Annotated in this window: 91 protein-coding genes (1 of these 91 only partly in view); 45 read left to right on the top strand and 46 right to left on the bottom strand. The window is 71.2% G+C overall.

What is annotated here, in order from left to right; genetic code table 11:
* From K7957_RS09310 to K7957_RS09325, 4 genes are all read left to right on the top strand, one after another.
* Positions 1-198 carry the 3' end of a response regulator transcription factor gene (locus K7957_RS09310; RefSeq protein ID WP_223011664.1) on the top strand. 732 nt of this gene lie to the left of the window's left edge, so 198 of the gene's 930 nt are visible here — the last part of the coding sequence; the start codon falls outside the window, past its left edge; its stop codon occupies positions 196-198.
* A 12-nt stretch (positions 199-210) separates the two neighbouring features.
* A complete protein-coding gene (locus tag K7957_RS09315) occupies positions 211-1,788 on the top strand; it encodes a tetratricopeptide repeat-containing sulfotransferase family protein (RefSeq protein WP_223011665.1) in 1,578 nt (525 codons plus the stop codon).
* Positions 1,789-1,893: 105 nt separating this feature from the next.
* A complete protein-coding gene (locus tag K7957_RS09320) occupies positions 1,894-2,772 on the top strand; it encodes a sterol desaturase family protein (protein ID WP_343228359.1) in 879 nt (292 codons plus the stop codon).
* A complete protein-coding gene (locus tag K7957_RS09325; RefSeq protein ID WP_246616852.1) occupies positions 2,769-3,716 on the top strand; it encodes a Vgb family protein in 948 nt (315 codons plus the stop codon). Before K7957_RS09320 ends, K7957_RS09325 begins: the two co-directional genes overlap by 4 nt.
* A 129-nt stretch (positions 3,717-3,845) precedes the next feature.
* Here the strand turns inward: K7957_RS09325 and K7957_RS09330 are convergent, their stop codons facing one another.
* The 3 genes from K7957_RS09330 to K7957_RS09340 form a co-directional block, all read right to left on the bottom strand.
* On the bottom strand, positions 3,846-4,730 hold the full coding sequence (locus K7957_RS09330) for an MBL fold metallo-hydrolase (protein WP_246616853.1): 885 nt from the start codon (positions 4,728-4,730) through the stop codon (positions 3,846-3,848).
* A 132-nt stretch (positions 4,731-4,862) separates the two neighbouring features.
* Positions 4,863-5,192, bottom strand: a complete 330-nt coding sequence (locus K7957_RS09335) for a UrcA family protein (RefSeq protein WP_223011667.1) — start codon at positions 5,190-5,192, stop codon at positions 4,863-4,865.
* Positions 5,193-5,306: 114 nt separating this feature from the next.
* Positions 5,307-5,687, bottom strand: a complete 381-nt coding sequence (locus K7957_RS09340) for a hypothetical protein (RefSeq protein ID WP_223011668.1) — start codon at positions 5,685-5,687, stop codon at positions 5,307-5,309.
* Positions 5,688-5,900: 213 nt separating this feature from the next.
* On the opposite strand from K7957_RS09340, the gene K7957_RS09345 reads away from it, so the two are divergent.
* The 4 genes from K7957_RS09345 to K7957_RS09360 all read left to right on the top strand — a co-directional run bounded on the left by K7957_RS09345 (position 5,901) and on the right by K7957_RS09360 (position 11,946).
* Positions 5,901-8,345: a TonB-dependent receptor gene (locus K7957_RS09345; protein ID WP_223011669.1), complete on the top strand. Its 2,445-nt coding sequence runs from the start codon at positions 5,901-5,903 to the stop codon at positions 8,343-8,345.
* Between the two features lie 74 nt (positions 8,346-8,419).
* Positions 8,420-8,737, top strand: coding sequence for a 2Fe-2S iron-sulfur cluster-binding protein (locus K7957_RS09350; protein WP_223011670.1), 318 nt, complete (start codon positions 8,420-8,422; stop codon positions 8,735-8,737).
* A 10-nt stretch (positions 8,738-8,747) separates the two neighbouring features.
* Positions 8,748-10,019, top strand: coding sequence for an NAD(P)/FAD-dependent oxidoreductase (locus tag K7957_RS09355; RefSeq protein WP_425517188.1), 1,272 nt, complete (start codon positions 8,748-8,750; stop codon positions 10,017-10,019).
* Positions 10,020-10,356: 337 nt separating this feature from the next.
* Complete coding sequence (locus tag K7957_RS09360) at positions 10,357-11,946, top strand: sensor histidine kinase (protein WP_223011671.1); 1,590 nt, start codon at positions 10,357-10,359, stop codon at positions 11,944-11,946.
* Here K7957_RS09360 and K7957_RS09365 read toward each other — a convergent pair.
* Genes K7957_RS09365 through metX form a run of 3 tightly spaced genes read right to left on the bottom strand, consistent with a single transcriptional unit; the run spans position 11,924 to position 14,097 of the window.
* Positions 11,924-12,325, bottom strand: coding sequence for a response regulator (locus K7957_RS09365; protein ID WP_223011672.1), 402 nt, complete (start codon positions 12,323-12,325; stop codon positions 11,924-11,926). The two genes, K7957_RS09360 and K7957_RS09365, sit on opposite strands and share 23 nt — an antisense overlap.
* A gap of 45 nt (positions 12,326-12,370) precedes the next feature.
* Complete coding sequence (gene metW / locus K7957_RS09370) at positions 12,371-12,970, bottom strand: methionine biosynthesis protein MetW (RefSeq protein WP_223011673.1); 600 nt, start codon at positions 12,968-12,970, stop codon at positions 12,371-12,373.
* Positions 12,967-14,097, bottom strand: coding sequence for a homoserine O-acetyltransferase MetX (metX, locus tag K7957_RS09375; protein ID WP_223011674.1), 1,131 nt, complete (start codon positions 14,095-14,097; stop codon positions 12,967-12,969). Before metX ends, metW begins: the two co-directional genes overlap by 4 nt.
* A gap of 103 nt (positions 14,098-14,200) precedes the next feature.
* Between metX and K7957_RS09380 the strand changes: the two genes are divergently transcribed.
* On the top strand, positions 14,201-15,034 hold the full coding sequence (locus K7957_RS09380) for a formate/nitrite transporter family protein (protein ID WP_223011675.1): 834 nt from the start codon (positions 14,201-14,203) through the stop codon (positions 15,032-15,034).
* Between the two features lie 14 nt (positions 15,035-15,048).
* On the opposite strand, the gene K7957_RS09385 is transcribed toward K7957_RS09380, so the two are convergent.
* A complete protein-coding gene (locus K7957_RS09385; protein ID WP_223011676.1) occupies positions 15,049-15,918 on the bottom strand; it encodes a class I SAM-dependent methyltransferase in 870 nt (289 codons plus the stop codon).
* Positions 15,919-15,926: 8 nt separating this feature from the next.
* Positions 15,927-17,324 carry a threonine synthase gene (gene thrC / locus K7957_RS09390; protein ID WP_223011677.1) on the bottom strand — a complete coding sequence of 466 codons (1,398 nt, stop codon included), beginning with the start codon at positions 17,322-17,324 and terminating at the stop codon, positions 15,927-15,929.
* Positions 17,325-17,420: 96 nt separating this feature from the next.
* On the opposite strand from thrC, the gene K7957_RS09395 reads away from it, so the two are divergent.
* Entirely contained in the window at positions 17,421-18,647 is a 1,227-nt protein-coding gene (locus K7957_RS09395) for an SAM-dependent methyltransferase (protein WP_223011678.1), read from the top strand.
* 57 nt (positions 18,648-18,704) lie between these two features.
* Here K7957_RS09395 and K7957_RS09400 read toward each other — a convergent pair whose 3' ends face one another.
* The gene (locus K7957_RS09400; protein ID WP_223011679.1) at positions 18,705-19,139 is read right to left on the bottom strand and encodes an EF-hand domain-containing protein; all 435 of its coding nucleotides are present in this window, start codon (positions 19,137-19,139) and stop codon (positions 18,705-18,707) included.
* A 117-nt stretch (positions 19,140-19,256) separates the two neighbouring features.
* Between K7957_RS09400 and K7957_RS09405 the strand changes: the two genes are divergently transcribed.
* A complete protein-coding gene (locus tag K7957_RS09405) occupies positions 19,257-20,474 on the top strand; it encodes an argininosuccinate synthase (RefSeq protein WP_223011680.1) in 1,218 nt (405 codons plus the stop codon).
* A 289-nt stretch (positions 20,475-20,763) separates the two neighbouring features.
* On the opposite strand, the gene K7957_RS09410 is transcribed toward K7957_RS09405, so the two are convergent.
* Together K7957_RS09410 and K7957_RS09415 are read right to left on the bottom strand one after the other, a co-directional pair.
* The gene (locus K7957_RS09410; RefSeq protein WP_223011681.1) at positions 20,764-21,798 is read right to left on the bottom strand and encodes a GGDEF domain-containing protein; all 1,035 of its coding nucleotides are present in this window, start codon (positions 21,796-21,798) and stop codon (positions 20,764-20,766) included.
* A gap of 163 nt (positions 21,799-21,961) precedes the next feature.
* Complete coding sequence (locus K7957_RS09415) at positions 21,962-22,507, bottom strand: peroxiredoxin (RefSeq protein WP_223011682.1); 546 nt, start codon at positions 22,505-22,507, stop codon at positions 21,962-21,964.
* A gap of 175 nt (positions 22,508-22,682) precedes the next feature.
* Here K7957_RS09415 and crtY point away from each other — a divergent pair, with 175 nt between their 5' ends.
* Together crtY and K7957_RS09425 are read left to right on the top strand one after the other, a co-directional pair.
* Complete coding sequence (gene crtY / locus K7957_RS09420; protein ID WP_223011683.1) at positions 22,683-23,843, top strand: lycopene beta-cyclase CrtY; 1,161 nt, start codon at positions 22,683-22,685, stop codon at positions 23,841-23,843.
* Positions 23,840-25,312, top strand: coding sequence for a phytoene desaturase (locus K7957_RS09425; protein ID WP_223011684.1), 1,473 nt, complete (start codon positions 23,840-23,842; stop codon positions 25,310-25,312). Before crtY ends, K7957_RS09425 begins: the two co-directional genes overlap by 4 nt.
* On the opposite strand, the gene K7957_RS09430 is transcribed toward K7957_RS09425, so the two are convergent.
* The gene (locus K7957_RS09430; protein WP_223011685.1) at positions 25,309-25,866 is read right to left on the bottom strand and encodes a hypothetical protein; all 558 of its coding nucleotides are present in this window, start codon (positions 25,864-25,866) and stop codon (positions 25,309-25,311) included. The genes K7957_RS09425 and K7957_RS09430 overlap by 4 nt on opposite strands.
* Positions 25,867-25,974: 108 nt before the next feature.
* Complete coding sequence (locus tag K7957_RS09435; RefSeq protein WP_223011686.1) at positions 25,975-26,319, bottom strand: hypothetical protein; 345 nt, start codon at positions 26,317-26,319, stop codon at positions 25,975-25,977.
* A 106-nt stretch (positions 26,320-26,425) separates the two neighbouring features.
* Between K7957_RS09435 and K7957_RS09440 the strand changes: the two genes are divergently transcribed.
* The 4 genes from K7957_RS09440 to K7957_RS09455 all read left to right on the top strand — a co-directional run bounded on the left by K7957_RS09440 (position 26,426) and on the right by K7957_RS09455 (position 28,992).
* A complete protein-coding gene (locus K7957_RS09440; RefSeq protein ID WP_223011687.1) occupies positions 26,426-26,713 on the top strand; it encodes a hypothetical protein in 288 nt (95 codons plus the stop codon).
* A gap of 172 nt (positions 26,714-26,885) precedes the next feature.
* Positions 26,886-27,467 carry an LOG family protein gene (locus K7957_RS09445; RefSeq protein ID WP_223011688.1) on the top strand — a complete coding sequence of 194 codons (582 nt, stop codon included), beginning with the start codon at positions 26,886-26,888 and terminating at the stop codon, positions 27,465-27,467.
* 24 nt (positions 27,468-27,491) lie between these two features.
* Positions 27,492-28,448 carry a phytoene/squalene synthase family protein gene (locus tag K7957_RS09450; RefSeq protein ID WP_223011689.1) on the top strand — a complete coding sequence of 319 codons (957 nt, stop codon included), beginning with the start codon at positions 27,492-27,494 and terminating at the stop codon, positions 28,446-28,448.
* Between the two features lie 160 nt (positions 28,449-28,608).
* Positions 28,609-28,992: a hypothetical protein gene (locus tag K7957_RS09455; RefSeq protein WP_223011690.1), complete on the top strand. Its 384-nt coding sequence runs from the start codon at positions 28,609-28,611 to the stop codon at positions 28,990-28,992.
* Between the two features lie 24 nt (positions 28,993-29,016).
* Here the strand turns inward: K7957_RS09455 and K7957_RS09460 are convergent, their stop codons facing one another.
* From K7957_RS09460 to K7957_RS09470, 3 genes are read right to left on the bottom strand one after another with little or no spacing between them, the layout of a single operon-like run.
* The gene (locus K7957_RS09460) at positions 29,017-29,391 is read right to left on the bottom strand and encodes a Rap1a/Tai family immunity protein (RefSeq protein WP_223011691.1); all 375 of its coding nucleotides are present in this window, start codon (positions 29,389-29,391) and stop codon (positions 29,017-29,019) included.
* A complete protein-coding gene (locus K7957_RS09465; protein ID WP_246616854.1) occupies positions 29,388-30,242 on the bottom strand; it encodes a hypothetical protein in 855 nt (284 codons plus the stop codon). The genes K7957_RS09460 and K7957_RS09465 overlap by 4 nt, the downstream gene beginning before the upstream one ends.
* Positions 30,243-30,256: 14 nt before the next feature.
* Positions 30,257-30,547, bottom strand: coding sequence for a hypothetical protein (locus K7957_RS09470; RefSeq protein WP_246616855.1), 291 nt, complete (start codon positions 30,545-30,547; stop codon positions 30,257-30,259).
* A gap of 268 nt (positions 30,548-30,815) precedes the next feature.
* Between K7957_RS09470 and K7957_RS09475 the strand changes: the two genes are divergently transcribed.
* Together K7957_RS09475 and K7957_RS09480 are read left to right on the top strand one after the other, a co-directional pair.
* On the top strand, positions 30,816-32,162 hold the full coding sequence (locus K7957_RS09475; protein ID WP_223011693.1) for a TldD/PmbA family protein: 1,347 nt from the start codon (positions 30,816-30,818) through the stop codon (positions 32,160-32,162).
* Positions 32,155-32,949, top strand: coding sequence for a 3'(2'),5'-bisphosphate nucleotidase CysQ (locus K7957_RS09480; protein ID WP_223011694.1), 795 nt, complete (start codon positions 32,155-32,157; stop codon positions 32,947-32,949). The genes K7957_RS09475 and K7957_RS09480 overlap by 8 nt, the downstream gene beginning before the upstream one ends.
* Positions 32,950-33,113: 164 nt before the next feature.
* On the opposite strand, the gene K7957_RS09485 is transcribed toward K7957_RS09480, so the two are convergent.
* Genes K7957_RS09485 through gnd form a run of 4 tightly spaced genes read right to left on the bottom strand, consistent with a single transcriptional unit; the run spans position 33,114 to position 36,014 of the window.
* Positions 33,114-33,440, bottom strand: coding sequence for a hypothetical protein (locus tag K7957_RS09485; protein WP_246616856.1), 327 nt, complete (start codon positions 33,438-33,440; stop codon positions 33,114-33,116).
* A gap of 25 nt (positions 33,441-33,465) precedes the next feature.
* Positions 33,466-34,218 (bottom strand): HAD-IIB family hydrolase, encoded by a 753-nt coding sequence (locus K7957_RS09490; protein ID WP_223011695.1) that lies wholly within the window; start codon positions 34,216-34,218, stop codon positions 33,466-33,468.
* On the bottom strand, positions 34,219-35,025 hold the full coding sequence (locus tag K7957_RS09495; RefSeq protein WP_223011696.1) for a Cof-type HAD-IIB family hydrolase: 807 nt from the start codon (positions 35,023-35,025) through the stop codon (positions 34,219-34,221).
* Positions 35,025-36,014, bottom strand: a complete 990-nt coding sequence (gnd, locus tag K7957_RS09500) for a phosphogluconate dehydrogenase (NAD(+)-dependent, decarboxylating) (RefSeq protein ID WP_223011697.1) — start codon at positions 36,012-36,014, stop codon at positions 35,025-35,027. The genes K7957_RS09495 and gnd overlap by 1 nt, the downstream gene beginning before the upstream one ends.
* Before the next feature lie 94 nt (positions 36,015-36,108).
* On the opposite strand from gnd, the gene wecB reads away from it, so the two are divergent.
* Both wecB and K7957_RS09510 read left to right on the top strand, forming a co-directional pair.
* Positions 36,109-37,251, top strand: coding sequence for a non-hydrolyzing UDP-N-acetylglucosamine 2-epimerase (gene wecB / locus K7957_RS09505; protein WP_223011698.1), 1,143 nt, complete (start codon positions 36,109-36,111; stop codon positions 37,249-37,251).
* Between the two features lie 116 nt (positions 37,252-37,367).
* Entirely contained in the window at positions 37,368-38,147 is a 780-nt protein-coding gene (locus K7957_RS09510; protein ID WP_223011699.1) for a sulfite exporter TauE/SafE family protein, read from the top strand.
* A gap of 7 nt (positions 38,148-38,154) precedes the next feature.
* On the opposite strand, the gene K7957_RS09515 is transcribed toward K7957_RS09510, so the two are convergent.
* The 5 genes from K7957_RS09515 to K7957_RS09535 all read right to left on the bottom strand — a co-directional run bounded on the left by K7957_RS09515 (position 38,155) and on the right by K7957_RS09535 (position 44,221).
* A complete protein-coding gene (locus K7957_RS09515) occupies positions 38,155-40,035 on the bottom strand; it encodes an APC family permease (protein ID WP_223011700.1) in 1,881 nt (626 codons plus the stop codon).
* Between the two features lie 126 nt (positions 40,036-40,161).
* The gene (locus tag K7957_RS09520) at positions 40,162-40,962 is read right to left on the bottom strand and encodes a glutaminyl-peptide cyclotransferase (RefSeq protein ID WP_223011701.1); all 801 of its coding nucleotides are present in this window, start codon (positions 40,960-40,962) and stop codon (positions 40,162-40,164) included.
* A 62-nt stretch (positions 40,963-41,024) separates the two neighbouring features.
* Positions 41,025-41,366, bottom strand: coding sequence for a ferredoxin FdxA (fdxA, locus tag K7957_RS09525; protein WP_223011702.1), 342 nt, complete (start codon positions 41,364-41,366; stop codon positions 41,025-41,027).
* A gap of 54 nt (positions 41,367-41,420) precedes the next feature.
* Positions 41,421-41,711, bottom strand: a complete 291-nt coding sequence (locus tag K7957_RS09530) for an RNA-binding S4 domain-containing protein (protein ID WP_223011821.1) — start codon at positions 41,709-41,711, stop codon at positions 41,421-41,423.
* A 14-nt stretch (positions 41,712-41,725) separates the two neighbouring features.
* Entirely contained in the window at positions 41,726-44,221 is a 2,496-nt protein-coding gene (locus K7957_RS09535) for a helicase-related protein (protein WP_223011703.1), read from the bottom strand.
* 202 nt (positions 44,222-44,423) lie between these two features.
* Here K7957_RS09535 and K7957_RS09540 point away from each other — a divergent pair, with 202 nt between their 5' ends.
* On the top strand, positions 44,424-45,893 hold the full coding sequence (locus tag K7957_RS09540; protein ID WP_223011704.1) for a peptidoglycan DD-metalloendopeptidase family protein: 1,470 nt from the start codon (positions 44,424-44,426) through the stop codon (positions 45,891-45,893).
* Between the two features lie 17 nt (positions 45,894-45,910).
* On the opposite strand, the gene K7957_RS09545 is transcribed toward K7957_RS09540, so the two are convergent.
* A complete protein-coding gene (locus K7957_RS09545) occupies positions 45,911-46,267 on the bottom strand; it encodes a hypothetical protein (protein WP_223011705.1) in 357 nt (118 codons plus the stop codon).
* Between the two features lie 129 nt (positions 46,268-46,396).
* On the opposite strand from K7957_RS09545, the gene K7957_RS09550 reads away from it, so the two are divergent.
* Positions 46,397-47,860 (top strand): S41 family peptidase, encoded by a 1,464-nt coding sequence (locus tag K7957_RS09550; protein ID WP_223011706.1) that lies wholly within the window; start codon positions 46,397-46,399, stop codon positions 47,858-47,860.
* An 11-nt stretch (positions 47,861-47,871) separates the two neighbouring features.
* On the opposite strand, the gene K7957_RS09555 is transcribed toward K7957_RS09550, so the two are convergent.
* Together K7957_RS09555 and K7957_RS09560 are read right to left on the bottom strand one after the other, a co-directional pair.
* Positions 47,872-48,405, bottom strand: a complete 534-nt coding sequence (locus K7957_RS09555; RefSeq protein ID WP_223011707.1) for a YceD family protein — start codon at positions 48,403-48,405, stop codon at positions 47,872-47,874.
* Positions 48,396-48,917, bottom strand: coding sequence for a ubiquinol-cytochrome C chaperone family protein (locus tag K7957_RS09560; protein ID WP_425517191.1), 522 nt, complete (start codon positions 48,915-48,917; stop codon positions 48,396-48,398). Before K7957_RS09560 ends, K7957_RS09555 begins: the two co-directional genes overlap by 10 nt.
* A 132-nt stretch (positions 48,918-49,049) precedes the next feature.
* On the opposite strand from K7957_RS09560, the gene K7957_RS09565 reads away from it, so the two are divergent.
* From K7957_RS09565 to K7957_RS09600, 8 genes are all read left to right on the top strand, one after another.
* Positions 49,050-49,523 (top strand): outer membrane protein assembly factor BamE, encoded by a 474-nt coding sequence (locus tag K7957_RS09565; RefSeq protein WP_223011708.1) that lies wholly within the window; start codon positions 49,050-49,052, stop codon positions 49,521-49,523.
* Between the two features lie 322 nt (positions 49,524-49,845).
* The gene (locus K7957_RS09570; protein WP_343228361.1) at positions 49,846-51,171 is read left to right on the top strand and encodes a glycosyl transferase family protein; all 1,326 of its coding nucleotides are present in this window, start codon (positions 49,846-49,848) and stop codon (positions 51,169-51,171) included.
* Complete coding sequence (locus K7957_RS09575; RefSeq protein WP_223011710.1) at positions 51,168-52,199, top strand: hypothetical protein; 1,032 nt, start codon at positions 51,168-51,170, stop codon at positions 52,197-52,199. Before K7957_RS09570 ends, K7957_RS09575 begins: the two co-directional genes overlap by 4 nt.
* 58 nt (positions 52,200-52,257) lie before the next feature.
* Entirely contained in the window at positions 52,258-53,172 is a 915-nt protein-coding gene (locus K7957_RS09580) for a sulfite exporter TauE/SafE family protein (protein ID WP_223011711.1), read from the top strand.
* Entirely contained in the window at positions 53,169-53,933 is a 765-nt protein-coding gene (locus K7957_RS09585; RefSeq protein WP_223011712.1) for a TIGR02186 family protein, read from the top strand. The genes K7957_RS09580 and K7957_RS09585 overlap by 4 nt, the downstream gene beginning before the upstream one ends.
* 78 nt (positions 53,934-54,011) lie before the next feature.
* Positions 54,012-55,694, top strand: a complete 1,683-nt coding sequence (locus K7957_RS09590) for an ATP-binding protein (protein WP_223011713.1) — start codon at positions 54,012-54,014, stop codon at positions 55,692-55,694.
* 85 nt (positions 55,695-55,779) lie between these two features.
* Entirely contained in the window at positions 55,780-56,754 is a 975-nt protein-coding gene (locus tag K7957_RS09595) for an aspartyl protease family protein (RefSeq protein ID WP_223011714.1), read from the top strand.
* A gap of 61 nt (positions 56,755-56,815) precedes the next feature.
* Positions 56,816-58,222, top strand: coding sequence for a M20/M25/M40 family metallo-hydrolase (locus K7957_RS09600; protein WP_223011715.1), 1,407 nt, complete (start codon positions 56,816-56,818; stop codon positions 58,220-58,222).
* 202 nt (positions 58,223-58,424) lie between these two features.
* Here K7957_RS09600 and K7957_RS09605 read toward each other — a convergent pair whose 3' ends face one another.
* The 10 genes from K7957_RS09605 to K7957_RS09650 all read right to left on the bottom strand — a co-directional run bounded on the left by K7957_RS09605 (position 58,425) and on the right by K7957_RS09650 (position 64,702).
* Positions 58,425-59,063 (bottom strand): cell wall hydrolase, encoded by a 639-nt coding sequence (locus K7957_RS09605; protein ID WP_223011716.1) that lies wholly within the window; start codon positions 59,061-59,063, stop codon positions 58,425-58,427.
* 172 nt (positions 59,064-59,235) lie between these two features.
* Positions 59,236-59,571: a DUF1491 family protein gene (locus K7957_RS09610; RefSeq protein WP_223011717.1), complete on the bottom strand. Its 336-nt coding sequence runs from the start codon at positions 59,569-59,571 to the stop codon at positions 59,236-59,238.
* Positions 59,568-60,029: a PaaI family thioesterase gene (locus K7957_RS09615; RefSeq protein ID WP_223011718.1), complete on the bottom strand. Its 462-nt coding sequence runs from the start codon at positions 60,027-60,029 to the stop codon at positions 59,568-59,570. The genes K7957_RS09610 and K7957_RS09615 overlap by 4 nt, the downstream gene beginning before the upstream one ends.
* Complete coding sequence (locus K7957_RS09620; protein ID WP_223011719.1) at positions 60,016-60,486, bottom strand: PTS sugar transporter subunit IIA; 471 nt, start codon at positions 60,484-60,486, stop codon at positions 60,016-60,018. The genes K7957_RS09615 and K7957_RS09620 overlap by 14 nt, the downstream gene beginning before the upstream one ends.
* 30 nt (positions 60,487-60,516) lie before the next feature.
* Complete coding sequence (gene hpf, locus K7957_RS09625; RefSeq protein ID WP_223011720.1) at positions 60,517-61,107, bottom strand: ribosome hibernation-promoting factor, HPF/YfiA family; 591 nt, start codon at positions 61,105-61,107, stop codon at positions 60,517-60,519.
* 54 nt (positions 61,108-61,161) lie between these two features.
* Complete coding sequence (gene dnaQ, locus K7957_RS09630; RefSeq protein WP_223011721.1) at positions 61,162-61,857, bottom strand: DNA polymerase III subunit epsilon; 696 nt, start codon at positions 61,855-61,857, stop codon at positions 61,162-61,164.
* An 8-nt stretch (positions 61,858-61,865) separates the two neighbouring features.
* Entirely contained in the window at positions 61,866-62,459 is a 594-nt protein-coding gene (gene coaE, locus K7957_RS09635; protein ID WP_223011722.1) for a dephospho-CoA kinase, read from the bottom strand.
* A gap of 7 nt (positions 62,460-62,466) precedes the next feature.
* The gene (locus K7957_RS09640) at positions 62,467-63,282 is read right to left on the bottom strand and encodes a shikimate dehydrogenase family protein (protein ID WP_223011723.1); all 816 of its coding nucleotides are present in this window, start codon (positions 63,280-63,282) and stop codon (positions 62,467-62,469) included.
* Complete coding sequence (locus K7957_RS09645) at positions 63,279-63,866, bottom strand: Maf family protein (protein ID WP_223011724.1); 588 nt, start codon at positions 63,864-63,866, stop codon at positions 63,279-63,281. The genes K7957_RS09640 and K7957_RS09645 overlap by 4 nt, the downstream gene beginning before the upstream one ends.
* A gap of 5 nt (positions 63,867-63,871) precedes the next feature.
* The gene (locus tag K7957_RS09650) at positions 63,872-64,702 is read right to left on the bottom strand and encodes a pyruvate, water dikinase regulatory protein (protein ID WP_223011725.1); all 831 of its coding nucleotides are present in this window, start codon (positions 64,700-64,702) and stop codon (positions 63,872-63,874) included.
* Between the two features lie 320 nt (positions 64,703-65,022).
* Between K7957_RS09650 and hemE the strand changes: the two genes are divergently transcribed.
* The 7 genes from hemE (at position 65,023) to ribA (ending at position 71,579) form a co-directional block, all read left to right on the top strand.
* Entirely contained in the window at positions 65,023-66,063 is a 1,041-nt protein-coding gene (hemE, locus tag K7957_RS09655) for a uroporphyrinogen decarboxylase (protein ID WP_343228362.1), read from the top strand.
* A 15-nt stretch (positions 66,064-66,078) separates the two neighbouring features.
* Positions 66,079-66,534, top strand: a complete 456-nt coding sequence (locus K7957_RS09660; RefSeq protein WP_223011824.1) for a CopD family protein — start codon at positions 66,079-66,081, stop codon at positions 66,532-66,534.
* A 157-nt stretch (positions 66,535-66,691) separates the two neighbouring features.
* Positions 66,692-67,948, top strand: a complete 1,257-nt coding sequence (rho, locus tag K7957_RS09665) for a transcription termination factor Rho (protein ID WP_219755693.1) — start codon at positions 66,692-66,694, stop codon at positions 67,946-67,948.
* Between the two features lie 152 nt (positions 67,949-68,100).
* Positions 68,101-68,817 carry a TerC family protein gene (locus K7957_RS09670; protein WP_223011825.1) on the top strand — a complete coding sequence of 239 codons (717 nt, stop codon included), beginning with the start codon at positions 68,101-68,103 and terminating at the stop codon, positions 68,815-68,817.
* Between the two features lie 74 nt (positions 68,818-68,891).
* A complete protein-coding gene (locus tag K7957_RS09675; RefSeq protein ID WP_223011726.1) occupies positions 68,892-69,500 on the top strand; it encodes a LolA family protein in 609 nt (202 codons plus the stop codon).
* Between the two features lie 214 nt (positions 69,501-69,714).
* Positions 69,715-70,509 carry an exodeoxyribonuclease III gene (locus K7957_RS09680; protein WP_223011727.1) on the top strand — a complete coding sequence of 265 codons (795 nt, stop codon included), beginning with the start codon at positions 69,715-69,717 and terminating at the stop codon, positions 70,507-70,509.
* A 47-nt stretch (positions 70,510-70,556) separates the two neighbouring features.
* Positions 70,557-71,579, top strand: a complete 1,023-nt coding sequence (ribA, locus tag K7957_RS09685) for a GTP cyclohydrolase II (protein ID WP_223011826.1) — start codon at positions 70,557-70,559, stop codon at positions 71,577-71,579.
* Between the two features lie 242 nt (positions 71,580-71,821).
* Here the strand turns inward: ribA and K7957_RS09690 are convergent, their stop codons facing one another.
* The gene (locus K7957_RS09690; RefSeq protein WP_223011728.1) at positions 71,822-73,039 is read right to left on the bottom strand and encodes a UbiH/UbiF/VisC/COQ6 family ubiquinone biosynthesis hydroxylase; all 1,218 of its coding nucleotides are present in this window, start codon (positions 73,037-73,039) and stop codon (positions 71,822-71,824) included.
* A gap of 114 nt (positions 73,040-73,153) precedes the next feature.
* On the opposite strand from K7957_RS09690, the gene K7957_RS09695 reads away from it, so the two are divergent.
* Complete coding sequence (locus K7957_RS09695) at positions 73,154-75,460, top strand: FtsK/SpoIIIE family DNA translocase (protein ID WP_223011729.1); 2,307 nt, start codon at positions 73,154-73,156, stop codon at positions 75,458-75,460.
* Positions 75,461-75,689: 229 nt separating this feature from the next.
* Here K7957_RS09695 and K7957_RS09700 read toward each other — a convergent pair whose 3' ends face one another.
* Together K7957_RS09700 and K7957_RS09705 are read right to left on the bottom strand one after the other, a co-directional pair.
* Entirely contained in the window at positions 75,690-78,098 is a 2,409-nt protein-coding gene (locus tag K7957_RS09700; protein WP_223011730.1) for a ligase-associated DNA damage response DEXH box helicase, read from the bottom strand.
* Between the two features lie 84 nt (positions 78,099-78,182).
* Complete coding sequence (locus K7957_RS09705) at positions 78,183-78,362, bottom strand: hypothetical protein (RefSeq protein WP_223011731.1); 180 nt, start codon at positions 78,360-78,362, stop codon at positions 78,183-78,185.
* 79 nt (positions 78,363-78,441) lie between these two features.
* Here K7957_RS09705 and K7957_RS09710 point away from each other — a divergent pair, with 79 nt between their 5' ends.
* The 3 genes from K7957_RS09710 (at position 78,442) to K7957_RS09720 (ending at position 82,275) form a co-directional block, all read left to right on the top strand.
* Positions 78,442-79,452 carry a ligase-associated DNA damage response exonuclease gene (locus tag K7957_RS09710; protein WP_223011732.1) on the top strand — a complete coding sequence of 337 codons (1,011 nt, stop codon included), beginning with the start codon at positions 78,442-78,444 and terminating at the stop codon, positions 79,450-79,452.
* Positions 79,453-79,693: 241 nt separating this feature from the next.
* On the top strand, positions 79,694-81,337 hold the full coding sequence (locus K7957_RS09715; RefSeq protein ID WP_223011733.1) for a S10 family peptidase: 1,644 nt from the start codon (positions 79,694-79,696) through the stop codon (positions 81,335-81,337).
* 128 nt (positions 81,338-81,465) lie between these two features.
* Positions 81,466-82,275 carry a S1/P1 nuclease gene (locus tag K7957_RS09720; RefSeq protein WP_223011734.1) on the top strand — a complete coding sequence of 270 codons (810 nt, stop codon included), beginning with the start codon at positions 81,466-81,468 and terminating at the stop codon, positions 82,273-82,275.
* A 1-nt stretch (position 82,276) separates the two neighbouring features.
* On the opposite strand, the gene K7957_RS09725 is transcribed toward K7957_RS09720, so the two are convergent.
* Both K7957_RS09725 and mgtE read right to left on the bottom strand, forming a co-directional pair.
* The gene (locus K7957_RS09725; protein ID WP_223011735.1) at positions 82,277-82,684 is read right to left on the bottom strand and encodes a DUF1489 family protein; all 408 of its coding nucleotides are present in this window, start codon (positions 82,682-82,684) and stop codon (positions 82,277-82,279) included.
* A gap of 17 nt (positions 82,685-82,701) precedes the next feature.
* Complete coding sequence (gene mgtE, locus K7957_RS09730) at positions 82,702-84,105, bottom strand: magnesium transporter (RefSeq protein WP_223011736.1); 1,404 nt, start codon at positions 84,103-84,105, stop codon at positions 82,702-82,704.
* A 113-nt stretch (positions 84,106-84,218) separates the two neighbouring features.
* Between mgtE and K7957_RS09735 the strand changes: the two genes are divergently transcribed.
* Positions 84,219-84,674 carry a peptidylprolyl isomerase gene (locus tag K7957_RS09735; RefSeq protein WP_223011737.1) on the top strand — a complete coding sequence of 152 codons (456 nt, stop codon included), beginning with the start codon at positions 84,219-84,221 and terminating at the stop codon, positions 84,672-84,674.
* Positions 84,675-84,910: 236 nt separating this feature from the next.
* On the opposite strand, the gene K7957_RS09740 is transcribed toward K7957_RS09735, so the two are convergent.
* On the bottom strand, positions 84,911-85,795 hold the full coding sequence (locus tag K7957_RS09740) for a LysR substrate-binding domain-containing protein (protein WP_223011738.1): 885 nt from the start codon (positions 85,793-85,795) through the stop codon (positions 84,911-84,913).
* Positions 85,796-86,103: 308 nt separating this feature from the next.
* Between K7957_RS09740 and K7957_RS09745 the strand changes: the two genes are divergently transcribed.
* Entirely contained in the window at positions 86,104-88,398 is a 2,295-nt protein-coding gene (locus K7957_RS09745) for a CDC48 family AAA ATPase (RefSeq protein WP_223011739.1), read from the top strand.
* Between the two features lie 147 nt (positions 88,399-88,545).
* Here K7957_RS09745 and K7957_RS09750 read toward each other — a convergent pair whose 3' ends face one another.
* Positions 88,546-88,881: an antibiotic biosynthesis monooxygenase family protein gene (locus K7957_RS09750; RefSeq protein WP_223011740.1), complete on the bottom strand. Its 336-nt coding sequence runs from the start codon at positions 88,879-88,881 to the stop codon at positions 88,546-88,548.
* 151 nt (positions 88,882-89,032) lie between these two features.
* On the opposite strand from K7957_RS09750, the gene K7957_RS09755 reads away from it, so the two are divergent.
* On the top strand, positions 89,033-89,647 hold the full coding sequence (locus K7957_RS09755; protein ID WP_223011741.1) for a class I SAM-dependent methyltransferase: 615 nt from the start codon (positions 89,033-89,035) through the stop codon (positions 89,645-89,647).
* Between the two features lie 334 nt (positions 89,648-89,981).
* Here K7957_RS09755 and K7957_RS09760 read toward each other — a convergent pair whose 3' ends face one another.
* Positions 89,982-90,134: a hypothetical protein gene (locus K7957_RS09760; protein ID WP_223011828.1), complete on the bottom strand. Its 153-nt coding sequence runs from the start codon at positions 90,132-90,134 to the stop codon at positions 89,982-89,984.
* Positions 90,135-90,274 lie beyond the last annotated feature (140 nt).

Raw genomic sequence — 90,274 nt, forward strand, 5'->3', positions numbered from 1 at the left:
GCGCAGCACGGGCTGACCTCGCGCGAGGCCGAGGTGCTGCTGTGGATCAGCCGCGGCAAGCCCAACCGTGAGGTCAGCGAGATCCTCCAGATCAGCCCGCGCACCGTGAACAAGCACCTCGAGCAGATCTTCGAGAAGATGGGCGTGGAGAATCGGGCGTCGGCGACGGCGATCGCGGTCACCACGCTGACGCGCTAGCGCAGGACGACGATGGCTCAGCCGCCCGACGCCACCGCCAGCGCGATCCGCGGCGCCCTCGCGCGCGGCGAGATCGCCGCCGCGCTCGCCGCCGCGGACCGCTGGCGCCACGCCGCGCCCGCCATGGCCGAGCCCTTCTTCCTCGCGGGCCTGGCGACCGCGATGCTGGGGAAGGTGAGCGGCGGGATCGCGCTGATCGAGCAGGCGATCGCGCGCGACAGGCGCGGCGAATATCACGCCCAGCTCGCGCGGCTGTACACGCTGGTGCGGCGCGACGATGCCGCCGCGCGCGCGCTGGCCGCGGCCGAGACCGCGCCGCCGCCGGACGCGCTGGGGCGCGACACGATGGGCTGCGTCTACGCGCGGCTGGGCGATCATGCCGCCGCGCTGCCGCACTTCGCCGCGGCGGTGCGGCTCGATCCGACGAACGCCGCCTTCCGCTACAATCACGCCGCAGCGCTGAGCTTCGTCGGCCAGCAGGCGGAGGCCGAGGACGCGCTGGAGGCACTGATCGCGCGCGCGCCGGCGGACGCGCGCGCGCACCACCTGCTCGCCGGGCTGCGGCGCCAGACCGCTGAGCGCCACCATGTCGACCGGCTCACCGCCGCGCGCGCCGCCGCCACCGCGCCGCGCGACCGGCTGCTGCTCGGCTACGCGCTCGCCAAGGAGCTGGACGACCTCGCCGACCCGCACGGCGCCTTCGCGATCCTGGCGCAGACCAACGCCGAGCACCGCGCCACCTTGCCCTATCGCTTCGCCGACGACGCGGCGATCTTCGACGCGATCGAGGCCTGTTGGGCGCCGGCCGCGGAGCAGGTGGCGCGCGACGCGCCGAGCGCGGCGCCGATCCTCGTCGTCGGCATGCCGCGCACCGGCACCACTCTGGTCGACCGCATCCTGTCGTCGCACCCCGAGGTGGAGAGCGCGGGGGAGCTGCAGGCGCTGCCGCTCGCGGTCAAAACGGCCGCCGGCACGCGCGGTCGCCGCGTGCTCGACCCTGACACGATCCGCGCCGCGGCGCGCGCCGACCCGACTGCGATCGGGCGCGACTATCTCGCCCGGGCGGCACCGCACGTGGCGGGACGCCGACCCCGTTTCGTCGACAAATTCCCCGGCAACTTCCTGTATCTCGGCGTGATCGCGCGCGCGCTGCCGCAGGCCGCGATCGTGTGCCTGCGACGCGACCCGCTCGACACCGTGCTCGCCAACTTCCGCAACCTGTTCGCGGTCGGCTCGCGCTACTACGACTATAGCTACGACCTGCTCGACACCGCGGCCTATTACCAGCGCTTCGACCGGCTGATGGCGCTCTGGCGCGCGGCGCTGCCGGGCCGCGTGCTCGAGCTCGGCTATGAGGCGCTGGTCGAGGATCAGGCGGGGCAGACGCGTCGGCTGCTCGACCATTGCGGGCTGGACTGGTCCGACGCCTGCCTCGATTTCCAAGCCAACGCCGCGCCCGTGTCCACCCCCAGCGCCGCGCAGGTGCGCCGCCCGCTGTACCGCGACGCCGTCGGCCGCTGGCGCCGCCACGCCGAGGCGCTGGAGCCGGCGCGCGCCTTCCTGCGCGGCCACGGCATCGCGGTCGACTGACGCGACGGCTACGTCATTCGCCCACCTGCGAGCGATGCAGCGCTTGCTTAGCCTCAATGGCACGACTCTGATGTGTGCGAGCTGGTGACGATGAAGCAGGCGATGATGAGCTACGTGCAGCCGGTGATGGTCGCGGCCGTGCTACTGTTCTGGGCGCTCGCGCCAGCGGCGTGGACGGGGAGCGCCTGGTCGATCGTGATCGCGACGTTGTCGACCACCGCGATGATCCAGGCGCTCGAGTGGGTCAACGAGCGACATGCCAGCTGGCGGCTGACCTGGCGCGAATTCCTGACCGACGTCTTCTACGTGACGCTGAGCTACACCGTGATCGCCTGGGCGTCGAAGACGCTCGCCGACGAGCCGCTGACCGCGCTGAAGCACGGGCTCGGGATCACGACCATGTGGGCGATGCACCTGCCGTTCGTGGCGCAGGTGGCGCTGGCCGTCTTCCTGGTCGAGTTCGGGCAATATTGGATGCACCGCCTGATGCACAATCAGGCCTTCTTCTGGTCGACCCACGCGCCGCACCATCACCTCACCCAGCTCAACGCGATGAAGGGCGCGGTGGGCAACCCGATCGAGCTGTTCCTGATCAGCCTCAGCGTGCTCGCGCTGTTCGACCTGCCGCAGCCGGCGATGTTCTGTGCGCTCAACGTGCTGGCGGTGGTCTCCACCTTCGCGCACGCCAACACGCGGTTCGACCCGCCGCGCTGGTACGCCTTCGTCTTCACCACGATCCGCCACCACAGCCTGCACCACTCGACCGGCTATGCGGAGACGCGGTCCAACTATGGCAACTCGCTGATCCTGCTGGACAGAATCTTCGGCACCTTCGGCGAGGGCGAGGCCGAGATCGTCGGCCAGGACGAGCGCCGGCGGCTGTCGATCGGCGAGCAGTTCCTCTTCCCCGCGCGCCCGCTGATCGCGCGCTACACGGGGCGCGACGACCAGCATGAGCACGACGGCGCGGGGGCGGCGGCTTGACGCCGCGGGCAGCGGCGCGCGCGGCAACGATCGGGCTCTCCGCCCTGCTCGCGAGCGCGGCGCCGACGCCGGCCTGGTCGGCGACGCCGCGCGAGCAGGTGATTCAGGTCCCCGGCTTCGCGGACTTTCTCGCGGTCGACGGCGATTCGGTGTGGGCCACCAACAAAGGGCGGGTCGAGCGCTGGTCGCGCGCCGGCAAGCAGGCCGAGGTGGCGATGGCCCATCCGTGCGGCGCGATGGCAATTGCCTTCGGGTCACTCTGGGTGGCGGACTGCGACGCGCTCAGCGTCAACCGTATCGACCTGCGCACCGCGAGGATCACCGCCACCATCCCGACCGGGATCGCCAATCCCAAGGGCGAGCTCAACGTCGCCGCCGGCGCGGGCTCGATCTGGGTGGCGAGCGACGCCGCCGGCACCGTCGCGCGCATCGATCCCGCCAGCAACAACGTGGCCTCGTCGATCCCGGTGGATCCCGGCACCTTCTACCTGTCGTTCGGCATGGGCGCGCTATGGGCGGTGAGCGCGGCGGGGCAGAGCCTGCAGAAGATCGATCCGGCCGTCGAGCGCGTCGTCCATCGCACCGCTCTGGGGCGCGAGCCCGGCTTCCTGGTCGCGGGCGAGGGCGCGGTGTGGGTACAGGAGCAGGGCGACGGCACCGTCGCGCGCGTCGATCCGGCGAGCGGCGACGTGACGGGGCGGGTCAAGGTTGACGCGACGCTCCAGTACGGCGACATCGACGCGGGCGGCGGCAAGGTCTGGCTGCGCACCACCGCCGGGCAGACCTTCGTCGTGCTCGACCCGGTCTCGCTCGCGATCACCGCGCGCGTCGGCCGGGCCGCGGGCAGCGGCGCGCTGCACTACACGCGCGCCGGGCTGTGGACCAGCGCGCACGACGCCCACACGCTGTCGTGGTGGGAGAAGCCCGGCCGGATCGGGGACTAGTTCAGGGCGTGACTCTCATTCCGCCGGCGTCGTCGTGCTCCTGCGCATGCAGGAGCGCAGAGCCCCGCGCGTCACCCCCGTGGCTCTGGGCTCCGGCGTTCGCCGGAGCACGGTGGGAGGGATCAGACCCTACGGCTCGCGCGGCGCGACCGGATAGACGATGAAATCGGCGTGTCGGTCGATCTCGAGCGACGGCGCGGTCGACACCGCGCGGTCGAGCTCGGCGATCGCTGCCGGCGGCAGCGCGAGCCCGTGCTCGTCAGCGTGGGCGGGCGCGCGCATCGCATAGTCCTGGCCCGGCGTGCGGGTCATCTCGACATGCGCGCCGAGCAGCGCGCGAACAGGGTATTGCCGTGCGAACCGCGTCAGCCGGTCGGCGCTGGCGCGGAACACCGCGGTCTGGTCGCGCGGCACGTAGAGCCTGCCGGGATACAGCATGTCGCCGGAGAAGAGCAGCCGCGTCCGGGCGTCATAGACCATGATGTGCGCGGGCTCGTGCCCGGGCGTCGGGACGATGCGCAGCACGCGCCCGCCGAGATCATAGCGGCCGACCTGCTCGGGCCAGTCGCGGATGCCGAAGAAGGCCGCGACCGCATCGGGTGTCAGCCCGACCAATCGCGTATCGGGACGGTCGGCGAACTCGGCGTCGCCGGCGTGATGGTCACCGTGGCCGTGCGAGTGCGCGACGATCAGCCGGACCGGCCGGCCCGCGTGTGCGCCGCGCCATGTCGCGATCAGCCGGTCGACGGTGGGTCGCACGCGCAGCCCGCCCGCCCCCGTGTCGATCAGCAGCGCGCGATCGCGGCCGAACAGCAGGTAGAGGAAGGGCGCCTCGAAATTGGTCCGCACCGACTGGCGGATGACGAACGTGTCCGGATCGATCCGCTGCACCTGAGTCTCGGGCTCGTCGGCGGTGCCGTCGATCCAAGGAGCGAAGCGCGGGAACGGCGCCGGCGCCGCGCCGAGCAGGATGGAGGCGACGAGCACGCGAGCGAGTGGGCGCGGCCGGATCAACACCCGGCGCCCGATGCGATACAGGAAGGAGCGGCACATGAGCCGGAGCGTGCCCCGCCGGGTCACCCGTCACCATACGCCGTTTGACGAGGCGGTGCGGGCGACCGGCCGGCGATCGCCCGCGTCCGCCGCTCAGCGCATCGCGAGCTGGGTCGAGGTGCCGCTGTCACGCGCCGCGGTCGCTGCGGCAACTCGGCTGCGCATGTCGCTGAGCACGTCGGCGCGGCACTCACGCGCCTGCGCGGCGAGCGCGAGATGGACGCTGCTCATCCCCTGCCCGCAGACGGTGTCGGCGACCCGGTCCATGCGGATGGCGAGACGCTGCTGCCCCTCGACGCTGGTGAGATCGATGCCGCGCAGGTTCAACACGCTGCTCTCGGCCGAGAGCGGGTCGGCGCCGGGCGCGGCGAGCGCGGGCGTGGCCATCAGGATTGCGGCACATGCGGCCAGACCGATCTTCATCCTAAATCTCCTGCATCGCTGCCCATCGCTCTCCGGCGATCGGGTCGCAGCCATGTAGGATCGCGCCCGCGCGGGCACAAGCGCGGGGCGGGAGACGTAGCGTCCCGCGCAGGGTCAGCGCGCGCGGACGATCAGCGACGCGAGTTCCATGCGCGCGCCGAGCGCGCCCGGTGGCACCGGCACCGCCAAGTTGCGTTCCGCCCCGCCGGCGCGATCGACCAGCGTGACCGGCACCGCATAGCCGCGGGTGAGCCGCCAGCTCCGCGCCTCGGCGAGCGGTACCGTCGCCTGCCACGAACGCTCGCCGGTGACGGGCAGGTCGTGGCCGTCCACCCGCACCGCGACCGCCACCCCGGCGCGTTGTCCGGAGAGACGTAGACAGGTCTCGGCGCCGCAATGGACCAGCCGCGCACTGGCCCGGCGCTCGGCCGCCGCTGGCACCGCGGTCGAGAGGATCGCGCAGGCGGTGACCGCGAGAGGGACGTTAAGGGCCATGCGACCGGCATAGACCCGCGCGCGACGCGGCCGACATGCGCCAATTGACGTAGACGCGAGGGCGGACGCCGCCGCTTACGTCAAACACCCCATATCGATTTGCCGCCGCTGCCAACACTCTCGCACCGCAGCGATCGGCCCCGCGCGAGGCGCCGGCGCGGACCGTACAGTCGCGGAGGGGCGACGCGTTCAACGTACCGATTGGGGGCTTTGATGGCAGGACGTTTCTCCCGCGCAGGGTGGCTGTGCGCGACCGCGCTGATGGGCGTGGCCGGTGGACCGGCGCTGGCGCAGGAGGCCGCGACGGGCGCGGCACCGGCCGCCGCCGCGCCCGACGACACCGCGGCAGCGGTCGAGGGGAACGAGATCGTCGTCACCGGCAGCCGGCGGCGCACCACGCTGCAGGACGCGCCGATCAACATCAGCGCGGTCTCGGCCGAGACGATCGCGTCGCAGCGGCTCGATGACATCCGCTCGCTCGCCTCGTTCACGCCCGGCGTCACCGTCGCAGACACCGGCCCGGGCTCGACCGGCGGGATCATCCTGCGCGGCATCTCGTCGGGCGACACCAGCGTCGGCGGCGCCGACAGCGGCAATGCAGTGGGGGTCTATCTCGGCGAAGTGCCGCTCTACCTCGACTTCAAGCTGATCGACATCAACCGGGTCGAGGTGCTGCAGGGGCCGCAGGGCACACTCTACGGGCTCGGCACGCTGGCCGGCGCGGTGCGCTACCTGCCCAATCGCCCCGAGACCGATCGCTTCAGCCTCAACGTCCATGGCCGCGGCTATGCGCAATCCTATTCCGACGATTTCGGCGCGGTCGGCGACGTCGCGCTCAACGTGCCGATCGTGCGCGACCACATCGCCTTCCGCACCGCGACGGGTTATTATTCGAACGCCGGCTTCATCGACTACAATTATCTGCTGCAGCAGCCCGGCGTCTCCGACCCGCAGCCCGGCCGCGCCACGGAGACGTCGACCGGCTCGCTCAACACGGGCAATTACGGCAGCAACTTCAAGCGCAAGAAGGATGTGAACTATGAGCACACCTTCACCACGCGCAATCAACTGCTGCTGGAGTACAACCCCGACATCAAGGCCTATCTCACCTACGCGCACCAGAACACCAAGACCGGCGGGCGCCAGGCTAATGCCGCCGGCGTGCTCGACACCGGTCGCTACGAGGGACCGTGGCGCTACCTTGAGCCGGTCGAGCGCGACGCCGACCTGTTCGCGGCGGAGTTCGACATCAATCTCGGCGGGATCGCGCAGCTCGTCAGCACGACGGCCTATACCAAGCAGCACATCACCTCGGTAGACGACAATACCGACCTGCTGCTCGATCTAGACTACGGCTACGAGGCCTTCCCGCAATTCTCCTCCTATGCCGACAACGAGCAGCATTATAAGCAGTTCAACCAGGAGGTCCGGCTCGTCTCGACGCACGGCGGCCCGTTCAACTGGGTGATCGGCGGCTTCTATAACCGGCTCAAGTTCGACAGCAACCGCCAGGAGTACACGCCCGGTTTCGCCGAATATTTCGACATCCCGCGGCCGGACAACCTGGAATATATCTCGCAGGTCAACAGCAAGACGGTGGAGAAAGCGGCTTATGGCGAGGGCACGCTCCACCTCACCCAGGCGTGGCAGGTGACCGGGGGGCTGCGCTATTTCAAGTATGACGCCGAGGTCAGCGGCGGGTCCGACCTGCCGCTGCTGAGCGGCGGGCTGGCCCGCATGCCCTACCCCTCGTTCACGATCGACCCGAGCCGGATCCGCACCGGTGACACTGCCAAGGACGGCCTCGTCTGGAAGGCGAACACCTCCTACAAGTTCGGCGAGGGGCTGCTCGCCTATTTCACTTACTCGACCGGCTATCGCGTCGGCGGCGTCAACCGCGTCGTCCCCTGTATCCAGCCGCTGCCCGCCGGGCAGAACCTGTGCGCCTTGCCCAACGAGCTGGTCTACGGCCCCGACCGCACCCGCAACAAGGAGATCGGCCTGCGCGCCAGCCTGTTCGACAAGCGCCTCCAGCTGACCGTCGACGGCTATGAGATCAACTGGAGCGGAGTCCAGGTGCCGAGCCAGACCGTCAACGGCGCGATCGGCATCACCGTCAACGGCGCCGACGCGGTGTCGCGCGGCTTCGACGTGCAGGCCACGCTGCGCCCGCTGCCCGCGCTGACCGTGATCGGCACCTATTCCTATGTCGACGCGCACCTCACCCAGGACGTCACAGGGCTCGTGGTCAGCCAGGGCGTCCGCTACGACGCCTTCGAGGGGGATCGCCTGCCGGGCTCGGCCAAGAACTCGGGCAGCGCGCAGGTCATCTACAGCCACGCGCTCGACCAGGATCGCAAGATCGAGGCGATCTGGGCGACGGTCTACCGCGGCGAGATCTACTCGCGCGTCGGGCTGCGCGGCAACGGCGAGGCGATCCCGGGCTATGTCACCCACAGCGCCTCGCTCAACTATGTCAGCAAGCAGTTCGAGATCGGCCTCTTCGCCGACAACCTCACCAACAAATATGCCGTGACCGCGATCAGCAACGACATATCGTCGTTCAACCAGGTCCGCACCGACGTGGTGGAGCGCTACTACGCGCGCGGCGTGCTGACCCCGCGTCGCGTCGGGATCGACTTCCGCTTCCATTATTGATCGCCGCGCGGCGCTCTCCCCCGGCGGCCGATCGCGGCCGCCGGGCAGATCTCTACTTCCAGCAGGAACTACCCATGGCCTCTCTGATCGTGACCACCCGCGACGGCGCGACGCGCCCGCTCCCCGCCGACGCCGGCCTGTCGGTGATGGAGGTGATCCGCGACAACGGCATCGACGAGCTGCTGGCCGCATGCGGCGGCTCGCTTTCCTGCGCGACCTGTCACGTCATCGTCGATCCCGCGCAGGCGCTCACCCTGCCCCCTCCGAGCGAGGCCGAGCGCGAGCTGCTCGACGGGCTCGACCAGGTCGCGCCGACGTCGCGGCTGGGCTGCCAGATCGCGTTCGACGAGCGACTCGACGGCCTGCACGTGACGATCGCCCCCGAGTCGTGAGCGCGCGACGGTGAGCGGGTCGGCAGTGAGCGACTATGACGTCGTGATCGTGGGCGCGGGCCAGGCCGGCGCCCAGGCCGCGATCGCGCTGCGGCAGCTCCGCTACCGGGGCACGATCGCGCTGATCGGGGACGAGCTCGAGCTGCCCTACGAGCGCCCGCCGCTGACCAAGGCGTATCTCGCCGGCGAGAAGAGCTTCGATCGCCTGCTGATCCGGCCGTCGGCCTTCTGGCAGGAGAAGGCCGTCGATCTCAGGCCGGGCTGCCGGATCGTCGCAGTCGATCCCGGGGCCCGCCAGGTCACCGCGGCGGACGGCACCACCATCGGCTACCGCCACCTCGTCTGGGCGACCGGCGGCGCGGCGCGCCGGCTCGACTGCCCGGGCGCCGCGCTCGCGCGGGTGCACTCGCTGCGCTCGCGCGCCGACGTCGATCGCCTGGCGCAGGAGCTTCCCGCGGCGCGGCAGGTGGTCGTGATCGGGGGCGGTTACATCGGCCTCGAGGCCGCGGCGGTCCTGGTCGGCGCCGGCAAGCAGGTGACGCTGATCGAGGCGCAGCAGCAGGTCCTGGCGCGCATGTCGGGGACGATGCTGGCGCGCTTCCTCGAGGCGGAGCACCGCTCGCATGGGGTCGCGTTGCGGCTCGGCACCGAAGTACGCTGCATCGAGGGCCGCGACGGCGCCGCCTGCGGCGTGCGGCTCGGCACGGGCGAGCTCCTGCCGGCGGACGTGGTGATCGTCGGCGTCGGGATCGTTCCCGCGGTGGCACCGCTCCTCGCCGCGGGCGCGCATGGTGGCACCGGCGTGGAGGTCGACGCTGTGTGCCGGACCAGCCTTCCCGACGTCTATGCCATCGGCGACTGCGCGACGCACGCTAACGCCTTCGCCGAGGGCGCACGCATCCGGCTGGAGTCGGTGCAGAACGCCAATGATATGGCGGGCACGGTCGCGCGCGCGATCGTCGGCGTCGCGCACCCTTATTATGCGGTGCCGTGGTTCTGGTCGAACCAATATGACCTGCGGCTGCAGACGGTCGGCCTCGCCGCGGGACACGATCTCGCGGTGCTGCGGGGGACGACCGCCGCGCGCTCCTTCTCGGTGATCTACCTTCGCCAGGGCCGGGTGATCGCGCTCGACTGCGTCAACGCGACGAAGGACTATGTGCAGGGGCGCAAGCTCGTCGAGTCCGGCATCGAGGTGCGATCCGACCTGCTCGCCGACACGAGCGTCCCCCTCAGCCAGGCGCTGCAGAGCGACGGCATCCTCCCGACCCGCGCCGCCTGAGTCTGGGGCGTGCGCCTGGCGGTCCTGGCGCCGCTCTCCTGCGGGCATGGGAACGGCGACCGCGGAAGGCGCGACCACCCTGAGCCGAGTCAAATGAAGGCGCCGCAGCAGGCTCCGCGCCGCACCATGGCGCGACTTGGGACGTTTTCCTCTTCTGATCGTTGAAGATAACCGCGGTCACTCGTGGAACGCTCGATAAGGCTTTCCCCGCGTGGTAGCGTAGCGCATTCATTCTGAGATTGCGATGAAGTCAATGTGTTATCTCCTTGATCGTGCGGGAGAAATCGGAAGCATTTCCGGTCCTCGCGGCCGCTCACCCGTTTTAGGCGCGTGAGCCATGGGCGAGCGTGATGTCGGCGCGGCGCATGCCGGCGCGATCCAGCTCGGCGCTGCGGGCTCCGCCGCGCGCGGCTGGCGGGTCAACGAGGCGCGGCGCCGCGCCACGATCGACTCGCTCAATCTCGCCTCGCTGCGCCGCTCCGCCGCGCTGCGCCAGATCACCGACTTCGCCGCGCAATTGTGCGGCGCGCCGGTGGCGTTGATCACGCTGATCGAGGAGGCTGACCAGAGCTTTCTCGCCTCGACCGGGACCGATCTGGAGGGCACCAGGCGCTCCGAATCCTTCTGCGCGCACACGATGTGGGAGGAGGACGTCACCGTCTTCCCCGACCTGACCGCCGACGAGCGCTTCCTCGGCAACCCGCTGCTGCGCGAACCCGGCTTCCGCTTCTACGCCGGCGCGCCGTTGGTGGCCGACGACGGCGTCCCGCTCGGCGCGCTGTGCGTGCTCGACATGACGCCGCGCCCCGAGGGTCTCACCGCGCTTCAGCGCGACGGGCTGCGCGTGCTCGCCAGCAACGTGATGGCGCGGCTGCGCGGCTCGCGCGACGACGCGGCGTGGCGCGAGGCCGCGGGCGAGGCGCGCCGCGCCGCCGCCGAGAGCGAGACGCGATTCCGCACGCTGGCGGACACGATGCCGCAGATGGTATGGTCGACGCTGCCCGACGGCTACCACGATTATTATAACGCGCGCTGGTACGAATTCACCGGCATGCCCGAGGGCTCGACCGACGGCGAGGAGTGGAACGGCGTCTTCCATCCCGACGATCAGGCGCGTGCCTGGGCGGTGTGGCGCCGCTCGCTCGAGACCGGCGAGGCCTATCAGATCGAGTATCGCCTTCGCCACGTCGACGGCACCTATCGCTGGGTACTCGGCCGCGCGCTGCCGATCCGCGACCGCCGCGGAGCGATCACGCGCTGGTTCGGCACCTGCACCGACATCCACGAGCAGAAGCTCGCCTTGGAGGAGCGCGAGGTGGTCAGCCAGGAGCTGAGCCACCGCATCAAGAACATCTTCTCGGTGATCTCGGGGCTGATCCACTTCGCCGCGCGCGCGAACCCGGAACTGGCGACCGTCGCGAACGACCTGCGCCACCGCATCATCGCGCTGGGCCGGGCGCACGATTTCGTCCGCCCGCACAGCAACGAGTCCCGTCCGCATCTCGCGCAGGACAGTCTGCATGGGCTGCTTGCCGAACTGTTCGCGCCTTATCAGCGGCTCGACGGCGATCGCGTCGTGATCGGGGGTGACGACGTCGCGGTGGACGATCGCGCCGCCACCCCGCTAGCGCTACTGTTCCACGAGCTCGCCACCAATGCGAGCAAGTACGGCGCCCTGTCGGTCGCGCGCGGTCGCGTCGACTTGGCGGTGACGCGCGGCGCCGAGACGGTGCGGCTTGACTGGCGCGAGCGCGGCGGTCCGGCACTCGACGCGCCGCCGCCTATCGACGGTTTCGGGAGCCAGCTGATCGAACTGAGCGCGGTCCGCCAGCTCGGCGGCACGGTGACGCGTACTTGGCACCCGGACGGGTTGGAATTAGCCGTCACGGTACCGTTGCCGGCGTTCAGCCGCGCCGCGGCCACCTGACGAACTCGGTCGGCGTCGGCGCGTCGGCCGGCGCCAGCTCGGTCGCGGTCAGCGCCGCGCTGAGGATCGCCTCTTCGTTGAAGGGCTTGCGGATATAACCGAGCGCACTGCCGGGGTCGGTGATCTGGCCGGGGTTGGCGGTGACGAACACCACCTTGACGCCATGCTCGCGCGCGATCCGCTCGGCGATGACCGGGCCGGTCGCCCCGTCGCGCAGGTTGACGTCGACGAAGGCGAACTGACAGCCCGGCGCAGCGCGATAGGCGCTCTCGGCGTCCGCCGCGATCGCCGCGACCACGAATCCCGCTTCCTCGAGAATCCGCTCGAGGTCGAGCGCGACGAAGATCTCGTCCTCCACGATGAGCGCGGTCTTGGGCATGACGTCGCTTCACTGGCTCCACTGATTGGCACGGGTTAACCCCGATCAGTCGGCAGGGTTCCGCCGCAGCAGGAAAACGGCATGCTCGGCCAGGAAGTTTGCCGCCGCGCCGCCGGTGCGTTTGTCACCCGAGAGGAACCAGGCGTCCTCGGTCGCCACGCCGCGCTCGGCGAGGTGCGCGCGAAAGTCGTCGACGGTGAGATGGTGGATGTTGGGGGTGTCGTACCAGCGCTCGGGCAGCAGCCGCGTCACCGGCATCCGCCCGCCCCACAGCAGCGACAGCCGTACCCGCCAGTGCGCGAAGTTGGGAAAACTGACGAAGGCGTGGCGCCCGATCCGCAGCATTTCGTCGAGCACGCGGTCGGGCGCGCGCGCGGTCTGGAGCGTCTGGCTCAAGATCGCGTAATCGAAGCTCTGGTCAGGATAGCCCGCGAGGTCGGTGTCGGCGTCGCCCTGGATCACCGACAGCCCGCGCGACACCGCCGCGGCGACGTTGCGCGGGTCGAGCTCGAGCCCGCGCGCGTCGACCCCCTTGGTATCGCGCAGCGCCTTCATCAGCTCGCCGTCGCCGCAGCCGACGTCGAGCACCCGCGCGCCGGGCGGCACGTGCGCGGCGATGATCGCGAGATCGGGGCGCAGGCTCACGCGCCGGTCCCGAGGAAGCCACCGATGACACGATCGAGCTCGGGCGAGTCGAGCAGGAAGGCGTCGTGGCCGTAGGGACTGGACAGCTCGACGAAGCTGGCGGGTGCGCGCGCCGCCACCAAGGCCTGGACGATCGCGCGCGACTCGGCGGTGGGATACAGCCAGTCGGTGTCGAAGCTGACGAGGCAGAAGCGCGCGCGCGCGGCGCGGAAGGCGTTGGCGAGCAGCCCGCCATGTTCCTCGGCGAGGTCGAAATAGTCCATCGCGCGGGTGATATAGAGGTAGGAGTTGGCGTCGAACCGATCGGTGAAGGCGAGTCCCTGGTGACGCAGGTAGCTCTCCACCTGGAAATCGGCGTCGAAGCCGAACGACTTCTGCTCGCGCGCCTGCAGCCGTCGCCCGAACTTCTCGGTCAGCCCCGCCTCGGAGAGATAGGTGATGTGCGCCGCCATCCGCGCCACCGCCAGACCCGCCGCGGGGGGGACGCCATCGTAATAATCACCACTCGACCAGTTCGGGTCGGCCATGATCGCCTGCCGCCCGACCTCGTGGAAGGCGATGTTCTGCGCGGTGTGGCGTGCGGTCGAGGCGATGACGAGGCAGGCGTCCAGCCGCTCGGGGAAGGTCGCCGCCCAGCTCAGCGCCTGCATCCCACCCATCGATCCGCCCACCACCGCGGCGAGCTTCGCGACGCCGAGATGGTCGAGCAGCAGCGCCTGTGCGCGCACCATGTCGCGGATCGTGATGACCGGGAAGGCCATCGCATAGGGCCGTCCGGTCGCCGCATCAGTGCTCGCCGGGCCCGACGTGCCCATGCAGCTGCCCAGCACGTTGGCGCAGATCACGAAGAAGCGATCGGTGTCGATCGGGCGGCCGGGGCCGACCATGCGCTGCCACCAGCCCGGCTTGCCGGTACGCGGATGCGACGAGGCGACGTGATGGTCGCCGGTGAGCGCGTGGCAGATCAGCAGCGCGTTGCCGCCGCCGGGCGCGAGCGTGCCATAGGTCTCATAGGCGATCTCGACCGGCGCGAGCAGCGCGCCGCCGTCGAGGCGCAGCGGCCCGGGCAGCACGACCTGACGCGACAGGCCGAAGCGCTGGTCCAGCGAGGAGGGCGAGGTGAGCATCGGGCGGCCCCTTTACCCGCGCTGCCCCGTCGAAGTCGAGCCGGACCCGCGTGCACTCCCGCCGCGTTGGCGTAGAGCGTCACTTCGACGCGGGGGGCCCTTCATGGCGGACGACGCCGAGGCGCGCGAGCGCGACATCGACCTCGATCCCGACGAGCGCGCCGCGGTCGAGCAGCGCCAGTCGGCCAGCCCGCGCGTGATCCATGAGGTGATCCGTCGCGCCGGCGACGAGGAGCTGGCGCGGCCGAGCTGGTCGCTTGTCTGGTCCGGGCTCGCCGGCGGAGTCGCGATCAGCGCCTCGATCCTGGGCAAATCGCTGATCGCGCGCGACCTACCCGAGGCGGGCTGGACACCCTTGGTGACCAGCATCGGTTATACGCTGGGCTTCCTGGTCGTGATCCTCGGCCGGCTCCAGCTGTTCACCGAGAGCACCTTGTCCGCGGTAATCCCGGTGGCGACTCATCCCAGCCTCGGCAACCTGGCGCGACTGCTGCGGCTCTGGGCGCTGGTGCTCGGCGCGAACCTGCTCGGCACGCTGCTGATCGCGGGTCTGGTCCACTATCGCCTGATCGGCTCGCCCGAGGGGGGTGCGGCGATGCTGGAGACGGCGCGCGAGCTGCTCGCGCACGACGCCTGGGCGACGCTGCGGCTCGGCATCCCCGCCGGCTTCCTGATCGCGGCGGTGCCCTGGGCGCTGCCCTCGTCGCGCGGGCAGGAGTTCTGGGTGGTGTTCGTGCTGACCTATTTCATCGCGCTGGGCGGCTTCGCGCACGTCGTCGCCGGCTCGGGCGAGGCGTGGCTGCTCGCCTTCGCGGGCGAGGTCTCGTTCGCGCGGGCACTGGGCGGGCTGATCCTCCCCGCGCTGATCGGTAACGTCATCGGCGGCACCGGGCTGTTCGCGCTGCTGGCGCACGCGCAGGTGCGGCAGGAGCTGTGAGGGAGCGGGACGATCTACCGCGACCAGCGCGCCCAGATCGCGGTCGGCAGCGCCAACCCGCGAGACTCCTCGCGCACCGCGAGCTCGCCCGCCTCGACCGTGCCGGGCAGGTCGGCGAAGGCCTGGCGCAGCATCTCGCCGATCGCCAGCGCCGACATGCGCACCGCGTAGACGGTGAGGAACAGGTAGCGCGACTCGGCGTCGAGCAGCCGGCGACAGTCGGTGATCAGGCCGGGCAGGTCCTCCTCCAGCCGCCACACCTCGCCGGCCGGCCCGCGGCCGTATTTGGGCGGATCGAGCAGGATCCCGTCGTAGCGCCGCCCGCGCCGCACCTCCCGCGCGACGAACTTGGCGGCGTCGTCGATCATCCAGCGCACCGGTGCGTCGGTCAGCCCCGACAGCACCGCGTTGCCGCGCGCCGCCTCGACCGACTTCTTCGAGGCGTCGACGTGCACCATCCGCGCGCCCTCGCTCGCCAAGGCCAGCGTGCCCACGCCGGTATAGCCGAATAGGTTGAGGCACTCGGGCGACTCGACGCCGGCGAGCCGCTCGCGCATCCACGCCCACACCGGCGCCATGTCGGGGAAGAAGCCCAGGTGGCGGAAGGGCGTGGTCTGCGCGGTGAAGCGGACCTTGTTCCACGCCAGCGGCCAGCCGTCGCGCGGGACCGACTCGCTGAAGTCCCAGCGGCCGCCGCCCTCCTCGTCGCTGCCCGGCACGAACGCGCCGTGCGCGCGCCAGTCATCGCGCGCGGGCGCCCAGAGCGCCTGCGGCTCGGGACGGATGAAGCGGAAACGGCCGTAGCGCTCCAGCTTGCGCCCGTTGCCCGAGTCGATCAGCCCGTAATCCGCCCAGGGCTCGCCGGTGAGCGTGACGAGGTCCACGCTTCGCCTCAGCCGCGGGGGACGGCGTGCGCGGCGACGTGCGCGCTGACCGCGGCATAGGTGGCGTCGAGCGTGACGCAGCGCTCCTCGCGCTCGAACAGGTCCCCGACGCGCGCCGGCAGCGGGGGCCGCACCCCGGTGGCGCGCTCGACCGCGTCGCCGAACTTGGCGGGGTGCGCGGTGGCGAGCGTCACCATCGGCACCTCGGGCGCGAGATGGCGCCGCGCCGCCGCCAGCGCGATCGCGGTATGGGGATCGATCACCTGACCGGCGCGCTCGCAGGCGTGGCGCATCGCCATGGCCATGCCGTCGGGGTCGACCCGCTCGCCGACGAACAGCCCCGCCGCGCCCTCGCGCTGCGCGTTGCTCAGCCGCATCGCGCGCTCCGCCTCGAAACCGCGCATCTGAGTCGCCAGCGCGGCGCCGTCGCGCCCGCCGAGATCGTACAGCAGCCGCTCGAAGTTGCTCGAGACCTGGATGTCCATCGAGGGCGTCGCGGTGGGCACCACCTCGCGGCTGGAATAGTCGCCGGTGCCGAGCGCGCGCGCGAGGATGTCGTTGACGTTGGTGGCGACCACCAGCTTGGCGACGGGCAGCCCCATGCGCGCCGCGACATAGCCGGCGAAGACGTCGCCGAAATTGCCCGTCGGCACGCTGAAGGCTATCGCGCGCGCGGGCGCGCCGAGCCGCACCGCGGCGTAGAAGTAATAGACCACCTGCGCCATCAGTCGCGCCCAGTTGATCGAATTCACCGCGGAGAGGCGGAAGCGCCCGGCGAAGGCGGCGTCGTTGAACATCGCCTTCACCAGCGCCTGCGCGGTGTCGAAGTCGCCGCGGATCGCGATGTTATGGACGTTGGGCGCGCCCACCGTGGTCATCTGACGACGCTGCACCTCGCTCACCCGGTCCTCGGGGTGGAGCATGAAGATGTCGATCCCTGCGCGCCCCGCCACCGCGTCGATCGCGGCCGAGCCGGTGTCGCCGCTGGTAGCGCCGATGATCGTGAGATGCTCGGTCGTGCCGGTGAGAAAGCGCTCGAACAGCAGCCCGAGCAATTGGAGCGCGACGTCCTTGAACGCCAGCGTCGGCCCGTGGAACAGCTCGAGCAGCCACTGGTCGTGGTCGAGCTGGACGAGCGGGGTCACCGCGTCGTGGGCGAAACGGCCGTAAGCGGTGTCGCACAGCGCGCGCAGCTCGTCTTCGGTCAGCGAGCCGGCGACGAACGGCGCCATCACCGCCGCCGCGGTCTCGGCGTAGCTCTTGCCCGCGAGCGCGGCGATCTGGTCCTCGGACAGCGTCGGCCAGGTCTCGGGGACGTAGAGCCCGCCGTCGGCGGCGAGGCCGGCGAGCGTCGCGCCCGCGAAGTCGAGCGTGGGGGCGGTGCCGCGGGTACTGACGTAACGCATGGGGCAGTTCGCCTAGAGCGCGAGGCGCGCGTGCGCAACGCTCACCGACGTATCGAGGCTATGGATTGCGCGATGCAACCTTATTAGCAGAGGCGGATGGCACTCATCGACGTCTTCCTCAGCCGCGCGATCAAGCGCGGGCGCCTCACCCTCACCAAGCCCGACGGCAGCACCGCCAGCTTCGGCAGCGACGACCCCGCGCTCAAGCCCGTCGCGATCCGCATCACCGATCGCTCGGTGTATCGCGCCCTCGCCGCCGACCCGGCGCTGGGGGCGGGTGAGTCGTTCATGGACGGCACGCTGATCGTCGAGCAGGGCGACATCCTCGACCTGCTGCTGCTCGCCACCGCGAACAGCCGCTGGGAGAATGGCGTCAACCGCCTCGCCGCCAATCGCTGGCGCACGCTCAAGGGGCAGATCCGCCACCGCCTCACCGGCAACCAGGCCAAGGCATCGAAGCGCAACGTCGCGCATCACTACGACCTGTCGGACCGGCTCTACGACCTCTTCCTCGACACCGACAAACAGTACAGCTGCGCCTATTACGCCGATCCGACCCACTCGCTCGAGCAGGCGCAGGCCGACAAGAAGGCGCATATCGTCGCCAAGCTGGCGCTCGCGCCGGGCATGCGCGTGCTCGACATCGGCTGCGGCTGGGGCGGCATGGCACTGTACATCCACGCCAAGACCGGCGCCGAGGTGCTGGGCATCACGCTCTCCGAGGAGCAGCTCAAGGTCGCACGCCGCCGCGCCGAGGAGGCGGGCGTCGCCGACAGAGTGAAGTTCGAGCTGATCGACTATCGCGCGCTGGAGGGCCCGTTCGACCGGATCGTCTCGGTCGGCATGTTCGAGCACGTGGGCTTGCGCAACTTCCGCACCTATCTCAGCAAGTGCCGCGACCTGCTGACCCCCGATGGTGTCATGCTGCTTCACACGATCGGGCGCGCCGACGGGCCCAACTTCACCGACAAGTTCACCGACAAGTACATCTTCCCCGGCGGCTACATCCCGGCGCTGTCGGAGGTGCTGCACGCCAACGAGTTCATCCGCTGGTTCGTCACCGACGTCGAGGTGCTGCGGCTGCATTACGCCATGACGCTGCGTGCCTGGTACGAGCGCACCGTCGCCGAGCGCGACGCGATCGTCGCGCTGTACGACGAGCGCTTCTTCCGCATGTGGACCTTCTATCTGGCGGGCGCGATCGTCTCCTTCACCAACGGTCCGCTGGTGAACTACCAGATCCAGTTCAGCCGCGATCGACTCGCCCTGCCGCTGACGCGCGATTACATGATCGAGGAGGAACGACGGCTGCGGGGCAGTTGAGAGCGGTCACCCTCCGCCGCACCGGCGTGCTCCTTGCGCATGCAGGAGCACGGAAGCTCACTTCTTCGGCGCCGCTCCGCCCTTGGCTACCCCATCCGCCATGGCGCGCGCGCGCGCGGCCTCGGCGGCGTCGACCTTGCCGTCATGGTTGAGGTCGTAGGCCGAGAAGACCGCCCCCATCAGCTGGTCCGATTCGGCACGGCTCAGCCGCCCGTCCTTGTCGAGATCGCCGCGTGCCATCACCAGCGCGGCGACCCGCTTGGCGTGGACCGCGTCGAGCGTCGTGCCGCGGATCTTCATCTTGGCCATCCGCCCTTCTAACTCGGCGAGCGAGAGATAGCCGTCCTTGTTGGTGTCGGAGGCGGCGAACTCCGAGTCGAGCTTGGCGGTCGCGGTGGCGCGCGTCTCCTGCGCCATGGCGGCGACCGTCAGCGCCGGCGTGGCGAGCAACGCGACGAGCGCGACGGCGAGCGTGGTGTGCGTCCTCAGCATGCGCGGAGGCTTGGCGGCGGGCGCTTGTACGCGCGGTGAACGGGCGCGCGCGGTGCCACGGCGGTTGCCTCCAGCGGCACGCTCGCGTAGCGCCCGCGCGCGAAAGGAGCCTGCCCCATGACCGACCAGATCAAGCGTGTCGTCCTCGCTTATTCCGGAGGACTCGACACCAGCGTGATCCTGAAATGGCTCCAGACGGAATATCAGTGCGAGGTGGTGACCTTCACCGCCGATCTCGGCCAGGGCGAGGAGCTGGAGCCAGCGCGCGCCAAGGCCGAGCTGATGGGGATCAAGCGCGAGCATATCTTCATCGACGACCTGCGCGAGGAGTTCGTGCGCGACTACGTCTTCCCGATGATGCGCGCCAACGCGCTGTACGAGGGGCTGTACCTGCTCGGCACCTCGATCGCGCGCCCGCTCATCGCCAAGCGCCAGATCGAGATCGCGGCACAGGTCGGCGCCGACGCGGTGAGCCACGGCGCCACGGGCAAGGGCAACGACCAGGTCCGCTTCGAGCTCGGCTATTACGCGCTCAACCCCGACATCAAGGTGATCGCGCCGTGGCGCGAGTGGGACCTGACCAGCCGCTCGAAGCTGATCGAGTTCGCCGAGGCGCACCAGATCCCGGTGAGCAAGGACAAGCGCGGCGAGGCGCCCTTCTCCACCGACGCGAACCTGCTCCACACCTCGTCCGAGGGGAAGGTGCTGGAGGATCCGTGGGACGAGGTGCCCGACTATGTCTACTCGCGCACCGTCAATCCCGAGGACGCGCCCGACATCCCCGAGACGATCACGATCGACTTCGAGCGCGGCGACGGCGTCGCGGTGAACGGCGAGGCGTGCTCGCCCGCGACGCTGCTGGCCTCGCTGAACGAGCTCGGGCGCAAGCACGGTATCGGCCGGCTCGACCTGGTCGAGAACCGCTTCGTCGGCATGAAGAGCCGCGGCATGTACGAGACGCCGGGCGGCACGATCTACGCGCTGGCGCATCGCGGGATCGAGCAGATCACGCTCGATCGCGGCGCCGCGCACCTCAAGGACGAGCTGGCGCCGCGTTACGCCGAGCTGGTCTACAACGGCTTCTGGTTCTCGCCCGAGCGCGAGATGCTCCAGGCCGCGGTCGATCACTCGCAGGCCAAGGTGACCGGCACGGTGCGGCTCAAGCTCTACAAGGGCCAGGCGTCGGTGAGCGGGCGCCGCTCGCCGCACTCGCTCTACTCTGAGAAGGTGGTGACCTTCGAGGACGACCAGGGCGCCTATGACCAGCGCGACGCGGCGGGCTTCATCAAGCTCAACGCGCTGCGGCTGCGCCTGCTCGGCCGACGCGACCGGTAAGGGTGTGAGGAAGGGGCGAGCGAGGCGCTTGCCCTTCCTTGTGGGAGAGTCTGCCGCCGACCCACTCGGCATCCCGGGCTTGACCCGGGATCCAGGGCGCCGCGCACACTTCACCCGTCGCTCTCGTGGAGACATGGATCCCGGCTCAAGGCCGGGATGACACCGATAGGTGGCTAACGAGCGCCGTTGGCGGAGAGATTCTCCCGAGAGGAGCCGGGCGAGCGGCGCCGCCGTGCTTGTCTCGAACTCGCGGCGGCCGGCAGCGCGGAGAGAACGAGACCGAACGCCCTTACGAGACGATCGTGCGCGCGCGCCCCTGCTCCTTCGCGCGATAGAGCGCCGCGTCGGCGCGGGTCACCAAGGCGGCGCGGCCCTCGCCCGCCAAGCCCTCCGTTACCCCCGCCGAGAAAGACACGGTGCCGATCGGCTCGCCGGTCTCGCGCACGCGCAGCCGGCGTTCGCCGATGTGGACGCGCACGCGATCGATCCGCGCCGCCGCCTCGTCGGGCGTGACCCCCTCGAACAGCAGCGCGAACTCCTCGCCGCCGTAGCGCGCCACCAGGCAGCCGCCCTCCTCGGCCAGCGTGCGCGCCACGGTGCGGATCACGCGGTCGCCCACCGGATGGCCGAAGCTGTCGTTGATCCGCTTAAAATGATCGATGTCGCACATCGCGACGGTCACCCGCGCGCCCGGCGCGAGCGCGGCGAAGGCCTCGTCGAAGGCGCGGCGGTTGGGCAGCTCGGTCAGCGGGTCGGTGCGCGCCGAGCCGCGCGCCTCGTCGAGCGCGGTGCGCAGTTCCTCGGTCTCGCGCCGCGTGCTCTCCAATTTGGCCTCGGCGTGCTGGACACGCTCGATCATCGCCGCGGTGAGCCGGCTGATCTCCTCGACCCCGGCGTCGGCGCCGACGTCGCGCATCTCGGCCGCCGATCGCGCGAGGTCGCGGCCGAAATCATTGGCCTCGGCGTGCGCGATCCGGACCGTGTCGCCGAAGCCGTCGAGCTGGTGGAGCACGCGCTCGATCATCGCCTCCTGCGTCGCGGCGTCGGCGGTCATCTCGGCGTCTTCGGCGAGCGCGACCGGGGCGCCCCCCAGCGCGGTGCCGCCGAGCTGGTCGATGTCGCGCGCGGTCAACCGCACGCCGCCGTCGGTGAGCTCGGCGACGCGGCGCGCGATCAGTCCGTCGGGCTGCGCGATCACGGCGTAAGCGAAGGCGTAATGCGCCGGATCAGGGCTGAGTCGGTGCGCCGACAGGAACGCGCCGACGCGAGTGAACAGGCGGTCGCCCGCCGTTCCCTGCTGCCCGTCGACCGCCCTGCTCGCCACTCGCTCGCCCCCGATCGGCCACCCGCTGGGTACCGCCCCATCCCGACCGGCACCCCCGCGCGCCGGCGGCGCGCCGCCTGCCGCGACCCGCCGGACGGGGACGCTAGCGCCCGACTCGCTAAAATATGGTGACTCGGCGTTGACCGCGCCGAGTCAGACGCGATCAGCCCTGCTTGAGCTTCTGCACCGCGGCGAGCGTCATCGCGACATGCTCGGCGGGGTTCATGTCGTCATGGACGAAGACGACCTTGCCGTCGCGGCCGATGACATAGCTGGTGCGGCTGGTGACGCTCTTGCCCTTCACCGCGCGGCCGAGCGCGACATCATAGCCCGCCACCACCTTGGGCCCCGCGCTGGCGACCGCGAACTTGCCCGCGCACTCGCTCGACGAGAAGCGCTGTAGGTCCTCGACGTTGTCCGCGGACATGCCGATCACGGTCGCGCCCGCGGCACGGAAGGCGTCGACCTTCTCGGCGAAGGCGCGCGCCTCGGCATTGCAGCCCGAGGTGAAGGCCGCCGGGAAGAAGTAGAGCACCACGGGGCCGCGGCGGAGCTGCTCGCGCAGGCTGATCGGCACCACCTTGCCCGCGATCGCGCCGCGGGTGGAGAAATCGGGCGCGGCAGCGCCGGGCTTGAGCGTCGCCGCGGCCGGGACGGCGAGCGCGGCGGTGAGGGCGACGGTGACGGCGGTGATGACGGCGCGGCGCATGGCGGTCGGCTCCAGCAGAGGAAGACGTGTCTTGTAGCGCGCTAATCGACGTTAGGACAGGGAAAGGCGAGGCTTTCCGCCTCGCATGGCCGTGGCGCCCGCCCCGCCCCTGTTCCGCGCCTGCCGCTGCCGCGCCGGGCTTCCCCGCGTCGCTGCGATAGGTTAGCGCCGGACCATGCCTGCGACCCACAGATGCGACCTGGCGATCGTCGGCGGCGGTCTCGCCGGCGCGCTGATCGCGCTCGCGGTCCACGCCCGCCATCCTTCGCTCGATGTCCGGCTGATCGAGGCGGGCGAGGCGATCGGCGGCAACCATCTCTGGTCCTTCTTCGGCGGCGATGTCGCGCGCGCCGACCGCCACCTGATCGCGCCGCTGGTGGCGCATGCCTGGCCGAGCTACGACGTGCGCTTCCCCGCGCACGCGCGCCACCTCGCGCAAGCCTATTACTCCGTTCGCTCGACCGGGCTCGACTCGCACGTGCGCGCCACGCTGCCGCGGCGCGCGCTGATGACCGGGCGGCGCGTGCTGGCGTGCAGCCCCACCGCCGTAGTCTTCGCCAACGGCGACCGGCTCACCGCCGCGGGGGTGATCGACGCGCGCGGCGCGGGCGATCTCGCCGCGCTCGACTGCGGCTGGCAGAAGTTCGTCGGCCACGAACTGCGCGTCGCCGGGGCGCACGGCGTGGCGCGGCCGGTGGTGATGGACTCGACCGTGGCGCAGCTCGACGGCTATCGCTTCGTCTACCTGCTGCCCTTCGCCGCCGACCGGCTGCTGGTGGAGGACACCTATTACAGCGACGCGCCCGCGCTCGACGTCGCCGCGGTGGCGGCGCGGGTCGAGCGCTACGCCGCCGACAAGGGCTGGAACGTCACCGAGACGATCCACCGCGAGCAGGGCGTGCTGCCGGTGGTCTATGGCGGCGATTTCGAGGCTTATTGGCGCAGCGGCGGGAGCAAGCTGGCCAAGGCGGGCGTTCGAGCGGGACTGTTCCATCCCACCACGGGCTATTCGCTGCCCGACGCGGTGCGGCTGGCGCAGCTGGTCGCGGCGCAGCACGACTTCTCGGGTGCGGCGCTGCACGACCTGACCTATGCCTATGCGGCGCGGCTGTGGGCGGCGCGGCGCTTCTATCGGATGCTCGACCTCATGCTCTTCAAGGCCGCCGACCCCGACCAGCGCTACCGCGTGCTGGAACGCTTCTACCGCCTGCCGGCACCGCTGGTGGCGCGCTTCTACGCGGCGCGCTCGACCGCGCTCGACAAGGCGCGCGTGCTGAGCGGGCGGCCGCCGGTGCCGCTCGGCCGCGCCATCGCCGCGCTGCGGGGCGCGGCATGACCCGCGCGGTGGTGGTCGGCGCCGGCTTCGGCGGGCTGGCGCTGGCGATCCGGCTGCAGTCGGCCGGGGTCGAGACGATCGTGCTCGAGTCACGCGACAAGCCCGGCGGGCGCGCGTACGTGTGGCAGCGCGACGGCTTCACCTTCGATGCCGGACCGACCGTGATCACCGACCCGGCCTGTCTGGAGGAGCTCTGGGCGCTCTCCGGCCAGACCATGGCGACGGACGTCGCGCTCGAGGCGGTGCAGCCCTTCTATCGCCTCAATTGGCCCGACGGCACCAATTTCGACTACACCAACGACGACCAGGTGCTGCACGCCGAGATCGCCAAGCTCAACCCCGCCGACGTGGCCGGTTACGCGCGCTTCCTCGACTATTCCGCCGGCGTGTACCGGGAGGGCTATGAGAAGCTCGGCCATGTCGCCTTCCTCGACTTCGCGTCGATGATCAAGGCGGCGCCGGCGCTGGCGAAATACCAGGCGTGGCGCTCGGTCTACTCGATCGTCTCGAAATACGTGCAGGACGAGCGGCTGCGCCAGGCGCTCTCGTTCCACACCTTGCTGGTGGGCGGCAACCCGATGACGACCAGCGCGATCTACGCGCTGATCCACAAGCTCGAGCGCGACGGCGGGGTGTGGTTCGCGCGCGGCGGCACCAACCGGCTGATCGCGGGCATGGTGACGCTGTTCGGGCGGCTCGGCGGCACGCTGCGGCTGAACGACGCGGTGACGCGGATCGAGACGCTGGGCGACCGCGTCACCGCGGTGGAGACCGCCAGCGGGTGGAGCACGCCCGTCGACATGCTCGCCGCCAACGCCGACATCCTGCACGTCTACCGCGACCTGCTGCCCGGCTCCGGGGCGGCGAAGCGGACCGCCGCGAAGCTCGAGCGAAAGCGCTACTCGCCCTCGCTGTTCGTGGTGCATTTCGGGATCAAGGGCAGCTGGCCCGGCATCCCGCACCACATGATCCTGTTCGGGCCGCGCTATAAGGGGCTGCTCGACGACATCTACGATCACGGCGTGCTGAGCGAGGACTTCTCGCTGTACCTCCACCACCCCACCGTGACCGACCCGAGCCTCGCGCCCGAGGGCTGCTCGACCTTCTACGCGCTGGCGCCGGTGCCGCACATGGGCAAATATACCGGCGACTGGGAGACGGTGCGCCCGATCCTGGAGAAGCGCATCCTCGACGAGGTCGGGCGCCGGCTGATCCCCGACATCCACGACCGCATCGTGACGAAGTTCAGCTACGCGCCGACCGACTTCGCGGCCGACCTCAACGCGCATCTCGGCAGCGCCTTCTCGCTCGAGCCGGTGCTGACGCAGAGCGCCTATTTCCGCGTCCACAACCGCGACGATTCGATCCCGAACCTGTATTTCGTCGGCGCCGGCACGCATCCCGGCGCGGGCATCCCGGGTGTGGTCGGCAGCGCCAAGGCGACCGCGGCGCTGATGCTGGGGCGCTAGGCCGCGGTCGCCTCCGCCGCGCGGCAGATGGCGGCGAGCATACGACGGCGCAGCAGGCCGCTGATCGGGCGGATCACGCACCAGTAAGGCGCGAAACGCAGGAGCGCGGCGCGGTCGGCGTAGGCGACGCGTGTCTCGGTTATCAACTCGACCCGTCGCTCACTGATCGGTCTGGCCGCGACGCTCAGCGCCAGCTTGACTGTTCCGGGGTCACGCTGCGCCAAGAAAGCCGACGCGTCGGCCAACGGCACCAACTCGATCGACGGGCGCCATAGCCAACCGGCGAGCCCATAGACGATCTCGTCGGGCGCTTCCTCAATCAGTGTGAAACTCTCGATGCCGAAGCGTGACTCCAGCCGTGGTGATGTCCGCCCCGACCGGAACGGAACGACCCGCGTAATTTCGCGGACGGCGATCAGACACCGGAAGAGTGCGTCGTCTTCAGGCTTGAAGGAACGAGCAGCGGCCATGAGGGCGGCCACAGGCGCTTCGCTCTCGCGGCTGTGCCACTCCCTGAACAGGCCGGCGGCGACGTAACGGTCTATCAGCGGCATGATGCTTCCTGCTCCGGCCCGCTACGGTAGGGAAAGCCGCGCAGCCACCAAGCTTGGCCCGACCCGCTTCGGTGAACGACGCCGCACCGCTGGATCCCTGCTCGCCACTCACGGCCGCTCGCCGCGCGCCCTTCGTTGCGAGGTCGACGCTCGGTCCCACCAGGCGCGCTCGAGCAGCAGCGCGATCCGCGCGTCGGCTTCGGTGCCGTAGCGGACCAGCACCGCCGGCCAGCCGCGATAATGGTCGGTCTCCCAGAAGGTGGCGGGATCGGTCTCGATCAGCACCTCCTTCTCGATCAGCGCGACGTGGAGCACGAAGCTCGAGCGATCGGGCGCGGTCGTGGCGGCGAGCATCCTGCCGCGCAGCAGCAGCGCCGGCTTGCCGTAGCTGGTGCCAAGCATCACTCCCGGCAGCGCGAGCCCGGTCGCGACGACATCGTCCCAGTCTCTCATGGCGCGTCTCTCCCGCGGGCGAGCTTAGATCGACTGACCCGATCTGGCGACGTCGAGGTGACGAGCGCCGCCGCATCTGCTTCGCTGCGTGGCGAAGGAGACTGTGATGCCGGCCACGCTGTTGTTCGCCGCGCTGCTGGCGACGGCCACCGCCGCGCCGCCCCGCTGCGGCGCGCCCGGTGCCGCGATCGAGACGATGCGCGCGCTGCCGGCGGCGGCACGGCTCGAGCTGTCGCGCTACCTCGCCGACGGCGGTATCGCCGACGCGGGGCAGCGCCACGACGCGATCGACGTCCGCCACCCCGGCGTGCCGCGCCATCGCTTCGTCCGCGCCGACCGATGGGGAGACGAGTGGGTCGTCCGCTACGAGTCGGGCGGCATCGCCGCGCGGTAGGACAGCGTCACGCTGGTGCCGGTCGCCGCCGACGGTCGCGCGCCGCGCTACGTCGCGCACGCGGGTGACCGCTGCCGTGCGCTCGGCGCCGTGGCGGCATCACACCGCTGAGCGCGCGAGCGGCCGCGCGCGCCATTGCTCCCGGCCCGCGCTTCCCCTAGCGCTCGCGGCCATGAAGCGCCTCGCCATCTACTGCGGCTCCGCCACCCCCGCCGACCCCTTCTACCTCGAGCTCGCGCGCGAGGTCGGCCGCACCCTCGCCGAGCGCGGTATCGGATTGGTCTACGGCGGCGGGCGGCTCGGGCTGATGGGCGCGATCGCCGACTCGGCGCTGGCCATGGGGGGCGAGGTGATCGGCGTGATCCCGCAGGCGCTGGTCGACGCCGAGGTGGCGCACCGCGGGCTCACCGAGCTGCACGTCGTCCCCGGCATGCACCAGCGCAAGCAGCTCTTCACCGACCTCGCCGACGGCTTCGTCACCCTGCCCGGCGGCACCGGTACGATGGACGAATTGTGGGAGGCGCTGAGCTGGGCGCAGCTCGGCTATCACGCCGACCCGGTCGGTTTGCTCAACGCGCGCGGCTATTATGACGAGCTCGTCGCCTTCTGGGCCAAGATGGGCGAGGTCGGCTTCCTGCGCGCGCAGCACCGCGACCTGCTGATCGTCGGCGACACACTCGGTACGCTGCTCGACGCGATGGCGGCGCACGCGCCGACGCAGCCGATCGTCCGCATGGCCGCCGGCGACCTGTGAGCGCGCTTCTGTGAGGAGGGCGGCGTGACCGACTCGCGGGCCGCGCTGGTGGCGACGGCGTGCGAGTCGATCGCGCGCGGCTCGAAGAGCTTCGCCGCGGCATCGCAGCTGTTCGCGCCCGACGTGCGCGAGCGCGCCTGGCTGCTCTACGCCTGGTGCCGCCGCTGCGACGACCTCGTCGACGGGCAGGATCACGGCCATGACCGCCGCGCCGTCGCCGACGCGCCCGCGCGGGTCGCCGAGGTGCGCCGGCTCAGCGCCGCCGCGCTGGCGGGCGAGCCGACCGGCGACCCCGCGTTCGACGCGCTCGGCGTGGTCGCGCGCGAGACGCGGCTGCCGCACCGCTTCGTCACCGACCTGATCGACGGCTTCCAGCTCGACGCCGACGACTGGCGCCCGCGCTCCGAGACCGACCTGTACCGCTATTGCTACCATGTCGCGGGCGCGGTCGGCTGCATGATGGCCGTCGTCATGGGGGTGCCGCCCCAGGACGAGGCCACGATCGACCGCGCCTGCGACCTCGGGCTGGCCTTCCAGCTCGCCAATATCGCGCGCGACATCGAGGAGGACGACCGCGTGGCGCGCTGCTACCTCCCCGACGAGTGGCTCGCCGAGATGGACGTGCCGCCCGGGCAGCACATGAAGCCGCCGTTCCGCGACCGGCTGGTGGTGCTGGCGCGGCGGCTGGCAGCGCGGGCCGAGCTGCACGAGGCGAGCGCGCGCGTCGGCACCAGGGCCCTGTCCTATCGCTCGGCCTGGGCGGTGCTGGCGGCGGCGGGGATCTACGGCGACATCGCGCGCCGGGTCGCGGCGCGCGGGGCGCATGCCTGGGACCATCGTGTCACCACCAGCAAGCGCGAGAAGCTCGCCTGGATCGCGCGCGCGGCGTGGCAGGCGGCGCGGCGCCAGCGGATCGCCGACACGCCGCGCGACCAGCGACTGTGGACACGGCCGCGTTCGTCGCCTTCCTCGTCACGCTGAGCCGTGCTCCGGCGCACGCCGGAGCCCAGGGCCGCGGGCGTCGTCGTCGATTCCTCTGGGCTCCTTCGTGCGCGGGAGCACGGGTGCGGAGAAGGTGAGGCCCCAGCCGCAACCAACGCGGGCGCGGGCCATTGATCAAGGTGAGAGGAGCCAGAACCCGATGACGAGACATGCCCTAGTCGTCCCCTTCGCCGCCCTGGCGCTCGCCGCGTGCGGCGACCGAGTGGAGGAGCATGCCGATCGGACCGGCAACGCGATCGCGGGCGAGATCGGCGAGGCCGCGGACAATGTCGCCGCCAGCGTCGACTCGCTCACCGACACGATGGCCAACCAGGTCGACGGCGTCGCGGCGCACTCGCTCGACCGCGCCGCCGATCGGATCGACGACGCCTCCCGCCGGCTCGAGAGCGACGTGCGCCGCCACGCCGACCGCGCGCGCGACCGCGCCGGTGACGCGCTCAGCGGTGCGGGCGAGCGGCTGCGCGACCGCGATGCGCCGACGGATCGGCACGCCGACCAACCCGTCGAGGAAGAACGGCACTGAGCCGAGACACGCCGGTCGCGACCGTCACCGCCGCCTGCGCGTCGGCTTCGACGTGGCCTTGGGCTTAGGCTTGACCGCGGGCTTGCACGGGAAGGCCTCCTTCAGCCCCTGCCGCACCACGAAGGCGGGCGCCGCGCTCGACTTCTTGCCCTGTTTGCGTAGGTATCTCCGTGCCGCCGCGGTGACCGCGACGTTGGAGCTGCGGTCCGGCGCGGGGCAGATCTGGCGCGCGCTCGACAGCGCGTCGAAGGCCGCGAGCATGTAGCCGGTGCAGAAATCGGCGGTGGGGTCGTCGTCCCTGCCGCGGCACAGCTCGACCAGCTGGGGCGTCGTCAGCGAGCTGACCACGACCGGGCGGTCCGCCGCGGCGAGCATCGCCGCGAGCAGCAGCGTGCTCATCGCGCCACGCCCGGGCCGGTCGCGGCGTTGGCGGCGGCGAGATAGGGAAGCAGCCGCACGCGCGGGAAGACCTCGTCGAGCGGCTTCACGTCGGGCGTGACATAGACGATGCCGCCGCGCTTCTCGAACTGCGGGCGCAGCTTGCCGTTGTAGAAGCGCGCGCCGACGTTGATGCAGCCGAACGAGATGCGATTGTCCTCGGGCGAGGGCGACAGCAGCCGCTCGACTCGATGCTCGTTCTTGTGGAGGCTGGTGACGACGTGCATCGCCACCGCATTGGCATAATCGACCCACAGCACGCGCTGCCGCCCGAAGGCGCGGCCGAACTTGGTGACGAACCGGCCGGCGGGGGTGGTGCGCTCGGCCGGGCCGATATCGTCGAGGTTCTTGGCGCCGACGCCCGGCGTGGAGTCGTCGCCGATGCCGATGCCGAGCAGCACCGGCGTCTCGCCGAGGTAGTCGCCGTTGGCGGCGAAGAGATACAAGGTCGCGGCGGGCTTATCGATCACCGCATAGGGCAGCTTGCCGTTGTCGTGCGCGGCGGCGACCCAGGCGATCATTCGCTCGGCGTTCTCCGATCGCGGCATCTCCGGCGCGGGTTCGACCGGCAACGGCGTAGCCTTGGCCACCTTGCTGGCTTTGCGGACCGGCTTCTTCGCCGAGACCTTCGCCGTGCCCGGCTTCGCCGCCGCGGCGGTCTTGCGAGCCGGCGCTACCGGCGGCACGGCGAGCGCCGTACCCGACAGCGCCAGCGCCGCCACCGCCGCGACGATCACGCGACCCGCGCCGCGGGACGGACGGACGGCCATATCGATGATGGTCGGCCGTGCCGCCCCGCGACGCGCGCGCATCGTGTCGCCGTGGCTCAGCCGCGCGGGCGACGCGCGCGCTGCTGCTGCAGCTGCTGCATCTGCTGCTCCGACGAGTCGACGCGGGTGCCGAGCTGGTCGATCCGCTGGCTGTTCTGCTGCGCCTGGGCTGCGGCGGCCTGTGCCTGGGTGAGCGCCTGGCCCGAGGTACCCTCGACCGTGCGCAGGCGACCGTCGAGGCCGTCGATACGCTGGTTCACCGTGGCGATCTGGTCACGGACGAAGCCCTTGGAGGCGCAGCCGCCGAGCCCGACGGCGCCGACCGCGATCAGCGTCAGGGCCGTCATGCGGGGAAGATTCGAACGCATCTACTTACCTCTCGTACCAAAATGGACAGATAGCGCGAATGCGCACGGGCAGGAGAACGTTCCGGCGCCTGAACGAAACGTTAATAGATGGTAAATGGCGCGGCGACCCGAGGCGGGCGGGATGCCGTATCGAGGGGGCGACCGGCCGCGTCGACGCTGAGCTGTAGCCGTGCGCGCATCCATTCCGCGGCACAAGGCGTTGGCCGTTGACTAGTCACCGAGTGGACCGCAGGCCTACATCACTCTCATGCTCATCCCAGACCAGGCGCAGGAGCGCGCCACCGATATCGTCCGCCGCGCCCGCGCGTCGGGTGCCGACGCCGCCGATGCGGTGTTCGCCGCCAACGCCTCGGGCGAGGTGTCGGTGCGGCTCGGTGCGCTCGAGGACGTCGGCCGTTCCGAGGGGGCCGATCTCGGCCTGCGCGTCTTCGTCGGGCAGCGCTCGGCGAGCGTCTCCACGTCCGATCTCTCGCCCGAGTCGCTCGGCATCCTGGTCGAGCGTGCGGTGGCGATGGCGCGTGAGGCGCCGGAGGATCGCTGGGCGGGGCTCGCCCCCGAGTCGCGGTTGCTGCACGGCGCCGCGCCGCTGCTCGACCTCGCCGACCGCGACGAACCCGATCCCCCCGCGCTACGCGACGCCGCCGCGCGCGCGGAAGCGGCGGCGCGTGCGGTCGAGGGCGTTACCAACAGCGAGGGCGCGGGCGCGGCCTGGGGGCGCAGCGTCTGGGCGCTCGCCACCAGCCACGGCTTCGCCGGCGCCTATGAGGCGACCAGCCACACGCTCTCCGCCAGCGTGATCGCGGGCACGGGCAGCGCGATGCAGCGCGACTATGGCTTCCACGCCACCCGCCACCGTGTGCATCTCGACTCGCCCGAGGCGATCGGTGCGCTGGCGGGGGGGCGAGCGGCGGCTCGGGTCGGCGCCGGACGCGCGCCGAGCGGGGCGATGCCGGTGGTGTTCGACCCGCGCGTCGGGGCGAGTTTGCTCAGCCATCTCAGCGGCGCTATCTCCGGGAGCGCGGTGACGCGGCGCACCAGCTTCCTGCTCGACTCGCTCGGCACCGCGATCCTACCGGCGGGTATCAACGTGATCGACGACCCGCACCGCCCGCATGGGTTGCGCTCGCGCCCGTTCGACGGCGAGGGGCTGCCGGTCTCGCCCACGGCGATCGTCAGTGACGGCCTGCTCGAGACCTGGCTGCTCGACAGCGCCTCGGCGCGTCAACTCGGGCTCGAGCCGACCGGACACGCCTCGCGCGGCATCGCCGGCGCGCCGGGCGTGACGACGAGCAACCTCTACATGGAGGCCGGGCACGTGCCGGTGGAGACGCTGATCGAGGATATCGTCGAGGGGATCTACGTCACCGAGCTGATCGGCCAGGGCGTCAACCCCGTCACCGGCGACTATAGCCGCGGCGCCGCGGGCTTCCTGATCGAGCGCGGGGCGTTAGGCCGGCCCGTGATCGAGTTCACCATCGCGGGCAATCTGAAGGACATGTTCCGCGCGCTGACGCCGGCGAACGACCTCGTCTTCCGCCACGGCGTCAACGTGCCCACGCTGCGGATCGAGGGCATGACGGTGGCGGGTGGCTGACGCCGCGCTGGCCGACGCGGTCGCGGCGATCGCGCGCGAGGCGGCGCAGATGGCGTTCGCGCGTTGGCGCACCGATTTCGCGCGCTGGGAGAAGTCTCCCGGCAGCCCGGTCTGCGAGGTCGACATCGACGTCGACCACATGCTTCACGCCCGACTGAGCGCGCTGCTGCCCGACGCCGGCTGGCTCTCCGAGGAGACCGCCGACCGCCCCGACCGGCTCGCGCGCGAGCGCGTCTGGGTGGTCGATCCGATCGACGGCACGCGCGACTATATCCGCGGCCGCGCCGGCTGGTGCGTCTCGGTCGCGCTGGTCGAGCGCGGCCGCCCGGTGATCGGCGTGCTCGACGCGCCCGCGCGCGGCGAGGTCTGGCGCGCGCGCGCCGGCGCGGGTGCGACCGTGGCGCGCGAGGACGGCAGGCGCTTCGACCTGGCGGCGGGCGATCGAAACGACTTCGAGGGCGCGCGCGTGCCGGTGGACGCGCTCCCCAAGACCGATCGCACCTTGGTGGCGGTGGAGAAGCCCAACTCGATCGCGCTGCGCATCGCGATGGTGGCGAGCGACCGCGCCGATCTCGTCGCGACGCTGCGCTGGGGCAATGAGTGGGACATCGCCGCCGCGGTGCTGGTGGCGAGCGAGGCCGGCGCGACCGTGAGCGACGCGCTCGGCGCGCCGATCCTGTTCAACAAGCCCGACCCGCGCGCCTATGGCGTGCTGGTGACCGCTCCGGGCATACACGCCGCCTCGGTGAGGCATCTCGCCGGGCGGGCGCGGGCGGTGATCGGGTAGCGGTGCGGGGGGCGCTAGCCCACATCTCCCGCCGCTCATACCTCCGTTATCCCGGACCAAGTCCGGGATGACGGCTGTGGCGAGTGACAGGCGGCCAGCGCCGACGTCGCACCTTTCAGACGGAGAGCACGGTCAGCGGGATCGGCTGGCGTCGCCCCCCGGTCTCACGGCCGCTGGTCGCGGCGGTGCATCGGGCGCCAGCGCACCGCCGCGCAGATCACGGTCGGCCAGAACAGCGTGTTGATCACGTCGGGGATCGTGTCCCACCAGCGCCACGAGTGATAGTGGAGCCTGTCGAGCACCTCGTTGCCGAGCTCGGCCAGCGCCACCACCGACAGCGGCACGAACGTGCCGAGCGAGCGCCGCGTCACCAGCCGCGCCAGGATCAGCACCGCCATCCCGGCGTGGATGTGCAGCACCGTGTCAGTGGTGCCGGTGCCGTCGCCGATCCAGTGGATGACGCGCGCGTAGAGCGCGGGCACGCCGATCATCGCGCGGGTCCGCCGAAGGCCGCGCTCAGCCCTGCTTCTGGCACGCGACGATCGCGGTCACCACGCTGATCGTCTCCTGCGGGTCGCGCACGCGGACGCAGTCCACGCCCGCCTCGTGCGCGGGGTAATCATTGCCGCCCGGGAAGATCGCGTCGCCGATGAAGAGCATCTCGGCGAGCTGGATGCCGCTCTCCGTCGCCAGCTTGCGCAGGCCATAGCCCTTGTCGACGCCCTCGCGGGTGATGTCGATCGAGGTGGCGCCGCCCATGTTGATCGCGAGGCCCGGCAAGCGCTGGCGCAGGTCGGCCTGGATCACCTTGCGCTTGGCGAAATCGGGGTCCCAGCTCTCCTTGGCCTCGAGCGGGGCCTGCTGGCCCAGCGCGGAGAAGGTGATCTGGCTGCCGCGATCCTCGATCCGCTCGCCCCAGGTCTGCTCGGGGACGAAGCCGGTCGCCTCGAGCGACTGGCCGAAGGCGGCGATGATCTTCTGCTTCTCGGCGTCGTCGAACAGCTCGGCGTAGATCGTCTTCCATTCGCCGTCGCGATGGACGTACAGCTTGGTGCCGGTGGTGGGCATCAGCCACAGCCGGTCACGGTCGGCGCGCTCGGGGAGGCGGCTCGCCACCTGCTTCTCGAACTGGGGCCAGTCGCCGCCCGAGATCACCGCGACGTCGGCGACCGTCAGCAGGTCCGCCAGCGTCTCGCCCATGTCGTCCTTGAGCGCCTGTTTGCTGAGCGCGAGGGTGCCGTCGAGATCGAAGGCGACGAGCTTCTTCATTCAATGTCTCCGCGGCAGAACAATCGTTTCGATGGCGTGCGCTACGCCATCCTCGTCGTTGGCGCGAGTCACCTCTCGCGCCGCCTGTCTCACCTCCTGGGGCGCGTTGCCCATCGCGATCGGTAGGCCGGCGCGGCGCAGCATCGGCAGGTCGTTGGCCTGGTCGCCGATCGCGGCGGTGTCCTCGAGCGCGATGCCGAGCGCCTCGCTGAGCGCGGCGATGCCGTCGCCCTTGTTGGCGCCCTTGGCGGTGACGTCGAGGTAATAGACCTGCGACTGCGCCACGGTGGCGCGATCGCCGATCGCGGTGTGGACGCGCGCGTAGAGCGCGTGGAGCATCGCCTCGTCGTCACTGACGAAGGTGAGCTTGTCGGCGCGCTCGAGCAGCGCGCCCAGGTCCTCCGCCACCACCGGCTCCTGCGCCGAGCTGCGCCGCTCGCTCGTCGTGTGCGGGCCGTCGGGGTCGGTGGCATACCAGCGGTCATCGGCGAACAGCCAGGTATCGACCGCGAACTCGGCCGCGATCGTCAGCGCCTCCCTCGCGACGTCGACGGGGAGCGTCTCGTGGTGGACGATCGTGCCGTCGCGGCGGAAGACGATGCCGCCGTTGAACGCCGCGACGTCGCCGTCGAAGTCGAGCTGGTCGAGCAGCGGGCGGATGCCCGACATCGGCCGCGCGCTGATCAGCGTGAAGGCGACGCCCTCGTCCTGCAGACGCCTCACCGCGGCGATCGTCGCCGCGGTGAGCTGCTTCTCCTTGTCGACGAGCGTACCGTCGACGTCGGACACCAGCAATCGGATCGGCATTATTGCGGCATCTCGACGTGGCCGCCGAAGCCGAAGCGCATCGCCGACAGCGCCTTCTCGCCGAACGTATGCTCGACCCGGCTGCGGTAGCGCGCGAACAGGGCGGTGGTGAGGACGTTGACCGGCACCGCCTCCTCCATCGCCGCCTCGATCGTCCACTGCCCCTCGCCCGAGTCGGCGACGTTGCCGCTGAACTTCTCGAGGTGCGGGTCGCTCGCCAGCGCCTGTGCGGTGAGGTCGAGCAGCCAGGACGAGATCACGCTGCCGCGCCGCCACACCTCCGCGATGTCGGCGAGGTTGAGGTCGTAGCGCTCGTCCTCGGGCAGCTTCTCCGAGGCCTTGCCCTTGAGCACGTCGAAGCCCTCGGCATAGGCCTGCATCAGGCCGTACTCGATGCCGTTGTGGATCATCTTGACGAAATGGCCCGCGCCGGCCGGGCCCGCGTGGATGTACCCGCGCTCGGCGCGGTCATCAATGCCGTCGGCGCGACCGCGCGTGCGCTCGATCGTGCCGGATCCCGGCGCCAGCGCGGAGAAGACGGGATCGAGCTCGCGCACGACCTGGTCGGGGCCGCCGATCATCATGCAATAGCCACGCTCCAGCCCCCAGACGCCGCCCGAGGTGCCGACGTCGACGTAATGGACGTTCTTCTCGGCGAGCGCCTTGGCGCGGCGGATATCATCCTTGTAGAAGCTGTTGCCGCCGTCGATCACGACCTCGCCCGCGCTCGCGCTGGCCGCGATCTGCTCGATCACGCCGTCGGTCACCGCGCCGTGCGGCAACATCACCCACCAGATCGCGGCGGCGCCGCTTTCCTGGCAGCGCGCGCGCGCCTCGTCGAGCGAGCCGGCGGCGATCGCGCCCGCCTCGGCGAGCTTGGCGACCGCGTCGGTGTCGCGGTCATAGGCGACGATCTCATGCCCCGCCTGCATCAGGCGGCGCGCCATGTTGCCGCCCATCCGGCCGAGGCCGATCATCACCAGTCGCATTTCAACTACCCTCCTCGCTCGCCGCTGAATCGCGCGGCACGGCCGCTAGGTTCCGCGCCGCAGCATGCGCTGTCTCCCGCTACAATAAGACGACATGCGCGCGGCGCCCCGAATCCTGCTCCTATTCGGCACCCGGCCCGAGGCGATCAAGATGGCGCCGGTGATCGCGGCGCTCCGGCGCCGGGCGAGGCTGACGGTGCGGCTCGCGGTGACCGGACAACACCGCGCACTGCTCGACCAGGCGCTCGCCGCGCTGGAGCTGGTGCCGGACGTCGATCTCGACCTGATGCGCGCGGGGCAGCCGCATCGCGCGCTGCTCGGCGCGCTGATCGACTCGGTCGCCGCGCTGCTCGAGGCCGAACGACCGGCGCGGCTGGTCGTGCAGGGCGACACATCGACCGCCTGGGCGGGGGCGATGGCGGCCAATCTGTGCGGCGTGCCCGTCGCGCACGTCGAGGCGGGGCTGCGCAGCGGCGACCTCGCCGCCCCGCGCCCGGAGGAAGGCTGGCGCCGGGCGATCACCGCGGTGGCGGACTGCCACTTCGCCCCCACTGCCACCGCCGCCGCCGCGCTCGCCGCCGAGAACGTGCCGCTCGGCGCGATCCACGTCACCGGCAACACCGGGATCGACTCGCTACTCGCGATGGCCGCGCGCGTCGCCGCGTCGCCGTCGCTGGGTGCTTCGGTGACACCGTTCGCCGCCGCGGCGCGCACGCGCCGGATCGTCACCGTGACGGTGCATCGGCGCGAGAAGGACCTGGCGGCGATGGCGAGGGTGGCGCGGGCGGTGGCGACGCTGGCGGTACGCGACGACGTCGCCGTGGCGCTCCTCGCCCATCCGGCGCCGCAGGCACGCGCGCTGGCGGGGCTGCTCGCGCGCGAGCCGCGGGTGATGCTGCTGCCGCCGCTCGACTATCCGTCGATGGTGCGGCTGCTGGGCATCAGCCACCTGCTCCTCACCGACTCCGGCGGGCTACAGGAGGAGGCGCCCGCGCTCGATCTGCCCGTGCTGGTGCTGCGCGACACCACCGAGCGGCCGGAGGGGATCGCGTCGGGTTGCGCCTGCCTGGTCGGGACCGACGCGGCGCGAATCGTCGCGGCGGCGACGCGGCTGCTCGACGACCACGCCGCGCACGCGGCGATGGCGCGCGCGCGCAACCCCTATGGCGACGGTCGCGCCGGCGCGCGCGTCGCGGCGATCCTCGCCCGGCTGCACGCGGACCACGCCGACGACTAATCCCGATGCGCCCGGCGCCACGGCGGCCCCAAGCATTTCTGCGCTTGCCGCGCGCCCCTCGGGCGTCGCACATCGGGCGCGATGACGCCGGGACATGCGATGAGGGTACGCGCGACATGGACTGGCTGAGCACGCTCGCGGGCTTCCTGGTGGGCGCCATCGTCGGTCTCACCGGCGTGGGCGGCGGGTCGCTGATGTCGCCGGTGCTGATCCTGCTCTTCGGGGTGGCGCCCGCCACCGCGGTCGGGACCGACCTGTGGTTCGCCGCTGTCACCAAGCTGGTCGGCGGCACGGTGCATCATCGCCGCGACAATGCCGACTGGAAGGTGGTGCGCCGGCTCTGTCTCGGCAGCCTACCTGCGGTGGCGGTCACGCTCTGGTGGCTGTGGAGCCACCACGAGCGCGCCGAGAGCGGCGGGCTGATCGTCCACCTGCTCGGCGCGACGTTGGTGATCTCGGCGCTGCTCACCCCGTTCCGGACCGCGCTCGCCCGACGCTTCGCCCGCCGCGAGGGCGCACGCACCGAGGCGCTGCTGCGCTTCCAGCCCGCGCTGACGGTCGCGGCGGGGGCGCTGCTCGGCACGCTGATCACGCTCACCTCCGTCGGCGCGGGCGCACTCGGGGCGACGCTGCTGCTGCTGCTCTATCCCTTCCGGCTCACCGCCAAGAAACTGGTGGGGACGGACATCCTCCACGCCGTGCCGGTCGCGCTGCTCGGCGGCATCGGCCACGCGCTGATCGGCAACATCGACCTGCACCTGCTCGGCGCGCTGCTGCTCGGCTCGATCCCCGGCGTGATCCTCGGCGCGCGGCTGACCGACCGGCTGCCCGAGCGGATCGTCACGCCGCTGCTCGCGGTGGTGCTGCTGGTCGTCGGCGTGCGGCTGCTCGCCTGAGCCGCGCTCACGCGCGCCAGGGCGACGAGACCACCATCAGCCGCGGGCCGGCATGCGCCATCAGCTGGTCGCGCAGCCGCGCCGCGCGGCGGCCGTGGAGCAGCCGCTCCCACCAGCGCCGCAGCACCAGCTCGGGGATGATGATCGCGACCGAGCGGCCCGGCGTCGCCGCGTCGATCTTCGCCACCAGCTCGAGCAGCGGCCCGTCGATCTCGCGATAGGGCGCGGGCACCATCATCAGCCGCGGCGCGGTCTCGCCCGCCGCGGTGAGCGGCGCGGCGATGTCGCGCTCGAACGCGGCGCGCAGCCTGGCGAGATCCTCCTCCTCGTCCGGGCCGCTCAACCCGGTGAGGTGGATCGCGACCACGTCGGGGGAGAGCGTCATCGCGAAGCGCAGCGCGCGGTCGCTCATGCGGGTCCGCTCCTCATAGGCGACCAGCACGGTCGGCGGATCGTGCTCCTCCACCGCGAAGGTCGCGTCAGGGGCGAGTCGCGCCGCCTGGCGCGCGTAATAGCGGTTCGTTGCGCGCAGCAGCAGCACGATCGCCGGCACCGCGAGCAGCACCAGCCACGCGCCCTGGACGAACTTGGCCGCGGTGATCACCGCCAGCGCCGCCAGCGTCACCGCCGCGCCGACCGCGTTGATCGCCAGCCGCCGCGGCTCTCCCCCGGCGCGGCGCCAGTGCACCACCATGCCGATCTGGCTGACGCTGAAGGTGAGGAAGGCGCCGATCGCGAACAGCGGGATCAGCCGATCGGTGATGCCGCCGAACGCGACCAGCAGCGCGCCCGCGGTCAGCGTCAGGAAGGTCACGCCCGCGGAGAAGACCAGCCGCCGGTCGGCCTGCGCGAACGGGCGCGGCAGATAGCCGTCGCGCGCGACGAGCTGGCACACGCGCGGGAAGCCGACGAAGCTGGTGTTGGCGGAGAGGCACAGCACCGCGAGCAGGCTCGTCATCGCGACATGGTAGAGTGCGCCGCGCCCGACCGCGGCGCCCGCGAGCTGCGACAGCACCGACTGATAGTCGCCGCGGGTCTGGTCCATCGCGCCGACCTGATAGTGCGCGGCGGCGAGCGCGACCCCGGCGAGCAGCAACGCGAGCGCGGCGCAGATCACCGTCAGCGTGCGGCGGGCCTCGCGCACCACCGGCTCGCGGAAGGCGCTGACGCCGTTCGACACCGCCTCCACCCCGGTCATCGCGGTACAGCCCGCGGCGAAGGCGCGCACCAGCAGCCACCACCCCGCCGCCGCGCCCGCGGTGCCCGCGGCGAGCGGCGCGGGTGCGACGACCGGCGCGGGCGCCCCGCCGCTCGCGGTCGCGCGCACCAGCGCCAGGCCGAGGATGAAGAGGAAGCTGGCGAGGAAGAGATAGGTCGGCAGCGCGAACAGCCACCCCGCCTCGCGCGTGCCGCGCAGGTTGGCGACCGCGACCAGCACGAGGATGCCGAGGCACAGCGGCAGCGTGTAGGCGTGCAGCGCCGGCACGGCGGAGGTCAGCGCGCCCACCCCCGCCGAGATGCCGACCGCGACGTTGAGGACATAGTCGGTCATCAGCGCCGCGGCGGCGAGCAGCGCGCCGCGCTCGCCCAGGTTCGCCTGCGCCACGGTATAGGCGCCGCCGTTCGACGGATAGGCCAGGATGACCTGCCGATAGGACAGGTACAGGATCCCGAGCAGCGCGATCACCGGCGCGATCACCCAGCCGATAGAGCCGAGCCCGGCCGCGCCGAGCGGCAGCAGCACCGCCAGCGCCGCCTCGGGCCCGTAGGCGGACGAGCCCAGGCCATCGAGGCCCATCGCGGGCACGCCCTCGAACCATCCGATCCTGCGCGCCTGGCTCTCGCGGTTGGCGAGCCGGCGGCCGAAGACGAGCGAGCGCCAGCTCATCGCGGCGGGGCGGAGGGAGGGGCCGGCATCACGCCGCAGAACGGCCGGCCGCGCGCTTCGGTCCCGTCCCGCGACCAAGACCAGAAGATCAACCCTCTGATGTCGCCGCCAAAACTCGCTCTACCCTCAGCGCGGCAGCCGGATCTCGAACAGCGTCGGCCAGCGCTTGCCGGTGACGAAGAGGCGGCGCTTGGCGGCGTCCCAGGCGATGCCGTTGGCGACCGCCTCGGGATCGCGCGCGCCGATCTCGGCGACGATCGCGCGCAGGTCGATCACCTGGGTGACGCGCCCGCTCGCCGGGTCGATCCGCACGATCATCGGCTGGTGCCAGACGTTGGCGAGGATGGCGCCGTCCACCCATTCGAGCTCGTTGAGCTGGTCGACCGGCTGACCCATGTAGGTCACCTTGAGCGTGCGCCTGACCGCCAGCGTCGCGGGATCGTGGAAGGTCAGCGTCGCGCTGCCGTCCGAGCGGATCAGCGCGGTGCGATCGCTGGTCAGCCCCCAGCCCTCGCCGCCGTAGCGCGCGGTGCCGAGCGGGCGCAGCGTCGCCGCCGCCCAGCGATGCGCGACGCCGTCGTGCCAGGTCAGGCTGACGAGCTGGTCCTTCCACGCCGCCAGCCCTTCGCCGAATTGCGCCGGCGGGATGGTCGCGCGCTTCACCGCCTTGCCGGTGGCGAGGTCGACGCGGCGGACGTCGGACCGGCCCTCGAGCCCGACGCTCTCGTAGAGCGCGCCGCTGTGCCAGATCAGCCCCTCGGTGAAGGCCTCGCGGTCGTGCGGGAAGCGCGCGGCGACGGTCGGCACCACCACCGGCGGCCTCGCCTCGGCGACGGCGGGTGCTGCCTGGGGCGCGGGCACGGCCGGCGCCGCGGCGGCGAGCGGGAGAAGCAGCGCGAGGAGCGCGGGGACGAGCCGACGGGTCATGGCCGCAGCGGTACGCGCGCGCGTCGCGCCCGGCAACCGCACGCCGACCGGGCCGCCCCGGCTCAGTCGCCCTTGCCGGGCTCGGGCGAGAAGAACTTGTCGAACTTGCCTTCCTGACCCTTGAACGAATCGGCGTCGGCCGGGGTCTGGTCGAGCTTGCGCGTGACGTTGGGCCACTGCGCCGAGAAGGTGTTGTTGAGCTCGAGCCACTGCTCCAGCCCGCTCTCGGTGTCGGGCAGGATCGCCTCGGCCGGGCATTCCGGCTCGCACACGCCGCAGTCGATACACTCCGAGGGGTTGATGACGAGCATGTTCTCGCCCTCGTAGAAACAGTCGACCGGGCAGACTTCCACGCAGTCCATGTACTTGCAGCGGATGCACGCGTCGGTGACGACGTAGGTCATGATCGGGATATCCTCGCTTCTCGCGCGCCGCTTTTGCGCCGCATCACGCCCGCGTCAACGCTCGTGACCGCGTTGCGACCCGTTCTCACCCGCGCCGGCGACCAGTTCCTGGTAGCAGGCCTGCGCCTCGGGCGCCGGTCCGCGCCGTCCCGGCAGCGCCTCGACGCGCAGCACGCGCACGCGCCCGGCGTGGTAAAAGGTGAGGATGTTGCCGACGCGTACCGGCGCGTGCGCGCGGTCGATGGCGCGCCCGTCGATGCGCAGCCGGCCGTCGCAGGCGAGCGCCTGCGCGTCGTCGCGCGTCTTGGCGAGCCGGGTGTGCCACAGATAGCGGTCGAGCCGCATCGCCTCGCCCCCGCTCACCGCCGCACCAGCTCGGCGAGCGCGGCGAAGGCGTTGTCGGGCGGGGGGCGCGACTCGCGCGCGGGGGCACGGCCGCGCCAGACGTAGAGCGGCGGCCCCTCCGCGCTCACGGGTGCCGGGCGGAAGCCGAGCTCGGCCATCAGCCGCGCGATCGTCGCCGGCTCCAGCCCGATCGACACCGCCAGCGCGGGGTCGGGTGCGAAAGGCACGCGGCCATCGGCAGTACGCGCGTCGTGCGCGGCGCGCGCGACCCGCTCGACCAGGTCGATCCGCACCGCCTGCGCGCCGAGCGGGCGATAGCCCATCAGCGGTACCGCGCCCGCGCTGCCGCGCGGCAGCGTCGTCGCGCCCGCGCGCGGCAGCGGCGGCGCGGACGTCCCCGCCGCGGCGAGCAAGGCGCGGCGCCACGCCTGCGCGCCGGGCTTGAGCAGCCGCGGGTCGAACAGATCGAGCGCGCCGATCGTCACGCCCTGGCGCCGCAGCCAGTGGCGGTCGCCCGCGCTGAGCGACTCGATCGCGGCGCGCAGCGGCAGCCGCTCGGCGAAGCCCGCGCCGCTCTCCAGCGCCGCCGCGACGCTGCGCAGCGCGGGACTCGCGGCGGGCGCGCGCGCCGCCTCCGCCGCCGCCGCGACGCTGCGCAGCGCGCGACCGATCGCTCCCGCCAGCCAGGCGCGCAGCCGCGTCGCGATCGACTCGCGCACCGCGGGATCGAGGCAGTCGAGCGCCGGGTCGAGCACGAGTTGCGGCCGCGCCAGCGACGCGCCGCGCCGGAGTCGCGCCACCACGAGCCCGTCCGCCAGGATCACCCCCGGGTCGTCGAGCGCGAAACCGCTATCGTCGCGCGCCACCAACGCGTCGGCGCGGCGTCGCCGCTCGGCGCCGAGCCGTTTCTCCGCGGTGGCCAGCAGCAGCCGCTTGTCGGAGGCGGTGGCGTCCGGCGCGACCACGAAGCGGAAGCCCTCCAGCCGCCCGATCGCGTGCGTGTCGATCGTCACCTCGCCCTCGGCGTCGATCTCGACCGGCAGCGCGCCCACCCCGCTGCCGATCTTCTTGGCCAGCGCGGTGGTGCGCTTGTCGACGAAGCGCTGGGTGAGCTTCTCGTGGAGCGCGTCGGACAGCCGCTCCTCCACCGCCAGCGTGCGCGCCGCCCAGTGCGCCGGGTCCGCGAGCCAGTCGGGCCGCTGCGCGATATAGGCCCAGCTGCGGATCGCCGCGATCCGCCCCGCGATCGTCTCGACGTCGCCCTCGACGCGGTCGAGCCGCGCCACCTCGTCGGCGAACCACTGGTGGGGCACGTAGCCCTGCGCGAGGTAGCCGAACACGCGCCCGACGAAGCGCGCGTGCGGGTCGATGCCGAGCTTGGCGAAATCGGGGATGCCGCACGCCGCCCACAGCCGCGCGACATTGCCGCGCGCGCGATCGCGCACCCCCGCCTCGTCGGCGAGCCGCCTGAGCACGCGCAGGTCGGTCGCCTCGGGCGCGGCGCGCAGCCGCTCGTGCTCGGGGCGACGCGCGAGCGAGGCGAGCAGGGCGTCGATCGAGGAGAGGTCGGGCGTGCCGTCGCGCCAGTAGAGCCAGTCGAGCCGCGGGAAGCGATGCGCCTCGATCGCGGCCACCTCCTCGGGCTCGAACGCCTCCGGTCCCTCCTCGGTCAGCCCGCCGAAGGTGCCGTCGCGCTGGTGGCGCCCGGCGCGGCCCGCGATCTGCGCCATCTCGGCGACGGTGAGGCGACGGCGCTGCTGGCCGTCGAACTTGGACAGGCCGGCGAAGGCGACGTGGCCGACGTCGAGGTTGAGCCCCATGCCGATCGCGTCGGTGGCGACGAGATAGTCGACCTCGCCCGCCTGGAACATCGCCACCTGCGCGTTGCGCGTGCGCGGGGACAGCGCGCCCATCACCACCGCGGCGCCGCCGCGCAGCCGCCGCAGCATCTCGGCGGTGGCATAGACCTCCTCGGCGGAGAAGGTGACGATCGCCGAGCGCCGCGGCAGCCGCGAGAGCTTCTTCGCGCCGGCGTAGCACAGCGTGGAGAAGCGCGGCCGCTCGACGATCTCGGCCTCGGGCACCAAAGCGCGCAGCACCGGGCGGAGCGCCTCCGAGCCGAGGATCATCGTCTCCTCGCGCCCGCGCGCGCGCAGCAGGCGATCGGTGAAGACATGGCCGCGCTCGCGGTCGGCGCCGAGCTGCGCCTCGTCGAGCGCGACGAAGGCGACGTCGCGCTCGAGCGGCAGGCTCTCGGCGGTGCACAGGAACCAGCGCGCGTCCCTGGGCACGATCCGCTCCTCGCCGGTGATCAGCGCGACCCGCTCCGGCCCCTTGATCGCGACGACGCGGTCGTACACCTCCCGCGCCAGCAGCCGCAGCGGGAAGCCGATCATGCCGCTGGCATGCGCGCACATCCGCTCGATCGCGAGATGCGTCTTGCCGGTGTTGGTCGGGCCCAGCACCGCGATCACGCGCGAGCTGTGGAGCGGGCGGGGGGTGAGCGACATGGCCCAGACTACATCGGGTCTGTGTCCGCCGGATGCAATCGCGCTCGGTCTCCGGCGCGGCCCGCCGCCGGACACCACCGGCCCGCCGCAGCGATCGCCGCCGCGAGGTGCGGTTAATTTGACTTTAGCACCTCTTCTCCACAACGCTCGCACCCAAGCGCCGGGGGGTAGGTTCGGCGCGTGACGGAAGGCGGCGGCCGACGTGTTCTTGCGCGACGATCAGGGGATGGAGCTGGCGGGCGCCGGCGGACGCGGCAGCGGTCGCGCGTTCGGGCGCCAGCTGGTGCCGATCGCCGAGCGCGGCGTGCTCGACCGTGCGCGAGTCGCGCTGGCGCGCACCGACTGGGTCCCCGACCTCGGCCAGGACATCGGCAGCCGCACCTGGTGGCGCGGGCTCGCCACCTGCGCGGCGCTGTGCTGGGGGGCGTGGCAGCTCAACCCCGGCCTGCCCGCGATCACGGGTGACATCGCCGCGCCGGGCGATCGCGCCAGCCTCGAGGAGGCGCGTACCCAGGGGATCGCGCCACTCGCGCTCGGCGCCACCACCGGGCGGCGCATGGCGGCGACCGCGCTGGTGCGCCCGCTCGCCGAGACGCCCGAGCGACCGCAGATCGAGCTCAGCGCCGCGCTCGCCGACGGCGACACGCTGCGCACGGCCTTGCAGCGCGCCGGTGTCGGCGGCGGCGAGGCAGGGCGGGTCTCGGGCCTGGTCGGCGACACGGTGGCGCTCGACTCGCTCAAGCCCGGCACCGTGCTGGCGCTGACGCTCGGCCGCCGCCCGACCAAGTTCCAGCCGCGCCCGCTCGAGCGGCTCGCCTTCCGCGCCGCCTTCGACCTCAAGCTGGTGGTGCAGCGCGCCGGCGACGGGCTGGTGCTCGACCGCCAGTCGATCGCGATCGACCGTACCCCGCTGCACGTCAGCGGCACGGTCGGCGCGGGGCTCTACCGCTCGGCGCGCGCCGCGGGCGTCCCCGCGCGCGTGGTCGAGACCTATATCAAGGCGATCGCCGCGCAGCTGCCGATCGGCCAGCTCGGCAGCGACGACCGCTTCGATATCGTCGCGGACCAGGCGCGCGCCGCCACCGGCGAGGTCGAGGTCGGCCAATTGCAATATGCCGGGCTGGCGCACGGCCGCCGCCAGCTGCGGCTGGTGCGCTGGGGCGACAAGGACGGCGAGGGCGGGCAGATGCTCGATCCCTCGGGCACGATCGAGCGCCGCGGCGCGATGGGGATGCCGGTGGCGGGGCGGATCACCTCCACCTTCGGGATGCGGATGCACCCGCTGCTCGGCTTCATGCGGATGCACAAGGGCACCGACATCGGCGCGGCCTATGGCAGCCCGATCTACGCCGCCATGGACGGGGTGGTGCAGTTCGCCGGGCGTGCCGGCGGCTACGGCAATTTCATCAAGCTGGCGCACGGCGGCGGGCTCGTCACCGGCTACGGCCATATGAGTCGCTTCGGCGTCGGCCAGGGTGCGCGGGTGCGGCGCGGCCAGGTGATCGGCTATGTCGGCTCGACCGGCATCTCGACCGGGCCGCATCTGCACTGGGAGGTCTGGAAGAACGGCCAACCGGTGAACCCGCGGACCTTGTCGCTGTCGAGCGTGCAGACGCTGCCCGCCGAGACGATCCGCGCGCTGCGCGCGAAGATCGCGCGGCTGATCGGTTAGGCGCGCCGGCCGGCGGCTCAGCCGGTCGCGCTGCGCCCCGCGATCGCGCGCGCGTCGGTCACGGTGGCGGTGCCCGAGTCGTCCAGCGTGACCAGCCAGGCGGACTGGTCGTCACAGGTGGCGACCCAGGCGGCTTTCCCCGCGACCGGGTCGGTCGGCACCGAGCGGTCGACCTGCTGGCACGAGCGGCCGGCGTCGCGGATCGCGCGGAACAGCGCCACATTGCGCTCCTTCTCGTTGAGCGCCTGCATCTTGGCGACATAGTCGCCGCGCGGCGTCGCGGCGACGGCCTGGTTCGCGGTGTCGGCATCGCCGCAGCCGGCGAGCGCGAGCAGGACGGGGAGGGCGAGCGGGAGGAGCGGGCGCGCGGTCATGGCGACACGCTAGCAGATCGCGGCGCGATGGCGCCAGTCTGGGGCGTTCTCGCTCGCGGCCGCCCGGTGGCGCCATATACAAGGAGAGGAGGTCACGATACGAATACCGCGGGTTCGTAGGAGTAAGTGATGCGTACACCGCGGTGGGTGGGCGCGCTCGCGCTGGCAGGGATGCTGGCGGGGTGCGGCGGCGGCAGTGACAGTAACAGCGCGGGCGGCACCGGGGGTGGATCGGCCGCCGTGGGCGGCGGCACCGGGAGCACGGGCACCACGGGGAGCACCGGCGGCTGTACGCTCCGTGCGCGACAGGACTGGGCCTTCTCCATCCTCGACGAATGGTACCGCTACCCCGAGCTGCTCGCGAGCAACGTCGATCCCGCGAGCTACACCACGCTGGACGACTACGTCGACGCGCTCACCGCGCCGGCGCGCGCGCAGAACCGCGACCGCTATTTCACCTATGTCACCTCGGCGTCGGCCGACGCCGCCTATTTCGCCTCGGGCAAGACCGCGGGCATCGGCGTGCGGCTCGCCTTCGACGCCAACAATCATCTCTTCGTGAGCGAGGCGTTCGAGAACACGCCCGCGCTCGCCGCCGGGATCGACCGCGGCACCCAGGTCCTCGCGATCGGCACCTCGGCATCCAACCTGCGCGACATCACCGACATCGTCGCCAAGAACGACAATGCCGCGCTGAACGCGGTGTTCGACGATTCCACCCCGGGTAGCCAGCGCGTGCTGCGAGTCAGCGACGCCGCCGGGACGCGCGTGGTGTCGCTCAGCACCGCCGATTACTCGCTGGCGCCGGTCTCGCCCCGCTACGGCGCCAAGGTGCTCGACTCGGGCGGCCGCAAGGTCGGCTACATCAACCTGCGCACCTTCATCGCCAGCGCGGACGACCAGCTGCGCAGCGCCTTCGCCACCTTCCGCGCGCAGGGCGTGACCGACCTGGTCGTGGACCTGCGCTACAATGGCGGCGGCCTTCTCTCCACCGCCGAGACCTTCACCGACCTGCTCGGCGGCGGCCGCTCGACCTCCGACGTCCAGGCTTACACCAGCTATCGCGCGTCCAAGTCGAGCCAGGATCGGATCCGCTACTTTCGCCAGGAAGCGCAGGCGATTGCCCCCAGCCGCGTCGCCTTCATCGGCACCGGCGCGACCGCCTCGGCGAGCGAATATGTCATCAACGCTCTGATTCCCTACCTGCACGCCAATGTCGCGCTGGTCGGCAGCAACACCTACGGCAAGCCGGTCGGGCAGATCCCGTTCGACAATCCCGCGTGCAGCGACGACCGGCTGCTCGCGGTGTCGCTGGCGCTGCAGAACTCGGCGCGGCAGGGCGACTATTTCAACGGGCTCGCCACCAAGGTCGAGGCGAGCTGCCAGGCCGACGACGACGTGTCGCACGCGCTGGGCGACCCGGCGGAGAACGCGCTGGCGATCGCGCTCGATTATATCGCCGGGCGAAGCTGCACCCCGATCGGCGCCAGCGCGTCGCTGAGCCGCTCGACCAAATTGTTCAGCCCGGCCAATCGCGCGCTCACCGTGCCGCATCCGAACGCGGCACAGCGCGACCAGCCCGGCCTGTTCTGATCGTCGGGGGCTCAGTCCTTCGGCGCGGCGAGCCTGGCCTTGAGCCCGGCGAGCGCGCCGAAGGGCCCCGCCTCCTCCTCGCTCAGCACGCCCGCCTCGCGCAGCACCACCTCGGCGCGCGGGCTGCGCGGGAACGGATCGAGCGCGAGCGCCATCGTCTCCGCCGCCACCTCGCCGAGATCGACGCCGCCGCCCTCGAGCTCGACCGTGTCGATCGAGTCGCTGCCGAGCTCGATCTCGTCGTCGCCCCCGGCGCCGGGCGCGACGAAGCGCAGCGCGATGGGCTCGTCGATCGTCGCGGACAGCGGGTCGCCGGTGACCGAACAGGCCTGCACCACGGCGGCGCGAACCGTGCCGTGGACCAGCACGCCCGATGGATCGCGCCGTACCGCGAACGCACCCTCGAGCCGCTCGACCGCGACCAGGTCGAAGCGCCGCGCCAGCGCGGCGCGCTCTTCCGCGTCGGCCGCGATCGTCACGGCGCGATCCTCGCCGCCGATCGTGTCGAGCCGCTCCAGGCGGGAGAATTCGGTCGTCACGCCCATCGTCCTTCCATCAGTTCGCTCACGCTGAGCGGGTCGAGCTCGCGGCGTAGCGCCTTGAGCGCGCCGCGCACGTGCGCCAGCGCGAGCGGGTCGGGCGACGTGCCGCGATACAGGTTGCGCACCAGCGCCGCGTCGAGCACGCCGTCGTCCGGGGCGGCCAGTCCCTCACGATAGACGCCGAGCCGACCGCCCAGCATCCCCATCATCTTGCCGACATGCTTGCCCACGACCATGTCACCGAAGCCGATCTGGCGTACCTGCGCGTCCATGTCGTCGACGAAGCGCTCGGTCAGCCGCACCGAGGCGTCGGTGCCGTCGGATGCCTGCTCGAGCCGGAGCAGCACCATCGCCAGCACCGCCGCGACCATGTCGAAGCGGCCGTCGAGCGTGTCGGGCACCGCGCCGTCGAGATACCAGTGCGGCCGGCGCGCGCGCGCCACCACCGCGTCATACAGCGGCATCGCCTCGTCGCGCGGTCCGCGCCGCCGCAGCCACCCACTCAACCAACCCACCTGACACTCTTCCTCTCGACCGACCGGCGCGACGCTTGTCTCGCCCCGCGCGGCGGCATATTGAGGCGCGAGGCCGCAATGTCCACGCGCGCGTGCCGCGCGGGCAAGCGGCTGAGTTTCCGCGGAGTATCGATGCGCCCCCTTCTCTCTCTCGCTCTGGCTGCCGGCGTGCTCGCCGCCGGGTGCACGCCGCTGCGCTCGCACCAGGGCTATATCGTCGACGCCGACCTGGTGAACTCGATCCAGCCCGGGGTCGACAACCGCCAGTCGGTGCTCGCCACGCTCGGTACCCCCAGTTTCGCGAGTCAGTTCAACCAGGGCGACTGGTATTACGTCTCGCGCGACAGCCGCAATCTCGCCTTCACCCCGCCCAAGCCGCGCGACCAGCTGACGATGCAGATCAGCTTCGACCAGGCCGGCAACGTCACCACGGTGCGCAAGTCGGGGATCGACCAGGTCGTCTCGCTCAAGCCCGACGGCAGGACCACGCCGACGCTGGGTCGCAAGCGCGGCTTCTTCCAGGACCTGTTCGGCAACATCGGCACGGTCGGCGCGGCGGGGGCTGGCGGCGGCGGAGGCCCGGCCGGCGGGGGGACCGGCCCCTGATCTCGCCGCCGCGGGGCGCGCACATCCCGCGCCGCGCCGTGATGGTGGTCTGACCCTCGTATATAGAGCGGGTGCGCAGCGAGTCCGCGAACCCGTCCTACTCCAGCCGCGGTTCGGCCGCGTCGCCACGAACGCCGCGACGCGGCCAGTACCGGCTTGGGGTCGGCACCGGTCCCGAAAGGGGGAAAGGGACCGCGGCGGCTAACGCGCGCGCGGTCGCTTTGTTCGCCACGGTTAACGCTTTCTCGCGAGCGTTGCCGATCGGCCACAGGTCAGCGGGAAATTCCGCCTTAGATCACCTATCCGCGCCGGGTTCGTGGCCGTGACCGCGCTCGGACTGCTCGACCGTGCGGTCACCGAGACGACGCTGTTCGCCGCGTTCGTCCTCTTCATCCTGGGCCTGGACGACCTGCTGCTCGATCTGATCGCGGCGGTGACAGGACGCTCCGACCCGGACGTGCGGACGGTGTCGGGGCCATCGCGGCTTCGCTTCGCGGTGTTCATCCCCGCCTGGCGCGAGGAACGGGTGATCGGAGCGATGCTTCGCGCGACGCTCGCGCGCTACGACCATCCCTCCTATCGCCTCTACGTCGGCTGCTATCCGAACGATCCCGCCACCGCCGCTGCCGTGCGCTCGGTGAACGATCCGCGAGTCCGGCTGGTCGTGGGAGGCGGCGACGGCCCCACCACCAAGGCCGACTGCCTCAACCGACTGTGGCAGGCCCTCTCCGCCGAGTCCGCGTGGCGCCCCGACGCGTTGGTGCTGCACGACGCCGAGGACATGGTCCACCCGCTCGAGCTGCGCGCCGCCGAGCACGCCCTACGCGGCGCGGCGCTGGTCCAGCTGCCGGTCCTGCCGCTGATCGATCCGACACGGCACTGGGTCACCGGCCATTACGCCGACGAGTTCGCCGAGACCCACGCGCGCGACCTCGTGGTGCGCGCCGCGCTCGGCGCGTCGCTGCCGCTCGCGGGGGTCGGCTGTGCGATCCGCTACGACGCGCTGGAGCGGCTCGCCGGTACCAGCGGCCTGCCCTTCGCGGCGGACAGCCTCACCGAAGACTATGAGCTGGGACTCCGCGCCGCCGCCCTCGGACTGACGATCCGTTTCGTGCGGCAGCGTGATTCGAGCGGTGCGCTGATCGCGACCCGCGCCTACTTTCCCGAGACGCTGGCCCGGGCAGTGCGCCAGAAGGCGCGCTGGATCGGCGGGATCGCGCTCGCAGGCTGGGACCGGACGGGGTGGGGCGCACCGCGAGTCGCCGAACGATGGATGCGCTGGCGCGACCGCCGCGCGCCGCTCGCCGCCGCCGCGGTGACGGCGGCCTATGCCGCGGCCGCGCTGGCGGCGGTGGCTGCCGTGTCTCACCGATGGGAAGGCGACGCACCGCCGGCGCCGGGGCGGGGTCTGCGCGCGCTGCTCACCGTCAACGCCGTGCTGCTCGGCTGGCGGCTGATCGCGCGGCTCCGGCTCACCGCCGCGGCCTATGGCTGGCGTGAGGGGCTGCGCGCGCTGCCGCGGATCGCGGTCGCGAACGCCGTGCTCATCCTGTCGGCGACACGCGCGCTGCGGCTCCACGTCGCCGCCCTGCGCGGCGCCCCGGTGCGATGGGACAAGACCGCACACCGCTTCCCGGACCTGCCATGAGGCGAGGCCGCGCGCTGCGCTGCTGGGGGCTGCTGCTCGGGCTGTGGGTGAGCGCACGTGCGGCGTGGCTGTCGCACGAGAGCTTACCGCGCGCGGGTAGGCCGGCGATCGCGGCGTCCGTCGTCACGGCTCGACCGGCCGCGGCCTCGGTTCCACACCCGGGGACTGTCGCCACCGCGCGCGTGAGGCCCGTGCCGCGGGCGACCGACCCCAACGATCGATCCGGCGAAGCCGCTGCGCCGCGCCACGTCGCCTCACCTGGCCCGGCTCGTTCACCGGGGCTGATCGTCGCCGCGGAGAGCGCGGCACCGGCCCTGCCGCTGCCGCTCACCGGATCCGCCACAGTGAGAGGCGAAGCCGCGGAGGGGCAGTCCGTGCCGCTCGCGGACGTGACGGGCCTCCCGGTCGCCGCCGGACCGGCGCCCCGCTGGTCGCAGACGGGCTGGCTGCTGCTCCGCGGCGGCGCGACGACCAGCACCGCCGCGCCGCAGCTCGGCGGGGCGCAGCTGGGAGTCAGGATCGCCCGGGCGCTCGACGACAAAGGCGGTCTCGCGGCCTCGCTGCGGCTGGTGTCGGCGCTCCAGGCACGCGAGCGCGAGGCGATCGCGGCGGTCGAGTGGCACCCGCGTGCGCTGCCGCTCCGGGTCCTGGCCGAGCGACGGATCGGCGTCGCGGGGCTGCGCTCCGGCTGGGGCATCGGCACCGCCGCTGGGATCAGCGACCGGGCGCTGCGACCGGGCGCCCTGCTCGACGCTTACCTCCAGGCCGGCGTGATCGAGCGGCGTGGCGGCTATGCCGACGGCGCGGTGAGTCTCGAGCACCCTCTGACACAGCGCGGCGGCGCGACGCTGCGGCTCGGGGTCGGTGCGTGGGGCGCGGCGCAGCGCGGCGCCGAGCGGCTCGACGTCGGCCCGACCGCGTCGCTCCGGCTCGGGCACGCGCGCGCGACCCTGGCGTGGCGCGCGCGCGTCGCCGGGGATGCGCGTCCGAGCTCGGGCGCGGCGCTGACGATCGCCATCGATCATTAGCGGCGGCGGATCGCGCGGTGGCGTCGGCGCGCCGAACCGGCTAGCGGCTGGGAGCGTCATGGACATCTACCTGCCGATCGCGAATCTGTCGGTGAACGCGCTCGTGATGATCGCGCTCGGCGCGGGCGTCGGATTGCTCTCGGGCATGTTCGGAGTCGGTGGCGGCTTTCTCACCACGCCGCTGCTGATCGTCTACGGCATCCCGCCCACGGTCGCAGCGGCCTCGGCCGCGACTCAGGTGACCGGCGCGAGCGTCTCGGGGGTGTTCGCGCACTTCCGCCGCAACGGCGTCGACACCCGTATGGGGACGGTGCTGGTGATCGGCGGCGTGCTCGGCTCGCTGTTCGGCGCCTGGCTGTTCCGGCTCCTGCAGCGCTGGGGGCAGATCGATACGACGATCGCGATCACCTATGTGCTGCTGCTCGGCTCGATCGGGCTGCTGATGCTGCGCGAGGCGGTGAGCGCGATCCTGGTGGCGCGCGGGCGCCGCGCCGCGCCGCCGCGCCGGCGTCGCCACCACCCTCTCGTCGCGGCGCTGCCGTTCCGGATGCGCTTCTACGCCTCGGGGCTGTATATCTCCCCCCTGGCGCCGCTACTGCTCGGCTTCTTCACCGGCATCCTGACGATCCTGCTCGGGGTCGGCGGCGGCTTCGTGCTGGTGCCGGCGATGATCTACCTGCTCGGCATGGCGACCTCGGTGGTGGTCGGCACCAGCCTGTTCCAGATCCTGTTCGTCACCGCCGCGGCGACGATGGTCCACGCCACCACGACGCGCGCGGTGGATATCGTGCTCGCCGCGCTGCTGCTGGTCGGCTCGGTGGTCGGCGCGCAGGTCGGCGCGCGCTTCGCCGCGCGCGCGCGGCCCGAATATCTCCGGCTCGCGCTGGCGATCATGGTGCTGCTGGTGGCGGGGCGGATCGCGCTCGGTCTCGGCTGGCGCCCCGACGAGATCTACGCGGTGGAGCTGTCGTGAGTCGCGCCGCCTGGGCGCTGGCGCTCGTCGCGCCGCTGCTCACCGCGCAGAGCAAGCCGGTGCTGGTGCCCGACGTGTCGCAGCGCGACATCGAGATCGCCTACAGCTTCACCGGCGCCGAGCTGCTGCTGTTCGGCGCGATCCTCTATCCCGGCGGACGCGCGCCCGCCGGCGAGCGCCCGGCGGACATCGTCATCGTGGTGAAGGGGCCGACCCAGTCGATCACCATCCGCGAGAAGGAGAAGGTCGCGGGCATCTGGGTCAACGCGGGGCGGCTGCGCTATCGCTCGGCGCCGTCCTTCTATGCGCTGGCCTCGTCGCGCCCGCTCGGCCAGCTGGTCGACGCGCGCACCCGCGCGATCTACGAGCTCGGGCTCGACAGCCTCCAGCTCTCGCCCGCCTCCGCCGCGCCGACCGACGTGCAGGACCGCTTCACCCGCGGCCTGGTGGAGCAGCGCCGCCGCGCCGGGCTGTTCTACGAGGCGCCGGGCGCGGTCGAGCTCACCGACGGCGTGCTCTATCGCGCGCGAGTCGCGATCCCGGCGCGCGTGCCGGTCGGGCGCTTCACCGCGGAGACTTTCCTGATCCGCGACGGCCGCGTGCTCGCCGCGGCGGTGCGCGACATCGACATCCGCAAGTCGGGCTTCGAGCGCTTCGTCGCCGCGGCGGCGCAGCGCCACGAGATCCTCTACGGGCTCGCCGCGGTGACGCTGTCGGTGCTGCTCGGCTGGGCGGCGGGGCGGTTCGCGCAGCGCGGCTGAGGCGCGCGCCTCCATCCTATGTTTACGAAGCGGCCGTATCGCTAGCCCTCGCTGAATCGCAGGGAAAAGCAGCTTCGTATGAACGATATCGTCGGCCAGGGCGAGTTCCGCACGGCGCTCGCCGCCGCCTTCCCGGACGGGCCGCAGGCGGCGGCCGCGCCCACCGGCCCGGAACCGCTCGGCTATGTGCTCGAGATCGCAGGCGGCCAGGGCGAGCTGGTGCTCGATTCGCCCTCGCTCGCCGCGCTGGCGGGCCATCCCGACCCGCTGGTCGCCACCGCGGGACAGGTCGGCGGCCAGCTCAAGGTGCGCGCCGGCGCGATGTGGCTGGTAGCGACGGTGCGGACGGTGCGGCTGGCGCGCGGCCAGGCCGACCAGGTGATCGCCGCGATCGACTTCATCGGCGAGGGCGAGGTCGAGCGGCTGACCGGCCATCTCCACCATTTCCGTCGCGGCGTCACCGCCTTCCCGCTGCCGGGCGCGGAGGTGTTCGCGGTGACGGGCGCGGACCTCGAGCAGGTCCACGCCGCCTCTGGCCGTGCCGCGATCGCGATCGGCACCGTCCACCCGACCCGCGACGTGCGCGCCTCGCTCTACGTCGACTCGCTGCTGGGCAAGCATTTCGCGCTGCTCGGCTCGACCGGCACCGGCAAGTCGACCGCTGCGGCGCTGATCCTCCACCGCCTGTGCCGGCTGGCGCCGCAGGCGCACGTGGTGATGATCGACCCGCACGGCGAGTATGGCGCCGCCTTCGCCGACGAGGGCGCGCTGTTCGACGTCTCGAACCTGCAGATGCCCTATTGGCTGATGAACTTCGAGGAGCATTGCGAGGTGCTGCTCACCAGCGCCGGGCCGGAGCGCCAGGTCGACGCCGACATCCTCGCCAAGTGCCTGCTCGCCGCGCGCGGCAAGAGCCGGCTCGGGCAGGAGATCGCGCGGCTGACGGTGGACGCGCCGATCCCCTATCTGCTCAGCGACCTCACCCAGATCCTGCAGCAGGAGATGGGCAAGATGGACCGCGCCGGCGACACCGCACCCTATCTGCGGCTCAAGAACAAGCTCGACGAGCTCAAGGCCGACCCGCGCTACGGCTTCATGTTCTCGGGCATGCTGGTGGCGGACACGATGGCGGCGTTCGTCCAGCGCATCTTCCGCTTCTGCGGCGACGGCAAGCCGATCTCGATCATCGACGTCTCGGGCGTGCCGAGCGAGATCACCGCGGTGGTGGTGGCGGTGCTCAGCCGCATGGTGTTCGACTTCGCGATCTGGTCGAGGGCCGAGCCGCAGCGCCCGATCCTCCTGGTCTGCGAGGAGGCGCACCGCTACGTCCCCGCCGGGCGCGAGGAGCGCACCGCGGTGGGTCGCATCCTCGGCCGTATCGCCAAGGAGGGGCGCAAGTACGGCGTCTCGCTCGGGCTGGTGACGCAGCGTCCGTCCGACCTCGCCGAGGGCGTGCTCTCGCAATGCGGCACGATCATCTCGATGCGGCTCAACAACGAGCGCGATCAGGCGTTCGTCCGCGCTGCCATGCCCGAGGGCGCGCGCGGCTTCCTCGACGCGCTGCCGGCGCTGCGCAACCGCGAGGCGATCGTGTGCGGCGAGGGCGTGGCGATCCCGATCCGCGTCGCCTTCGACACGCTGGAAGAGGGCAAGCGGCCCGCGTCCGACGATCCGGTCTTCTCGGCGCTGTGGCGCGAGGGCGGCGGCGAGGAGCAGATCGTCGCGCGCACGATCCAGCGCTGGCGCGGCCAGGGGCGCTGAGCGTTCGCGGACCACCGCCCCGCGCCATCTCAGCCGTCGGTATCTCCGCTGGCGCTGCGTCCGGATCGGGCGTACCATCTCTACCATGGAGAGGTGGCTCGCGCTCATGCTGGCCAGCATCGCCCTGCCCGCGTCGGCGCAGGCAGGGGCGCCCTCCCCTGCGCCGATGGCGGCGCTCGGGGTTGTCCCCGTGACGCTCCCAGACGACCTGCCCGCCGACGCCGGCGACGCGCTCGACTTTCTCACCGCCGAGGACCGCATGACGGTGCCGGTCGAGATCGCCGGCGCGGGCCCCTTCCCCTTCATCATCGACACCGGCGCGCAGCGCAGCGTGATCTCGCGCCAGCTCGCCGCGCACCTCGGCCTCGCCACTGGGCGCCGCGTGCGCGTGGTCGCGATGGCGGGAACGAGCGACGTCGACACCGCCATCCTCCCCACGATCTCGGTGAGCCCTAGGCCGGTCGCGCGGGTCGGCGGCGAGCGGATCGAGGCGCCGATGTTCGAGGCGCGTCACCTCGGCGCGCCGGGCATGCTCGGGATCGACACGTTGCAGGGGCAGGCGCTGACGATCGACTTCGACGCGCAGCGGATGCAGGTCACGCCGTCGAGCCGGCGCCAGCGGCTCAAGCGCGAGCCCGGCGAGATCGTGATCCAGGCGCGCAGCCTGTTCGGCCAGCTCGTCGTCACCAGCGCCACGGTCGCGGGCCGGCGCGTGCGGGTCGTGCTCGACACCGGCACCAGCGTCAGCCTCGGCAATCTCGCGCTGCGTCGTCTGCTCTCCAGCCGGCGCGGGGGGGCCACGGTGCTGACCAGCGTGCTCGGGGTACAGATCGCCGCCGATTACGCGCTGCTGCCCGAGATGACGCTGGGGCCCGCCAAGATCCGAGCGCTGCCGATCGCCTTCGCCGATGCCGCCCCGTTCCGCGTCTTCGGCATCGATGACAAGCCCGCGCTGATGCTCGGCATGGACGCACTGCGGCTGTTCCGCCGCGTCCACATCGATTTCGCCAACCGCGAGCTGCGCCTCCTCCTGCCCCGCGACCTGCGTCGCAGCGGCTGAGCCCCGTTGCGCCCCGACCGCTTCGCTGCGAGGCTGGCGGCGGACGAACGAGGGAGGATCGATGCGCGGGATCGGGGTGGCGGCGCTGCTCGCCGGATTGCTGGCGGGGACGACGGGAAGCGGCGCGGCGGCGCAGGCGCGACCAGACGAGAAGGCCTTCTTCGATCTGTATCGCGAGATGGTCGAGACCAACACGGTGGTCAACGTCGGCAGCTGCACCCAGGCGGCCGAGCAGGTCGCGGCGCGGCTCAAGCGCGCCGGCTATGCCGACGCCGACGTGACGCTCTTCTCCACCCCCGAGCACCCGAAGGACGGCGGCGTCGTCGCGGTGCTGCGCGGCAGCGACGCGGCGCTCAAGCCGATGCTGCTGCTCGGGCACCTCGACGTGGTCGAGGCCAAGCGGGCGGATTGGCAGCGCGATCCGTTCAAGCTGGTCGAGGAGGGCGGCTATTATTACGCGCGCGGCGCGGTCGACGACAAGGCGATGGCCGCGATCTGGGCCGACGCGATGGTGCGCTTCCGCCAGCAGAACTATCGCCCGAAGCGCACGATCAAGCTGGCGCTGACCTGCGGCGAGGAGACCACCTTCGCCTTCAACGGGGCGCAGTGGCTGGCGCAGCACCGCCCCGAGCTGATCGCGGCCGAGTTCGCGCTCAACGAGGGCGGCGGGGGCCGGCTCGACGCGCAGGGCAAGCGCCAGCTGTTGGCGGTGCAGGTCGGCGAGAAGGCGGCGCAGAACTTCACCCTGCTGGCGACCAACCCGGGCGGGCACAGCTCCACCCCGGTGCCGGACAACGCGATCTACGAGCTCGCCGACGCGATCAAGGCGGTGCAGAACTATGAGTTCCCGGTACGCTTCACCGACACGACGCGCGCCTATTTCACCGCCACCGCGCAGCGCGTCGGGGGCGAGCAGGCGGCGGCGATCGCGCGGCTGCTCGCCGACCCGCAGGACCGGGCGGCGGACGCGATCGTCAGCCGCGACAAGGTGATGCACTCGACGCTGCGCACCACCTGCGTGACCACGCTGCTGAGCGCGGGCCACGCCGAGAACGCGCTGCCGCAGCGCGCCACCGCCAACGTCAACTGCCGCATCTTCCCCGGCGAGACAGTAGACGGCACGCTCGCCAAGCTGCGCGCGCTGGCGGGCAGCAAGGTTACCGTCACCGCCAATCAGCCGATCCGCCCCACCGCGGTGCCGCCGACGCTCGATCCCAAGATCATCGGCCCGATGCAGACGCTGGCGAAGAAGCATTTCCCGGACGTGCCGCTGCTGCCGACCATGTCGACGGGGGCGACCGACGGCGTGTTCCTGGAGGCGATCGGTATCCCGGTCTACGGCGTGCCGGGGACCTTCCTCGACCCCGACTTCAACGGCGTACACGGGCTCAACGAGCGGATCCGGGTCGAGTCGCTCTACGCCGCGCGCGACTATCTGTACGACCTGGTCAAGGCGTACGCGGGCTGAGGGGGCCACGAGAACAAGCCACAGGCCACCAACGCGTCACCCCGGCGGACGCCGGGATCCAGTAGGGAAGGCCGTGGTGAGACCCACGACGGTTCCGTAGCTGGATCCGGCGTCCGCCGGGGTGACGAAGTTGGTGGGGCTAACCTGACGCGATCAGCGAGGTCCGGAGACGCTCACCCGGTCCTTCCGAGCGCGACGGCGCTCAGCGAAAGAAGACGTGGTTGCCGATCGAGGCGACGCGCTGGCCGGCGGCGCGGCCGGTGCTGCGATGGTGGAAATAGAGCGCGTTCGACGCGTCGGTCTCCCACGCGTCCTTCATCGCGACCTTGGCCACCGCCATCGCGGTGCGCCAGTCGTCGTTCGACGGCGCGTCGGGCATGACGCCGCCGCGCACGAAGGAGAATTGCCCCTTCTGCGTGATGACATCGCACACGCTGCCGCCGAAGCGGCGCGACTTGGTGCGGTTGAGGATCACCTCGGCGACCGCGAGCTGCCCGCTCAGCGGCTCGCCGCGTGATTCGAAATAGATCGCGCCGGCGAGGCAGCGCATGTCCTCGTCGGTGTTCGACGGGATCGACTGGTCCGCGACCGCGGCGGCGAGGGTGGGATAAGCGACCTGCTCGTCCGCCTGCTCGGCGGCGGCCTGGTCGAGGATCTGGGCGGCGCTGTCGGGCGCCGGGGTCGCGGTCGCGGGAAGCGCGGCGGCGACGGTGACCTGACTCGCGGTTACACCCGGGAGCGCCGGCACTTCGGCGGCGAGGCCGGGCGCGCTCTGGAGGGCCAGCGAGACGATCGAGGCAGTGAACGCTGCGAAAGCGGCAGCGCGGGAACCTAAAGGCATTCCACGTCTTGTCTGTGCGGTGGGTACGCGGATACGGTCGCTGAACCAGCGTTAGCTGCTCAAAAGACCGACCGGGTGCCCCCCCGACTGCGTCACCGTTCGGGATCGCACCCCGCCGCGGCACAACGCCTGTTGTCGATCCCATCTCGCTACGGGCGAGGGGTTAACAGCGTCAATCAGCCAGCATCGTTTCAGCGACGAACCGTTCGGCGTCCGGGACGTCCAGTTCGATCACCCACAGGTCGGGGTCACGACGGCGTCGCAAACGCCAGTAATCCTCCACCGCGATCGAGTCGCCGTCGCTGGGACCGGCGGCGATCAGCACGTCGCGGTCGTCGATCCCGCGCATCCGCTCCACCGCGCGCAGCGAGCGCCCCTCGCACAGCAGCACCAGCACCGCGCCGGACTGCGCCTCCCCCGACGCGCGCACCACCGCCATACCGCCGGAATCATTGACCCGCCGCAGCAGCGCGCCGACCGCGAGATGCGTGGGCAGCCGCGCGCTCACGCCGCCGGCGCCGCATAGCCGGGCAGGCTGGCGAGCGCGATCCGCGAGCGCATGAAGGTACCGGTGCCGCGCGCCACCTCCTCGCCGTCGACGGCGATCAGCCGCGCCTCGGCGACGAAGACGCGGCGCTGCCCGCTGACCCAGCGGCCCTCCGCCACCGCCTCGCCCTCGCCGAGCGGGCGCGTGAGCAGCAGGCTGAACTGAGTGGTGAGCAGGAAGCGATCGGTCACCAGGCTGTTGCACGCGTAGAAAGCGGCGTCGTCGAGCATCTTGAAATAGCTGGTGCCGTGCGCCGCGCCGGCGGCGTGAAAGTGACGCTGGTCGATGCGGAAGCGGATCCGCGCCACACCGGGCTCACCGATCTCGAGCCGCGACTCGAACAGATGGTTGATCGGTGCGGCCGCATACAAGGATTCGAGCGCGCGGTGATGCGCCGCGGCGCCCTCAGGCGGCGTCACGCGTGTCGTCCGCGGTGAGCAGCGCGTAGATCGCGTCGGGCGAGCCCGCGCCGCGCAGCTTGGCGACCAGGGTGCGATCACGGAAGCGCCGCGCCACGCGGGCGAGCGCCTTGAGATGCGCGCCACCTGCGTGGGGCGGCGACAGCATCGCCACCACCACGTCGACCGCGACGTCGTCGACCGCGGCGAACCCGAGCGGCTGCGCCAGCCGCGCCACGATCAGCGCGACCCGCTGCATGCCCGCCAGTCGCGCGTGCGGGATCGCGACACCACCGCCGAAACCCGTCGACCCCTCTTTCTCCCGCGCGGCCAGCCCCTCGGCGATCGCGCGCGCGTCCAACCCCACCCAGGGCGCGGCGAGCGCGCCGAGCTGGGTGAAGAGGGCCTTCTTCGACGCCGCGGGTAAACCCACGACGACGAGCTCGGGCACGAGCAGGTCGCTCAGATCGGTGGTCATGATCGATGCAGGTAGGTGGCCGCGCGCGCCTCAGCCAGCGCGCTGCGGCTCGACCCATCCGATCGTGCCGTCGCCGCGGCGATAGACCATGTTGTACGAGCCCGTGCCGGCATTGCGGAACAGCAGCGCCTGGGTGTTGCGCAGGTCGAGCATCATCACCGCGTCGGACACGCTCGCCTCGGGCACGTCGACGCGAGTCTCGGCGATCACCAGCGGCGCGTCACCCGCTTCCTCCTCGTCGGCCGATTCGGCGAAGAGCGTGTAGCCCGCGTTGTCATAGCCGGTGCGGTCCTGCTCGGCCTCGACCGCGGCGTGCGCCGGGGTACGATCCTTGAGGCGCCGAACATAGCGGCGCAGCTGCTTCTCGATCTTCTCGGCGGCGCCATCGAAGGAGAGATGCGCGTCATGCGCGTCGTGGCGACCCTTGAGCACCAGCCCGCGAGTCACGTGCGCGACGATGTCGCAGGTAAAGCCGTTATCGTGCGGGCCCTTGCCGAAGGTCGTCTCGGCCGAGATGGCGCGTGCGAAATATTTGTCAGCGATACCCTGGAGCCGGTCCTGCACATGGGCCTTCAGCGCGTCGCCGATCGCCACCTGGTGACCTGATATCCGGATATCCATCATTTCTTCTCCATCGTTGCCGGTCGAGCCCCTGCCCGGCTGGTGCTAAGCGCGTCATCCGGACGCGTCGGCGCCCCATAGGGGTTCTTTGACCCCTTTCAGAAACGCGGCGTGCGCGGCCAGTTCCGCCGCCTTCGCCGAAAAGAGCCGCTGCGGGCGCGCGCGCGCCGGCGTCGGCGCGGAGCTGGCGGTTGCGGCCGCGGCCATGATCGGCTCGCTCACCAGCCCCAGCCCGATCTGTCGCCCGCCCTGCAGCTCGACATAGACCTGCGCGAGCAGCTGCGCGTCGAGCAGCGCGCCGTGCAGCACGCGGTGCGAGCGGTCGATGCCGTAGCGGTTGCACAGCGCGTCGAGCGTGTGCTTGGCGCCGGGATGGCGCGTGCGTGCGAGCTGGAGCGTGTCGACCATGCGCGAGCGGCATACCGCGATGCGGCCGCAGCGCTCGAGCTCGCCGTTGAGGAAGGAGAAGTCGAACCCCGCGTTGTGCGCGATCAGCGGCGCGTCGCCGATGAAATCGAGCAGCGCCTCGACCCCCAGAGCGAACACCGGATGTTTCGAGAGGAAATCGATGCGCAGCCCGTGCACGCGCGCGGCCTCCTCGGGCATGTCGCGCTCCGGGTGGAAATAGGCGTGGAAAGAGCGTCCGGTCTCGCAGCGGTTGATCAGCTCGACGCAGCCGATCTCCACCATCCGGTCGCCCCCGGCGAAGCTCAGCCCCGTGGTCTCGGTATCGAAGACGATCTCGCGCATGCGCAGCGTTATCGACCCGCCGCGGCGCCGGCGCAAGCGATGAGGCGCCGCACCGCCGCGCGCGTCTCGGCGATCGGCACGTCGGTGGCGATCACCACGTCGGCGCGCGCGCGCTTCTCGGCGTCGGGCAGCTGGCGCGCGAGGATCGAGTCGAGCTTGGCCGCGGTCATGCCGGGTCGCGCGAGCGTCCGTTCGCGCTGCACTGCCGATGCGGCGGACACCACCGCGACCCGGTCGACCGCGGCGTCGCCGCCGGTCTCGAACAGCAGCGGCACGTCGAGCACCACCAGCGGCGCGGTGGCGTGGCGCGCGAGGAAGGCGGCGCGCTCGGCCGCGACCGCGGGATGGACGATCGCCTCCAAGTCGCGCAGCGCGACTTTGTCCCCCAGCACCGCGGCCCCGAGCGCGGCGCGGTCGACCCCCGCCGCGCCCGCGGTCCCGGGGAAGCGCGCCGCGATCGCCGCGACCAGCGCGCCATCCCGGCCCTGCAGCCGGTGAACCACCGCATCGGCGTCGAACACGGGCACGCCCGCCTCGGCGAACAGGCGCGCGACGGTGGTCTTGCCCATGCCGATCGAGCCGGTGAGCCCGAGCACGATCATCGCGCGCTCACGCCAGCAGCAGCGCGCGCAGATCGTCGTCGCGCTCGCGCGGCGGCGCGGCGGCGAAGAACAGCTCGAAGGCGAGCGCGGCCTGGCCGATCAGCATCTCCAGCCCGTCCACCGTGTCGAGCCCGCGCGCGCGCGCGGCGGCGAGCAGCTGCGTCTCGAGCGGGGCGTAGACGATGTCATAGACGATCGCGTCCTCCGGCAGCGGCGCGAGATCGAGCGTCAGCGGCGGCTGCCCGGCCATGCCGAGCGCGCTGGTGTTGACGAGCAGCGCGGTATCGGGGCGCAGCCGCGCCTCGAGCGAGAGCGCGTCGCCCTTGAGCCCGAAGCCGGCGAGCAGCGCGGCGCCCTTGAGCGGCGTGCGGTTGAGCAGGGTCACGCGCCCTACCCCCACCTTCGACAGCGCGAACAGCACCGCGCGCGCCGCACCGCCCGCCCCGATCACCGTGACCGGCGCGCCGGCGAGGTCGAGGTCGGCGATCGGCGAGAGGAAGCCGGCGGCGTCGGTGTTGGTCGCGGCGAGATTGCCCGACTCGTCGCGGAACACGGTGTTGGCGGCGCCGATCGAGCCGCGCACCCCGCCGGGATCGGGGACATGGTCGAGCGCGGCCACCTTAAGCGGCACGGTGACGTTGCAGCCGCGCCAGTCGGGGTCCCCTGCGCGCGCCGCGAAGAAGCGGCCGAGGTCGTTCGCGTTCACCCGCTCGGCACGATAGTCGCCCGCGATCCCCAGCGTCTCCAGCCAGAAAAGGTGGATCAGCGGCGACTTGGAGTGCGCGATCGGGTCGCCGATCACCTCGGCATAAGGGGTCGTCATGTCGGCAGCACCTCGCGCGTGCGGAGATAGTCGAGCACCGGTAGCAGCGGCATGCCGAGCACGGTGAACTGGCTGCCCGACACCTTGGCGAAGAGCTGCACGCCCGGTCCCTCGATGCGGTAGCAGCCGACGCAGCCCGCGATCGCGGGCCACTCGGCGTCGAGATAGGTCTCGATGAACGAGTCGGACAGCGGGCGGACGACGATCCGCGCGGCGTCGACCACGCGCCACACCGGGCGCCCACCCTCCGCGATCACCGCCGCGCTGACGAGATCATGGTGACGCCCCGACATCCGGCGGAGGTGATCGCGCGCCTCCTCGCGCGAGGTCGGCTTGTCGAGCACGCTGCCGTCGTCGAGCACCGCGAGGCTGTCGGAGCCGAGCACCAAGGCCCCCGGGTGGCGTGCCGAGACCTTGAGCGCTTTCAGCTCGGCGAGCGCGTCGGCGAGGTCGCGCGGGCGCGCGCCCGCCATCGCCGCCTTGAGCGCGGCCTCGTCGGCGTAGGCCGGCTCGGCGGTGAAGGGAACGCCCGCGGCGGACAGCATGGCGGTGCGCGAGGCGCTCTGCGAGGCGAGGATCAGCATGTCGGTCAGTCCGTGGCGCGGGTGGCGGTGCCGCGGCGCTCGTTGACCAGAGCGATGATCGCCGCCGCGGTCTCCTCGATCGAGCGCCGCGTGACGTCGATCACGGGCCAGCCGTTGTCGGCGAAGATGCGGCGCGCGAAGGCGATCTCGCGCGCCACCGCGTCCTGGTCGACGTAATCTGTCTCGGGCGCCTGGTTGAGCGAGAGCAGCCGGTTGCGCCGCACCTGGATCAGCCGGTCGGCGCTGGTCGTCAGACCCACCACCAGCGGATAGTCGAGCGCGAACAGCGAGGCCGGCGGCGGACTCTCGACCACGATCGGGATGTTGGCGGTCTTGTAGCCGCGGTTGGCGAGATAGATCGAGGTCGGCGTCTTGGACGAGCGGCTCACCCCGGCGAGGACGATATCGGCCTCCTCCCAGTCCTCGTGCGCGATCCCGTCGTCGTGCGCGATGGTGAACTGGATCGCGTCGACTCGCGCGAAATAGGCCGCGTCGAGCACGTGCTGTCGGCCGGGACGCGCCTTGGCCTGCTGGCCGAGCAGCATCGACAGCGCGTCGTTGACCGGGTCGAGCGGCGCCACCGTCGGCAGGCCGAGCGCGCGGCAGCGGTTCTCCAGCGCCGCGCGGGTGACCGGGTTCACCAGCGTGAACACGACCAGCCCGGGGTTCTGCGCGATCTCCTGGAGGATGCGATCGAGGTGCATCTCGGTGCGCACCATCGGCCAGAAATGCCGCACCGTCTCCACGTCGTCATATTGCGCCAGCGCCGCCTTGGCGATGTTCTCCAGCGTCTCGCCGGTCGAATCGGAGAGCAGATGGAGGTGGAGGCGCACCATCCTCAGCCCCCTGGGGATCGAACTGTGGACAACATGGGGACGCGCGCTAGCGCAACTCACCCGCGCCGCCAAGCGAGCGTCGCGACGGTGGATAGATCTTATTCCATCCACAATCTCGTCCGCAGCCGCGACGTTCCTCCACAGCCTGTGGAAAGCGGGGAAGAGGTGTCGCGAATCCGTGAGTCCGCGTCGGACTCGCGCGGTCAAGCTGTTGGCATTTCCGGTGACGGCGGATTAAGCCACCGCAACCCACGCGCCATCCGCATCAACATCCTTCTTCGAGATTCTATTATCTGAAGGGGGAGAGGACGATCTCACCCGTGCCCACTCCATCGGACCAGACCATCAAACCGCTGTTGCGCACGCTGCAGGGCCAGCGACAGGAGCGACCGCCGCTGTGGCTGATGCGCCAGGCCGGGCGTTACCTGCCGGAATATCGCGCGCTGCGGGCCGAGAAGGGCGGCTTCCTCGCGCTCGCGACCGACCCGGAGGCCGCGGCCGAGGTGACGCTCCAGCCGATCCGCCGCTTCGGCTTCGACGGCGCGATCCTCTTCTCCGACATCCTGATGGTGCCCTGGGCGCTCGGGCAGGAGCTCAGCTTCGGCGCCGGCGAGGGGCCGCGGCTCGCCCCCGCGCTGGTCGACGCCGCGCTGGCGTCGCTCGAGGCGGTGCCCGCTCGGCTCGACCCCGTCTATGCCACGGTGCGCCGTGTCGCCGCGCAGCTGTCGCCCGCGACGACCTTCCTCGGTTTCGCCGGTTCGCCCTGGACGGTGGCGACCTACATGGTCGCGGGCCAGGGCAGCCGAGACCAGGAGGAGACGCGGCTGTTCGCCTATCGCGACCCCGCTGCCTTCGCGGCGATCATCGACGCGGTGGTCGCGCTCACGATCGACTATCTCGCCGCGCAGCTCGACGCCGGGGTCGAGGCGGTCCAGCTGTTCGACAGCTGGGCGGGTAGCCTCTCGCCCGAGCAGTTCGAGCGCTGGGTGATCGCGCCCAACCGGGCGATCGTCGACGGCCTGCGCGCGGGGCGACCGGGCACGACGATCATCGGCTTCCCCAAGGGTGCGGGCGGCAAGCTCCCCGCCTATGCCGCGGGCACCGCGGTCGACGCGATCGGGCTCGACGAGACCGTCGACCCCGCCTGGGCCGACCGGGTGCTGCCGTCCGGGCTTCCGGTGCAGGGCAACCTCGACCCGCTCGCGTTGCGCGTCGGCGGTGCAGCGCTCGACCGCGGCATCGACCGCGTGCTCGCCGCCTTCCCCGAGCGGCCGCACGTGTTCAACCTGGGCCACGGTATCGGCCAGCACACGCCGGTGGCGCACGTCGAGCATCTGGTCGCGCGCGTGCGCGGCGCGTAAGGGCGGGACATGAACATGGCGGGTTTCCTGGGCGCGGCCTATGATTGGGTGAAGGCGGCACACCTCATCTTCGTGATCTTCTGGATGGCGGGCCTGTTCATGCTGCCGCGCTACCTCGTCTATCACCAAGAGGGGCTGAGCGACCCGGCCGAGGCGGCGCGCTGGGTCGAGCGCGAGGGCAAACTGCGCGCGATCATTCTCACACCGGCGATGATCCTGGTCTGGGTGCTCGGCATCGCGCTCGCGCTCAACGCCGGCATCGCCGACGGCACGCCGGGGCTCGGCTGGCTCCATGCCAAGATCGCGCTTGTCGTGCTGCTGTCGGGCTATCACGGCTGGGCGGTGGGCTATGCGCGCAAGCTCGGCGCGGGCCGCCCCGCGCTCTCCGATCGCGCGCTGCGGCTGGTCAACGAGGTGCCCGCGATCGCCGCGGTGCTGATCGTCATCCTCGTCATCGTAAAGCCGTTCTGACGCCGCACACCCGCTTGACTAAGCCTCGGCCGACTCTTACCTCGCGGTCACGGCGTGACCGGTCCCGGTCTCCAGCCTCCTCTACAGCTTCGTATCTCGAGCGTATTCTTCGCCGGCCGAGCTTCCCCCCGCAACCGAGCACATCGGACACGTCTACATGCATCTCAAGGATTTGAAGAAGAAGGCCCCGGCCGACCTCGTGCAGCTCGCCGAGGAGCTCGGGGTCGAGGGCGCGTCGACGCTGCGCAAGCAGGATCTGATGTTCGCCATCCTCAAGGTCCAGGCCGAGAACGGCGAGCAGATCATGGGCGAGGGCACGATCGAGGTGCTGCCTGACGGCTTCGGCTTTCTCCGCTCGGCGCAGGCCAATTATCTCGCCGGTCCGGACGACATCTACGTCAGCCCCAACCAGGTGCGGAAGCACGGCCTGCGCACGGGCGACACGGTCGAGGGCGAGATCCGCGGGCCCAAGGACGGCGAGCGCTATTTCGCGCTGGTGAAGATCACCCAGGTCAATTTCGAGGATCCGGACCGCGTCCGCCACCGCGTCAACTTCGACAATCTCACCCCGCTCTACCCCGACGAGCGGCTCAAGATGGAGATCGAGGACCCGACGATCAAAGACAAGTCGGGCCGCGTGCTCGACGTCGTCGTGCCGATCGGCAAGGGTCAGCGCTGCCTCATCGTCGCCCCGCCGCGCGTCGGCAAGACGATCATGATGCAGAACATCGCGCGCGCGATCAGCCACAACCACCCCGAGGTGTTCCTGCTCGTTCTGCTCATCGACGAGCGGCCCGAGGAAGTCACCGACATGTCGCGCACGGTGATCGGCGAGGTGGTCTCCTCCACGTTCGACGAGCCGGCGACGCGCCACGTGCAGGTCGCCGAGATGGTGATCGAGAAGGCCAAGCGCTTGGTCGAGCACAAGAAGGACGTGGTGATCCTGCTCGACAACATCACGCGTCTGGGCCGCGCCTACAACACCGTGGTGCCCTCGTCGGGCAAGGTGCTGACCGGCGGCGTCGACGCCAACGCGCTGCAACGTCCCAAGCGCTTCTTCGGCGCGGCGCGCAACATCGAGGAGGGCGGCAGCCTCACCATCATCTCGACCTCGCTGATCGACACCGGCAGCCGCATGGACGAGGTGATCTTCGAGGAGTTCAAGGGCACCGGCAACGCCGAGATCGTGCTCGACCGCAAGGTCGCCGACAAGCGCATCTTCCCCGCGATCGACGTCGGCAAGTCCGGCACGCGCAAGGAGGAGCTGCTGGTCGAGAAGGACAAGCTCAGCAAGATGTGGGTGCTGCGCCGCATCCTGATGCAGATGGGCACCGTCGACGCGATGGAGTTCCTGCTCGGTAAAATGAAGGATTCCAAGACCAACGACGATTTCTTCGACTCGATGAACCAGTGAGCCGCGCCGGTTCCCGTCTACCGGGAGCGGTCGTGACAGGCGCGTGAAAGCTCACGTCGGTTAGAGTGCGGTAACTTTTCGCGGGCGGTGCGTTGGTTCAACGTGCCGCCCGCTCGTATCTTCAGGGGAGTGACGTCGTGAGCCTGATCGCCATGCTGGTCGCCGCGGGGGCAGCCGTCGCGCCCCAGGGACCCGGGTCGCTCGGCGACATCTGGCAGCATATCGTCGCTGATTTCTCCAACCTGGGCGACCCCGCCGCGCTGGCGGCGTTCGGCTCGGTGCTGATGATCGACCTGGTGCTGGCGGGCGACAATGCGATCGTCGTCGGCGCGCTCGCCGCCGGCCTGCCCTCCGATCAGCGCAAGAAGGTGATCCTGATCGGCATCGGCGCCGCGCTGGTGCTGCGCATCTTCTTCGCGCTGATCGTCACCTGGCTGATGGGGATCGTCGGACTGATCTTCGCCGGCGGCCTGCTGCTGCTGTGGGTGAGCTGGAAATTCTGGCGCGAGATCCGCGCCGGCGGCCATCAGCCCGATGCCGAGGGCAACGGCGACGCCGCGGTCGCGCCCGCGCGCAGCTTCGTCGGCGCGGCCTGGGCGGTCGCGGTGGCGGACGTGTCGATGAGCCTCGACAACGTGCTCGCGGTGGCGGGGGCGGCGCGCGAGCATCCCGGCATCCTCGTCGTCGGCCTGCTGCTGTCGGTCGCGCTGATGGGGCTCGCCGCCAACTTCATCGCACGGATCATCGACCGCTATCGCTGGATCGCCTATATCGGCCTCGCCGTGATCCTCTTCGTCGCGGGCAAGATGATCCACGAAGGCTGGGTCGGCGCCGAGAATACGCCGGGACTCGTCACGCTGTTCGGCTGACCGGATCGCGCCGGGTTCACGGCGCGTTCAACGGCGCCGCGCCAGTCTCGCGCCGGCCTGACAACGGAGTGACAATGCGTAATTTCTTCGTGCCGCTGGCGGCGCTCGCGGCGGTCGCCGCACCCGCGACCGCGCAGGGCACCGACCTCGCCGCGGTCCAGCGCTTCCTGTCCGCGGCCGAGACGATGACCGCGAACTTCAGCCAGACCGACCGCGATGGCCGCGTGCTGACCGGCGTGCTCACGCTCAAGAAGCCGGGCAAGATCCGCTTCCAATATCAGAAGGGCGTGCCGCTGCTCATCGTGAGCGATGGCAAGGCGTTCACCTTCATCGACTATTCGGTGAAGCAGGTGCAGCGCTGGCCGATCGGCAACTCCCCGCTGGGCGTGCTGATCGATCCCAGCCGCGACATCTCACGCTATGCCAAGGTCGTGCCGTCGCCCAACCCAGACGTGCTGTCGGTCGAGGCGAACGACCCCAAGCATCCCGAGTTCGGCCGTATCACCATGGTGTTCGCGCGCGACGCCGCGGCGCCGGCGGGGCTGATGCTGCAGGGCTGGGTCGCGCTCGACAGCCAGGGCAACCGCACGACCATCCGGCTGAACGGGCAGAAGTTCAACGCGCCGGTGAGCGACGCGGCGTTCAGCTGGACCGACCCGCGGCGCCAGGGTCGCAGCGGCTGACGAATTTCTACAATCCGTTCATCTGACTGACAGCTTAATTGTCCTAAATAGGAGCCGCGGGGGCGGACGCCTCGGGGATTTTCCCCCTGTTGCCCTGAGCCCTTCTCCCCCGCTTGCGTGATGAACGCTGTGTCGGCCCTCGCTCCATGCCCCCGGAGCGGGGGCCTTTCGCGTCTGGGCCGCCCGGGTGTTTGCGTGACGCGATCGACCGCCTATGTCGCGCCGTGTGAAGATCGTCTCCTGGAACATCAACTCGGTCCGCTTCCGCCTCGACATCGTCGAGCGCTTCCTGCGCGAGGCCGCCCCCGACATCCTGTGCCTGCAGGAGACCAAGGTGATCGACGCGGACTTCCCCGTCGCCGGGTTCCGCGCGCTCGGCTACGACCATGTCCTGCTCAACGGCCAGCGCATGCACCACGGCGTCGCGATCATCAGCCGCGTACCGATCGAGGCGGACGAGCGGCTCGACTGGCAGGCCAACCGCGAGGCGCGACATCTCGGCGTGCGGCTGCCCGGCGGCGTGCGGCTGGAGAATGTCTACGTCCCCGCCGGCGGCGACGTGCCCGACCGTGAGGTGAACCCCAAATTCGGGCAGAAGCTGGATTTCGTCGAGCGGATGACGCGCTGGTCCGAGACGCTCGCAGTGCCCACCATCCTCACCGGGGACTTCAACATCGCGCCGCTGCCGAGCGACGTGTGGAGTCACAAGGCGCTGCTCAAGGTGGTGAGCCACACCCCGGTGGAGGTCGAGGCGCTCGGGCGGCTGCGCGCCTCGAACGACTGGGTCGACCTCGGCCGCCACTTCCACCCCGCGCCGGCGCGGCTACACACCTGGTGGAGCTACCGCTCGCCCGACTGGACCAAGAACGACCGCGGCCGCCGGCTCGACCATATGTGGGCCACCGCCGACGTCGCGCGCAGCGCGACGGCACACACCGTCTTCGAGCCGTGCCGCAGCTGGCTCAAGCCGAGCGACCACGTCCCGATCATGACCGAGTTCGCCTGGTGAACGAGGCGAGCGCCGACGGGCGCGACGCGGCGCGTGCGATCGACGCGATGCGGCGCGGCTGGCCGATCGCGCTGCACGCGCCGGGCGAGCCGCCGCTGGTGCTGCTCGCGGTCGAGACCGCCGACGCCGCTCGACTCGCCGCCTTCGCGCCCGACGAGGATTATGCGGTGCTGATCTCGGCCGGGCGCGCGGAGACGCTCACGCTGACCAACCAGCGCGCCGCCGCCGCGCCCGACCAGCCCGTGCTGATCGAGCGCGCGCCCTGGTTCGACATGGCGCTCGCCACCGCGCTGGCCGATCCGCAGCTCGATCTCGCCACCCCGTTCAAGGGGCCGTTCCGCACCGCCGTGATGGTGAGCCCGGTCGCGGGCGCCGCGGCGTTGCGGCTGGCGCGGATCGCCGGGTTGCTCCCCGCCTTCTTCACCGGCGCGACGGACCCGGCGGTGTCGGTCGACGTCGCCGCGATCGATGCGCACGAGGACGCGTCCCGGCTCACGATCGCGGTGCGCGCAAGGCTGCCGGTGGCGCAGGCGGAGGACGCCGAGATCGTCGCTTTCCGCTCGCCCGAGAGCGCCGACGAGCATGTCGCGCTGCTGATCGGCCAGCCGACCGGGGACCCACCGCTGGTGCGACTGCATAGCGAGTGCCTGACGGGTGACGTGCTCGGCAGCCTCAAATGCGACTGCGGCCCGCAGCTCGACGCCGCGATCCACCGCATCCGCGACGCCGGCTGGGGCATCCTGCTCTACCTGCGGCAGGAGGGGCGCGGCATCGGGCTGGTCAACAAGCTGCGCGCCTATGCGCTGCAGGACCAGGGCCATGACACGGTCGACGCCAACACGCGGCTCGGCTTCGCGGTGGACGCGCGCGACTTCGGTGTGGCGGCGCGGATGCTGGTGCTGCTCGGCCAGGAGCGCGTGAGGCTGCTCACCAACAACCCCGCCAAGGTCACCGGGCTCGAGGCGGCGGGGGTGAGCGTGGTGGAGCGGGTGCCGCACGCGCTGCCGGCCAACCCGCACAACGTGCGCTATCTCGCGACCAAGCGCGACCGGACCGGGCACCAGCTCTAAGGGATCTGGCAGGTTCGGTCGGGTAGGTTCACGCGAACACGCGAAGAAGCAGAGGGTAGTTCGCGCAGAGACGCGGGGGCGCAGAGAAGTCGCGTACGCGTCAGCGCACATCAACCTTCTCGTTTGCAGATGATCTGGCCGCCCTGCGGCCGGGCACGGACTCTCGGCGCCTCCGCGTCTCTGCGCGAGAACTCCTTCTTCCTCTCAGCGTCGTCGCGTGACCTCAACTCAGCCGCGGCCGCTCACACCGTCGCGCCCATGAGCAGCTTGGGCAGATCGCCGCTCTCGCCGCGCGCCTCGCTCATGAAGCGCTCCTTCAGCGGCGGGATGCGATCCACCGCGCTGATGCCGACGCGCCGCACCGCGCTCGCCGCCTTGCCCGGGATGCCGAACAGCCGCGTCAGCGTGTCGGTCGCCGCCGCCACCATGAAGGTGTCGAGCCCGCGCCACGCCTCGTAGCGGCGCAGCAGCTGCGCGTCGCCGGCGTCGAGCCCGAGCCGCCGACCCTCCACGAGCACCTCGACGAGCGCCGCGACGTCGCGATAGCCGAGGTTCACCCCCTGGCCCGCGATCGGGTGGATGCCGTGCGCCGCGTCGCCGACCAGCACCAGCCGCGTGCCCGTCACGCGCGCGGCGTGGTGGAAGCCGAGCGGGTAGCTCGCGCGCGGACTGGCGTGAGACAGCGCCCCCAGGAACCCGCCCATGCTCTTCTCCGCCTCGGCGAGGAAGCCGCGGTCGCCGAGCTTGAGCATGCCCGCGGCCTGGTCCGCCGCGACGGTCCACACGATCGCCGAGCGATGGCCAACCTCGTCGTCGGGCAGCGGCAGCAGCGCGAACGGCCCGGCGGGGTAGAAGATCTCATAGGCGACGTTCTCGTGGCTGCGCTCGTGGTGGAACGCGCCGACGATCGCCGCGTGATGATACTGCCAGCGCGCCACCGCGATCCCCGCCGCCTCGCGTGTCGGTGACTGACGTCCCTCGGCGGCGACGAGCAGGTCGGCGGTGACGATGCGCCCGTCCGAGAGCGTCGCGCGCACGCCGTCCTGGTCGCGCTCCACGGCGGCCGCGCGCGTGTTCATACGCAAGTCGACCAGCGGCGTGGCGGAGACCGCGTCGTACAGCGCGCGGCGGAGCAGCCGATTCTCGTACATCGTGCCGAGCGCGGCATCGTCGGCGGCGGGGACGAAGTCGAGCTTGCCCGGCGCCAACCCGTCGCTGACGCGGATGTGGCGGATCGGGCAGCCCTTGCCGCGCAGCGCCTCGCCCACGCCGATCGCGTCGAGCATGCGGTGGCTCGCGCTCGCCACCGCCGAGGCGCGCCCGTCGAAGCCCGCGGCGAGCATCACCGCGGGATCGGCCGGGTCGACGACGATGGCGGAGAGGCCGTGGCGGTCGAGCGCGACCGCGAGCGCGCTGCCGACCAGCCCGCCGCCGAGGATGAGCACGTCTGCGTGGTCCATGGCCCCTGCCCTACAGGGTCGCGCGCGGGCGCGAAAGGGCGGCTCTCTTGACGCGGACTCGCCGGCGGCGGACAATGCGCGCCGGGCATATCGGACATCGTTGGGGACGAGAGCATGGCGAGCAGGGCCGACGCGCCGCTGTGGCGCGAGACGGTGAAGGCGGGGGCGCTGCGCAGCGGCGCGCTGATCGTCGCGGTGGCGTTGGTCGCGCTGACGCTGGCGATGGCGCTCGCGCTCGCCAGCTATCGCCCGAGCGACGCCGCCTTCAACACCGCCGCGGGCGCAGACGTCGGCAACCTGCTGGGCGTGCCGGGCGCGTGGTTCGCCGATCTCGCGCTGACCCTGTTCGGCCCCGCGGTGGCGCTGCTGCTGCCGGTGCCGCCGCTGGTGGCGGCGCGGCTGTGGCGCGAGCAGCCCGCCGGCGCGTGGCCGCGGATGCTGCGCGGCACCGCGGTGGCGGTGGCGCTGATGGCGGTGGCGCTCGGCTGCGCTGCACCGGGCGCGGTGCCCGCGCTGCCGTTCGGCTGGGGCGGCGCGGTCGGGTTGGGCGTGGTCGGTGCGACGCGCTGGGCGCTCGGGCTGATCGGCGACGCCCAGGTACGCTGGTGGGGCGTGGTCGCGCTCGGCGTGGTGAGCGGGATCGGTGGCGCTTTCCTGTGGGGCCGCAGCCTCGAGATCGACTTCGCCCGGCTCGCGCCGCGCGGCGGGCTGCGCCGCGCGCGCGGCGACGCGGACGAGGCGTTCGACGTGGCGGACCCCCCGTTCGATACCGCCGCGGCGCCGGCCCTCGCGCGTCGTCCCGCGCCGCGCGCGGTGGCGGAGCCCAACGATCGCCCCGCCCCGGTCATCAGCGAGCGCGCGCTCGCTCCCTCGGCGGCGCCGCCCAAGCCGCAGCAGCGGCTCGACCTTCGAGACAGCTACACGCTGCCGGGGCTCGACCTGCTCACGCCGTCGCCTGCCAACCAGAACAACCCGGTCGACAAGGCCGCGCTGGAGCGCAACGCGCGGCTGCTCGAGACCGTGCTCGACGACTTCAACGTCAAGGGCAACATCACCGAGGTCCGCCCCGGCCCGGTGGTGACGATGTACGAGCTCGAGCCCGCGCCGGGGATCAAGGCGACGCGCGTGATCTCGCTCGCGGACGACATCGCGCGCAACATGTCGGCGATCTCGGCGCGCGTCGCGACCATCCCGGGGCGTACCGTGATCGGCATCGAGCTGCCCAATGCCCGGCGCGAGATGGTCTCGCTGCACGAGCTGGTGGCGAGCCAGGCGTTCGAGGATCAGTCGGCGCAGCTCCCCGTGATCCTCGGCAAGAACATCGCCGGCGATCCCGTCATCGCCGATCTCGCGCCGATGCCGCACCTGCTGGTCGCGGGTACGACCGGCTCGGGCAAGTCGGTCGGGCTCAACGGCATGATCCTGTCGCTGCTGTACCGGCTGACGCCGGACCAGTGCCGCATGATCATGATCGACCCGAAGATGCTCGAGCTGAGCATGTACGACGACATCCCGCACCTGCTCTCGCCCGTGGTCACCGATCCGGCCAAGGCGGTGCGCGCGCTCAAATGGGCGGTCGAGACGATGGAGGACCGCTACCGGCAGATGTCGTCGGTGGGCGTGCGCAGCCTCGCCTCGTTCAACGAGAAGGTGCGCGCGGCGCGCGTCAAGGGCGCGCCGCTCGGTCGCCGGGTGCAGACCGGCTACGGCGAGAACGGCCAGCCGGTCTACGAGGAGGAGCAGCTCGACTATGACGTGCTGCCGCAGATCGTCGTCATCGTCGACGAGCTCGCCGACCTGATGATGACCGCGGGCAAGGAGGTGGAGTTCCTGATCCAGCGGCTGGCGCAGAAGGCGCGCGCCGCGGGCATTCACCTGATCATGGCGACGCAACGCCCCTCGGTCGACGTCATCACCGGCGTGATCAAGGCCAATCTGCCGACGCGCATCTCCTTCCACGTCACCAGCAAGATCGACTCGCGCACGATCCTGGGCGAGCAGGGCGCCGAGCAGCTGCTCGGCCGCGGCGACATGCTCTACATGCCCGGCGGCAAGGGCATCGTCCGCGTCCACGGCCCGTTCGTCAGCGACGACGAGGTGCGCGCGGTGACGGATCACTGGCGCGCGCAGGGCCAGCCCGATTACATCGAGTCGGTCACCGAGGAGCCGGCGGAGAGCTTCGCGCTGGAGGGCGCGCCGACCGGCGAGGATTCGGCCGAGGACCAGCAGTATCGCGCCGCGGTGGCGATCGTGTGCGGCAGCCAGAAGGCATCGACCTCGTGGCTCCAGCGCCAGCTGCGCATCGGCTACAACTCGGCGGCGCGGCTGATCGAGCGGATGGAGAAGGAGGGCGTGGTGAGCCGCCCCGACCATGTCGGCCGGCGCGAGGTGTTGCGGGATACCGACGGGAACGCGATGTGAGGTGAGGCGGATGGCCGTGCAGGGTGGCTACGGTGAGGCACCTAGAGCGCCGAGGTTCCACGGCACCGAAGCAACGCCCCCTCCCACTAGCGTCATCCTGAACTCGTCTCAGGATCCACCGTGCCGCATACTCAGGAGCGTGTGGCGCGCGCAGACGAGTGGATCCTGAGACGAGTTCAGGATGACGGAAAAAAGGGAAGAGCGGCCCACGTTTGGCCCCACCCCCCCTTCAATCCACCCGCATCGCCTCCGCCGCCAGCGCCTCGGCCTCGATCAGCAGCGAGTCGTCCGCGCTGCCCGTCGCGACCTTCTCGCGCCCGATCAGCGTCAGCACCGGTACCGCCAGCGGGGTGACGCGCGGCAGGTCGACGTGGACCATCGTGTCGGCGGCGCGGTCGAGCAGGTCGGCGAGCCGGCCGACGTCGGTCATGCGCGCGCGCGCGTCGGCCCAGGCCGCCTCGAGCAGCACGTGGCCGGGCTCATACTGGCGCAGCACGTCGTAGATCAGGTCGGTCGAGAAAGTGACCTGGCGCCCGGTCTTGCGCTTGCCGGGATGCTGGCGCTCGACCAGTCCGCCGATCACCGCCACCTCACGGAAGGCGCGCTTGAGCAGGTGCGAGCGCTCGACCCACTCGACGAACTCATGCTCGAGGATATCCGCCGAGAACAGCGCCGCCGGGTCGGTCACCTTCTCCAGCCCGTAGCAGGCGATCGCGTAATCGTTCGCGACGAAGCCGAGCGGCTTGAGCCCCAGCGTCTCCATCCTCTTGGTCACCAGCATGCCGAGCGACTGATGCGCGTTCCACCCCTCGAAGCTGTAGGCGACCATGTAGTGGCGCCCCTCGCGCGGGAAGGTCTCGACGAGCAGTTGCTCGGGCGCGGGCAGGGTCGAGCGACGCGACTGGATCTCGAGCCAGTCGCGCACGTCGGCGGGGAAGCGGTGCCACTCGCCCGGCTCGGCGAGGAAGCGCCGCACGCGCGAGGCGAGATTGGTGGAGAGCGGCATGCGGCTGCCGCCGTAGGTCGGGATCCGCGCCGGGCGGCTGGTGGCGCGGACGATCAGATCCTCGGTGTCGATCTTCTCGACCTCCAGGCTCAGCCCGGCGAAGAAGAATGTATCGCCGTGGCTCAGCGTCGCGGCGAACCCTTCCTCCACCTTGCCGAGCGCGCGGCCGTTGCGGAAGCGGACCTTGAGCATCGTCGCCTCGACGATGATTCCGGCGTTGAGCCGGTGCTGCGCGACGAAACGCGGATGGCTGACGCGCCACGTCCCGTCGGCGTCCTGCGTCAGCCGCTTGAACCGGTCGTATGCCTTGAGCGAGTAGCCGCCGTCGCGGATGAAGCCGAGCACGCGCTCGAACAGCTCGTCGGTCAGCGCCGAGTACGGCAGCGCCGAGCGCACTTCCGCGAGCATCGTCTCCTGGTGGAACGGCGCGGCGCAGGCGCAGGCCATCAGGTGCTGCGCCAGCACGTCGAGTGCGCCCATGCGGAACACGTCGGCGTCGAGCTCGCCCGCCTCCACCGCGTCGAGCGCGGCGCGCGCCTCGAGATACTCGAAGCGGTTGCCGGGCACGACGATCGCCTCGCTCGGCACGTCGAGCCGGTGGTTGCTGCGTCCGATCCGCTGCAGCAGTCGCGACGAGCCCTTGGGCGCGCCCATCTGGATCACGCAGTCGACGTCGCCCCAGTCGACGCCGAGGTCGAGGCTGGCGGTCGCCACCAAAGCGCGCAGCCGCCCCGCCGCCATCGCTCCCTCGACCTTGCGGCGCGCCTCCTTCTCGAGGCTGCCGTGGTGGATGCCGATCGGCAGCTGCATCGCGTTGGCCTTCCACAGGTCCTGGAAGATCAGCTCGGCGAGGCTGCGGGTGTTGCAGAAGACGATCGAGGTGCGGTGGGTCTCGATCTCCGCCATCACCTGCTCGGCGGCGTATCGGCCGGAATGGCCCGCCCAGGGGACGCGGTCCTCGGGAAGCAGGATGGCGATGTCGGGGTCGGGGCCGGGCTCGCCCTCGACCAGCGCGACCTGGTCGATGTCGCCGTCGGGGGCGAGCCAGGCGCGATAGCCGTCGGGATCGGCGACCGTGGCGGAGAGCGCGACGCGGCGGCACGCCGGCGCGATCGTCTGGAGCCGCGCCATGCACAGCGACAGCAGGTCGCCGCGCTTGCCGGTGGCGAAGGCATGCACCTCGTCGACCACGATCGTGCGCAGCCCGGCGAACATGGTGAAGCTGTCGGGATAGCTCAGCAGCAGCGACAGTGACTCGGGCGTGGTCAGCAGGATCTGCGGCGGGCGGACGCGCTGGCGCGCCTTGCGATCGGACGGCGTGTCGCCGGTGCGGGTCTCGACGCGGATGTCGGCGCCCATCTCGTCGATCGGCGTGACGAGATTGCGCTGGATGTCGACCGCCAGCGCCTTGAGCGGCGAGACGTAGAGCGTGTGGAGGCCCTCGGTCGGCGTCTCGATCAGCTCGGCCAACGTCGGCAGGAAGCCCGCCAGCGTCTTGCCCGCGCCGGTCGCGGCGATCAACAGCGCGTGGCGGCCGGCGCGCGCCTCGTCGAGCATGTCGAGCTGGTGCCGACGCGGCTTCCAGCCGCGATGAGCGAACCAGTCGGTGAGGAGCGGGGGAAGCGCGGCCAAGGTAGGTGGGATGTAGCGACGCGACGGGCTGCGGCAAGGCGCCCGGACGATCCGCGACCTAGGATGCGTTCCCTATCGCCTGCGTCACGGCGTGCGCGCGCGATCCTCGGCCGACTGTTCCTTGTACAGGGCGCGCGTCGCCTCCTCGGTGCGCGCCTCGTCGTGGCGGCTGCGGCGATTGCGCAGGATCGCGAACAGCAGCGCCGCGACCAGGATGATCGGCCCGGCGATCACCACGAAGCTCCACAGGCCATCGCCCGCCATGTCACTCTCCGTCCACTGTTTCTTGTCCTCGCCAACGTCCCCGCGATGAACTTCGATCCGCCGCCGCGGTTGTTCCGCCATGGCGACCCGCGCACCGGCGCTCGGCGACTGGCTCGAGCCGCATCCCAATGGCATCTACGTGCGCCCGGCCGACGCCTGGATCGACCCCTCCACGCCCGAGCCGCGCGCGCTCGTCACGCACGGCCACGCCGACCACGCGCGCGGCGGCCACGGCGAGGTCTGGGCCACGCCCGAGACGCTCGCGATCATGGCGGCGCGCTACGGCCAGCAGACCGGGCGGCCGGTCGCCTACGGCGAGACGATCCGGCTGGGCGAGGTCGAGGTCGGCTTCGTGCCAGCGGGCCACGTGCTCGGCTCGGCGCAGATCGTGCTCGACCATCGCGGCGAGCGGGTCGTCGTCTCGGGCGATTACAAGCGTCGCGCCGACCCGACCTGTGCGGCCTTCGAGCCGGTGGCGTGCGACGTCTTCGTCACCGAGGCGACCTTCGGCCTGCCCGTCTTCCGCCACCCCGACACCGGCGACGAGATCGACAAATTGCTCGAGCGGCTCCACGCCAACCCCGAGCGCTGTGTCGTCGTCGGCGCCTACGCGCTCGGCAAGGCGCAGCGCGTGATCGCCGAGTTGCGCGCGCGCGGGCACGCCGCACCGATCTATCTCCACGGTGCGCTCCAGCGGCTGTGCGACCTCTACGAGGAGCTCGGCGTGCGGCTCGGCGAGTTGCGTCCCGCCACCGGGGCGGCGAAGGCGGACATGGCCGGGCACGTCGTGATGTGCCCGCCCTCGGCGCTCAACGACCGCTGGGCGCGTCGCCTGCCCGACCCGATCACCGCGATGGCGAGCGGCTGGATGCGCGTGCGCCAGCGCGCGCGGCAGAAGAACGTCGAGCTCCCGCTGATCCTCTCCGACCACGCCGACTGGGACGAGCTGACCGCGACGTTGACCGAGATCGCGCCCAAGGAGGTGTGGGTGACCCACGGGCGCGAGGAGGCCTTGGTTCACTGGTGCATGACGCGCCAGATCCGCGCGCGCGCGCTGGCGCTGTCGGGGTTCGAGGACGAGGACGACTGAGGAGGCGCACCCGACCTCCGCCCTCGTGTTCCCGCGAACGTGGGCACCCCGGAGTAACGCCGAACAAGCTATCGTAGCTCGTCATCAGCTGGGCTCTGCGTGCGCGGGAGATTATGCACGATCAGGTTAGCGCCAGGGTGCCCGTGAAACCGCTCGTGACGATCACCTTCGTCCAGCACCTTGCCCCTGCCGGCCTGCGCCGATTAGACAGCGACACTCACGTAAAAATTGGGGGAACATCATGCGCCTCGGTCTCGCCACCGCCCTGCTCGCCGCCGTCGCCCTGCCCGTCGCCGCGCAGGAGAAAGATGCGGCGACCTCCAAGCAGCCCGCCAAGACCAACGCGGAGGCGCAGAAGGCGGCGGTCGAGGGCGCCTATGCCAACGCGCCGGTCGAGGAGCGAGAGGAGCGATCGAAGGGAGCGGTGACGGTCGGCGGCCGCAAGCTCGACTATATCGCCACCGCCGGTACGCTGACGCTGCGCGACCTGGAGGGCAAGCCGACCGCCTCGATGTTCTTTACCGCCTATACGCTGGACGGCACCAAGCCGGGCACGCGGCGGCCGATCACCTTCTTCTACAACGGCGGGCCGGGCAGCCCGACCTTCTGGCTCCACATGGGCTCGTTCGCGCCGGTGCGGCTGCAGACCGGCAACCCCGAGTTCATCCGCCCAGCGCCCTATGACTTCGGCCCCAATCCCTACACCCTGCTCGACAAGACCGACATGGTCTTCCTCGACGCGGTGGGTGCGGGCTATTCGCGCCCGCTCGGCGATATGAAGCCGGGCGCCTTCTACGGCGTCGACGAGGACGCCGACGCGTTCGCCAAGGCGATCCTGCGCTACGCCACCAAATATGGCCGGTGGAACTCGCCCAAGTTCATATTCGGCGAGAGCTACGGCACGCTGCGCTCGGGTGCCCTGGCCTATCAGCTGCAGGATCGCGGCATGGCGCTCAACGGCGTGGTGCTGCTCAGCTCGATCATGAACTACGGCTATCGCCAGCCCGGTCTCGACCAGGTCTATCTCAACTATCTGCCGAGCTACGCCGCCACCGCCTGGTACCATAACCGACTGGCGAACCGACCCGCCGACGTCGCCACGATCGTCCAGCAGGCGCGCGACTTCGCGGTCGGGCCGTACATGTCGGCGCTCGCCAAGGGGCAGAACATCTCGGACGCCGAGCGCGACCAGGTGGCGCAGCGGATGAGCGAGCTGATCGGTCTCTCGCCCGACTTCATCCGCCGCGCCAACCTGCGGATCGACCTGCCGCGCTTCCAGAAGGAGCTGCTGCGCGGCACGCGCCAGACGGTCGGCCGCTTCGACTCGCGCTATATCGGCACCGACAGCGACGCCGCGGGCGAGCGCCCCGAGACCGACGTCTCCTCCGACGCGATCTCGGGCGCGTTCATCGCCACCTTCACCGACTATGTGACCCACCAGCTCGGCTACAAGACCGACATGCCCTACCGCCTCTCCGCGCGCGACGCGGCGGGCTGGACGTGGAACTGGAAGCACGAGTCTCCGCTGCGCGGGGCGGGGCCGCAGAACAATCCCAACACCGCTGTCGATCTCGCCGCGGCGATGCGCGCCAACCCCTATCTCCAGGTGCTGTCGATGAACGGCTGGTACGACATGGCGACGCCTTTCTTCGGCACCGAGAACGACCTGGGCCACATGATGCTCGAGCCGAGCCAGCGCGGGAACCTGCGCTTCACTTATTACCCCTCCGGGCACATGGCCTATCTCAATCCCGAGGCGCTGACGGCGATGAAGCGCGACCTGTCGGACTGGTACGACCGCGCGCTCGCCGTGGCGCGCTCGGACGCTCCGCCGGCGCGCGGGTCGGTCTCGGCGGCGGAAGGGCCGGGGTCGTCGCCCAACTGATGGCCGTCGTTCCCTCCCGTCCCACTGCCGTCGAGGAGGACAGGAGTTTCGGCGAGCGCCAGCTAACCTCCTGTCCGTGCACGCGAAGGCGCATTTACTAAGCGCTTAACCATGGGCAGAGGCGGCTCATGCCCGCCCTCCCCTCGCGCGTTCTCGTCGCGCTTCTCGCCGCGCTCGCGGCCATCCTCCCCGCGCCCGCGCTCGCCTGGGGCAAGACCGGACATCGCGTCGTCGCGCAGGTCGCCGACGCGCGGCTTACCCCGCGCGCGCGCCGGGCGGTCAAGGCGATCCTCGGGGTCGAGACGCTGGCGGAGGCGGCGAACTGGCCCGACACGATGAAGTCCGACCCGTCGCCTTTCTGGCAGCGCCAGGCGTCGCCGTGGCACTATGTCACCGTCCCGACCGGCAAGAGCTACGCCGAGGTCGGTGCGCCGCCCGAGGGCGACGCGGTCACCGCGCTCACCCGTTTCCGCGCGACGCTGAGCGACGGGCACGCGCCACTCGCCGAGCGGCAGGCGGCGCTGCGCTTCGTCGTCCACCTCGTCGGCGACCTTCACCAGCCGCTCCACACTGGCAACGGTACCGACAGGGGCGGCAACGATCGCAAGGTCACCTTCTTCGGCCGCGCCACCAACCTCCACACGGTGTGGGATTCGGGGTTGGTCGACGACGAGCAGCTCTCCTTCACCGAGCTGTCGACCTGGCTCGGCGCGCGGATCACGCGGGCAGAGGCACGAGACTGGGCGGCGACCGACCCGCGCGTCTGGATCGCCGAGAGCGCGGCGCTGCGCGACCGGATCTACCCCGCGGCGGGACAGGACGCGCTGTCCTACGCCTATGTCTACGAGAACACGCCGCGGATGGAACTCCAGCTGGAGAAAGGCGGGGTGCGGCTCGCCGCCTATCTCAACCAGCTGTTCGCCCAGCGGCGCCGCTGAGTCACAGCAGCGCGAGCATGCTCAGCTCGGCCGCGAGCGCGGGCGGCAGCGCCGCAATCCCCTCCCCCGCCGCGCCGCCGAGGTCGACCGGCGCGTCGCCCGCCTCGAGGTAGCGCCAGCCCTGGTGTGCGCGGCGCGGCAGGGCCAGCACCAGCCGCAGCTCGGGGTCGATATGGATCGCCACCCGCCCGCCCTCGGCCTCGCCGAAGTGCAGGATCGGCGAGCGCGCCACCAATTGGTGCTTGATGATCCAGTAGAGCGAGCCCTGCCCCGCCACTTCCTCGTGGCGCTTGGGAAGGTAGCGCGTGGTGAGGAACACGGGGCCGGCGAGGGCGCGCGCGCGGAGGCGCTCGGCGAGCAGGTCGACGCTCGCCGCGCCGAACGCGACCTTGGTGAGATGGAGCGGCATTCTGTCGCCGATGTGGGTCAGCCCCCCAGGCCCCACAAGGTGGCGAGGCCGAGGAAGGAGAGGAAGCCGCCCGTGTCGGTCAGCGTCGTCACGAACACGGCCGACGACACCGCGGGGTCGACGCGGAAGCGGTCCAGCGTCACCGGCACCATCACGCCGCCGAGTCCCGCGAGCAGGTTGTTGATCACCATCGCCAGCGCCATCACCAGCGACAGCTGCTCGTCGCCGTAGACGATGTAGCTGCCGAGCCCGACGAGACAGCCGAGCGTCGCGCCGTTGACCGCGGCGATGCGCAGCTCGCGGACGATCATGCGCGCGGTGTTGGTGTCGGTCAGCTGGTTGGTCGCGATCGCGCGCACCACCACCGCCAGCGTCTGCGTGCCGGCGTTGCCACCCATGCCCGAGACGATCGGCATCAGCACCGCCAGCACGGCGTAGCGCGCGATCGCGCCCTGGAAGAGTCCCACCACCGACGCCGCCAGCATCGCGGTGGCGAGATTGACCACCAGCCAGGTCAGCCGCGTCTTCACGGTGAGCCGGATCGGCTCGTTGATGTCGCCCTCGCCCGCGCCGGAGAGCAGCAGCGTGTCCTCGCCGGCCTCCTGCTGGATGATATGGACGACGTCGTCGACGGTGATCATGCCGACCAGCCGTCCCGCGCCGTCCACCACCGCGGCCGAGATCAGCGCGTATTTCTGGAAGCGTAGCGCCACCTCCTCCTGGTCCATGTCGACCGGAATCAGCGTCTGCTCGCGCTGCATGACGTCGGCGATCGCGACGGCGCGGGGCGCGCGCAGCACCCAGCTCAGCATGCAGGTGCCGACCGGGTGGTGCGCCGGATCGACGACGTAGATCTCCCAGAAGTCGGTGGTGAGCCCGTCGTCGCGGCGCAGATAGTCGAGCGCGTCGCCCACCGTCCAATGTTCCGGCACCGCGATCAGGTCGCGCTGCATCAGCCGGCCGGCGGATTCCTCGGGGTAGGACAGCGCCTCCTCGATCGCGGCGCGATCGTCCGGCTCCATCGCGCGGAGGACCTCGCGCTGGTCCTCCGGCTCCATGTCCTCGATGATCGCGACCGCGTCGTCGGTGTCGAGCTCGCTGGCAATGTCCGCCACCTGGCGCGCATCCAGCGCGTCGATCAGGCTCTCGCGGACGTAATCGTTCATCTCGGCGAAGACGTCGGCGTCGACCAGGTCGGCGATCGCGGCGGCGAGGTCGCGGCGGCAGTTCTCGGGGGTGAGCTCGAACAGGTCGGCGATGTCGGCGGGGTGAAGCGGCTCGACGAGGGCGTGGGCCGCGGCGACGTCGCCGTCCTGCACCGCGTCGATCACGGCGCGGACGAACTCGGGCTTGAGCCGGTCGTCCTCGTCCATCCGGTCGTCGGCGGCCTCGATCGGGTCGGCCAGCTCGCTCTCGCTCATGCGCCGCCGCCTCCTGTTCGTGCCGGACCGCACCGCCCTACCGCGCGTTGGCACCATTTGCCAGCCGCGCGCTCAGCCACTAACGCGCCCGCATCGTACCGAAAGGATCTTCCATGGCCGATACTTACTCCACGCTGACGATGACGCTCGAGGGCGGTGACGTCACCATCCGGCTGCGCCCCGACCTGGCGCCCGACCATGTCGCGCGCATCGCCGAGCTGGCCAACGCTGGCTTCTACGACGGCGTCGTGTTCCACCGCGTGATCCCGGGCTTCATGGCGCAGGGCGGCGACCCGACCGGCACCGGCATGCACGGCTCGGACAAGCCCAACCTCAAGCAGGAGTTCAGCAAGGAGCCGCACGTGCGCGGTACCTGCTCGATGGCGCGGACGATGGACCCGAACTCGGCCAACTCGCAGTTCTTCATCTGCTTCGACGACGCGCGCTTCCTCGACGGCCAGTACACCGTCTGGGGCGAGGTGACCGAGGGCATGGAGCTGATCGACGCGCTGCCCAAAGGCGAGCCGCCGGCGAGCCCGGGCAAGATCGTCTCGATGAAGGCGGCGTAACGACGGCAGCTCGCGCACCTGGGCGTGGCGGGCTGTAGCACGCCCCCGCGCTTCCCGTCGCAGGGGCGGCGCCGTCTCTCAACCCACCGCCGTCATCCCCGCGAGGGCGGGAATCCAGAAGCACCAAGCTCGCTGCCCAAATCGCGACGGTAGCGCGTCTGGGCTCCTGCCTTCGCGCGGATGACGACGCTGGGCGGCCGGAGAGGGCGGTGACGGTGCGTAGGCGGGCGCGTCCCTCACTCCTGCCGCAGCGTGCGGATCAGCCAGTCGCGGAACAATCGGACCGGCTTGGTCTGCAGCGCGCGCGGGCGACAGGCGAACCAATAGCTGTACGGGCTGGTGACATCGATGTCGAAGAGCCGCACCAGCCGCGGGTCGTTGGCGTCTTGGAAGTGATTCTCGTGCATGAAGGCGATGCCGAGCCCCTGCGCCGCCGCCTCGAGGATCAGCGCCCCCGAGTCGAAATAGTCGATCGCCACCGACTCGACCGCCGGTACGCCCGCGGCCTGCGCCCAGGCGGCATAGGTGTCGGGCATGTCGCGGTGAAGCAGGATGGTGTGGCCGTCGAGCTGCTCGGGCGAGCGCAGCGGGCGCGCTCCGTCGAGTAGCGAGCGCGCGCCGATCGGATAGACCATGTTGCGGTCGAGCCGCTCCGAGTAGAGCAGCGGATCGATGTCGCGCGCGACGACGATCACCGCGTCGAGTCCCTCGCCCAGGCGGCCGAGCGCGTTGCCGCCGGTGTCAATGTCGAGATGGAGCTCCGGATGCGCTGCACGCAGCTCGCCCAACCGCGGGAACAAACGCTGCGAGGCGTAGAGCGGCAGGACGCCGAGGCGCAGCCGCAGCACCTCGTTGCCGCTGGTCATCGAGTCGATCGCGTCGGAGAGACCGTCGAGCACCGGCGCGATCGCGGCGAGCAGACGCTCGCCGTCGGTGTTGGGCACCATCGCCTGGTGGCGGCGGTCGAACAGCGGTCGGGTGAGGAAGCGCTCGAGCGTCTGGATGCGCCGGCTGAGCGCGGGCGGTGACAGCGCCAGCTCCTGCGCCGCGGCCTTGATCGAGCCGAGGCGAGCGACGGCGACGAACGCCTCGATCGCGGTCAGGGGTGGTAGGCGGCGCATCGTCGGTCCACGTTCGGTATCGCGCCGCATGATGAACCCCGCACGCGCCGGCGCAAGCGTGCGGATGAACCCAAATGCATTCTTTGCAACTATAGCGCTATCATTCGCACTTGCACAATGACGGCCTGACCTGCATCTAGTTCAGGCCTTTCAGGCATCCTCTCCTAAAAACTTTCATAGGCCGCTCCTCGTTGAGCGGCCTTTTTTTTCGTCTGCGTCAGACCCGTAGCGATGATCGGTGCTCTCGCAATCCGGAACCCTGGCCCTATCTCCTGCGCTCGACCGCGCGAGCGAGGAAGGGCAGCACCATGGCGGACGCCGAACCCCGAGTGATCAAGTTGCAGGTGGCGAACGCACGGCCGGAGGACAGCGGGCGTGGCATCGCGCACCTGCCGCGCGCGGTGCTGTCCGGGCTCGGACTCACCGACGGTGACGTCGTCGAGATCGTCGGCAAGAAGACCACCCCGGCCCGCGCGGTCGGCCCCTATGCCGAGGATGAGGGTCTCGAGATCATTCGCATCGACGGTCTCCAGCGCGCCAACGCGGGCGTGGGCTCTGGCGACTTCGTCGAGGTGCGCCGCGTCGAGAGCAAGGCGGCGACCCGGGTCGTCTTCGCGCCCGCGCAACAGAACCTGCGGCTCCAAGGCTCGACCACCGCGCTGAAGCGCACCTTCTTCGGCCGACCGCTGTGTGCCGGCGACGTCGTGGCCACCGCGGGGCACCAGCGCGTCTCGAACATGCCGCCGGGCATGGAGCGCTATATCAACGCGCCCGCTTACGCCCTGCAGGAGATCCGCCTCTCCGTCGTCTCCGCCAACCCCAAGGGCGTGGTGCATATCGACGAGAATACCGAGATCGAGCTGCGCCCCGAATATGAGGAGCCCGAGGCGGCGCGTCGTGCCGACGTCACCTATGACGACATCGGCGGCATGGCGGCGACGATCGACCAGCTGCGCGAGATGGTCGAGCTGCCGCTGCGCTATCCCGAGCTGTTCCAGCGTCTCGGCGTCGATCCGCCCAAGGGCGTGCTGCTCCACGGCCCGCCCGGCACCGGCAAGACGCGGCTGGCGCGCGCGGTGGCGAACGAGTCGGACGCGCAATTCTTCCTGATCAACGGTCCCGAGATCATGGGTTCGGCCTATGGCGAGTCGGAGCAGCGGCTGCGCAGCGTGTTCGAGGAGGCGACCAAGGCCGCGCCCTCGATCGTCTTCATCGACGAGATCGACTCGATCGCACCCAAGCGCGGCCAGGTCTCGGGCGAGGCGGAGAAGCGCGTCGTCGCGCAGCTGCTGACGCTGATGGACGGGCTGGAGGCGCGCGCCAACGTCGTCATCATCGCCGCGACCAACCGGCCCGAGGCGATCGACGAGGCGCTGCGCCGTCCCGGCCGGTTCGACCGCGAGATCATCGTCGGCGTCCCCGACGAGCGTGGCCGGCGCGAGATCCTGGGCATCCACACGCGCGGCATGCCGCTGGGCGACAAGGTCGACCTCGACGAGCTGGCGCGCACCACCTTCGGCTTCGTCGGCGCCGATCTCGCCGCGCTGACCCGCGAGGCCGCGATCGAGGCGGTGCGGCGGATCATGCCCCGGCTCAACCTCGAGGATCGCAGCATCCCGCCCGAGGTGCTCGACACGCTGGCGGTGACGCGCGAGGACTTCATGGGCGCGATCAAGCGCGTTCAGCCCTCGGCGATGCGCGAGGTGATGGTGCAGGCACCGACGACGCAGTGGAGCGACGTCGGCGGGCTCGACGACGCGCAGATGCGGCTCAAGGAGGGCGTCGAGCTCCCGCTCAAGGATCCGGACGCGTTCCGCCGGCTCGGCATTCGCCCGGCAAAGGGCTTCCTGCTCTACGGCCCGCCCGGCACCGGCAAGACCCTGCTCGCCAAGGCGGTGGCGCGCGAGGCGGAGGCGAACTTCATCGCCACCAAGTCGAGCGACCTGCTGAGCAAATGGTACGGCGAGAGCGAACAGCAGATCGCGCGCCTGTTCCAGCGCGCGCGTCAGGTGGCGCCGTGCGTGATCTTCATCGACGAGCTCGACAGCCTCGTCCCCGCGCGCGGCGGCGGGCTGGGCGAGCCGCAGGTGACCGAGCGCGTGGTCAACACCATCCTCGCCGAGATGGACGGGCTCGAGGAGCTGCAGTCGGTGGTGGTGATCGGCGCGACCAACCGGCCCAACCTGATCGACCCGGCGCTGCTCCGCCCGGGACGGTTCGACGAGCTGATCTACGTCGGCGTGCCCGACCAGGCCGGGCGGCGGCGCATCCTGTCGATCCAGACGCAGAAGATGCCGCTCGCCGGCGACGTCGATCTCGACGCGGTGGCGCGCCGCACCGAGCGCTTCACCGGCGCCGACCTGGAGGACGTGGTGCGTCGCGCCGGCCTGATCGCGCTGCGCGAGTCGCTCGAGTCGCGCCAGGTGACCGCGGCGCATTTCGACCGAGCGCTGGAGGAGAGCCGCGCCAGCGTCACGCCGGAGGTGGAGCGCGACTATGAGCAGATGGCGGCGCGGCTGAAGCAGGACGCCAATGCGATCCAGCCGCTCGGCTTCATCATGCCCGGGCAGCTCACCCCGCGCGGGCCGAAGGGGACGGATTGAGGTCGAGATCCTCCCCGGAACGGGGAGGGGGGACCGCCCGGGGAAGCCGGGTGGTGGAGGGGGTTCTCCCCGCAGCGCAGCACCTGCGGATGCCCTCCTCCACCACGCCCTGCGGGCGCGGTCCCCCTCCCCGCAAGCCGGGAGGATTTAGACGTCGCCCGCCCTCCACCGATAATCGCGCGTCACCGTCGACACCGTCACGGCATAGTCGTCGTACCACCGCTCGCGGCCCCGCTCGCGCGTCGCGGCATGCTCCGGATGGTCGCGCCACGCGAGCGCGCTCGCCGCGTCGGCCCAGTAGCTCAGCGTGATCCCCAGCCCGTCCGCGTTCCGCATGCTGTCGACCCCGCGATAGCCCGGCTGTGCCGCGGCGAGTGCGTCCATCCGCTCGGCCGCGGCGGCATAGCCCGCCTCGTCGCGGCCGTTGCGGCGCGAGACGAACGTCACCATCACCTGCCCCACCCGCTCGCCGCCGTCCCGCATTCGCCCGCCCTCACGCCGCCAACGGCCGGGCGAATAGGCGCTTGGGACGGGCGTGCAACCCCGCTATGGCAACCGCCGCGCTTGCAAGGCGTTCGTCATCGTGGTGACACAGGGCTGTCACCAGCAGGGTTCGGGAGCGACATCTTTCCACATGCCTAGTTCGACCAACGCCATGCGGCGCAGCCGCAGCAGAGCCGCCGGCGTGCCCGGTCCCTGGCAGATGTTCTTCTCCGGGTTCCTCAAGCACCCCGTGATGGTGGGGTCGATCATCCCCTCCTCGGACCGGCTGATCGCCAAGATGCTCGGCCCGGTGGATTGGACGAACTGCAAGCTCTTCATCGAATACGGTCCCGGCGTCGGCACCTTCTGCCGACCGATCCTCGAGAAGATGGCGCCCGATGCGACGCTGATCGCGATCGACACCAACCCTGACTTCATCCGCTACCTCAACCACACGATCACCGACCCGCGCTTCGTCGCGGTCCACGGCTCGGCGGCGGACGTCGAGGCGATCGTCGCCGAGCACGGGCACGAGGCGGCGGACTATGTCCTCTCCGGCCTCCCCTTCTCGACGCTGCCCGACGGCGTCGGCCCTGCGATCGCGGCGGCGACGCAGCGCGTGATCCGCACCGGCGGCGCCTTCCTCGTCTACCAGTTCAGCCCCAAGGTCCGCGACTTCATCGCGCCGCACTTCCCGCGTATCGACCATGACATGGAATGGTGGAACGTGCCGCCGGCGCAACTCTACTGGGGCTGGAAGGACTGACGCAGGCGAGGGCGCCCGACTGCCGCCCTCCCACCGGCGTCATCCTGAAGCCGTTTCAGGACTCACCCTTCCGCTAGAGGCTGATCCATCCAAGCCGAACCGTGCTCCCGCGCGCGCGGGAGCCCAGAGCCGTCGGCGGTAACGTTGGTGGCCTTGGGCTCCGGCGTTCGCCGGAGCACATCGGCAGCCCAGATGAGGTGACCAAACGCCAGCATCTCCCGCTTTGACTATGCGGCGCGCGTGGATCGTGAGGTGAGCTCAGGACGACGGCAGCGAGCGCGCGCAGCGTCTCCGCCCTACACGCCGACACTGGCTTGACGTGGAACACCCGCGCTCACCGCTCCCGCGTCGCGGCGAAGCGGACCTTGGCGTAGCGATCGGCGATATAGCCGACCTCCCACGCGCTCTTCGCCAGGAACACCGGGTTGCCGTCGCGGTCCTTCGCCATCGCGCCGCGGTTGAGGTCCATGAAGTCCTTTACGCTCACCGCTCCCGCGTCGCGGCGAAGCGGACCTTGGCGTAGCGATCGGCGATATAGCCGACCTCCCACGCGCTCTTCGCCAGGAACACCGGGTTGCCGTCGCGGTCCTTCGCCATCGCGCCGCGGTTGAGGTCCATGAAGTCCTT

This window comes from Sphingomonas yunnanensis (genome assembly GCF_019898765.1).
Classification (GTDB): domain Bacteria; phylum Pseudomonadota; class Alphaproteobacteria; order Sphingomonadales; family Sphingomonadaceae; genus Sphingomonas; species Sphingomonas yunnanensis.

Coding starts and splice junctions, on each gene's coding strand:
- fdxA (WP_223011702.1), bottom strand. CDS start 41,366: ATGACCTACGTCGTCACCGACGCGTGCATCCGCTGCAAGTACATGGAC.
- K7957_RS09360 (WP_223011671.1), top strand. CDS start 10,357: ATGGGCGAGCGTGATGTCGGCGCGGCGCATGCCGGCGCGATCCAGCTC.
- K7957_RS09495 (WP_223011696.1), bottom strand. CDS start 35,025: ATGCCGATCCGATTGCTGGTGTCCGACGTCGACGGTACGCTCGTCGAC.
- K7957_RS09485 (WP_246616856.1), bottom strand. CDS start 33,440: ATGATCGGCGTGCCCGCGCTCTACGCGCGCGTCATCCACTGGATCGGC.
- K7957_RS09695 (WP_223011729.1), top strand. CDS start 73,154: ATGGCGAGCAGGGCCGACGCGCCGCTGTGGCGCGAGACGGTGAAGGCG.
- K7957_RS09445 (WP_223011688.1), top strand. CDS start 26,886: ATGAAGCGCCTCGCCATCTACTGCGGCTCCGCCACCCCCGCCGACCCC.
- K7957_RS09435 (WP_223011686.1), bottom strand. CDS start 26,319: ATGAGAGACTGGGACGATGTCGTCGCGACCGGGCTCGCGCTGCCGGGA.
- K7957_RS09605 (WP_223011716.1), bottom strand. CDS start 59,063: ATGCCTTTAGGTTCCCGCGCTGCCGCTTTCGCAGCGTTCACTGCCTCG.
- K7957_RS09705 (WP_223011731.1), bottom strand. CDS start 78,362: ATGGCGGGCGATGGCCTGTGGAGCTTCGTGGTGATCGCCGGGCCGATC.
- K7957_RS09405 (WP_223011680.1), top strand. CDS start 19,257: ATGACCGACCAGATCAAGCGTGTCGTCCTCGCTTATTCCGGAGGACTC.
- K7957_RS09520 (WP_223011701.1), bottom strand. CDS start 40,962: ATGACCCGTCGGCTCGTCCCCGCGCTCCTCGCGCTGCTTCTCCCGCTC.
- crtY (WP_223011683.1), top strand. CDS start 22,683: ATGCCTGCGACCCACAGATGCGACCTGGCGATCGTCGGCGGCGGTCTC.
- K7957_RS09470 (WP_246616855.1), bottom strand. CDS start 30,547: ATGACGGCCCTGACGCTGATCGCGGTCGGCGCCGTCGGGCTCGGCGGC.
- K7957_RS09335 (WP_223011667.1), bottom strand. CDS start 5,192: ATGAAGATCGGTCTGGCCGCATGTGCCGCAATCCTGATGGCCACGCCC.
- K7957_RS09715 (WP_223011733.1), top strand. CDS start 79,694: ATGCGCCTCGGTCTCGCCACCGCCCTGCTCGCCGCCGTCGCCCTGCCC.
- K7957_RS09565 (WP_223011708.1), top strand. CDS start 49,050: ATGCGCCCCCTTCTCTCTCTCGCTCTGGCTGCCGGCGTGCTCGCCGCC.
- K7957_RS09755 (WP_223011741.1), top strand. CDS start 89,033: ATGCCTAGTTCGACCAACGCCATGCGGCGCAGCCGCAGCAGAGCCGCC.
- K7957_RS09345 (WP_223011669.1), top strand. CDS start 5,901: ATGGCAGGACGTTTCTCCCGCGCAGGGTGGCTGTGCGCGACCGCGCTG.
- K7957_RS09590 (WP_223011713.1), top strand. CDS start 54,012: ATGAACGATATCGTCGGCCAGGGCGAGTTCCGCACGGCGCTCGCCGCC.
- K7957_RS09660 (WP_223011824.1), top strand. CDS start 66,079: ATGGCGGGTTTCCTGGGCGCGGCCTATGATTGGGTGAAGGCGGCACAC.
- K7957_RS09580 (WP_223011711.1), top strand. CDS start 52,258: ATGGACATCTACCTGCCGATCGCGAATCTGTCGGTGAACGCGCTCGTG.
- K7957_RS09415 (WP_223011682.1), bottom strand. CDS start 22,507: ATGCGCCGCGCCGTCATCACCGCCGTCACCGTCGCCCTCACCGCCGCG.
- K7957_RS09440 (WP_223011687.1), top strand. CDS start 26,426: ATGCCGGCCACGCTGTTGTTCGCCGCGCTGCTGGCGACGGCCACCGCC.
- K7957_RS09725 (WP_223011735.1), bottom strand. CDS start 82,684: ATGCCGCTCCATCTCACCAAGGTCGCGTTCGGCGCGGCGAGCGTCGAC.
- thrC (WP_223011677.1), bottom strand. CDS start 17,324: ATGCGTTACGTCAGTACCCGCGGCACCGCCCCCACGCTCGACTTCGCG.
- K7957_RS09535 (WP_223011703.1), bottom strand. CDS start 44,221: ATGTCGCTCACCCCCCGCCCGCTCCACAGCTCGCGCGTGATCGCGGTG.
- K7957_RS09550 (WP_223011706.1), top strand. CDS start 46,397: ATGCGTACACCGCGGTGGGTGGGCGCGCTCGCGCTGGCAGGGATGCTG.
- K7957_RS09645 (WP_223011724.1), bottom strand. CDS start 63,866: ATGCTGATCCTCGCCTCGCAGAGCGCCTCGCGCACCGCCATGCTGTCC.
- K7957_RS09555 (WP_223011707.1), bottom strand. CDS start 48,405: ATGGGCGTGACGACCGAATTCTCCCGCCTGGAGCGGCTCGACACGATC.
- K7957_RS09670 (WP_223011825.1), top strand. CDS start 68,101: ATGCTGGTCGCCGCGGGGGCAGCCGTCGCGCCCCAGGGACCCGGGTCG.
- mgtE (WP_223011736.1), bottom strand. CDS start 84,105: ATGAGCGAGAGCGAGCTGGCCGACCCGATCGAGGCCGCCGACGACCGG.
- K7957_RS09710 (WP_223011732.1), top strand. CDS start 78,442: ATGGCGACCCGCGCACCGGCGCTCGGCGACTGGCTCGAGCCGCATCCC.
- K7957_RS09740 (WP_223011738.1), bottom strand. CDS start 85,795: ATGCGCCGCCTACCACCCCTGACCGCGATCGAGGCGTTCGTCGCCGTC.
- K7957_RS09455 (WP_223011690.1), top strand. CDS start 28,609: ATGACGAGACATGCCCTAGTCGTCCCCTTCGCCGCCCTGGCGCTCGCC.
- K7957_RS09400 (WP_223011679.1), bottom strand. CDS start 19,139: ATGCTGAGGACGCACACCACGCTCGCCGTCGCGCTCGTCGCGTTGCTC.
- K7957_RS09340 (WP_223011668.1), bottom strand. CDS start 5,687: ATGGCCCTTAACGTCCCTCTCGCGGTCACCGCCTGCGCGATCCTCTCG.
- ribA (WP_223011826.1), top strand. CDS start 70,557: ATGCGGCGCGGCTGGCCGATCGCGCTGCACGCGCCGGGCGAGCCGCCG.
- K7957_RS09620 (WP_223011719.1), bottom strand. CDS start 60,486: ATGACCACCGATCTGAGCGACCTGCTCGTGCCCGAGCTCGTCGTCGTG.
- rho (WP_219755693.1), top strand. CDS start 66,692: ATGCATCTCAAGGATTTGAAGAAGAAGGCCCCGGCCGACCTCGTGCAG.
- K7957_RS09515 (WP_223011700.1), bottom strand. CDS start 40,035: ATGAGCTGGCGCTCGCTCGTCTTCGGCCGCCGGCTCGCCAACCGCGAG.
- K7957_RS09600 (WP_223011715.1), top strand. CDS start 56,816: ATGCGCGGGATCGGGGTGGCGGCGCTGCTCGCCGGATTGCTGGCGGGG.
- K7957_RS09365 (WP_223011672.1), bottom strand. CDS start 12,325: ATGCCCAAGACCGCGCTCATCGTGGAGGACGAGATCTTCGTCGCGCTC.
- K7957_RS09690 (WP_223011728.1), bottom strand. CDS start 73,039: ATGGACCACGCAGACGTGCTCATCCTCGGCGGCGGGCTGGTCGGCAGC.
- K7957_RS09475 (WP_223011693.1), top strand. CDS start 30,816: ATGCTCATCCCAGACCAGGCGCAGGAGCGCGCCACCGATATCGTCCGC.
- K7957_RS09460 (WP_223011691.1), bottom strand. CDS start 29,391: ATGAGCACGCTGCTGCTCGCGGCGATGCTCGCCGCGGCGGACCGCCCG.
- K7957_RS09735 (WP_223011737.1), top strand. CDS start 84,219: ATGGCCGATACTTACTCCACGCTGACGATGACGCTCGAGGGCGGTGAC.
- K7957_RS09530 (WP_223011821.1), bottom strand. CDS start 41,711: ATGCGGCTCGACCGCTATCTGTGGCACACCCGGCTCGCCAAGACGCGC.
- gnd (WP_223011697.1), bottom strand. CDS start 36,014: ATGCGACTGGTGATGATCGGCCTCGGCCGGATGGGCGGCAACATGGCG.
- K7957_RS09575 (WP_223011710.1), top strand. CDS start 51,168: ATGAGGCGAGGCCGCGCGCTGCGCTGCTGGGGGCTGCTGCTCGGGCTG.
- K7957_RS09350 (WP_223011670.1), top strand. CDS start 8,420: ATGGCCTCTCTGATCGTGACCACCCGCGACGGCGCGACGCGCCCGCTC.
- metX (WP_223011674.1), bottom strand. CDS start 14,097: ATGCTCACCTCGCCCTCCTCGCTGGACCAGCGCTTCGGCCTGTCGCGT.
- K7957_RS09380 (WP_223011675.1), top strand. CDS start 14,201: ATGGCGGACGACGCCGAGGCGCGCGAGCGCGACATCGACCTCGATCCC.
- K7957_RS09675 (WP_223011726.1), top strand. CDS start 68,892: ATGCGTAATTTCTTCGTGCCGCTGGCGGCGCTCGCGGCGGTCGCCGCA.
- K7957_RS09510 (WP_223011699.1), top strand. CDS start 37,368: ATGGACTGGCTGAGCACGCTCGCGGGCTTCCTGGTGGGCGCCATCGTC.
- K7957_RS09490 (WP_223011695.1), bottom strand. CDS start 34,218: ATGAAGAAGCTCGTCGCCTTCGATCTCGACGGCACCCTCGCGCTCAGC.
- K7957_RS09595 (WP_223011714.1), top strand. CDS start 55,780: ATGGAGAGGTGGCTCGCGCTCATGCTGGCCAGCATCGCCCTGCCCGCG.
- K7957_RS09545 (WP_223011705.1), bottom strand. CDS start 46,267: ATGACCGCGCGCCCGCTCCTCCCGCTCGCCCTCCCCGTCCTGCTCGCG.
- K7957_RS09640 (WP_223011723.1), bottom strand. CDS start 63,282: ATGACGACCCCTTATGCCGAGGTGATCGGCGACCCGATCGCGCACTCC.
- K7957_RS09650 (WP_223011725.1), bottom strand. CDS start 64,702: ATGGTGCGCCTCCACCTCCATCTGCTCTCCGATTCGACCGGCGAGACG.
- hpf (WP_223011720.1), bottom strand. CDS start 61,107: ATGGATATCCGGATATCAGGTCACCAGGTGGCGATCGGCGACGCGCTG.
- wecB (WP_223011698.1), top strand. CDS start 36,109: ATGCGCGCGGCGCCCCGAATCCTGCTCCTATTCGGCACCCGGCCCGAG.
- K7957_RS09465 (WP_246616854.1), bottom strand. CDS start 30,242: ATGCGCGCGCGTCGCGGGGCGGCACGGCCGACCATCATCGATATGGCC.
- coaE (WP_223011722.1), bottom strand. CDS start 62,459: ATGATCGTGCTCGGGCTCACCGGCTCGATCGGCATGGGCAAGACCACC.
- K7957_RS09320 (WP_343228359.1), top strand. CDS start 1,894: ATGAGCTACGTGCAGCCGGTGATGGTCGCGGCCGTGCTACTGTTCTGG.
- K7957_RS09720 (WP_223011734.1), top strand. CDS start 81,466: ATGCCCGCCCTCCCCTCGCGCGTTCTCGTCGCGCTTCTCGCCGCGCTC.
- K7957_RS09745 (WP_223011739.1), top strand. CDS start 86,104: ATGGCGGACGCCGAACCCCGAGTGATCAAGTTGCAGGTGGCGAACGCA.
- K7957_RS09430 (WP_223011685.1), bottom strand. CDS start 25,866: ATGCCGCTGATAGACCGTTACGTCGCCGCCGGCCTGTTCAGGGAGTGG.
- K7957_RS09425 (WP_223011684.1), top strand. CDS start 23,840: ATGACCCGCGCGGTGGTGGTCGGCGCCGGCTTCGGCGGGCTGGCGCTG.
- K7957_RS09680 (WP_223011727.1), top strand. CDS start 69,715: ATGTCGCGCCGTGTGAAGATCGTCTCCTGGAACATCAACTCGGTCCGC.
- K7957_RS09315 (WP_223011665.1), top strand. CDS start 211: ATGGCTCAGCCGCCCGACGCCACCGCCAGCGCGATCCGCGGCGCCCTC.
- dnaQ (WP_223011721.1), bottom strand. CDS start 61,857: ATGCGCGAGATCGTCTTCGATACCGAGACCACGGGGCTGAGCTTCGCC.
- K7957_RS09750 (WP_223011740.1), bottom strand. CDS start 88,881: ATGCGGGACGGCGGCGAGCGGGTGGGGCAGGTGATGGTGACGTTCGTC.
- K7957_RS09395 (WP_223011678.1), top strand. CDS start 17,421: ATGGCACTCATCGACGTCTTCCTCAGCCGCGCGATCAAGCGCGGGCGC.